This window comes from Bacillus sp. C1, assembly GCF_054570475.1.
Map to the genome: position 1 here is coordinate 57,672 of NZ_JBTMZT010000006.1, position 115,343 is coordinate 173,014.

113 protein-coding genes, 14 pseudogenes, 3 riboswitches and 1 other annotated feature (1 of these 131 only partly in view) are annotated in these 115,343 nt (G+C 35.5%); of the genes and pseudogenes, 90 read left to right on the forward strand and 37 right to left on the reverse strand.

Annotated elements, in window-relative coordinates; all coding sequences use genetic code 11:
• From ACX5JI_RS17330 to ACX5JI_RS17340, 3 genes are all read left to right on the forward strand, one after another.
• Positions 1–3,684, forward strand: partial view of a non-ribosomal peptide synthetase gene (locus tag ACX5JI_RS17330; RefSeq protein ID WP_459502279.1) — the final stretch only. 11,202 nt of this gene lie to the left of the window's left edge; 3,684 of the gene's 14,886 nt are visible here — the last part of the coding sequence; the start codon falls outside the window, past its left edge; it ends in the stop codon at positions 3,682–3,684.
• A 406-nt stretch (positions 3,685–4,090) separates the two neighbouring features.
• Positions 4,091–5,158, forward strand: a complete 1,068-nt coding sequence (locus ACX5JI_RS17335) for a flavin-containing monooxygenase (RefSeq protein ID WP_459502280.1) — start codon at positions 4,091–4,093, stop codon at positions 5,156–5,158.
• 315 nt (positions 5,159–5,473) lie between these two features.
• Positions 5,474–5,722, forward strand: a complete 249-nt coding sequence (locus ACX5JI_RS17340) for a hypothetical protein (RefSeq protein ID WP_459502281.1) — start codon at positions 5,474–5,476, stop codon at positions 5,720–5,722.
• A gap of 116 nt (positions 5,723–5,838) precedes the next feature.
• On the opposite strand, the gene ACX5JI_RS17345 is transcribed toward ACX5JI_RS17340, so the two are convergent.
• The 3 genes and pseudogenes from ACX5JI_RS17345 to ACX5JI_RS17355 all read right to left on the reverse strand — a co-directional run.
• Entirely contained in the window at positions 5,839–6,132 is a 294-nt protein-coding gene (locus tag ACX5JI_RS17345; RefSeq protein ID WP_459502282.1) for a hypothetical protein, read from the reverse strand.
• A 56-nt stretch (positions 6,133–6,188) separates the two neighbouring features.
• Positions 6,189–7,265, reverse strand: coding sequence for a phosphodiester glycosidase family protein (locus tag ACX5JI_RS17350; RefSeq protein WP_459502283.1), 1,077 nt, complete (start codon positions 7,263–7,265; stop codon positions 6,189–6,191).
• A 425-nt stretch (positions 7,266–7,690) separates the two neighbouring features.
• A riboswitch (M-box (ykoK) riboswitch) is annotated at positions 7,691–7,866 on the reverse strand.
• Between the two features lie 673 nt (positions 7,867–8,539).
• Positions 8,540–9,073 (reverse strand): annotated as a pseudogene (locus tag ACX5JI_RS17355) (serine hydrolase domain-containing protein); the annotation flags it as partial.
• Between the two features lie 132 nt (positions 9,074–9,205).
• On the opposite strand from ACX5JI_RS17355, the gene ACX5JI_RS17360 reads away from it, so the two are divergent.
• On the forward strand, positions 9,206–10,675 hold the full coding sequence (locus ACX5JI_RS17360; protein ID WP_459502284.1) for an RNA-guided endonuclease InsQ/TnpB family protein: 1,470 nt from the start codon (positions 9,206–9,208) through the stop codon (positions 10,673–10,675).
• A gap of 51 nt (positions 10,676–10,726) precedes the next feature.
• Here the strand turns inward: ACX5JI_RS17360 and ACX5JI_RS17365 are convergent.
• Both ACX5JI_RS17365 and ACX5JI_RS17370 read right to left on the reverse strand, forming a co-directional pair.
• Positions 10,727–11,242, reverse strand: a pseudogene (locus tag ACX5JI_RS17365) (serine hydrolase domain-containing protein); the annotation flags it as partial.
• A 134-nt stretch (positions 11,243–11,376) separates the two neighbouring features.
• Positions 11,377–12,357, reverse strand: a complete 981-nt coding sequence (locus ACX5JI_RS17370) for a ketoacyl-ACP synthase III (RefSeq protein ID WP_459502285.1) — start codon at positions 12,355–12,357, stop codon at positions 11,377–11,379.
• 141 nt (positions 12,358–12,498) lie between these two features.
• Here ACX5JI_RS17370 and ACX5JI_RS17375 point away from each other — a divergent pair, with 141 nt between their 5' ends.
• The 3 genes from ACX5JI_RS17375 (at position 12,499) to ACX5JI_RS17385 (ending at position 14,053) form a co-directional block, all read left to right on the forward strand.
• Positions 12,499–13,173 carry a toxoflavin lyase-like VOC family protein gene (locus tag ACX5JI_RS17375; protein WP_459502286.1) on the forward strand — a complete coding sequence of 225 codons (675 nt, stop codon included), beginning with the start codon at positions 12,499–12,501 and terminating at the stop codon, positions 13,171–13,173.
• An 82-nt stretch (positions 13,174–13,255) separates the two neighbouring features.
• On the forward strand, positions 13,256–13,744 hold the full coding sequence (locus tag ACX5JI_RS17380; RefSeq protein WP_459502288.1) for a DUF1648 domain-containing protein: 489 nt from the start codon (positions 13,256–13,258) through the stop codon (positions 13,742–13,744).
• Between the two features lie 27 nt (positions 13,745–13,771).
• Positions 13,772–14,053, forward strand: coding sequence for a hypothetical protein (locus ACX5JI_RS17385; protein WP_459502289.1), 282 nt, complete (start codon positions 13,772–13,774; stop codon positions 14,051–14,053).
• A gap of 486 nt (positions 14,054–14,539) precedes the next feature.
• Here the strand turns inward: ACX5JI_RS17385 and ACX5JI_RS17390 are convergent.
• A pseudogene (locus ACX5JI_RS17390) lies at positions 14,540–15,066 on the reverse strand (DUF3267 domain-containing protein).
• A 137-nt stretch (positions 15,067–15,203) separates the two neighbouring features.
• Positions 15,204–16,076, reverse strand: coding sequence for a LysR family transcriptional regulator (locus ACX5JI_RS17395; RefSeq protein ID WP_459502290.1), 873 nt, complete (start codon positions 16,074–16,076; stop codon positions 15,204–15,206).
• 304 nt (positions 16,077–16,380) lie between these two features.
• Between ACX5JI_RS17395 and ACX5JI_RS17400 the strand changes: the two genes are divergently transcribed.
• The 10 genes and pseudogenes from ACX5JI_RS17400 (at position 16,381) to ACX5JI_RS17445 (ending at position 24,490) form a co-directional block, all read left to right on the forward strand.
• Positions 16,381–17,109 (forward strand): (Fe-S)-binding protein, encoded by a 729-nt coding sequence (locus ACX5JI_RS17400; protein ID WP_459502291.1) that lies wholly within the window; start codon positions 16,381–16,383, stop codon positions 17,107–17,109.
• On the forward strand, positions 17,106–18,518 hold the full coding sequence (locus ACX5JI_RS17405) for a LutB/LldF family L-lactate oxidation iron-sulfur protein (protein ID WP_459502293.1): 1,413 nt from the start codon (positions 17,106–17,108) through the stop codon (positions 18,516–18,518). The genes ACX5JI_RS17400 and ACX5JI_RS17405 overlap by 4 nt, the downstream gene beginning before the upstream one ends.
• Position 18,519: 1 nt before the next feature.
• Positions 18,520–19,212, forward strand: a complete 693-nt coding sequence (locus tag ACX5JI_RS17410; RefSeq protein WP_459502294.1) for a LutC/YkgG family protein — start codon at positions 18,520–18,522, stop codon at positions 19,210–19,212.
• Between the two features lie 36 nt (positions 19,213–19,248).
• Positions 19,249–20,598, forward strand: coding sequence for an MFS transporter (locus ACX5JI_RS17415; protein ID WP_459502295.1), 1,350 nt, complete (start codon positions 19,249–19,251; stop codon positions 20,596–20,598).
• 132 nt (positions 20,599–20,730) lie between these two features.
• Positions 20,731–21,576: a MerR family transcriptional regulator gene (locus ACX5JI_RS17420; RefSeq protein ID WP_459502296.1), complete on the forward strand. Its 846-nt coding sequence runs from the start codon at positions 20,731–20,733 to the stop codon at positions 21,574–21,576.
• Positions 21,577–21,637: 61 nt separating this feature from the next.
• A complete protein-coding gene (locus ACX5JI_RS17425; RefSeq protein ID WP_459502297.1) occupies positions 21,638–22,654 on the forward strand; it encodes a C45 family autoproteolytic acyltransferase/hydrolase in 1,017 nt (338 codons plus the stop codon).
• 1 nt (position 22,655) lies between these two features.
• A complete protein-coding gene (locus ACX5JI_RS17430) occupies positions 22,656–22,937 on the forward strand; it encodes a MazG nucleotide pyrophosphohydrolase domain-containing protein (protein WP_459502298.1) in 282 nt (93 codons plus the stop codon).
• 92 nt (positions 22,938–23,029) lie between these two features.
• Positions 23,030–23,284: pseudogene (locus ACX5JI_RS17435) on the forward strand (DUF5360 family protein); the annotation flags it as partial.
• A gap of 155 nt (positions 23,285–23,439) precedes the next feature.
• Positions 23,440–24,198: a glycoside hydrolase family 25 protein gene (locus ACX5JI_RS17440; RefSeq protein WP_459502299.1), complete on the forward strand. Its 759-nt coding sequence runs from the start codon at positions 23,440–23,442 to the stop codon at positions 24,196–24,198.
• Positions 24,199–24,274: 76 nt separating this feature from the next.
• Complete coding sequence (locus ACX5JI_RS17445) at positions 24,275–24,490, forward strand: DUF6366 family protein (RefSeq protein ID WP_459502300.1); 216 nt, start codon at positions 24,275–24,277, stop codon at positions 24,488–24,490.
• 105 nt (positions 24,491–24,595) lie between these two features.
• Here ACX5JI_RS17445 and ACX5JI_RS17450 read toward each other — a convergent pair whose 3' ends face one another.
• Entirely contained in the window at positions 24,596–24,919 is a 324-nt protein-coding gene (locus ACX5JI_RS17450; RefSeq protein WP_459502301.1) for a winged helix-turn-helix transcriptional regulator, read from the reverse strand.
• Between the two features lie 121 nt (positions 24,920–25,040).
• Between ACX5JI_RS17450 and ACX5JI_RS17455 the strand changes: the two genes are divergently transcribed.
• From ACX5JI_RS17455 to ACX5JI_RS17475, 5 genes are all read left to right on the forward strand, one after another.
• The gene (locus ACX5JI_RS17455; RefSeq protein WP_459502302.1) at positions 25,041–25,571 is read left to right on the forward strand and encodes an NAD(P)H-dependent oxidoreductase; all 531 of its coding nucleotides are present in this window, start codon (positions 25,041–25,043) and stop codon (positions 25,569–25,571) included.
• Positions 25,572–25,745: 174 nt separating this feature from the next.
• A complete protein-coding gene (locus tag ACX5JI_RS17460; RefSeq protein ID WP_459502303.1) occupies positions 25,746–27,254 on the forward strand; it encodes a class I adenylate-forming enzyme family protein in 1,509 nt (502 codons plus the stop codon).
• 178 nt (positions 27,255–27,432) lie between these two features.
• Positions 27,433–27,993, forward strand: coding sequence for a GNAT family N-acetyltransferase (locus ACX5JI_RS17465; protein WP_459502304.1), 561 nt, complete (start codon positions 27,433–27,435; stop codon positions 27,991–27,993).
• 37 nt (positions 27,994–28,030) lie between these two features.
• Positions 28,031–28,753, forward strand: a complete 723-nt coding sequence (locus ACX5JI_RS17470; RefSeq protein ID WP_459502305.1) for an alpha/beta fold hydrolase — start codon at positions 28,031–28,033, stop codon at positions 28,751–28,753.
• Positions 28,754–28,764: 11 nt separating this feature from the next.
• The gene (locus tag ACX5JI_RS17475; RefSeq protein WP_459502306.1) at positions 28,765–29,664 is read left to right on the forward strand and encodes a PhzF family phenazine biosynthesis protein; all 900 of its coding nucleotides are present in this window, start codon (positions 28,765–28,767) and stop codon (positions 29,662–29,664) included.
• Positions 29,665–29,691: 27 nt separating this feature from the next.
• On the opposite strand, the gene ACX5JI_RS17480 is transcribed toward ACX5JI_RS17475, so the two are convergent.
• Positions 29,692–29,901, reverse strand: coding sequence for a hypothetical protein (locus tag ACX5JI_RS17480; RefSeq protein ID WP_459502308.1), 210 nt, complete (start codon positions 29,899–29,901; stop codon positions 29,692–29,694).
• Positions 29,902–30,137: 236 nt separating this feature from the next.
• On the opposite strand from ACX5JI_RS17480, the gene ACX5JI_RS17485 reads away from it, so the two are divergent.
• From ACX5JI_RS17485 to ACX5JI_RS17505, 5 genes are all read left to right on the forward strand, one after another.
• Positions 30,138–30,635: an NUDIX domain-containing protein gene (locus tag ACX5JI_RS17485; RefSeq protein WP_459502309.1), complete on the forward strand. Its 498-nt coding sequence runs from the start codon at positions 30,138–30,140 to the stop codon at positions 30,633–30,635.
• Between the two features lie 87 nt (positions 30,636–30,722).
• On the forward strand, positions 30,723–31,574 hold the full coding sequence (locus ACX5JI_RS17490; protein WP_459502310.1) for an aminoglycoside phosphotransferase family protein: 852 nt from the start codon (positions 30,723–30,725) through the stop codon (positions 31,572–31,574).
• A gap of 49 nt (positions 31,575–31,623) precedes the next feature.
• The gene (locus tag ACX5JI_RS17495; RefSeq protein ID WP_459502311.1) at positions 31,624–32,448 is read left to right on the forward strand and encodes an MBL fold metallo-hydrolase; all 825 of its coding nucleotides are present in this window, start codon (positions 31,624–31,626) and stop codon (positions 32,446–32,448) included.
• A gap of 15 nt (positions 32,449–32,463) precedes the next feature.
• Complete coding sequence (locus ACX5JI_RS17500) at positions 32,464–33,048, forward strand: SGNH/GDSL hydrolase family protein (protein WP_459502312.1); 585 nt, start codon at positions 32,464–32,466, stop codon at positions 33,046–33,048.
• 167 nt (positions 33,049–33,215) lie between these two features.
• Positions 33,216–34,694: an Lsa family ABC-F type ribosomal protection protein gene (locus ACX5JI_RS17505; protein WP_459502313.1), complete on the forward strand. Its 1,479-nt coding sequence runs from the start codon at positions 33,216–33,218 to the stop codon at positions 34,692–34,694.
• 96 nt (positions 34,695–34,790) lie between these two features.
• On the opposite strand, the pseudogene ACX5JI_RS17510 reads toward ACX5JI_RS17505, so the two are convergent.
• A pseudogene (locus ACX5JI_RS17510) lies at positions 34,791–34,951 on the reverse strand (DUF1272 domain-containing protein).
• Positions 34,952–35,017: 66 nt separating this feature from the next.
• Positions 35,018–35,248, reverse strand: a pseudogene (locus tag ACX5JI_RS17515) (cysteine hydrolase family protein); the annotation flags it as partial.
• A 6-nt stretch (positions 35,249–35,254) separates the two neighbouring features.
• Here ACX5JI_RS17515 and ACX5JI_RS17520 point away from each other — a divergent pair.
• The gene (locus tag ACX5JI_RS17520) at positions 35,255–35,548 is read left to right on the forward strand and encodes a LysR family transcriptional regulator substrate-binding protein (protein WP_459502314.1); all 294 of its coding nucleotides are present in this window, start codon (positions 35,255–35,257) and stop codon (positions 35,546–35,548) included.
• A 92-nt stretch (positions 35,549–35,640) separates the two neighbouring features.
• Positions 35,641–36,510 carry a pentapeptide repeat-containing protein gene (locus tag ACX5JI_RS17525; protein ID WP_459502315.1) on the forward strand — a complete coding sequence of 290 codons (870 nt, stop codon included), beginning with the start codon at positions 35,641–35,643 and terminating at the stop codon, positions 36,508–36,510.
• An 88-nt stretch (positions 36,511–36,598) separates the two neighbouring features.
• On the opposite strand, the pseudogene ACX5JI_RS17530 reads toward ACX5JI_RS17525, so the two are convergent.
• Positions 36,599–36,700, reverse strand: a pseudogene (locus tag ACX5JI_RS17530) (EamA family transporter); the annotation flags it as partial.
• Positions 36,701–36,804: 104 nt separating this feature from the next.
• Between ACX5JI_RS17530 and ACX5JI_RS17535 the strand changes: the two are divergent.
• Positions 36,805–37,161 carry an SH3 domain-containing protein gene (locus ACX5JI_RS17535; RefSeq protein ID WP_459502316.1) on the forward strand — a complete coding sequence of 119 codons (357 nt, stop codon included), beginning with the start codon at positions 36,805–36,807 and terminating at the stop codon, positions 37,159–37,161.
• Positions 37,162–37,283: 122 nt separating this feature from the next.
• Positions 37,284–38,051: a glycosyltransferase family 2 protein gene (locus tag ACX5JI_RS17540; protein ID WP_459502421.1), complete on the forward strand. Its 768-nt coding sequence runs from the start codon at positions 37,284–37,286 to the stop codon at positions 38,049–38,051.
• 358 nt (positions 38,052–38,409) lie between these two features.
• Here the strand turns inward: ACX5JI_RS17540 and ACX5JI_RS17545 are convergent, their stop codons facing one another.
• From ACX5JI_RS17545 to ACX5JI_RS17570, 6 genes are all read right to left on the reverse strand, one after another.
• Positions 38,410–39,330 carry an NAD-dependent epimerase/dehydratase family protein gene (locus ACX5JI_RS17545; protein ID WP_459502422.1) on the reverse strand — a complete coding sequence of 307 codons (921 nt, stop codon included), beginning with the start codon at positions 39,328–39,330 and terminating at the stop codon, positions 38,410–38,412.
• Positions 39,331–39,332: 2 nt separating this feature from the next.
• A complete protein-coding gene (locus ACX5JI_RS17550) occupies positions 39,333–40,562 on the reverse strand; it encodes a methyltransferase domain-containing protein (RefSeq protein ID WP_459502317.1) in 1,230 nt (409 codons plus the stop codon).
• A 13-nt stretch (positions 40,563–40,575) separates the two neighbouring features.
• Positions 40,576–41,640, reverse strand: a complete 1,065-nt coding sequence (gene rfbG / locus ACX5JI_RS17555; protein WP_459502318.1) for a CDP-glucose 4,6-dehydratase — start codon at positions 41,638–41,640, stop codon at positions 40,576–40,578.
• Position 41,641: 1 nt separating this feature from the next.
• Positions 41,642–42,409 (reverse strand): glucose-1-phosphate cytidylyltransferase, encoded by a 768-nt coding sequence (gene rfbF, locus ACX5JI_RS17560; protein ID WP_459502319.1) that lies wholly within the window; start codon positions 42,407–42,409, stop codon positions 41,642–41,644.
• Positions 42,410–42,748: 339 nt separating this feature from the next.
• A complete protein-coding gene (locus tag ACX5JI_RS17565) occupies positions 42,749–43,519 on the reverse strand; it encodes a glycosyltransferase family 2 protein (protein ID WP_459502423.1) in 771 nt (256 codons plus the stop codon).
• A 242-nt stretch (positions 43,520–43,761) separates the two neighbouring features.
• Complete coding sequence (locus tag ACX5JI_RS17570; protein ID WP_459502424.1) at positions 43,762–44,529, reverse strand: glycosyltransferase family 2 protein; 768 nt, start codon at positions 44,527–44,529, stop codon at positions 43,762–43,764.
• A 406-nt stretch (positions 44,530–44,935) separates the two neighbouring features.
• On the opposite strand from ACX5JI_RS17570, the pseudogene ACX5JI_RS17575 reads away from it, so the two are divergent.
• The 5 genes and pseudogenes from ACX5JI_RS17575 to ACX5JI_RS17595 all read left to right on the forward strand — a co-directional run bounded on the left by ACX5JI_RS17575 (position 44,936) and on the right by ACX5JI_RS17595 (position 49,112).
• A pseudogene (locus ACX5JI_RS17575) lies at positions 44,936–45,831 on the forward strand (hypothetical protein).
• Positions 45,832–46,084: 253 nt separating this feature from the next.
• Positions 46,085–46,492: a MerR family transcriptional regulator gene (locus ACX5JI_RS17580; protein ID WP_459502320.1), complete on the forward strand. Its 408-nt coding sequence runs from the start codon at positions 46,085–46,087 to the stop codon at positions 46,490–46,492.
• Between the two features lie 124 nt (positions 46,493–46,616).
• Positions 46,617–47,939 carry a hemolysin family protein gene (locus ACX5JI_RS17585; protein ID WP_459502321.1) on the forward strand — a complete coding sequence of 441 codons (1,323 nt, stop codon included), beginning with the start codon at positions 46,617–46,619 and terminating at the stop codon, positions 47,937–47,939.
• 101 nt (positions 47,940–48,040) lie between these two features.
• Entirely contained in the window at positions 48,041–48,451 is a 411-nt protein-coding gene (locus ACX5JI_RS17590; protein WP_459502323.1) for an ATP synthase subunit I, read from the forward strand.
• Between the two features lie 133 nt (positions 48,452–48,584).
• A complete protein-coding gene (locus ACX5JI_RS17595) occupies positions 48,585–49,112 on the forward strand; it encodes a DUF2179 domain-containing protein (protein ID WP_459502324.1) in 528 nt (175 codons plus the stop codon).
• Positions 49,113–49,217: 105 nt separating this feature from the next.
• Here ACX5JI_RS17595 and ACX5JI_RS17600 read toward each other — a convergent pair whose 3' ends face one another.
• Positions 49,218–50,411: an MDR family MFS transporter gene (locus ACX5JI_RS17600; RefSeq protein ID WP_459502325.1), complete on the reverse strand. Its 1,194-nt coding sequence runs from the start codon at positions 50,409–50,411 to the stop codon at positions 49,218–49,220.
• Between the two features lie 113 nt (positions 50,412–50,524).
• Here ACX5JI_RS17600 and ACX5JI_RS17605 point away from each other — a divergent pair, with 113 nt between their 5' ends.
• Together ACX5JI_RS17605 and ACX5JI_RS17610 are read left to right on the forward strand one after the other, a co-directional pair.
• On the forward strand, positions 50,525–51,073 hold the full coding sequence (locus ACX5JI_RS17605) for a CGNR zinc finger domain-containing protein (RefSeq protein WP_459502326.1): 549 nt from the start codon (positions 50,525–50,527) through the stop codon (positions 51,071–51,073).
• 50 nt (positions 51,074–51,123) lie between these two features.
• Positions 51,124–51,300 (forward strand): annotated as a pseudogene (locus tag ACX5JI_RS17610) (class I SAM-dependent methyltransferase); the annotation flags it as partial.
• A gap of 106 nt (positions 51,301–51,406) precedes the next feature.
• Here the strand turns inward: ACX5JI_RS17610 and ACX5JI_RS17615 are convergent.
• From ACX5JI_RS17615 to ACX5JI_RS17625, 3 genes are all read right to left on the reverse strand, one after another.
• Positions 51,407–51,550 (reverse strand): hypothetical protein, encoded by a 144-nt coding sequence (locus ACX5JI_RS17615; protein ID WP_017151706.1) that lies wholly within the window; start codon positions 51,548–51,550, stop codon positions 51,407–51,409.
• A 102-nt stretch (positions 51,551–51,652) separates the two neighbouring features.
• A riboswitch (cyclic di-AMP (ydaO/yuaA leader) is annotated at positions 51,653–51,794 on the reverse strand.
• 38 nt (positions 51,795–51,832) lie between these two features.
• Entirely contained in the window at positions 51,833–52,294 is a 462-nt protein-coding gene (locus ACX5JI_RS17620; protein ID WP_459502328.1) for a GNAT family N-acetyltransferase, read from the reverse strand.
• A gap of 58 nt (positions 52,295–52,352) precedes the next feature.
• The gene (locus ACX5JI_RS17625; protein WP_459502329.1) at positions 52,353–53,507 is read right to left on the reverse strand and encodes a 1-deoxy-D-xylulose-5-phosphate reductoisomerase; all 1,155 of its coding nucleotides are present in this window, start codon (positions 53,505–53,507) and stop codon (positions 52,353–52,355) included.
• Between the two features lie 134 nt (positions 53,508–53,641).
• Positions 53,642–53,851, forward strand: a binding site (T-box leader).
• 40 nt (positions 53,852–53,891) lie between these two features.
• Here ACX5JI_RS17625 and ACX5JI_RS17630 point away from each other — a divergent pair.
• The gene (locus tag ACX5JI_RS17630; RefSeq protein ID WP_459502330.1) at positions 53,892–54,890 is read left to right on the forward strand and encodes a tryptophan--tRNA ligase; all 999 of its coding nucleotides are present in this window, start codon (positions 53,892–53,894) and stop codon (positions 54,888–54,890) included.
• 23 nt (positions 54,891–54,913) lie between these two features.
• Here the strand turns inward: ACX5JI_RS17630 and ACX5JI_RS17635 are convergent, their stop codons facing one another.
• A complete protein-coding gene (locus ACX5JI_RS17635; RefSeq protein ID WP_459502331.1) occupies positions 54,914–55,759 on the reverse strand; it encodes a DUF2785 domain-containing protein in 846 nt (281 codons plus the stop codon).
• Between the two features lie 635 nt (positions 55,760–56,394).
• Here ACX5JI_RS17635 and ACX5JI_RS17640 point away from each other — a divergent pair.
• The 3 genes from ACX5JI_RS17640 (at position 56,395) to ACX5JI_RS17650 (ending at position 58,763) form a co-directional block, all read left to right on the forward strand.
• Complete coding sequence (locus ACX5JI_RS17640; protein ID WP_459502332.1) at positions 56,395–57,417, forward strand: tyrosine-protein phosphatase; 1,023 nt, start codon at positions 56,395–56,397, stop codon at positions 57,415–57,417.
• A 211-nt stretch (positions 57,418–57,628) separates the two neighbouring features.
• Positions 57,629–57,946: a hypothetical protein gene (locus ACX5JI_RS17645; RefSeq protein ID WP_459502333.1), complete on the forward strand. Its 318-nt coding sequence runs from the start codon at positions 57,629–57,631 to the stop codon at positions 57,944–57,946.
• 127 nt (positions 57,947–58,073) lie between these two features.
• Positions 58,074–58,763 (forward strand): YjjG family noncanonical pyrimidine nucleotidase, encoded by a 690-nt coding sequence (locus ACX5JI_RS17650; RefSeq protein ID WP_459502334.1) that lies wholly within the window; start codon positions 58,074–58,076, stop codon positions 58,761–58,763.
• Positions 58,764–58,845: 82 nt separating this feature from the next.
• Here ACX5JI_RS17650 and ACX5JI_RS17655 read toward each other — a convergent pair whose 3' ends face one another.
• Positions 58,846–59,049 (reverse strand): helix-turn-helix transcriptional regulator, encoded by a 204-nt coding sequence (locus ACX5JI_RS17655; RefSeq protein ID WP_459502335.1) that lies wholly within the window; start codon positions 59,047–59,049, stop codon positions 58,846–58,848.
• A pseudogene (locus tag ACX5JI_RS17660) lies at positions 59,028–59,370 on the reverse strand (DUF3796 domain-containing protein). Before ACX5JI_RS17660 ends, ACX5JI_RS17655 begins: the two are co-directional and overlap by 22 nt.
• Before the next feature lie 220 nt (positions 59,371–59,590).
• Between ACX5JI_RS17660 and ACX5JI_RS17665 the strand changes: the two are divergent.
• The 6 genes and pseudogenes from ACX5JI_RS17665 to ACX5JI_RS17690 form a co-directional block, all read left to right on the forward strand.
• The gene (locus tag ACX5JI_RS17665; protein ID WP_459502432.1) at positions 59,591–59,785 is read left to right on the forward strand and encodes a hypothetical protein; all 195 of its coding nucleotides are present in this window, start codon (positions 59,591–59,593) and stop codon (positions 59,783–59,785) included.
• Positions 59,786–59,954: 169 nt separating this feature from the next.
• Complete coding sequence (locus tag ACX5JI_RS17670; RefSeq protein ID WP_459502336.1) at positions 59,955–60,680, forward strand: ABC transporter ATP-binding protein; 726 nt, start codon at positions 59,955–59,957, stop codon at positions 60,678–60,680.
• Entirely contained in the window at positions 60,673–62,328 is a 1,656-nt protein-coding gene (locus tag ACX5JI_RS17675; RefSeq protein ID WP_459502337.1) for a putative ABC transporter permease subunit, read from the forward strand. Before ACX5JI_RS17670 ends, ACX5JI_RS17675 begins: the two co-directional genes overlap by 8 nt.
• Before the next feature lie 61 nt (positions 62,329–62,389).
• Positions 62,390–63,151 (forward strand): SDR family oxidoreductase, encoded by a 762-nt coding sequence (locus ACX5JI_RS17680; RefSeq protein ID WP_459502338.1) that lies wholly within the window; start codon positions 62,390–62,392, stop codon positions 63,149–63,151.
• A 315-nt stretch (positions 63,152–63,466) separates the two neighbouring features.
• Entirely contained in the window at positions 63,467–64,132 is a 666-nt protein-coding gene (locus ACX5JI_RS17685) for a hypothetical protein (protein ID WP_459502339.1), read from the forward strand.
• Between the two features lie 65 nt (positions 64,133–64,197).
• Positions 64,198–64,476: pseudogene (locus ACX5JI_RS17690) on the forward strand (zinc-binding dehydrogenase); the annotation flags it as partial.
• Positions 64,477–64,499: 23 nt separating this feature from the next.
• On the opposite strand, the gene ACX5JI_RS17695 reads toward ACX5JI_RS17690, so the two are convergent.
• From ACX5JI_RS17695 to ACX5JI_RS17710, 4 genes are all read right to left on the reverse strand, one after another.
• Positions 64,500–65,261, reverse strand: coding sequence for a glycosyltransferase family 2 protein (locus ACX5JI_RS17695; protein WP_459502340.1), 762 nt, complete (start codon positions 65,259–65,261; stop codon positions 64,500–64,502).
• Entirely contained in the window at positions 65,258–66,193 is a 936-nt protein-coding gene (locus tag ACX5JI_RS17700) for a Gfo/Idh/MocA family protein (RefSeq protein WP_459502341.1), read from the reverse strand. Before ACX5JI_RS17700 ends, ACX5JI_RS17695 begins: the two co-directional genes overlap by 4 nt.
• A 44-nt stretch (positions 66,194–66,237) precedes the next feature.
• Positions 66,238–66,795, reverse strand: coding sequence for a dTDP-4-dehydrorhamnose 3,5-epimerase family protein (locus ACX5JI_RS17705; protein ID WP_459502342.1), 558 nt, complete (start codon positions 66,793–66,795; stop codon positions 66,238–66,240).
• 329 nt (positions 66,796–67,124) lie between these two features.
• Positions 67,125–68,441: a histidine--tRNA ligase gene (locus tag ACX5JI_RS17710; RefSeq protein ID WP_459502343.1), complete on the reverse strand. Its 1,317-nt coding sequence runs from the start codon at positions 68,439–68,441 to the stop codon at positions 67,125–67,127.
• A 447-nt stretch (positions 68,442–68,888) separates the two neighbouring features.
• Here ACX5JI_RS17710 and ybaK point away from each other — a divergent pair, with 447 nt between their 5' ends.
• A complete protein-coding gene (ybaK, locus tag ACX5JI_RS17715; RefSeq protein ID WP_459502344.1) occupies positions 68,889–69,362 on the forward strand; it encodes a Cys-tRNA(Pro) deacylase in 474 nt (157 codons plus the stop codon).
• Between the two features lie 351 nt (positions 69,363–69,713).
• Here ybaK and ACX5JI_RS17720 read toward each other — a convergent pair whose 3' ends face one another.
• The gene (locus ACX5JI_RS17720) at positions 69,714–69,914 is read right to left on the reverse strand and encodes a hypothetical protein (RefSeq protein ID WP_459502425.1); all 201 of its coding nucleotides are present in this window, start codon (positions 69,912–69,914) and stop codon (positions 69,714–69,716) included.
• 380 nt (positions 69,915–70,294) lie between these two features.
• Between ACX5JI_RS17720 and rraA the strand changes: the two genes are divergently transcribed.
• The 8 genes from rraA (at position 70,295) to ACX5JI_RS17760 (ending at position 79,633) form a co-directional block, all read left to right on the forward strand.
• On the forward strand, positions 70,295–70,780 hold the full coding sequence (gene rraA / locus ACX5JI_RS17725) for a ribonuclease E activity regulator RraA (protein ID WP_459502345.1): 486 nt from the start codon (positions 70,295–70,297) through the stop codon (positions 70,778–70,780).
• A 377-nt stretch (positions 70,781–71,157) separates the two neighbouring features.
• A complete protein-coding gene (locus ACX5JI_RS17730; protein WP_459502346.1) occupies positions 71,158–73,053 on the forward strand; it encodes a DUF4430 domain-containing protein in 1,896 nt (631 codons plus the stop codon).
• A gap of 55 nt (positions 73,054–73,108) precedes the next feature.
• The gene (locus ACX5JI_RS17735) at positions 73,109–73,951 is read left to right on the forward strand and encodes a DUF4430 domain-containing protein (RefSeq protein ID WP_459502347.1); all 843 of its coding nucleotides are present in this window, start codon (positions 73,109–73,111) and stop codon (positions 73,949–73,951) included.
• 22 nt (positions 73,952–73,973) lie between these two features.
• The gene (locus ACX5JI_RS17740; RefSeq protein WP_459502348.1) at positions 73,974–74,852 is read left to right on the forward strand and encodes an energy-coupling factor transporter transmembrane component T; all 879 of its coding nucleotides are present in this window, start codon (positions 73,974–73,976) and stop codon (positions 74,850–74,852) included.
• Positions 74,825–76,486, forward strand: coding sequence for an ABC transporter ATP-binding protein (locus ACX5JI_RS17745; protein WP_459502349.1), 1,662 nt, complete (start codon positions 74,825–74,827; stop codon positions 76,484–76,486). Before ACX5JI_RS17740 ends, ACX5JI_RS17745 begins: the two co-directional genes overlap by 28 nt.
• Positions 76,459–77,163, forward strand: coding sequence for an ECF transporter S component (locus ACX5JI_RS17750; protein WP_459502350.1), 705 nt, complete (start codon positions 76,459–76,461; stop codon positions 77,161–77,163). Before ACX5JI_RS17745 ends, ACX5JI_RS17750 begins: the two co-directional genes overlap by 28 nt.
• Before the next feature lie 423 nt (positions 77,164–77,586).
• A complete protein-coding gene (gene tnpB, locus ACX5JI_RS17755; protein WP_459502426.1) occupies positions 77,587–78,711 on the forward strand; it encodes an IS200/IS605 family element RNA-guided endonuclease TnpB in 1,125 nt (374 codons plus the stop codon).
• A gap of 199 nt (positions 78,712–78,910) precedes the next feature.
• Positions 78,911–79,633, forward strand: coding sequence for a YwiC-like family protein (locus ACX5JI_RS17760; RefSeq protein ID WP_459502351.1), 723 nt, complete (start codon positions 78,911–78,913; stop codon positions 79,631–79,633).
• 34 nt (positions 79,634–79,667) lie between these two features.
• On the opposite strand, the gene ACX5JI_RS17765 is transcribed toward ACX5JI_RS17760, so the two are convergent.
• Entirely contained in the window at positions 79,668–79,859 is a 192-nt protein-coding gene (locus tag ACX5JI_RS17765; RefSeq protein WP_459502352.1) for a hypothetical protein, read from the reverse strand.
• 133 nt (positions 79,860–79,992) lie between these two features.
• Positions 79,993–80,091: riboswitch (SAM riboswitch) on the forward strand.
• Between the two features lie 103 nt (positions 80,092–80,194).
• Here ACX5JI_RS17765 and ACX5JI_RS17770 point away from each other — a divergent pair.
• From ACX5JI_RS17770 to ACX5JI_RS17790, 5 genes are all read left to right on the forward strand, one after another.
• On the forward strand, positions 80,195–80,455 hold the full coding sequence (locus ACX5JI_RS17770; protein WP_003202914.1) for a hypothetical protein: 261 nt from the start codon (positions 80,195–80,197) through the stop codon (positions 80,453–80,455).
• 279 nt (positions 80,456–80,734) lie between these two features.
• A complete protein-coding gene (locus tag ACX5JI_RS17775) occupies positions 80,735–81,130 on the forward strand; it encodes an SWIM zinc finger family protein (protein WP_459502353.1) in 396 nt (131 codons plus the stop codon).
• A gap of 16 nt (positions 81,131–81,146) precedes the next feature.
• Positions 81,147–81,722, forward strand: coding sequence for an NAD(P)H-dependent oxidoreductase (locus ACX5JI_RS17780; protein ID WP_459502354.1), 576 nt, complete (start codon positions 81,147–81,149; stop codon positions 81,720–81,722).
• Positions 81,719–82,072 carry a group-specific protein gene (locus tag ACX5JI_RS17785; RefSeq protein WP_459502355.1) on the forward strand — a complete coding sequence of 118 codons (354 nt, stop codon included), beginning with the start codon at positions 81,719–81,721 and terminating at the stop codon, positions 82,070–82,072. The genes ACX5JI_RS17780 and ACX5JI_RS17785 overlap by 4 nt, the downstream gene beginning before the upstream one ends.
• A gap of 346 nt (positions 82,073–82,418) precedes the next feature.
• Positions 82,419–82,934 (forward strand): DUF2269 family protein, encoded by a 516-nt coding sequence (locus ACX5JI_RS17790; protein ID WP_459502356.1) that lies wholly within the window; start codon positions 82,419–82,421, stop codon positions 82,932–82,934.
• An 80-nt stretch (positions 82,935–83,014) separates the two neighbouring features.
• Here ACX5JI_RS17790 and ACX5JI_RS17795 read toward each other — a convergent pair whose 3' ends face one another.
• The 3 genes from ACX5JI_RS17795 to ACX5JI_RS17805 form a co-directional block, all read right to left on the reverse strand.
• The gene (locus ACX5JI_RS17795) at positions 83,015–84,280 is read right to left on the reverse strand and encodes a serine hydrolase domain-containing protein (RefSeq protein ID WP_459502358.1); all 1,266 of its coding nucleotides are present in this window, start codon (positions 84,278–84,280) and stop codon (positions 83,015–83,017) included.
• A gap of 95 nt (positions 84,281–84,375) precedes the next feature.
• Positions 84,376–85,575: an MFS transporter gene (locus ACX5JI_RS17800; RefSeq protein ID WP_459502359.1), complete on the reverse strand. Its 1,200-nt coding sequence runs from the start codon at positions 85,573–85,575 to the stop codon at positions 84,376–84,378.
• 14 nt (positions 85,576–85,589) lie between these two features.
• On the reverse strand, positions 85,590–86,006 hold the full coding sequence (locus ACX5JI_RS17805) for a MarR family winged helix-turn-helix transcriptional regulator (RefSeq protein ID WP_459502360.1): 417 nt from the start codon (positions 86,004–86,006) through the stop codon (positions 85,590–85,592).
• A gap of 189 nt (positions 86,007–86,195) precedes the next feature.
• Here ACX5JI_RS17805 and phaZ point away from each other — a divergent pair, with 189 nt between their 5' ends.
• The 12 genes and pseudogenes from phaZ (at position 86,196) to ACX5JI_RS17865 (ending at position 95,228) form a co-directional block, all read left to right on the forward strand.
• Positions 86,196–87,098: an intracellular short-chain-length polyhydroxyalkanoate depolymerase gene (gene phaZ / locus ACX5JI_RS17810; RefSeq protein ID WP_459502361.1), complete on the forward strand. Its 903-nt coding sequence runs from the start codon at positions 86,196–86,198 to the stop codon at positions 87,096–87,098.
• 120 nt (positions 87,099–87,218) lie between these two features.
• Positions 87,219–88,415, forward strand: a complete 1,197-nt coding sequence (locus tag ACX5JI_RS17815) for an MFS transporter (protein ID WP_459502362.1) — start codon at positions 87,219–87,221, stop codon at positions 88,413–88,415.
• Entirely contained in the window at positions 88,399–88,599 is a 201-nt protein-coding gene (locus ACX5JI_RS17820) for an NETI motif-containing protein (RefSeq protein WP_459502363.1), read from the forward strand. Before ACX5JI_RS17815 ends, ACX5JI_RS17820 begins: the two co-directional genes overlap by 17 nt.
• An 81-nt stretch (positions 88,600–88,680) precedes the next feature.
• Positions 88,681–88,839, forward strand: coding sequence for an HNH endonuclease (locus ACX5JI_RS17825; protein ID WP_459502364.1), 159 nt, complete (start codon positions 88,681–88,683; stop codon positions 88,837–88,839).
• Positions 88,840–88,863: 24 nt separating this feature from the next.
• Positions 88,864–89,346 (forward strand): SMI1/KNR4 family protein, encoded by a 483-nt coding sequence (locus ACX5JI_RS17830; protein ID WP_459502365.1) that lies wholly within the window; start codon positions 88,864–88,866, stop codon positions 89,344–89,346.
• Positions 89,347–89,836: 490 nt separating this feature from the next.
• Positions 89,837–90,172: a hypothetical protein gene (locus ACX5JI_RS17835; protein WP_459502366.1), complete on the forward strand. Its 336-nt coding sequence runs from the start codon at positions 89,837–89,839 to the stop codon at positions 90,170–90,172.
• 39 nt (positions 90,173–90,211) lie between these two features.
• A pseudogene (locus ACX5JI_RS17840) lies at positions 90,212–90,490 on the forward strand (HNH endonuclease); the annotation flags it as partial.
• 15 nt (positions 90,491–90,505) lie between these two features.
• Complete coding sequence (locus tag ACX5JI_RS17845) at positions 90,506–90,973, forward strand: DUF6985 domain-containing protein (protein ID WP_459502367.1); 468 nt, start codon at positions 90,506–90,508, stop codon at positions 90,971–90,973.
• Positions 90,974–91,392: 419 nt separating this feature from the next.
• Positions 91,393–91,968, forward strand: a complete 576-nt coding sequence (locus ACX5JI_RS17850; RefSeq protein ID WP_459502369.1) for a hypothetical protein — start codon at positions 91,393–91,395, stop codon at positions 91,966–91,968.
• Between the two features lie 433 nt (positions 91,969–92,401).
• Complete coding sequence (locus ACX5JI_RS17855) at positions 92,402–93,373, forward strand: DUF3994 domain-containing protein (protein ID WP_459502370.1); 972 nt, start codon at positions 92,402–92,404, stop codon at positions 93,371–93,373.
• 412 nt (positions 93,374–93,785) lie between these two features.
• A complete protein-coding gene (locus tag ACX5JI_RS17860) occupies positions 93,786–94,283 on the forward strand; it encodes a hypothetical protein (protein WP_459502427.1) in 498 nt (165 codons plus the stop codon).
• 426 nt (positions 94,284–94,709) lie between these two features.
• Positions 94,710–95,228, forward strand: a complete 519-nt coding sequence (locus ACX5JI_RS17865) for an ankyrin repeat domain-containing protein (RefSeq protein ID WP_459502371.1) — start codon at positions 94,710–94,712, stop codon at positions 95,226–95,228.
• Between the two features lie 268 nt (positions 95,229–95,496).
• On the opposite strand, the gene ACX5JI_RS17870 is transcribed toward ACX5JI_RS17865, so the two are convergent.
• Positions 95,497–96,129 (reverse strand): DUF6985 domain-containing protein, encoded by a 633-nt coding sequence (locus tag ACX5JI_RS17870; RefSeq protein ID WP_459502372.1) that lies wholly within the window; start codon positions 96,127–96,129, stop codon positions 95,497–95,499.
• A 473-nt stretch (positions 96,130–96,602) separates the two neighbouring features.
• Between ACX5JI_RS17870 and tnpB (ACX5JI_RS17875) the strand changes: the two genes are divergently transcribed.
• Complete coding sequence (tnpB, locus tag ACX5JI_RS17875) at positions 96,603–96,674, forward strand: IS66 family insertion sequence element accessory protein TnpB (RefSeq protein WP_459502428.1); 72 nt, start codon at positions 96,603–96,605, stop codon at positions 96,672–96,674.
• A pseudogene (locus ACX5JI_RS17880) lies at positions 96,659–97,599 on the forward strand (aldehyde dehydrogenase family protein); the annotation flags it as partial. The gene tnpB (ACX5JI_RS17875) and the pseudogene ACX5JI_RS17880, both read left to right, overlap by 16 nt.
• 683 nt (positions 97,600–98,282) lie before the next feature.
• Here the strand turns inward: ACX5JI_RS17880 and ACX5JI_RS17885 are convergent.
• Positions 98,283–98,821 (reverse strand): annotated as a pseudogene (locus ACX5JI_RS17885) (STM3941 family protein).
• A gap of 624 nt (positions 98,822–99,445) precedes the next feature.
• Between ACX5JI_RS17885 and ACX5JI_RS17890 the strand changes: the two are divergent.
• From ACX5JI_RS17890 to ACX5JI_RS17920, 7 genes are all read left to right on the forward strand, one after another.
• Positions 99,446–102,880 carry a DUF4132 domain-containing protein gene (locus tag ACX5JI_RS17890; protein WP_459502373.1) on the forward strand — a complete coding sequence of 1,145 codons (3,435 nt, stop codon included), beginning with the start codon at positions 99,446–99,448 and terminating at the stop codon, positions 102,878–102,880.
• 15 nt (positions 102,881–102,895) lie between these two features.
• A complete protein-coding gene (locus ACX5JI_RS17895) occupies positions 102,896–104,002 on the forward strand; it encodes an ATP-binding protein (protein ID WP_459502374.1) in 1,107 nt (368 codons plus the stop codon).
• A complete protein-coding gene (locus tag ACX5JI_RS17900) occupies positions 103,963–106,269 on the forward strand; it encodes a DUF5682 family protein (RefSeq protein ID WP_459502375.1) in 2,307 nt (768 codons plus the stop codon). Before ACX5JI_RS17895 ends, ACX5JI_RS17900 begins: the two co-directional genes overlap by 40 nt.
• On the forward strand, positions 106,259–107,365 hold the full coding sequence (locus ACX5JI_RS17905; protein WP_459502376.1) for a VWA domain-containing protein: 1,107 nt from the start codon (positions 106,259–106,261) through the stop codon (positions 107,363–107,365). Before ACX5JI_RS17900 ends, ACX5JI_RS17905 begins: the two co-directional genes overlap by 11 nt.
• Positions 107,341–108,978: an SWIM zinc finger family protein gene (locus ACX5JI_RS17910; protein WP_459502377.1), complete on the forward strand. Its 1,638-nt coding sequence runs from the start codon at positions 107,341–107,343 to the stop codon at positions 108,976–108,978. Before ACX5JI_RS17905 ends, ACX5JI_RS17910 begins: the two co-directional genes overlap by 25 nt.
• Positions 108,950–109,228: a hypothetical protein gene (locus ACX5JI_RS17915; protein ID WP_459502378.1), complete on the forward strand. Its 279-nt coding sequence runs from the start codon at positions 108,950–108,952 to the stop codon at positions 109,226–109,228. The genes ACX5JI_RS17910 and ACX5JI_RS17915 overlap by 29 nt, the downstream gene beginning before the upstream one ends.
• A gap of 98 nt (positions 109,229–109,326) precedes the next feature.
• Complete coding sequence (locus ACX5JI_RS17920) at positions 109,327–109,542, forward strand: hypothetical protein (RefSeq protein ID WP_459502379.1); 216 nt, start codon at positions 109,327–109,329, stop codon at positions 109,540–109,542.
• 381 nt (positions 109,543–109,923) lie between these two features.
• On the opposite strand, the gene ACX5JI_RS17925 is transcribed toward ACX5JI_RS17920, so the two are convergent.
• Positions 109,924–110,352 carry a hypothetical protein gene (locus ACX5JI_RS17925; protein ID WP_459502380.1) on the reverse strand — a complete coding sequence of 143 codons (429 nt, stop codon included), beginning with the start codon at positions 110,350–110,352 and terminating at the stop codon, positions 109,924–109,926.
• Between the two features lie 908 nt (positions 110,353–111,260).
• On the opposite strand from ACX5JI_RS17925, the gene ACX5JI_RS17930 reads away from it, so the two are divergent.
• The 7 genes from ACX5JI_RS17930 (at position 111,261) to ACX5JI_RS17960 (ending at position 115,211) form a co-directional block, all read left to right on the forward strand.
• Positions 111,261–111,638, forward strand: coding sequence for a hypothetical protein (locus ACX5JI_RS17930; RefSeq protein ID WP_459502381.1), 378 nt, complete (start codon positions 111,261–111,263; stop codon positions 111,636–111,638).
• Positions 111,639–111,922: 284 nt separating this feature from the next.
• Positions 111,923–112,327 (forward strand): immunity 22 family protein, encoded by a 405-nt coding sequence (locus ACX5JI_RS17935; RefSeq protein WP_459502382.1) that lies wholly within the window; start codon positions 111,923–111,925, stop codon positions 112,325–112,327.
• A 312-nt stretch (positions 112,328–112,639) separates the two neighbouring features.
• A complete protein-coding gene (locus ACX5JI_RS17940; protein WP_459502429.1) occupies positions 112,640–112,804 on the forward strand; it encodes a hypothetical protein in 165 nt (54 codons plus the stop codon).
• 43 nt (positions 112,805–112,847) lie between these two features.
• On the forward strand, positions 112,848–113,498 hold the full coding sequence (locus ACX5JI_RS17945) for an SMI1/KNR4 family protein (protein WP_459502383.1): 651 nt from the start codon (positions 112,848–112,850) through the stop codon (positions 113,496–113,498).
• Between the two features lie 300 nt (positions 113,499–113,798).
• Entirely contained in the window at positions 113,799–114,236 is a 438-nt protein-coding gene (locus tag ACX5JI_RS17950; RefSeq protein WP_459502384.1) for a DNA/RNA non-specific endonuclease, read from the forward strand.
• Positions 114,229–114,684 (forward strand): DUF600 domain-containing protein, encoded by a 456-nt coding sequence (locus ACX5JI_RS17955; protein ID WP_459502385.1) that lies wholly within the window; start codon positions 114,229–114,231, stop codon positions 114,682–114,684. The genes ACX5JI_RS17950 and ACX5JI_RS17955 overlap by 8 nt, the downstream gene beginning before the upstream one ends.
• A 332-nt stretch (positions 114,685–115,016) precedes the next feature.
• Complete coding sequence (locus ACX5JI_RS17960; protein WP_459502386.1) at positions 115,017–115,211, forward strand: hypothetical protein; 195 nt, start codon at positions 115,017–115,019, stop codon at positions 115,209–115,211.
• The last annotated feature ends 132 nt before the right edge of the window (positions 115,212–115,343 follow it).

Below are 115,343 nucleotides of genomic sequence, written 5' to 3' on the forward strand. Positions count from 1 at the left end.
CATATCCCATTTAAGCTGAATGAACTGGATTGGCGTGCGCTATCTGTTGAAGAAAAAGAGGAGAAACGAAAAGCCTTTATGGCATCGGATCGAAAACAAGCCTTTCATTTTGATGAAGCGCCATTAATGCGGGTGACTGTTATTCAAGAAGCGGAGGAAGAATACCAGGTTGTGTGGACGCATCATCATATTTTGTTGGATGGATGGAGTTTACCATTGGTCTTTAACGAATTGCTTACAGTGTATCAAAAGAGAATGAAAGGAGAGGTTGTGAACTTACCTAAGTCACCGCCATATAAGAAATATATTCAATGGCTGAAAGAGCAGGATCAGGAGAAAGCGGAACGATTCTGGAGAGAGAAATTCAGAGGTTTTACAGCACCAACCCTGCTTGGTTTAGAAAGTAAGGAGCAAGATAAAGGCTATACAGAGAAGGTTGCTCATTTGTCAGAAGAGCAGACCCGGGCGTTACGAATCTGGGCGAAGCGCAATAAGCTTACCTTGAGTACGGTGATTCAAGGTGCGTGGGCATATCTTATGAGCCGATATAGCGGTGAGAATGACATTGTCTTTGGCGTAACTAGCTCGGGACGACCTACAGAGATTATTGATGTTGAACACATTGTAGGTCCCTTTATCACTACATCACCGACACGGATCCAGTTGACAGATAATCTGAAAGTAAGGGATTGGTTGCAGAAGATACAAGAGGAAGAGATAGAAAGAAGGCAGTATGAATATGCTTCTTTGACAGAGATTCAGGGATGGAGTGAAGTTCCAAGAGGAACTCCGCTGTTCCATAGCTTGTATGTGTTCGAAAACTACCCGGTGAAAGAGGAGTCTACAGGAAATCTAGAAATTGGTGGTTTGGAAGGAGTAGAGCAAACTCATTATCCATTAGGATTGACGGTTGTTCCAAAAAGCCAGGTGTTGTTAAAGTTGAAGTATGATCGTAGCAAGTTTAATGGCCTTACCATTGAACGGATGCTGGGTCATTTAAGTCAGGTGTTAAAGCAAATGATCGAGAACGTTGATCAAACTCTGTCGGAGCTAGTGTATGTTACGGAAATGGAGCAGAAACAACTACTGGAAGAATGGAATGATAACGCAGCAGCGTATCCACGTGAGAGTGTGATCCACAAACTGTTTGAAGATCAAGTGGATCGTACACCTGATGCGGTGGCAGTGGTGGATGAAAATCAGCAGTTAACGTATCGAGAGCTGAATGAGAAAGCAAACCAATTGGCCCATTATCTTCAGAAATGTGGGATTGGGACCGAGTCATTGGTCGGGCTTTGTTTCCAACGTTCAGTTGAGATGATTGTCGGTCTCATGGGAATCTTGAAAGCTGGATCAGCCTATGTTCCGTTGGATCCATCGTATCCAGAAAGTCACCTACGATATATTCTGGAGGACACAGGAATTCAAATATTGGTTACGAACGAAGTATCACAAGGTTGGATACCTGAAGAAGTTAAAACAGTTTGTTTGGAACGGGATCAAGCAATGATTTCGCAAGAAAACACCCTTTCACCAATATGTAAAGTGACAGGAGAAAACTTGGCGTATGTTATCTACACTTCAGGTTCGACCGGGAATCCAAAAGGGGTTTTGGTGCAGCATCATTCGGTATTAAATCTATCCTATGGTTTACAGAAAGAGGTTTTTTCACATCGGACACCTGTTAACATGCGCGTTGGTCTCAATGCTTCAATCGCCTTTGATTCATCCGTTAAACAATTACAAATGCTTTTGTATGGTTCTAGTTTGTATATTATTTCAAACGAAGTTCGCAGTGATCCTCAACAGTTTGTATCTTACATTCGGGAGAATAAGTTGGAAATGTTCGATATAACACCTTCACTACTCCAATTACTCATAGATGAGGGGTTGTTAGAAACAAACGATAGTGTTCATGTCCCAAGCAAGGTACTGGTCGGTGGAGAAGCGATTATGCCATCACTGTGGGAACAATTAGTAGAGGCCGACAAGGTCCATTTTTATAACGTGTATGGTCCTACAGAATGTACGGTTGATGCGACATGCTATCGCATCAAAAAAGATAGTGAGAGAGTAACCATTGGGCGTCCTTTGCCGAACGTTCAAGCCTATGTATTGGATGAGAATTTGTTACCTGTTCCAGTTGGTGTAACGGGTGAACTTTATATCGGCGGAGCAGGCCTAGCGAGAGGATACTTGAATCGTCCAGAGTTAACGTCCGAGCGTTTTATTCCTCATCCATTTAATGAAGGGGAACGGCTATACCGGACGGGAGATCTAGTCCGCTATTTAGCTGATGGCCATTTGGATTATCTGGGAAGAATCGATAATCAAGTGAAAATTCGAGGCTTCCGGATTGAGCTTGGAGAGATTGAAGCGAATTTAGAAAGTCATCCATCGGTGAAAGAGGCAGTAGTCTTGATAAGAGAGGAACAACCAGGAGATCCGAGATTGGTTGCCTATGTGGTGGGTGAAGGAAGTATGTATGAATGGCGTGAGCATCTCAAGAGACAAGTACCGAATTATATGGTTCCTGCACACTTTATTAAGGTAGACGCGATTCCGCTTACGACAAACGGGAAGGTTGATCGAAAGGCGCTGAATAGCTTAACGATTCAAAGAGATAGTACATTTTCTACACCAATCATCCCACGGGATGAAATTGAGTATCAGCTGATTAAAATTTGGCAGGATTTGCTACAAATAGAAGGTGTCCATGTAAATGATGACTTCTTCGAAAGAGGGGGGCACTCGCTCCTTGTAATCAAATTGATTTCAAAAATCAGAGAGAAATTTGGAAAAGAGATTAAGGTGTCCGCACTGATTGAGAACCCGACAGTGGAAGGAATGGCTTGTCTGATCCGTGACAATTATGGTATGGAAAAATCGTTATCGGGTCTGGTTCCATTACAAGAATCAGAGAAAAGGCCTTTCTTCTGTATTCATCCGTTTATGGGGAATGTATTCTGTTACATTCAGCTAGCAAGGTTACTCAAGGATCACTGCTCATTTTATGGGCTACAAAATCCTCTCGTAGAGAAAGAAGGAATGGACGGATTAACTTTGCCTGGAGTAGTTCAACTCTACATTGAGGAAATAAAGCACGTTCAGCCAGAGGGACCGTATCGTCTGGGAGGATGGTCGCTGGGCGGTGCCATCGCCTATGAAATCGCAACTATGTTACGGAACCAGGGAGAAGAAGTTGAGGTGTTGGTACTAATGGATACTAAGGTGCCTTCAGAACAGGATTACAAGACAAATGAAGAAATGCTCACTTATATATTGGAGCATTTCATTCATTCAGGATTAGTAGAGCGGGAAAAAGAACTCGTTCATCAACAGGACATGCTTGTTAATCAGTTGATCGTGGAAGGCGTGCTTCCGCCTGATGCGGATCTTACGAGTCTAAAACAGATTACCAATGCTCACAGGAAGTGTTTAAATTTAATGGCAGAACATGTCTTAACGCCATACTTTGGAGAGGTAATCTACTTCAGTGCTGAAGAAGGCAGAGAGTTGTTCACGGATTGGAAGCCGTTATTACAGGGGAAAGTGAATAAGTATTCGGTGCCTGGGTCACACGAGGAGATCGTCTTCTCTCCAGCGGTGGAAAAGATATCTAAATATCTCAAAAATAGATTAGAAGAGATAGAGAGGGAAAACCTTTCGTTAACGGTAAAGTAGGGTGTTCTGAAAGATACAACTTTATGAAGAGCATGCAGGGGATAGAAAAGAGTTGTTTATTATGGATAAAAGTAATTTTATTAGGATGTCTCGAAACATCATAAAAAAACAATTTAGATAAGCAAATTCAAGAATAAATGATTACAAAAACAAATGTTTATTTTCAGACTGTGGAGAAGGTCTTCTCCACGGTCCTTTTTTGTCTGGGTCTTTTAATCTTTCAATGATGAGAAAAAGGAGTAGTGAGTTGAAAAATCATCGCGATTACGCTTTTTTATATTTACATATTGAGTAGAGGAAGGGCTATTTTCCTTGATTTGTAAAAAGAAAGTTTATATGATGGAATCAAACATATGAACATATGAACAGATATTCATATGTTCATATTGAAAAGGAGGATGGAAAAATGTTAGATGTAATTGTAATAGGGGCTGGCCAAGCAGGTCTAGCTATGGGGTATTATTTACAGCAAGGAAACTATCGTTTTGTCTTGTTAGATGGAGAAAAGGAAGTTGGCGATTCATGGAGAAAGCGATACGATTCTTTACAATTGTTTACACCAAGGCGGTATTGTGCATTGCCGGGTATGAGGTTAAATGGAGATCAAAATGAATTTCCGAGTAAAGATGAAATTGCCAATTATTTAGAAGCATATGCAAAACATTTTTCCATACCGGTGAGATTAAATATGAATGCTTTAAAAATAAAGAAGAAGGGGAGCGTGTTTGAAGTATATACATCTAAAGAAATTATGCAATCTAAACGAGTTATTATCGCATCAGGAGCTTTTCAGCAATCCTTTATTCCCTCTATTTCTCAAAACTTGTCACATAATATTTTTCAAATTCATTCTTCACAATATCAATCACCAATGCAAATTCCAGATGGGCCAGTTCTTGTAGTAGGAGGAGGGAACTCCGGCACACAAATTGCGGTAGAGCTTGCGAAAACTCATGATGTTACGATTGCTGTCAGTCATCCACTGTCATTTTTACCATTAAAAATAATGGGAAGGAGTATTTTTTCTTGGCTGGAAACGATAGGCCTATTATATGCTGGCACAAATACAAGGCGGGGAAGATGGTTTAGGCAGCGGAAAGATCCGATATTTGGTTTTGAATGTAGAGAGCTCATTCGTAATGGGAAGATAACAGTGAAACCTAAAGTAGTAAATGCATTGCAGCATAAAGTAGTTTTTTCAGATGATAGCACTTGCGATGTCCAGAACATAATATGGTCTACAGGCTTCACGCCAAATTATCGGTGGATTGAAGTGGAAGGAGCGGTTAATCAGGAAGGGTTTCCTATTCATACAAGAGGCGTAAGTAAAGTGCAAGGATTATACTATATTGGATTACCGTGGCAACATCAAAGAGGATCAGCTCTTCTTTGTGGTGTGGGCCAAGATGCAGAATTTGTATGTTCCAGTATTCAAAAAGAAGATTCAATATTGACCAAAAAAATAGGTCGGTAGCAATTCCTACCGACCAACTATATGTACAGCAATTAGGAGAGGTCAAACTTTCATTACATTTATTATAATTCGTTCTGACAATTTAGAAAACTAGAAAGTGATCGTTATATGTTGAGAAAGTTTTTTGTACCGTAATATATGGAGTATTAAGAATATCGTATGTAAAATAGGTAATATAGACCTCCTATTAAGAGGTAATCATGCTATATTTTGTATTTTTTTGAAATGAATTATGATAGATTTATAATATGCATATATTTATTAAAATATGTAAGGTGTTTTTCGTATATTTATCAATAGAGAGAGGGATACAATATGAAATTTGATGACCAACGTTTACTTGGAATTCGATTAGGTTCTTTACTTATAACAGGAGAGAATCAATATTTAGTCATAAAGAAAAAAGAACATTATTCCTTATTAAATATTGAAACGCTGGAGTGCACACCTCTGGAAGTGTCATTGGAGCATCTTGAAGAAATGCTTCATGAGGATCTTCAAGAAAGTATAAAGGAGATTATTGCACCTGAACATTTAAAGATTGTGGCTAAAAATATAATATAAAAAAGCTGGAAAAAAACCAGCTTTTTTATATTATAGGCGCTTTTCGTTATATACCTACAACTAAGTGGATATAAGTATTTGAGAATCACTGTGTGCAGATACAGACTCTTAAAATATTATTCTACAAATTCTTCAACCCATCCATGATCGATTAATACTTGAATGTATTCTTGCATATCGGTTAATTTGTTAGTGATGAGTTGTTCAACAATAATATTACATTCACCTTTTTCGAAGTTTATAAATATTTCCTTTACTTTTGAAAACTGGGTTTGATGATTGAAAGCTGGAAGTTCGATGACATCACCTATACATGGTTTCATGTTAGAGTTGAAATGTTTCGCGCAACATCTAATGGAACTTTCTTTTTCAGAAATATAGCATATATTTTGGTTCATCACTATTTTCATGTTATAAATCCCACCTATATAATGAATTTGTATTTCATAATAATTCTTTTCATTTTTTAAATTGAATCTTCTAGTGTAGTTGTATCTATATTTTTCCCATCCATTGTTATTTGTATTTGTTGGTTCGGATTTGCTGCTACGATCCAAGCGTTTGGTAAAAATCGATCTTCATGAGATAAGGTAGATGGTGAATTTCGAACTTTTCCCCATAAATATAATGTGGCTGAAGAGCCTCCATCCATAGCCATTGCATTTATGGCACCTTTTTCATAGAGAATGTCTTGACATTCCTTTAAAGTGGCCCCAATACTATGTGCTTGTCTACCATCGATAACGAGAAACATGAGAGATCCATCTTGTTTTTGTGCCATTATACTACGCGGTGCAGACCCCCAGCCGCCATCTCCCTCTGTTATCATTTTTTCTCCATCTACAATTAATTGCGGCATAAAGCCAGCTGCTGAAATAACGTGTTTAGCTAATAATTGTTTGGCAGAGTAGTTTCCTGTTATCATTTCACCAAATTCTGTTAAACCAGAAATAATGGTAGGAGCATTGTTATCATGGTTCGTATTAATAATTTTTCCATCCTCGATTACAATTCCAGTAGCAATATTGCCGCCGCCTCTACCTGTTTCATCAGAAAATCCACTTGCGTTTACAGCAACAAGGGCATGATTACGCTTAGCCATGACACTAATTTTTTCACCTTTTTCTGATCCTTGTGTTCCTTGGTGAGTAGCGAGTTTCACATTAAACGGATTACTAATAGTAACTAGTTTTCCTTCGAAATGAAAGCGAGTATTTGCAGTGCTTTTAATCGTTTCTATATCGATTTTTAAAGGTGCATGTTTTAATTCTTTTAATCTCTTCGCAGTCATTTTTCCATAAATACGATTCCTACTATTAATCCATTTTGGATTATGGATACGATCTGTTAATGTATTCAATTCTTCTTTCGGTAGAAAAGTATATTTCGCAAATTGCGGATGTTGAGATGTTAATATGCTTTCAGCAATAATGACACGAAAATCATGACCGTAGCTCGTACCAAATAATACGCCACTACCAATTAGTATAAAAATGAACAGAAGGATTATAAATCTTTTTAAAATTTTTCTTAGACGTTTCAATATGTTTTCCTCCACTAAGTATAGTTGTATATATACGTGATGATCCCTTACATTCACTTTATATAGCTTTTAAAAAGGGATGAGAAAGAAGAGGAATGATGACTTTTTGTTAAAACGAAATCATTACGGTTTAAATGTTATTCCTAGTCAATTCTTCTTCATAGTAGGTGACATATAAACAACGCATTAGGAGCTAAGAGAATACAAATATACAATTTCACTTTGTACAATCATCATAGCTATAAATGAGAAATAGTGTTTTTTCTTTAACGTTCATTTCCATGCTGTGCGCCTCCTTTAGTAAATACATGGATTGTTTATTTTTAACTTCATATGATAAATGGTTCATGTACAGTTCTTTGTATAAGAACAACCCCTCTAGTTATTCAACGAGAGGGGGGCAAAATTGTATACGTAAATAAAGCTAAACTTCCCCCTAGTCGAGTTTTGGCACTATACAACGTAAAGGATGAAGTTTCATCACTTAGCTATCTTAAGAAGAGCCTTAATCCGACAATCCCTGTTCTACCCATTGGCATCTTTCGATATTTTTGGGCAATAGCCTATGTTTGTATAGGAGCCTCACCTAACAGGTGTAGCAATTATAATATTATGCGTTTCTTTCGTGTAGAAAGCATAGCTAGTATTTTTGGAATTGTCAACAGAATATTATCTTGCTTTTTACTAAAAAAATTTTGGGTTTATATGTGATTTTTCCATATTAGCATTTGAATGCTGCGAAATAGATGGATTTATATACGAATTTGTTTATTTTTTAGAAATAGCGAACAGAAAAAATGTAACAAAACATATAGAGAATTTTGAACGTTACGTTTTATTTTTCAATGTAACGTAGTGAATGACACATTGGAAAAATCATAGAAATAATATGTTTTTCATTAAGTTCAATATCCGTTTTTTTGGTAGAATCGGAAGCGTACTATCCTTGTGCAAGTACAGGGGATGAAAATTTAAAATTGTAAAAGTATTTTATTATCTAAGCGGATATTTCGTTTGAGAATAGAATGACAAATTGAAAAATAACATTTCAAGATGGAATTAGATTGGTGGAATCCCATCTTGAAGGATTGAGTGATGAGGGAGAAGAGAAAACAAAGGATTCTGTAGTTTTCTCATGTGAGAACCATGATGTAGAGTAATGTTTAAGATGTTCGTGTCTTAGCATGTAAACAAAGCAGAGGCTACTAAGGTGAAAACAAACGTTATAAAAGGCTAAGTATCATTGGATGAGACTATTAAACAAATAAAAGTTTTTACAGTTCTAATAAAGTAATAATCTCTCCAATAATCCCTTCATGTTGATGAACACCCAAATCTGAGTTTGTCATTATGACAGCACCACTACCTTTATATGGGTATGCAAGCATGAAACATTGGAACCCAACGCCCCAACCAAGTGAAGATATTTCTATTTCTTCGTCTGATTTATCGAGAAACACACCTAGACCAGTCCACTTTGAACTACCTTGAGGAGAAATCATTTCTTTGATAATTTTCGAAGACAGACCGAGTTTGCTATTGCCGTGCAAAGAATGAATGACTTCTATTACTAAAGTAGCTATATCTGTTGGATTTGACCATATTCCTGCAGCAGCCGTATACGGATAGGACGGATATTTCCCGGCTACTACATGTCCATTTTTATCGTGACCACAGGAGAAACGATTATTTGTTATATTTTGTTTAGGATACACTAGCGTACTGTTATTCATATGTAAAGGTGCAAATATTTCTTCTTGTAATAATTGATTAAAAGATGATCCGGTAACGTCTTCTATCATATCTTTCGAGAGGACTCCCACCTCTAAACATATGTGAAGGTGGTGAGGTGAATCGAAAAAAATATGTTATGTTCAAATAAAATAGCGGAAACATACGTTCTTGTTTTGGTATGATATGCTTAACAAGGAGGTGAAAAAATGACAGCGGAAAAGCAAAGGAATTATAAAACGCTTCAAATTTGGATTAAAAAAGGACATCGTATGTATTCTTATTTTCAAGAATCTTGCCAAAACGCGAAGAATATGTACAACACGACAAACTTTTATATACGACAAGTGTATACAGGTTTGACACAAAATAAGGAGTTGCAACCTTTACAAAAAGAAGTTTTAGATACAATTGCTAAAAACATAGGGAAGATGAATGATACCCAAATTCTGGCCTATCAAAAGAATGTGGAAAAAGAGAAAACAAAACCAAAAGAAAAACAAAAAGAAGTGAAATGTAATTTGTTTTCAGAACCAACTACAGAAAAACCGTATGTAGATTACAATTTTTTGGATGCATTATTTAAAGCGATGATTCAGAATGATTATCGTGCTTTGCCTACACAATCTAGTCAATCCATCATGAAAAACGTATTCCAAAATTGGAAGTCTTTTTTTGCTAGTTTAAAAGATTATAAAAAGAATCCTCACAAATACACTGGAAAACCTAGCATTCCAAAGTATATTCGTTCTTCTGAAAAGGAAATTTTGTATACAAACCAAGATTGTGTCATTAAAAATGATACGTTTTTAAAGTTTCCAAAGACAAAATTACAATTGAATATTGGGAAATTAGGGTTTACTGAAGGAAAACTGAAACAAGTTCGTGTCATTCCAAAATACAAGGAGTATGTAGTGGAACTCGTGTTAGATGGTCCTTCAAAACAACAAACTGTTGAAGAGAATGGTCGTTATATGAGTATTGATTTAGGTATTGATAACCTTGCAACCATTGTAACAAACACAGGTATGAAGCCTGTACTTGTTAAGGGCAAACATGTCAAAAGCATAAATCAATATTACAACAAAATGAAGAGTCACTTTACAAGTGTTCTCAGGCGAGGTAAACAAACAGGGACAGGTCCTTTTACTTCAAAAAGAATAGAAAAACTTCATCAAAAGCGTTACCTGAAAATAAAGGACATCTTTCATAAAGCGAGTCATCATATTGTAAAACTGGCTCAAGAAGAGAGAGTTTGCCAAATCGTTATTGGTCAAAACAAAAGTTGGAAACAAGAAACTGATATGGGAAAGAAAAATAACCAAACATTTTGCCATATCTCGCATACTGTATTGATTCAAATGATTACATACAAAGCAAATGCAGTAGGTATTCAAGTTATTGTAACCGAGGAATCGTACACGTCAAAAGCAAGTTTTCTAGATTATGACTTCATTCCAACGTATGGAATAAATGACCAACATGCAACTTTTTCAGGAAAACGAATAAAACGCGGTATGTATCGTTCTGCGAAAGGCATCGAAATCAACGCAGACGTAAATGCTGCGGCGAATATTTTACGAAAAGTAGTCCCGAATGCATGGAAAAACGGGATAGAGGGGTTAGGCGTGAAACAGCTCGCTAGTGTGTTAACCCCGCTGACGTTAATCGTCCGTTAGGTCGAAACGTTAGAAACCCCCACTTCAAGCTTTGCTAAGTGGGGGAGTATTCATTAGTTGTTCGATGATACAAAATCCAGCATCTGAATAATGAAATTTACTTTCTGGTGTATATTGAACTTCGATAGGAACTGGACAATAAGGTGTTTTACCTTGAAGAATTTGAAGTATGGTAGGTTTTCCTTGGACCGAATTGTATATATCAAAACTTTTATGAGGATCAATGATTCCAGATTGATGACTTAGTAGATTTCGTAAAGTAACTTTTTTATCAGAAGTGAATTTATTTTTAGGGACTTTCCAAGATACAAGCTGATTATTTACACGTTTATCTAAGTTCAATATTCCTTTGTCTACTAATTTTAATACGAGCATTGCTGTGATGAATTTACTGATGGAGCAAGCGTTGAAAATAGAATTCATGTTAACTTTTTGAGTTGTCCCTGCTTCAAGAAGACCAAAGCTTTCAGTCCGTTCTAATGTACCGTCACGGATTGTGGCTAAGCTTAGACCGATTACAGGGTATTGCTTCATTCTTTCATATATATTTATTGTTTTTAGTTCCATATGCGTAATCTCCTTTTCTACTATATTATAACAAAAGAAATGTTACATACAGGAATATATTAAAGGGTGTCGTATTGAACTAGATTGGGGAGAGATAACAGAAAAGCTGATGTGATAAGACATCAGCCTTTCTGTTATATATTCCATTTTAATATGAGCCCTGCATGTACAAGACCACCACCGAATCCATATAAAAGTAAAGTATCACCAGTCTTAACTTTTCCATCTTTTAATCCGATATCAAGTGCTAACGGAATAGAAGCAGCAGAAGTGTTTCCGCAATATTGTAGACTCATGAGTGTTTTATCAAGAGGAATAGCTGTTCGTTCACAAATAGATTCAATCATTCTTAAATTGACGCTATGCGGAATGAACCAGTCGATCTCCGATACATCGAAATGATTTTTTTGTAGTAATTGTTGTACGCCTTGCGGGACGGTGTTTACAGCCCATTTGTAAACTGCTCTTCCGTTCTGAACAAGGTGTGGCGTATCTTGTAACGCCTCTCCATTCATTGTTTTTGATAAAGCAGTTTGGTATAAGTTAATTCCGCCAGAACCTTTAGATCCCATATGAGTTCCTAAAAAACTAGGGTTGCGTTCATCGTATTCTACAAGGGCTGCGCCAGCACCATCTCCGAAAAGGATACAAGTAGTACGGTCGCTATAATCTGTGATTTTTGAAAGGGTTTCAGCACCAATAACGAGGATTTTTTTGTTTGTTCCGGATGTAATAAGCCCATTAGCGACAGTTAGTCCATACACAAACCCAGCGCAAGCAGCACTTAGATCAATTGCTCCTGTATGAGGTATTTCAAAATGAGCCTGAACTTGACTTGCGGTATTGGGAAACATGTAATCGGGTGTAGCAGTTGCAACAATAATTAAATCAACGTCATCAATAGAAACATGGAATCGATCCATTAAGTTTTGAACAGCTCGAATACATAAAGTTGTAGAGAATTCGTCAGGGGAAGTAATTCTTCGCTCGTGCATACCAGTTCGCTGTACAATCCATTCATCTGTCGTTTCCACAAGGCTGGATAAATCTTTATTTGATAATATTTTCTCAGGTACATACGTTCCGACAGCTGTAATTCGTGCTTTTGAATTCATAAAATCCTCCCTTTATTAGTATTAAGTTTTAATATCTAGTCATAATTATAATGCGAATGTCTTATTAATTCAATTATTTGTAAAATTTAGTTATTAATTATATAATTTGAATATAAAGTTGAATTAGAAGAAGGGCTTATAATGTTGATAAATAAAGTTATTCTATACAGTCAAGCATTAGAAGAAATGCAAGACTTCTATTTAAATAGATTAGGTTTTCGATTATTACATAGTAGTGAAGTGAGTTTTACCATACAAGTAGGAGAGAGCGAAGTAGAATTTCGTAAAAATCATGCGAACAATAAACCTTTTTATCATTTTGCTTTCAATATTCCGTCTAATACGTTTTCTGAAGCGAAAGAATGGGCGAAAAATAAGGTCGTTTTAAATATAGAAGCTGAGAGGGATGAAGTATACTTTCCGCGCTCTCATGCACACTCATTCTATTTTATGAATCCTGCAGGGAATATTGTAGAGTTTATCTCTAGGCATACGACATCTCCAGAAAGCGATGGACCTTTCTCTGTTCATTCTATCTTACATGTAAGTGAAATGAGCTTGACAACAGATCAAGTTCTCGAAGTAGGAAATCAATTGATAGCCTTTGGAATCCCAGTAAGAGATGGGGAAGAGCTAAGTGATGGCTTTCACTTTATGGGAGAAAACGGAGTTTACTTACTATTAGGGCCATCAGGGCGTCGTTGGTTTTTCTCGGATTTAGATGCAGAAGTTCATCCGTTAATCATACAGATTGATTATGGAAAGTGGATTGAGATAAATGGAGAAGGACAAGTTCATATATCTATCAAAAAGTAAGGTAGAGTGGGAAATTTAGTATGTTGAACTTTAATTAGGGATTCGATTTATAATATCATCAATTTTAGAGGAGGATGTAGAGGTGGAACAGAATATACAAGTTCCAAAAACAAAATTTGAAGTATGTATAGAGGTACTATCGTTTGTTTTGTTATGCGGTATATGCGTATATGTATTTTTTATGTGGTCGGAATTACCAGAAAGGATCCCATCCCACTTTGACAGGATGGGGAGGCCTGATGGGTGGAGTGGAAAAGAAAGTATTTTAATTTTGCCAATCATAGGTACACTTTTATTTTTTCTATTCTATATGTTAGGGAAAGCTTCCCAAATATTTAATTATTCTACGGATGTACCAGAAGAAAAGGCACCAAAATTGTATGCAGAAGGAAGAAGATTGATGATTGCTTTAAATGTTGAAATTAGTGTCTTTTTCGTTATTGCTACATGGAAGGAAGTACAAATTGCGATAGGAAAAGCGAATGGATTAGGTGGTTGGTTTTTAATCAGTTTTATAGTGATTTTATTCACTACTTTAATAGTTTATATTATTCGATTTCGTCGTGTATAAAATACAGAAGTTATTGGAAGGGACACTATGGAGTTTTGGATTGTACTATCCATACTTGCTTTTGGTATCATTTACATCGGAGAAAAGATGAAGCAAATGGAAAAACGAACGGATGCTAGACTAAAGCGTATAGAAAATAGAGTAGAGTTAATAACAAAACAGATGGGAATTAAAGAGGTAGAACCTGAAATTAATAAGGAACTACGTCAGCTTGTGAAAGATGGAAAAACGGTCGCAGCGGTTAAGAAAACGCGCGAAGTTTTTGGTTATTCATTGCTTGAAGCAAAGGAATATGTGGATTCTTTATAACAATATAAATAGATCCATATCTTAATATGGATTATACTGAATGGAAAGCAGAAAAAAGATAAGTGAATTTTTTTATTTAGATTCAAGAAGTTTGAATCAATTTTTGTTTTAACAAGAATAAATATATAATGTTATACATTATATATGAATAAAAGAAGGGGATAGAAACAAGCAGAATAATTCTGTATGTTCTATCCTTCTTTTGTACCACTAATGACCTTATTTACCACAATATTTGGATTGGCTTTTCTTAAATAAATGTTGTTGTACTAATTCCGATAAGAATAACTTTTTAACCGTCGCGATATCTTTTCAAAGTCATTCATGGTTTTATAAGATAGTGTTTTTATCAAATATATGAAACAAAGGGGTATCAGAGAAAACGAAAGTTGGAAATAAAGTAGTGCTGGCCAATATATCATTATCTAAATAAAATCCCACCATTAATTAGTGAGATCGAACTTGTTAATCTGCTGGATTACGATTTTACTCGGTAGTTCTGCAAAATACAGATTTATTTGGTTTAATTAGGATTAAAAATGAATTAACAATATCGGAGGAAGAGATTATCAAATTTATCCAACTAATAAATAAAATGAGGGATTTGATATCATCCGATACAAAGAACGAAGTAATAGCTGGGATTACCGATAATACGATAAAAGGTAAGCTCATAAAGACCAAAAATCTCTTCTTAGAAAGAATTGCATTTGTATTGAGCCAAAAATATAATCCTCTGAACGTTAAGCTAATATCACCTTTATTGTTTATTACAAGAATATGAAGGACTTCGTGCATTAAAAAACAAAAAAAATGATTAAAATAAGGGAGGATCCTGTCATATGATTGAACCTTACCCCGAACCAATTTGGTGCTAGAAAAAAAGTAACCATTAATAGGTAAACAAACTTCATATAATGCTTTCGAAACCAAATATTTTGAATGAAAGGCTTCCATTTTGACAAATCCAGACTTATCTGTGGCAAATTTCGAAACCACAATATCATACCTATCTCTGCCTTTCCTATAATCTAGCTCCGAACAATTAATACTATGTAATGCTTGGGACTAGCGTATTATTGCTCGTCAGCTTAGTAAGTAAATGTTTTTTGCAAGATTCAAGGACCATAGTTACATCTCCGGAATCCTATCATGTACAGTCTATAAATCGCCTAGCACTTTTAGAAAGCTGACGATCTTTCAGCCATATAATCGATGATTCGGATTGAAAAGGGAAATCTATTAAATCTACTATTTTTATCAATTCTTGTGGGATATAAGATACAGCACTTTTAGGTAGAACAGATGCCCCAATTCCAGCCATGATAAGCATAAGTACAAATGCAGAATCAGGGCATTCACATGCTATATTTAATTTTATACCAAGGCGATTGCACTCATCAATGACGAGTTGATGATAACTGTCTTCTTTATCGTTATGTAAAAGTAAGAGAGGGATATGATTTAGTTCAGTTATAGAGATTGGATGATTTGAATGATAAAGCTCCCATTTTGCAGGCATGACTAATACGAATGGCTCCTGTGATACACAAATGCTTGAAAAAGTATCCTTATTAAATGGGCTACGTAATACAGCGAGCTCGATATTCCGATTTGCTAGATGCTCTGTTAAGTATAAAGGGCCTCCTTCCCATATTTTTAAGTTTACGTTCGGATAGTTTTCTTGAAAATAGCGGATTTTTTCAGTTAGAAAAGGAATGCACGAATGAAATGCGCCGATAGATAGGTTTCCCCTCAAGCCTTCACCAGTATCTTTAATCTCTGTAATGGTTTCTTCTAGTTGCCTGATAATACTTTTTGCTTTCCTATATAACATTTTTCCTTCTTCTGTCAAATGCATATTACGACCGTTTCTTTCAAATAAGCTTACAGATAACTCTTGTTCTAATAATGAAAGTTGCCTACTTAAAGGGGGCTGTGCCATATGAAGCCGATGTGCTGCACGAGTTAGCTGCCTTTCTTCAGCAATTACAATAAAATAACGGAGTTGCCTTATATCCATCTTGAAACCTCTTTCTATACCTTTTTTATATACAAAAACAACTTTATAAATAGTTTTTATATAGTATTTCACATGATATCATAAATAAAAGACTTCGAATATAGAAAATTCTAAAAATTTAAAATTCAATAAAGGTATATGATTTTAACCGTAAGGTATTAAGGGGGAAAGATGCGAGGTATTGTTAAAAATAAGTGAAAGTAGAAAACTGATATTTACGTGATCACAGAGATTAAATGGGGATAATGGCCGAATTATTTCATGTTAGAAAATAGGAATTCTTGTTTTGGGGAGGGAATTTATTATGAAAGTTTCATTGTTTATTACTTGTTTATCCGATGTGTTCTTTCCTGAATTAGGTAAAGATGTCGTTAAAATTATGGAACGATGCGGAGTGGAACTAGATTTTCCTGAAGGACAGACTTGTTGCGGGCAACCAGCTTACAATAGTGGATATCAACAAGAAGCAAAAGCAACTGCAAAGCAAATGATAAAAGCATTTGAACATAGCGAATATGTTGTGACTCCTTCAGGGTCTTGTGCTAGTATGATTCATCATTATTATAAAGAGCTGTTTAAGAATGATAGTGAATGGTATGAAAAAGCAGTTCATTTGGCGAATAGAACGCATGAGTTAACGGATTTTTTAATGAATGTACTTGGAAAAAGTGATTTGAATTCTAAGCTATGTAGGACAGCAGTTTTCCACCAATCTTGTCATATGAGCCGTGGACTTGGGATAAAGGATGAACCACTTCAGTTACTTTCGCAAGTAAAAGGGCTAGATGTAAAAGAGTTACCATATTGTCAAGATTGCTGTGGGTTTGGTGGTACTTTTGCAGTGAAAATGAGTTCGATTTCTGAAACGATGGTTGATGAAAAAATAAAACATATTGAGGCGGCAGAAGCAAATCTCTTAATTGGAGCCGATATGGGGTGTCTCATGAATATTGGCGGGAGATTGCGTAGAAAAAATAAAGAGATACAAGTGTTACATATAGCAGAAGTACTGGCAAAGGGGCTGGAGAAATGAGTGTAGTGCAGGGTATGGGATTTTTTAGGAGAGTAGATCAAGCATTGCACGATTCGCAGATGAGAAGCGCGGTTCCATTTACACAAGATCGGTTACGGATAGGGCGGGAGCAAGCTACATTTGAATTAGGAAATACTGAAGAATGGCGAGAGGCAGCATCTGAAATTCGGATGCATACAATTGAAAATTTAGATAGCTATTTAGAACAATTAGCTAAAAATGTTCAGAAGAATGGGGGACATGTGCACTTTGCTTTCAAAGCGGAGGATGCGGTATCATATGTGTCTAAAATCGCAAAGGAAAAAGGGGCGAAATCGGTTATTAAATCGAAGTCAATGGTTTCAGAAGAAATTCATCTTAATAAAAATCTTGAAGAGATGGGGGTAAAAGTAGTCGAGTCTGATCTTGGAGAGTATATTATTCAATTAGCTGGAGAGGCTCCCTCTCATTTAATTGCTCCAGCGATTCATAAAACAAAGGAACAAGTAGCTGATCTTTTTTCTAAGGAGGCTGGAAAGGAGATACCAGCTGATACGAATCAATTATTACAGTTTGCTAGGGAGAAATTGCGTCAGGAGTTTTTAGAAGCTGACATTGGTATTTCAGGCTGTAACTTTGCTGTAGCAGAATCAGGATCTGTCGTTCTAATAAGTAACGAAGGGAACGCCCGACTTACAACTACATTGCCAAAAGTTCATATTGCTATTATGGGGATGGAGCGTATTGTTCCAACTTGGAAGGAGCTTGATGTTGTTGTATCAATGTTAACAAGAAGTGCTACGGGGCAAAAAATCACATCTTATATGACAGGGATTAATGGGCCTCGTTTACTTGAAGATATAGATGGACCTGAGGAATTCCATTTGATTATTCTTGATAATGGACGTTCGGATATTTTAGGAACTGCTTACCAAGAAGTGTTGAAGTGTATTCGTTGCGGTGCTTGTGTAAATGTATGTCCTGTATATCGCAATATCGGAGGACATGCGTATGGAAGCGTTTATAGCGGACCAATTGGGGCAGTATTAGCGCCTTTGTTAGAAGGATATGAGGAATTAAAAGAATTACCTTTTGCCTCAAGTTTGTGCGGGGCATGTACAGACGTATGTCCAGTAAAAATCCCATTACACGACCTTCTCATTGAGCATCGTAAAGATGAGGTGAAACAAGGGTTTATAACGAAATCTGAGCAACTAGCCTTTAAAGGTTTTGCATTTATGGCGAGCCATCCGTTTGTTTATGATAAGGCGGTTAAAATGGCTCATATAACTTTATCCATATTTGCTAAAGATGGCTATATTGCCGAAGGGCCTGGTCCATTAAAAGGATGGACTGCAAGTAGAGATTTTCCACAGCCAGCAAAACAATCATTCCGTGATTGGTGGAACAAGGAAAAGAGGGATGGATAATATGAAACCAACCATACAGGACTCTTTTTTAAATAATATTGCTCGTAAACTAGGGAGAGAACGTCGCTCTGGAGTTATTCCTCCGAAGTGGAGTAACACCCCATCGGAAAATCTAAATAAGGATGTTATTCAAGAATCTTTCGTTGAACAGTTTATTTCTAGTTTGAATGCATTAAATACAGAAGTAAGCCATGTATATCGTTCTGAAATTAGGCAAGCACTCCATTATGTTGTGCGGAAATTTGATGTTCAATCAGCGATGTATTGGGATGATGTGAGATTACATGAGCTTCAAGTAGGGACATATTTAACTGAAAATCTAGTTTCTCATAGAATTTGGCAGAGGAAAGAAGATGAAAGGGAACTACGTGATTACGTAGCTAAGGTTGATATGGGGATTACATATGCTGAAATGGGACTAGCTGAAACAGGAAGCATTGTCTTATGGAATGGTGGTGGCCGAGGACGTTTAGTGAGTGTGTTGCCTCCTGTTTATGTAGCGATTCTTTCGGAAAATACCATTTACAGACGTTTAACAGAAGGTGTATCTGCAGTCCATGAACAAGTTCCAAGTGGATTACCTGCTTGCATTAATTTTATTACCGGGCCAAGCCGGACTGGTGATATTGAGATGGAATTAGCTTTTGGTGTTCATGGGCCAGGTAAAGTTCATGTCATTTTATTAAAAGATTGAACGAAATTCGTAATATAGGGAGAGAGAGGGGTTTCGATGGGAAATAAATATCGTTATTACATTTTCACGATGCTCACACTGATTACGATGGTGAATTATATTGACCGAGGAGCTATCGCTTATGCACAGTCTTTTATCATAAAAGAATATGGATTTGATCCGAAAGAATGGGGAGCCATTTTAGGTTATTTTGGTTACGGTTACATGTTTGGTTCTTTATTAGGAGGTATTTTTTCAGATAAAAAAGGACCGAAATTTGTATGGATAGTAGCTGCAATAAGTTGGTCTATTTTTGAAATCGCTACTGCTTTTGCAGGAGAGATTGGAATTGCTATGTTTGGTGGTTCTGCTTTAGCGGGGTTTGCTCTTTTTAGAGTTTTATTTGGATTAACAGAAGGTCCATCTTTTGCTGTTTCAAATAAGACTGCAGCGAACTGGGCTGCACCAAAGGAAAGAGCTTTTTTAACTTCTCTCGGATTTGTAGGTGTTCCGCTTGGAGCGGTATTAACTGCACCTGTTGCTGTTATGCTCTTATCTTTTACAAGTTGGAAAATGATGTTTTTTGTCCTCGGTACAATTGGCATTGTCTGGGCGATTGTTTGGTACTTTACTTTTACCAGTATGCCTGAAGAGCATCCGAGAGTGACGAAGGAAGAATTAGCTGAAATCCGGAGTTCTGAAGGCGTTCTTCAATCAATCAAAGCAGAGGAAGGGATAAAAAAAGAGCCATGGTATTCTTTTTTTACAGTGCCAACATTTATCATGGTTACGTTGGCGTATTTTTGCTTTCAATATATAAATTTCTTGATATTAACGTGGACGCCGAAATATTTACAAGATGTATTTCATTTTGAATTATCTTCTCTTTGGTATCTCGGAATGATTCCTTGGCTTGGAGCCTGTATTACATTGCCTTTAGGGGCAAAGCTATCGGATCGTATTTTACGTAAAACAGGAAATCTTCGTTTAGCGCGAACAGGGCTGCCAATCATTGCTTTATTACTTACAACGATTTGTTTTAGTTTCATTCCAGCGATGGATAATTATGTAGCTGTACTAGCACTCATGTCAATTGGGAATGCATTTGCTTTCTTACCAAGTTCATTATTTTGGGCAATTATTGTCGATACGGCTCCTGCTCAATCAGGGACCTATAGTGGTATTATGCATTTCATTGCTAATATTGCGACAATCTTAGCTCCTACCTTAACTGGATACTTAGTTGTAAGTTATGGCTATTCTTCTATGTTTATCGTAGCTGCTATTCTGGCCGCTATTGCAATGGGAGCAATGTTGTTTGTGAAACCAGGACAGCAAGCGAAGGCTGAAAGTTTGTTTAACTGGAGGAATAAGGGGGAAATAGAGGAACCTCGTACTAATATATAAATGTTTAAAAGAAACTTTGTGCAAAAACGAGTTGACTTAAAACTCGTTTTTTATTTGTCTAAAACGATCGTGTTCTATAGTAAAATATTAATTAAATAGGAAATAAATGAAAAAAGAAAGCTGGGGTAATGTATGTATACAGTTGGACAGTTTTCAACAATATGTGGTGTATCAATTAAAACGCTACATCATTATGATGCAATTAATCTTGTAAAGCCTTTGCATACTGATACTGTAACAGGATATCGCTATTATGATTATGATCAAATAAAAATTTTACAATATATAAAAAAATTAAAGGGTTTCGGTTTTTCATTACAAGAAATAAAGAAAGTTATAGAAGGTCATGGTGATACCGAATTAGTGAATCATTTGCAAGAAAAGGCGCTACAACTAGAGAGAAAAATGATAAAGATGCAGCAAACTTTAGGGGAAATCAATCAATCTATTGATGATTTAAGAAAAAATAATCCATTTTTAACTGTTTCAAATATAACAGAACCCTTTGAAGAAATAAGAGAAAGGCAATTGATTTACGGTGTTCGTGAAAAAATATGGATACGAGAAATTGATTTTGTTGTAAAAACATTGTTTGAAAGATTATATGCATATGGGTTAGAGGCAGATGGGAAACTGATGACAGTTTTTCATCAGTTTAATAGAGGGAACGTACCAATAGATTTAGAGGTTTGTATACCTATAAAAGAATACGATGGCTCACTTTCTAATGTTCGTTTTTTAGCAGGTGGAAAACATATTTGTGTAATTGTAAAAGGACCTTATTCAGAATTAGGAATCGCATATGAAAAAATAATCAATTTCATTGAGGAAAAGGGATATGTAATAAGGGATTCCTCTTTTGAGGTGTATGAACAGGGAGTGTGTACTGAACAAATCGATTATAAAAACATTCGGCCGGCATCCAAACATAATCCGTTACACTTTATAACGAAAGTGTGTGTTCCAGTCTATTCTTAATTGACTCTCCTGTTACAGGAGGATATATCCTACCTTTAGTAAGCAAAAAGGAGAGGATTATATGTATCATCCAAGGTTACGCGGAACACATTATGAGATGGGCAAACATTATGCGAGCGTTTTATATAAAAATGGCTTTCGGTTTCCAAAGGTGTCAGAAGAAAAATTAGCTTTTGGAAGGCAAAGTCATGTACGATTAAATGATTTCTATCCAGAATTAATAGAAGAAATGAAAGGTTTTGCTGAAGGGTGTCATGCAACGTATGAAGAAGTAAGTTCTTTTATATTGAGTATAGGCGTATTTGAGCCACAAGCCCAATGTAGTATATTTGCATGTTTTAATGGTTCAGAAGTTATGATGGGAAGAAACTATGATTTGATTTTCGACATGAAAAAATATACGGAGAGCTCTCTCGTTTGTCCTAATGATACATATTCGTACATTGGACATTCTGATGTATTTTTAGGAAAAGTAGATGGGATGAATGAAAAAGGATTAGCGGTAGCTATTACTCTTGTACAAAGTGAATATAAAGAAGTGGGATTAAATTTTTATGTGGCGGTTCGCAAAATATTAGAAAATGCAAGTACGGTAGAAGAGGCGATACATATTTTAAGAGAATTCCCATCATCAATCTGTAATAACTACTTATTAGCGGACAAATCAGGGAATATAGCAGTAGTAGAAAAAGCACCATATAACATGTATGTACGGAGACCGCAAGCAGATGAAGTTTTTATAGTTTGTACAAATCATTTTGTAAGTAAAGAAATGATGGCTTTACAAAAAAATATCGATAATGACTGGAGTAAGTCTCAAAATAGATATATGTATATGGAAGAACGGTTAAGAGGAAATCTACAGTTAAACCGGGAAGATGCACAAGATATTTTATCAAATAGTAAAGAGCATGTGTGTTTGAATCTGAAAAAAAATAATTTTGGGACATTATATTCAGTTGTTTATGAGTTAAAAGGTTTAAAGATACATCGTGCAGAAGGGCAGCCGAATCGTTGTAAATATAAAGAGGATAGAAGATTGATAGAGGAAATTCATAAAAAGAGAAGGGGAATATAAAGTGAAGCTTTCTGAATTTCAGCGGTATGTAGCAAATTTTAGTAGAGAAAAAGGGTTTCAGAATACAACGATTGAAATACGTACAATGTATTTAATGGCGGAATTAGGAGAATTAACAGAGGCCATTATAAAGCAAAATGCTGGTAAGGATGCCAAAAGAGAAATAGGTTTAGAAATGTTTGATGTGATTTGGAATGTATGTGATTTAGCCAATAGATTAGAGATTGATTTAGAAGAAGCTTGTAAGGAAAAGATGGAAATTAATCGGGATAGAGAGTGGTAGAAATGTATACAATAATTTCCGTATAAAAGTTAAAAACGCTCAGGGCCTATGCTCAGAGCGTTTTAATTCATTAGATAGAAAAGAACTCGTGACTAGATCTATTCATCTCATTGACTGGTTTTATAAGTTTGTATTTGTATGCTAAACAAAAGCATACTTGGAGCTATTTTGCGTTTTTATCATTAATCTTAACTTTTTGTTCAGGATTACAAGCCATAGCGTTTTGGACAATCCGTTTCGATTTCGATATTTCCTGGTGGATTCCTAACTTGTATTTGTTACTTTATCCATGTTTTTTCTTAAAAGGGATTTTGCGAGAATGTGGATGGCGCCAGTCTAGTATGTGATAATAGAGCAGAAAGTGAAATGAAGATACTAAGGTATTTCGTATAGAGTAACCAATTAGAGAGTAGAGGATCCACCCTCTGCTCTTTAATTGGTGAACCCTTTAAATTATTAATTACATTTTTGCAAATTCAAATAAGTATAAGCGAGGTTATACATGCAACATTCACACAGAGGTTCGAAAAGAAAAGCAATGTTGTTCATCTTTATTTTAATAAGTGGTGTAATAGCTATTACTGCGGTGTTAATATTTCAAGGAATAATAATACCAAATCATTTACATGCAAATAAATTTTCAGTGAAAGGTGTAGACGTTGCTTCGTATCAAGGGAAAATAGATTGGGGAGAGTTAGAAGGGCAAGGAATCAAATTTGCTTTTATGAAAGCAACAGAAGGAAGCTCATTTGTTGATCAATATTTTTCGGAAAACTGGAATGATGCAAGTAAGACAAATATGCGTATTGGTGCGTATCACTTTTTTAGTTTTGACAGTAATGGGAAAACGCAAGCTGAACAGTATATACGAACCGTGCCGAAAAATGGACAAGCACTCCCGCCAGTAATTGATGTCGAATTTTACGGTAATAAAAAGGCGAATCCTCCTAAGCGTGAAGATGTTGCACGAGAACTGACGATGATGATACAAATGTTAGAAAAGCATTATGAAAAACGGGTTATCTTGTATGCAACATCAGAAGCATATGATTTATATATAAAAGGAAATTATCCTGAATGTGATATATGGATACGGAGTGTTTTGACAAAACCTAGTTTGTCAGATGATAGGAATTGGATGTTTTGGCAATATACGAATAGAGGTCGGTTAAAAGGGTATAGTGGAAAAGAAAAATTTATTGATTTAAATGTGTTTCGTGGTACTGTAGAGGAATTTGAAAAGTATGGTATGAATCCTTAATCAATACAATAAGGTAAGGTGAATGATTTAGGATTGATAAATTATGTTAGGGTCATAGAAAATAGGAGGTGCTAAAATGAGCGAAGACAAAGAAACTCCTGAAAGAGCAAGAGAAAGACTAAGACAAGAAGAATTAAAAAGAAATCCAACTGGAAATATGAATGATGCATGTAATAGGGCTGGAACGGGAGGCCTTACTGATTTAGTAGGGAGTTTAGGTTGGAAAGGTATTGGCATCCTAATCCTTGTAATTGTAATCGGTTTTGTTTTAGCATTCATATTATTTAAGTAAGAAGACCTCTTTTGGAGGTCTTTTATTATGCATGTTTCAAGCATTCAGTCGTAGTATGATTGGATTGTTGACACGCTGAAATAAGTATTTTTACCACTTGTTTTTCTATTGTGTTGATTTTTTGTCTTGATGATCTTTTCCCCATTCACACATTTCATTCATAATTTGAATTAATGATTTTCCATACTCACTTATTGCGTATTCAACTCTTGGTGGAACTTCTTGATATACAGTACGATGGATAATCCCATCAGCTTCAAGTTGCCGTAATTGTTGCGTTAAAACTTTTTGTGTAATATCTGGGATGGCACGTTTCAGTTCGTGTGTCCGCTGTTTTCCGTTCATTAGAACACACAAAATATTACTCTTCCATTTTCCACCGATAACTTCAAGGGTAGTAGTGATAGGAAAGTTATAATTTTGATTCATATGACACCTCCATAGGTACTTTGAGGTTCCTATAGCACCTGAAAGTACGTACTTTTCAATTATATGTAATTAACACATACTAATACTAAAGGATTTCATTTTTATAAGGGGGAAATAATTGATGAAAACACTTGTAATTGTAGCACATCCTAATATTGAAGAGTCACGAATTAATAAAAGATGGAAAGAAGAATTGGATAAATATTCTGATGAGATCACAGTGCATGAATTGTATAAGGTAGCTCCGAATTGGGAATTTGATGTTGAATATGAACAAAAGTTATTGTTAGAACACGATCGTTACATATTTCAATTTCCGTTCTATTGGTACAGTTCACCACCATTACTGAAGAAATGGTTTGATGATGTGCTGACGTACGGTTTTGCGTACGGTTCTACAGGGGATAAAGTACGTAATAAAGAATTTGGTTTGGCGATTTCTATAGGGGGATTAGAAACGCAGTACAAAGATGGGCTGACAATGGAAGAACTAACAAAACCATTTCAAGCTACTTGCTTATATACAGGAATGCAATTTATCCCGGCATTTACTTTATATGGAGCGGAGTATGAGTTAACGGATGAAGAAATCGAAAAGAGTGCCGCGGAGTATGTGAAGTATATTATGAATAAAAGTAACCTTTATATATGATTTGAAAGTATCCCGATTCTTTTATAAGTATCGGGATATTTTTTTATGTACGCCAATGTTCTAAACGTGATTTTATTTCAAAGATATAAATAAAATTTATCAAGTTTAATCTTTAGTAAATTAATAATTAATGTAGTAAAATAAAAATCTAAAAATGAAAAAGGGGCGTTTTTCTTGCGTACAATGCAACAATTATTACAAAAAAGAGCAAAACAATCAGCGGATAGAGAGGCACTTGTTGGAGGTGAGAAAAAATATTCGTTTAAAGAGTATAATGAACGAGTAAATCAATTGGCACATTTTTTATTAGGACTAGGTATTCAAAAGGGAGATCGTATCGGGATTTTATGTAAGAATAATCATCCATTTCCGATTGTTATGATGGCAAGCTTAAAAATTGGTGCAATATTTATCCCATTTAATCATCAGCTTACTTCATATGAATTAGAAACGATTATACAAGAAGCAAAATTAAAAATGTTATTCTATGATACTGAATTTAAAATAGTATTATCTAAAATTGATGCAGTAAAAGAGATTCTAATGACGATAGAGACTGGACAAGAGATGGATGTGGCACCATCATTTGAACGATTGTTACAAAATCAATCTAAAAAGGAACCAGCTGTAATTGTTCATGAAGAGGATGATGCCATCTTTTTATTTACTTCTGGAACAACAGGGAATGCGAAAGCATGTGTAATTGGTCATAAAAATTTATATAACTATTTTACTGAAATTGCAGGGAAACAGAAAATTCCAGCGGGACAACGTTTTCTTTCTGTACATCCGCTTTTCCATATGAGCGGTGTTCTTTCTATATTGAATTGTATTTATCATGGTATTACGATGATTTTCCTTTCTGATTCTGATCCCGCTCTTATTTGGAATACAATTGAGAAAGAGAAAATTACAACGATGCTGGCATTCCCGGCTGTATATAGTTATATGTTAGATGAGTTAAATAAAAAAGAACGTGATATATCTTCCTTTAAAATAGCACAAAGTGGTGGAACAAAAGTATCTGAAAGTATTATACAGCGCTATGCAGAAAAAGGAATTTACATGGTCCAAGGATATGGAAGTACAGAAGGATGGGTTGTTAGTTCTTGGCGACCAGACATGGGGAAAGAGAAAATGTCGTCAGTAGGAAAGCCAATTAAAAATGTGGAAGTGAAAATCCTTCATCCTGACACAGGTGAAGAATTACCTGAAAAGGAAGTTGGAGAAATTATTGTAAGAAGTCCATATATGTTTAAAGGGTATTGGAATAATGAAAAAGCCACAAAAAAAGTTTTAAAAGATAGTTGGTTTTATATGGGAGATGCTGGCATGATAGACGAAGATGGCTTCTTGTATATAATGGGAAGATATAAAGATGTCATTGTACACGGCGGCGATAATGTATATCCGGATCAAGTAGAAGAAGTAATCCATGAAATAAATGGTGTATTGGAAGTTGCTGTGGTTGGAATTCCAGATGACTTTTGGGGAGAAATTCCAAGGGCCTATATCGTTAAAGATATTCACACACCGTTAACAGAAGAAGAGGTTATTCAGTACTGTAAACAAAAATTAGCAACCTACAAAATACCGCAAGTAATGTTTGTTAAGAGTTTACCGAAAAACGCGTTAGGTAAAGTATTGAAGAGAGAACTGAGAAGTGGTGTTTTAATAAAATAAAAATAAACAGTCCAGTTATGTTTTGTACAGAACATAACTGGACTGTTGTTTATTCTGAGATCGTATGAATTTACTAAATTGTACAATTCGATTAAAATTAAAAAGATAATTCTAATAATAAATAATATTTCTCCTAAAATAGAATGCATATCATTGAAGATGGAGGAAGAGATGAACATTGAGAAAATCATTGTTACAAGTAGAAACAGATAGACTAATTATCCGTCCTTTTCAAAAAGAGGATTATAAAAGTTGGTATGAAGGATTTCATAATCGCTTACCATCTCAATATAAATACGATGATGGTTATCGAGATTTGTCGTCGTCAACAAAAGAATGGTTTGCCGAGTGGATACAAGGTTTTCATGAAGAGGCAAAACGAGATGAAATGTATGTGTTAGGTGTTTTTCGTAAAGAAGATGGTGTGAATGTTGGGAAGGTCGAACTCATTAAACTTTTACGAATGGATTATCAATGGGCGATGATGGGATATTCGATTCATAATCAGTATTGGAAAAAGGGCTATGGGGTAAAAAGTGTGGGTGCCGCTATATATTTATTCTTTGAGCAGCTTCAGTTTCACCGCATTGAACTGCATATAAATGTTGATAATGAGGCATCGATTCGTCTGGCGGAAAGAGCGGGATTCTTGTTTGAATGTACACGAAAAGAGTTTTCTTTTGAAAATGATAAGTGGACTAATTTTTTAATCTATTATAAAAACCGAGTAGAACAATAAGTTAGGATGTAAAGAGATAGAAATGGAGGAGATAAATTTGGAAGAGCAATTCATAGAGACGCGAGGATTCCGCTTATGGACAGTAAAACAGGGGAAAGGAATTCCTGTCTTATTCATAAGCGGTGGGCCAGGTTGTGCGGATTATTTAGAACCAGTGGCTCGTTTACTAGACGACATATGTGAAGTCGTTCGATTTGATCCTAGGGGGTGCGGACGTTCTGAGTTCGATGGCATAGGGTACGGTGTAAAAGAGTGTATAGAAGATATGGAAAGAATACGAGAATTTTACAAAATTGAGAGGTGGCTTGTTATTGGTCACTCATGGGGAGCTGATTTAGCCCTTGCGTATGCAATGTTACAGCCTCATTCATTGCTAGGATTTGTCTCCATTTCAGGAACTGGTATTCAAAATGATCGAGATTGGAAACGTGCCTATCAAGAAGGGCTGGAAGGACGAGGAGAGACAGGGCCCGATTCGGTTTATTCTTATAATAAGGAAGTGCACCGTTCTTTAATAAGCTCTTGGCGGGAATTTATTAAGGGGCCTCATGTATTAAAAGATATTTCAAAGATTGAAGTGCCATCTCTATTTATATATGGCGAAAAAGATATACGTCCGTCTTGGCCTATTTTACAAATCGCATCTATTATAAACGGGGCTCAAACGATTGAAATAGAGGAAGCGGAACATTATGTTTGGATGCAACAGGAAAATATTCTTAGAGAGATTTTGAGAAAGTATGTAAACCAATTCTTTTAGGAGATGAGGAAATGAAGGATATAAAAGTTTTTCACTACGATGCATTTAGTAATAAGCCGAATATGGGAAATCCAGCTGGACTTGTCATACATGCAGAAGGATTGACGGATGATGAAATGCAGTTTATTGCAGAAAAAGTAGGATTTAATGAAACATCTTTTGTGCTTCCTTCCGATGTAGCGGATATAAGGATTCGTTATTTTACACCTGGAAATGAAATGAATCTTTGTGGACATGCGACAGTCGGAACGATTTATGCACTTCACGAAAAAGGATTACTGAGGGGGAAACAAAACCTTACAATCGAAACGAAAGCAGGAGTTTTGCCGGTACATATAGGTATAAATGAAAAGGGAGAATCATTTGTTAAAATGAGACAAGCGGCGCCACAGTTTCAAAAATTTGAGGGCTCCATTGAAGAGTTAGCTCATAGCATTGGACTTCATGAAAAGGATTTAGACGAAACGTTACCAATTATGTATGGAAGTACTGGGATCTGGACTTTGCTAGTTCCTATTAAAACGTTGGATGCCTTTCAAAGAATGAGACCAAATAATGAAGAGTTTCCATCTATTTTAAAAGAAGTACCAAAGGCATCCATTCATCCTTTTTGTTTAGAGGCGTACGATAAGGGAGCACATATGCATGGTCGTCATTTTTCATCACCTTATTCTGGAACGATAGAAGATCCGGTAACGGGTACTGCTTCTGGTGTCATGGGAGCGTATTATGCTAAGTTTTTGAACCGAGATTTTAATAGTGAACTGACAGTAATTATTGAACAAGGACAAGAGATGAACAAAGACGGTCGAATTGCTGTTTATGTAACAAAGAATTACGAAGACGAGTCGTTACAAATTGAGATGTCTGGAACTGCGGTATATGTAAAAGAGTTTCAAATTTCGATTTAAAAAAGCTCGGACGTATACCGAACTTTTTTAACTGTTTATAACTTCAATAAAAGATGTAGTTCCGTTGTTCCGAATTGTAGAACGGAATTTCTTGTTTTCTAACGTTTCAGCAATTTGTCCTAACTGCCCCGCATCATCATGATGAATGAGGAGGCTGTCTGCTCCGCTTTCTTCAATGTGGATATGCTCAATGTTACCAATTGCTTCATGGATGGCTTGTAAAAACTCGGGTTTCATATATAAATCCTCCTATATGCATGGGTATTTTTATAGTATTCCCTTATTTATAAAAGTTAAAAGGAAATACAAGTAAGGCTCAATTTTTTTAACTTCTAATTTGTAGCAGGATTTCATTATGTGAAAAAATATGTATAGGGAAAAAGAAGTGTGAAATGGAGAATTAAAATGAAAATAGCAGAGTTTAAAACATTGATTGAAATGTTATTTGGAGAGCATTTGGAGTGAGGGGGAAAATGACAACGACATACACAAACTATGGAGAATCAAAGGTGAAATTAACATGGAAACCAGTAAATATATTGCCAGAATATAAAGGGATCACAAGTGTCCATGGTTTTTGTTTTTATAAAAATAAAGTTGTATTAATAGATCACCATAATCGTAGTTGGGATTTTCCTGGAGGGCATATTGAACAGAGTGAAACGCCAGAAGAATGTTTTCAGAGAGAGGCATGGGAAGAAGGGTATGTGAAAGGGAAATGTATCTTACTTGGATATATCATTGTAGACCATAGTGAAAATCCAAATTGGGATGAAAATAGTCCGTATCCTAAAATAGGCTATCAACCATTTTACCGGATGGATATTACAGAAGTGCATGATTTTAGTGGTGAGTATGAATCGAGTCGCAGGACATTTGTGAAACCAGATGAGATTACATCCTATTATCCAAAGTGGAATGAAATTTATGAGGAGATATTAGCTACTGCATTATCGGTGTCGGAAGAATAAAGGTTTTTTCTTATATTTGTCAAATAAAAATAAAGTCGTTTCGTTTATCGTAATATCAAATAAATAGGTAAATTGGGAATGAGAAAAATGGAGATTTCAGAAATTATTGAAGAGTTGGTTGTTAATGGAGTGATTGCTGATTTTCCGAAAGCGTTTAAAAAACTAACTGGCGGTACTACAAGTAGACTGTATCTGATAGAAGGAAAAAAGCGGTGTGTTATAAAGTTAAATGATCCGAAAGTTATTGAAGAAGAAGCATATTTTCTCAACTTTTATAAAGATGAAAGTATATTTCCTAAGCTTTTGTATGTAGACCCTATCAATAGATATATGATTTATTCATTTATTCCTGGCTCCACAAGTTATCATGCTGGGAATAAAAAAGAGATTCTTTGTACACTTGTACAGGAAGTGATTCATACATATAAGCCAGCTATAGAAATGGATCAGTGGGGATGGAAAGAAGAACCGGTAGACTCGTGGAAGAGTTTTCTTTTAAAAAGGGTAATGGAGGCACGTGAGAATGTAAGAGCCTATATAGCGGAAGAAGATTTTCATGAGGTTCTTAAATTGGTACATAGTCCAAATAGAACGACATATAGTAATCAACCATATGTATTACATGGAGATTGTGGGTTTCACAATTTTATATGTAAAGAAAATAAATTATATGGTGTGATTGATCCGTTACCAGTTTTGGGAGATCCAATCTATGATTTCATTTATGCGTTTTGTTCGACGCCGGAAGATTTAACGAAGGAAGTAATAAATGATGTAGTAGAGCAATGTGTGTTTCATACGAATAAAAGGGAAAAAATTTTATATGAAGAAGTAGTGATAGGGTTATATCTTCGTATAGAAACTTGTATTAGGCATCATCCTGAAGATTTAGAAGCCTATTTAAAAGCTTGGCGTTATTGGATGAATGAGGTTTGTTAGTAATGAAAGCTTAAGAGAATAGAAAATAAATGTGGATAGGAGAATGATGATGAAAAACTTTATTTGTACAACATGCGGCGTGCAATATGCAGCGAGTGTAGAAGAGCCAGTGCATTGTATGATTTGCGATGAGGAGAGACAGTATATTAATCCGAAAGGTCAAACTTGGACAACACTAGAGAATGTATTAGAGAGCAATACGTATAAAAATGAAATCATTGAGGAAGAAAAAGGGCTTTATAGCATTACAACAAAACCGGAATTTGCGATTGGGCAAACAACATATGTGGTAAAAACAGAATCATTTAATTTGTTATGGGATTGTATTACATATTTCGATGAAACGACAATTGAGAAAATAAAAGAATTAGGGGGATTAGATGCAATTGCTTTATCGCATCCCCACTATTATTCTACTCAAGTAGAATGGGCAGAAAGATTCGATGTACCAATTTATATACATGAAGATGATAAACAGTGGGTAATGCGCCCAAGTAAACATATTGTATTTTGGTCGGGAGAATCGCTGCGATTATCCGATGAGCTCACTATATATCGCCTAGGTGGCCATTTCAAAGGTGGTTCCGTTTTACACTGGTCACAAGGTAATGAAGGAAAAGGGATTTTATTAACAGGGGATATTATTCAAGTTGTAGCGGATCAAGAGTGGGTGAGCTTTATGTACAGTTATCCAAATTTAATTCCGTTACCAGCAAATAAAGTAGAAGAGATGGCGAAAAGAGTAAGTTCACTGCCTTTTAATCGTTTATACAATGCTTTTCATAGAGTAGTAAAAAATGATGCAAATGAAGCTGTTCAGCGTTCAGCGCAGCGCTATATTGCTGCGTTAGAAGGAGAATTATTTCATACATAAAAAGGAGAAACAGAAATGAATACATTCGTATGCTTTGGTGATAGTATTACAGCTGATGAAATATTTTGGAATGGCGATTTTAGATTAACACCACGTTTACAAAACGTATTTCCTGATTGGAAAGTAGTAAATGCAGGAGTGCCTGGTGATAATACGTTTGACGCTTTAAAACGGATAGAAGAGGATGTATTATTGTATAAGCCAACATTTGTAACAGTCTTTTTTGGTGCAAATGATGCGGCGTTTCATAAACAAGTATCACAGCAACAATATAAAGAAAATCTAATTGAGATTGTAAAAAGAATCTCACCAGAAAAGGTGTTGCTCATTAGTCCAGCGCCAGTGGATGAGGAAAGACAGCATGCGAGAACAAACGAAGTATTATCACAGTATGCAAAAGTGGTGGAAGAAGTGGCAAAGCAAACAGGAAGTCATTTTCTTGATTTGCATTCTCATATGATTAGGGAATTAGATTATAAGAAGTTTGTAGAAAATGAAGAGTGTGATGGATTACATTTTAGTGCTGCTGGTTATGAATATGTATCTGAGCTGATTGGAAGTAAAGTAAAAGAGGTGTTAAGTAACAATACAGTTGTTTAAAAAACAAATAAAGGAGAGAGAAAAATGAGTAATTCAGAGACTATTGTTACACATGTAATGCTCTATATAAGTCGTTAATATCCATCAAACTTATATAGAGGAATTAAAAAATTGATGGATATTCCGACTTTATATGAAAAGTGTTGATATATAAAGGAGGAATTATTATGTCAATGATAAAAGTTCAAGATTTAACTTTTGCATACCCAGGTAGCTTTAATAATATTTTTGAAGGTGTAAACTTTCAAATAGATACGGATTGGAAATTAGGGTTTATTGGTAGAAATGGACGAGGTAAAACGACATTCTTTAATTTATTATTAGGTAATTATGAGTACAGTGGGAAAATCACTTCTTCGGTAGAATTTAATTATTTCCCTTACCCAGTTTTGGATAAGAACAAGTTCACTCATGAAATCCTTGAAGAAATTTGTCCGCAAGCAGAAGATTGGGAATTTCTGCGTGAAATATCCTATTTAAATGTTGATGCAGAAGCCATGTATCGACCATTTAAAACATTATCAAACGGAGAACAAACAAAGGTGTTGCTTGCGGCGCTGTTTTTGAATGAGGGTCAATTTCTATTAATTGATGAGCCCACAAATCATCTAGACACTGATGCGCGAAAGATGGTCTCTGATTATCTAAGGAAGAAAAAAGGGTTTGTTTTGATTTCACATGACAGAAGCTTTTTAGATGGATGCGTTGACCATATCTTATCTATAAATAGAGCAAATATTGAAGTTCAAAGTGGTAACTATTCTTCTTGGAAGTTAAATTTTGATAGACAGCAAGAACACGAAGAGGCTACAAATGAGCGTCTACAAAAAGACATAGGGAAATTAAAACAGTCTTCAAAGCGTTCAGCAGGTTGGTCTCATCAAGTGGAAGCTTCCAAAAATGGAACAAGGAATTCAGGATCTAAGTTAGATAAGGGTTTTGTAGGACATAAAGCGGCCAAGATGATGAAGAGAGCGAAGAACCTTGAATCAAGGCAACAAAAAGCTATTGAAGAAAAGTCAAAATTACTAAAAAATGTGGAGAAAACTGAGTCGTTAAAATTAGAACAATTGAAATTTCAGTCAAATGAATTGGTTGTTTTGGCTGATGTGTCTGTTAAGTATGATGACCAAATAGTAAATGAACCGATTAGCTTCATAGTTGAACAAGGGGACCGAATTGTACTTGATGGAAAGAATGGAAGCGGGAAAAGTAGTATCCTAAAACTAATTCTAGGACACCCAATACAGCATACAGGCTCAGTTAGTTTAGGTTCAGGACTCATCATTTCCTATGTCCAACAAGATACTTCTCATTTGAAGGGATCGTTATTGGACTTTATTGAAGAGCACGAGATTGATGAGACTTTATTTAAATCCATCCTACGTAAGATGGATTTTGACCGAATTCAATTTGAGAAAGATATATCTCATTATTCTGGTGGACAAAAGAAAAAGCTGCTTATCGCTAGAAGTTTATGTAAAAAAGCTCATTTATATATATGGGATGAACCATTAAATTTTATTGATATTTATTCGCGTATGCAGATTGAAGAGCTTATTCAACAATTTAATCCCACAATGGTTATTGTTGAGCATGATAAGGCATTTCAACAAACAGTTGCAACAAAAACTATATCTATGTAGTTCAAAGTGAATGATTGAAGAGATAATCAGTAATGTGAAGTGATAATAAAGTAGTTTGAAATCAAATGAAAAGCAAAGCTATAAGTAGCTTTGCTTTTACTTCTTTTTCGGCCTACGCACTAATTCACCACCGCAGTTTGGACAATTTCTGTACACGGTGCACAAAACGTACATTCGTACGTACAAATATAAGCTTCAGAATCTGTTTGAAGTGAATCGCTACAAGTTTGACAGTTTTCTTCCATTTCTAATGCCATTTGATTCTCTCTCTTGTGAGAATATTTATAATTAAATGATAATTTGTGTTGGAGGAGATGTCCCTTTTAAATTAAATGTATAAGTTTGTCAGTTGTTAAAACGGTAGCAAACATTTCGTGAAGGCTTACTAATGCAAGTTTATGAATATCTTCTGCATGATAATAATTTCCATCATAGGCAATACGACCAAATGTAGCTGTGGCATCTGAAACGACATAAGTGGAAAAACCTAAATTACCAGCCATTCGTACTGATGTTGATACACAATAATCTGTTGTTAAGCCAATATAGAGAATTTAGTTATGTATCCAATTGGCTGCGATATTCGAAGAACGATTACAGAAGAGTTTGCAAGATTGGAAGCAGAGCCTATTATTCGTTCTGAAGTATCGTTTCGAGACTTTATTCTCGGTATGGTTGCTGCAGGCGCAGGAATTACAATTGTTCCGCGGACGATTTCAGAGCGTATTGAACATTTGTCGCTGCGTTCTTTACCGATTCAAGATTTTCAAAAACGAAGAGCAATCTATTTGATTGCACGAAATGAAAGGGTGGGTAAAGTTCTCTTTAAGATGTTTATAGGAGCAACTTTGTAATTGTTAGAAGGTATTTTTTATTAAAATTATTCTCTTTATATACTTATTTTGGTAAAATTGAACAAGCAATACAGTAGCAGGGGGCGCATGTTTTGTTAGAGAATAATTATGATTTAGATTCAAGAAATGATGTAAGTTTTCAAAGTTTACGAGCTGATTGTGAAAATTGCTTCGGTTTGTGCTGCGTAGCACTTCCTTTCGCAGCTTCAGCCGATTTTGCCGTTAATAAAGACGCTGGTAAGCCATGCTCCAATTTGCAATCGGACTTTCGTTGTAGCATTCATAAAAGCCTTAGGCAGAAAGGTTTTAAAGGATGTACTGTTTTCGAATGCTTTGGTGCAGGACAAAAAATTTCACAGGTTACTTTCGGAGGAGTTGACTGGAGAGAAGGTCCGGAGCACGCGAAAAAGATGTATGAAGCTTTTCCAATTATGCATCAGCTACATGAGATGCTTTGGTACTTGAATGAAGCTTTAGCGCTAACAGCGACTCGTACGATTCATAAGGAGATTTATGATGCAATTGAAGAGACGGAACGACTTTCTCAGCTTAGCTCAGATTTACTAATAGATGTAAATGTGCCGTCACACCGAGCGTGTGTAAATGAACTTCTTTTACAGACAAGTGAACTAGTATGGATAGAATCACGTCATAAGCATAAGAACTCGAAAAAAAATAAAAGGATGAATCACCGGGGGGCTAACCTTATGGGGGCAAAACTTAGAAGGGCCGATCTTAAGGGAGCGAATTTACGAGGAGCATATTTGATTGCTGCTGATCTTCGGGGAGCAGATTTGCGAATGGCTGACTTTATTGGTGCTGATTTACGAGACGCTGATCTTAGCGGAGCGAATCTTACGGACAGTATTTTTCTAACTCAAGTCCAGGTTAACGCGGCGAAAGGGGATGCGAACACGAAATTACCAAGGTTGCTTTCTCGTCCAGCGCATTGGTCTGCTTGAGAGAAAAAATGAATGTATGATGTAATACCTTTTTAATAGAAAATAAAAAACACAGGCTATATTTTTGAAGCCTGTGTTTTTGTTATTGTTATTTTTTCTTTTTCTTCTCAAGTGTAGTAACCACTACGCTAAATACGATAAGAGCACCACCAATGAAAAAGTTACTATTTAATGTTTCATTTAAAAACAGGATGGTCGTTTTCGAACAAATGATTATAGTACATGTGTATGCTCCTTCCTATATGTTATATATAATAAGGTTATAACTTAATTTTCAGATTATGGGAGGGTGTTATGAAATATATTGCGGTTAAGTCACATGTAAGTAACTATTCTAATCCCATTTCCTTAGAAAGAGGAGATAAGGTGTTAGTAGGTAGTACGTATGATGGTCCTGAAGAGTGGAATCATTGGGTATATTGCAAAGAAGTGCGGGATAAGCGGGAAGGTTGGGTACCGGAGCAATTGATACGGCGGAATACAGTGAGCGAAGGTGTCATGATAGAAAAATATACAGCGAAAGAATTAAATATTGGGATAGGAGATATTTTAATTGGCAGTAAAGAGTTGAACGGATGGATATGGTGTGAAAAAGTAAATACAGGAGAAGAGGGCTGGATACCAAAACAAAACGTAGAGCAACATGAGTAAATATCCATTTTTACATGTAAGATAAACCTTTTGTTTAACAGGTGCGTATACTATTTATGTAGAGCGAATTGATATAATAATAGGAATTCGTACTTGATAGATTACTAGCCAAACAGGAGGAGATTGTAATTACTACGACTGTGATTTCCCATTTTTATAACGAAGAGTATTTATTGCCTTGGTGGCTCATGCACCACACACAAATATTTGATCATGGTATTTTAATAAATAAAGGATCGACGGATCGTTCGGTCGAGATTTGCAGACACTTTGCACCGCACTGGGAAGTTCGAGACTCGAGATTTCCAGAATTTGATGCGATAGCAACAGACCGAGAAGTAATGGAAGTTGAACAAGAAGTAGAAGGCTGGAAAATGATTTTAAATACGACTGAATTTCTTTGTTTTTCAAATAAAGAACAATTTTGGGCATCTTTGGATCAATTAGGGGGGAATATGTATTGGATTGAAGGAATGATCATGGTTGATGATCCAAACTATGGTTATCAGGAACCGGTGTATGAGATACCTTTAGTGAAACAACGATACCATGGTTATTTACCTCAGCATTGGCCAGCATGGAAAAGAGGAAGATTCATTCATAGGCATAATCATGGTAGTTATGCAGCTGGCAGGCATGTAACTGCTCATGAATGTATGCCATATCCACCGCTTGCATTTATTTTATGGTTTGGTTTTAGTCCTTGGAATGATGCACTAAGAAAAAGGAAATTACAAATCGGCCCGACTCTTTCAGCAGCTAGTAAACAGGGGAATATGGGGATGCATCATGTGATTACACCTGAACAGTTAGAAGAATGGTATAGAGATTTAGCAAAAGGTACGAAAGATTTACGAGTAAGCACCGAGTATAAAAATATTTTTCCGTAAGTGGTAAGTAAAAAGGAGTTTCCCACTTCTATACAATAGGTGGTAAACTCCTTTTTCTTATTAGATGGATTTTTTTCGATAGTCTCAAAGAGTATAGGTCTTTTTTTGTTATAGCTATGACTGATATGTTCGAAAATCAATAGAAAGTATATATATAAATCCATGTTGATTTTAGGACACATAACCCGCTGCTAGGAAGAACAAAAAGTGAACGACACTCATTTTCTCTCTTTGTTTTCACTTGGCATGGGGCAGGAAGAGGGGCTGACCGCTTCTATGCATGGCCGGATGCTCTCTCCCACCTAAAAAGAATGGGTTTATGTCATTTTTTAATTTGTATTTATATAGTAATAGCATATTACACTTGTTCATTTGAATGATTCAAGCGAGTATCCCACCACAATATTGTTTCTTCAATTCCTGTATTTATATCATATTTTGGTATCCATTTTACCTCGTTTTTTAAACGGTCAATATTGGCACCAACAAATAAAGGTTCATGTTCAGGGAAAGGAATCGCACCGAGTTTAAGTAAGTGCTCTTTCCCTAACTTTTTCGCAATGATAGCTGCAATTTCTTTCACTTGTACAGGGCGTCCAGAGGCAATGTTCACAGTCCCTTGTGTATCGTTGTTTAATATAGAAATGAGGGCATCAGCTACATCATTTACGTAAAGAAAATCTCGATACTGTTCTCCGTGTGTACATAAAGCTTCCTTGTTTTGGAGTAGAGAGGTAATAATATTAGATACGAGACGATTACCATGTTCATAAGGACCATATAAATGAAAAATTCTGCCCCAACACATGCTTAAGCCAGTTTGCTTAGAATAAGATTGTAACCACGAGCGTAATGTGTTTTTACATAACGAATAAGGTGTTTTATAGGAGAGGTGTGTTGAGTCTTCTGACAATATGCCATGAATCCATTCGTACTCAGCGCCAGTACCAGCTACGACGATTCTTTGACCACCAATGTTTGAAAAGTGTTGGATCAATGTAATACTAGATTGTAACCAGTAATAATTATTAATAGAGTGATAGCATTTTGGAGGGACAGCTTCCCATGCTAAATGAATAAGGTGAGAAGCTCTTACTTTATTTACAAGATTTTTTATTTCTTCATGATCAAGTAAATTTACTTTGTGCCAATTGCATAAAATATGAGAAGGTTTATTTTTTTGATAAGTAGCATGCACTTCAAAGCCCATTTCGATTAATGAATTGACTACGTATTTACCAATCCAACCATTTCCACCGGTTACTAGAACTGTCTTCATATTCAAATCACTTCCACCTTTGGAATAACGACTAAAAATTTTCCACCCCATTCACGAATAAAGGAACATTGTGCAATAATTTCATCCTTTAAGTTCCATGGCAAAATGAGAATATAGTCTGGCTTTGTTTGTTTTATTTCTTCTGGATTTTTGATTGGGATTCGTGTGCCTGGTAAATGTAATCCTTGTTTGTGTGGGTTTTTATCTACTGTATAAGAAAGAAATTCCTTACCGAGGCCACAAAAGTTCAAAAGTGTATTTCCTTTAGCAGGTGCCCCGTATCCTACAATTTGTTTGTTTAAGGATTTGGCCGTAATAAAAAATGTTAAAATATCTATTTTTAATTGTTCTACTTGTTTAGAAAATAAAAGATAGCGGTCTAAGGTATCGAGACCATGCTCCGTTTCTTTCTGAATTAATTTTGTAACGTTAGAATGAATGGGTGTACTTTTCTTCGTATGCCCAATGAATAGTCGTAATGACCCTCCATGTGTAGGAAGTTCTTCTACATCTATCACTTGTAATTTGTGATGAGACAATATTTTTTGAAGTGATAGAAGTGAAAAATACGAAAAATGCTCATGATAAATCGTATCAAATTGTTTAGAAGAGATCAGGTTTAATACATGTGGGAATTCAATTGTAATGACACCATCTGGTTTCAGCAATGTTTTTAAACCAGAAATAAAATCATGTAAATCAGGGACGTGAGCTAATACATTGTTAGCTACAATTAAATCAGCTTGATAATTTTCGGATCGTAATTGTTTTGCTAAATCATTTCCGAAAAATTCAGTTTTAGTAGGAATCCCCTTTTGAATCGCGACTTCTGCGACATTTTTTGCAGGTTCAATCCCTAAAGTGCGAATTTTTTTTCTTTGGAAGTATTGTAATAAATATCCGTCATTACTTGCAATCTCAATAACTTGTGATTGTTTAGTTAGATGAAATCGTTGAATCGCCATTTCTACGTATTGTTTTGCATGTAAGAGCCAACTCGATGAATAAGAACTAAAGTATAGATAGTCATTAAAAATGTGTTGAGGTGATTCGAACTCCTCTAGTTGTACAAGTAAGCAATCTTTACAAACAAATGTATGAAGTGGATAAAAAGGCTCCATTTTATCTAAATGTTCTGGAGAGACAAATGAATTAGCAAGAGGGGAAACACCTAAATCTAAAAAAGTGTGTGTCAACAATGAATGGCAAAAACGACATTTTTTTTGTGACATTTTGATAGACTCCTTATAAATTTTTAAACACGTCAATTTGTTTACGTGTAAATATTGCAACATCTTCTTTAGTAGCATATTTTTGATACCATTCAACAGTCCAAGAAATTGCATCTTCAGTTAACAACTTTGGAGTCCATCCTAATTGGTTCGTCGATTTCGTACTATTAAGGGTTAATATAGGTGATTCGTATGGGAGAGAGTCATTAGGAGAGATAATGTCTAGTTTCTTATTCCATATCTTCGTTGTTAAATTGACTAGGTCAGCTACTGTTAAGTGAGGTTGATTGATTGGACCAAAATTCCAAGCTGCAGCATAATTAGCGTCGTTCCATATTTTTTCGGCAAGGAGTAAATAACCATGTAAAGGATCTAAAACATGCTGCCAAGGACGAATAGCATTTGGATTTCTAATCATTAGCTTATCTGATTGTAAAAATGCTCGAACGATATCAGGAATCAATCTACTTTCTGCCCAGTCACCACCACCAATGACATTGCCCGCTCTTACGGAAGCGAGTTTAGGAGCAGATTTCACGTTTGATTGAAAGAAAGATCTTTGATAAGAAGTCGTAACTAATTCCGCACAAGCTTTACTGGCACTATAAGGGTCGTGTCCTCCTAGACGGTCCTCTTCTTGAAAGGAGCGATTTCCAGATCCATCATTTTCATAGCACTTATCACTTGTGACATTAATAATTACACGCACGCTGTCTGTATTTTTGGCAGCTTCGAATAACTGAACAGTCCCTAAGACATTTGTTTTGAAGGTTTCAATAGGATCTTTATATGAAGCTGGAACTAAAGGCTGTGCAGCTAAATGAAAGATAACTTCTGGTTGATAACGTATGATTGTTTGTAATAAGGAAGGATAGTCTGTAATATCTCCGTTTATAGAATGACATTCGTTGGCAGCTTTTGATAGTTCAAATAAACAAGGATGAGACGGTAAATAAGAAGAGTATCCAATGACATCAGCGCCTAGTGAAGTTAACCAAAGTGTCAACCAAGTCCCTTTAAATCCAGTGTGACCGGTAATAAGTACCTTTTTTTTGTTCCAAAAAGACGTACTAGTCATATTACCAAACCTTCCATGGAGCAGTATTATTTTCCCACAATTCGACCAGTTTTTTCTTATCTCGCAGTGTGTCCATTGGATGCCAAAATCCTTGATGCTGATAAGCATCTAATTGTTTTTGGTTAGCTAATTGTACTAAAGTTTCTGTTTCAAAAACAGATGTGTCACCACTAATATAATTAAAAACTTGAGGATCTAGAACGAAAAAACCTCCATTAACCCAACCGCCATCTCCTAAAGGCTTCTCTTTAAATGCTGAAACGGTCTGTTTATTAAGAATAAGCGAACCAAATCTGCCTGGAGGTTGCACAGCGGTTACAGTAGCAAGCTTTCCGTGTTGTTGATGGAATTCAATAAGTTTTTGTATATTTACATCACTTAGCCCATCACCATAAGTAAGGCAAAAGGGTTTGTCATCAACGTAATTTTGGATTCTTTTAATTCGTCCCCCAGTTTCTGAATTTTCACCTGTATCAATTAAGGTGATTTTCCATGGCTCTGTACTATTTGAGTGATTTGTAATGGTATTACTACTCATATCGATACTGAAATCTGACATGAGTAAAGTATAATTCAAAAAAAACTCTTTAATGATATGTCCTTTATAACCTAAACATATAATAAATTCTTTAATGCCATGGTGACTAAATAATTTCATGATATGCCAAAGAATTGGTTTTGTCCCTATTTCAATCATTGGTTTCGGGATTCTGTGTGTTTCTTCCCCAATTCTAGTCCCATATCCTCCAGCAAGAATAACAGCTTTCATTTTTTCCCTCCTATGACTGTAGAAGAATCTTTAAAGCGAATTTCTTCCTTTTTACAGTATTCATTTCTTTTTTAAGCGTTACGTTTTAACAAACAAAGTATGATTCTAGGAAATCCATACTATAAAATATAACTAATAAAAATGAATTTATTCCGGTAATGTAATAGAAGGTAATATATATAAATTCAATTTGATTTTCTAACAGATACATTATGGTTATGAAGAATAGACAGAGACCTTCACTCATGTTCTTCTTCTGTTTTCATAGGCGTGACTTATATGATGGGAAATCCCTAGATATATATGTTCCCTTTTTCACACGCAATAACAGTAAACATATTATAAATCAGGAAATAACACTTTATATTCTGGAATAAGCCGGAGGTCTTCAGTTGTGGCGGTATAGTTTTTATATGTTTTTTCTAATTCCTCTAATGTTGTTAGATGGTAGATGCCTAATCCATGCTGAATACTGTGCGCTGAAAGGGTAGGACCTATTTGTAATTTGCGTTTTTTTATTGCATCATTCCAAGGACTGAAAAAGAATTTTAAAACGAAAGCAGGGTACAAGTACACGATAAATTTATGTGGAGACCAGTGTCTGCCAGGAGTATAGCTGCCATGCACATGATTGTGAATGAGTCTACCAATATAGGGTGCGTTAGGATCTTTAGGAAATGTACCGTGATATCGTTGTTTAACTAGAGGAAGCCTATATGTTGGATCTGTATAACCATGATTTGGATCATCTATCATCACAATTACTCTAATCGAATACATATTCTCTCCTAAAAGGTGAAGTGATGAAAAAAATTTATCCTTATCAAAACAGCAAAGAAACTCAGTCGTATTTAATACCATTTTCCAACCAGTTACTTCTTTCTCAATATCCATGACTTCCTGATCAACTAACATTGCATCAAACTCTGGAACTTTTGAATCACGTACTTCCCAGTGGGGAGCAAATTGACGACATATTTCAACGGAACGATCAGTAGAACCTCTATTAATCAAAATACCATGATCGAATAACTTCGTATGATGCATGAGCCACCAAGGAAGTAAATATTCTTCGTTATAAAAATGGGAAATCAAGGTTGTACGGATGATAATCACTCCTTTAAAATAAATGGAACTCAAATAACATATGCTCTAGTTATTATATGAATTCATTTATAAACAAACACTAGTATTTTAAAACGAAAGAGGCGTGTTTTTCTGTATGTGATCAGTAAAAAAATCTGTAGTCAATAAAAAACATTTGCGGGTTCTCTTTTTACAGTTGTTACTTCAGGGCTGTAACTATGCAGTCATGGATGTTTTTTATGCGAATGAACAGTAAATAGAGAAAATTATAAATCAGGAAGTAATACTTTATATTCTGGAATTAAACGGAGATCTTCAGTCAGAGTGGCAAAGTTTTTATATGTTTTTTCTAATTCCTCTAATGTTTTTAGATGGTAGACGCCTAACCCATGTTGAATACTGTGCGCTGAAAGGGTAGGCCCTATTTGTAATTTGCGTTTTTTTATTGCATCATTCCAAGGACTGAAAGAAAATTTTAAAACGAAAGCAGGATATAGATATACGATAAATTTATGTGGAGACCAATGTCTACCAGCTGAATAGCTGCCATGCACATGATTGTGAATGAGTCTACCAATAAAAGGTGCGGTAGGGTCTTTTGGAAATATACCGTGATACCGTTGTTTCACTAGAGGAAGCTCATATATTGGATCTGTATAACTATGATTCGGTTTATCTACCATCACAATTACTCTGATTGAATACATGTTCTCTCCTAAAAGGCTAAGTGACAAAAAAAAGTCGTCCTTATCAAAACAGAAAAGAAACTCAGTCGTATTTAATACCATTTTCCAACCAGTCACTTCTTTTTCAATATCCATGACCTCCTGGTCGACTAACACTGCATCAAACTCTGGAACTTTTGAATCACGTACTTCCCAGTGGGGGGCAAATTGACGACATATTTCAACAGAACGATCAGTAGAACCTCTATTAATCAAAATGCCATGATCAAATAATTTTGTATGATGCATGAGCCACCAAGGAAGTAAATATTCTTCGTTATAAAAATGGGAAATCAAAGTTGTATGAATGATAATCACTCCTTTGAAATAAATAGAATTTAAATAAAGTATGCTCTAGTTATTATATGAATCCATCAAAAAAGGGATTGTCATATAAGAAGAAATGAATAATTATCCTAAGAAAGTACAAAATAACATTAGTATTTCACCAAATAAAACAGGATAGAATGATTTTGGTGCAATAAATATAAATAAACATTTGTATTTTAAAAGGAAAAAACAAATGAGTTTTGCTTGTAAAGTAGTAATAGGGTGGATGTCACGAGATGTCTATCATATCTTTCAAGAGGACTCCCACCTCTAAAGAGATGTGAAGGTGGTGAGGTGAATCGAAAAAAATATTTTATGTTCGAGTAAAACGATAGAAACATACGTTCTCGTTTTGGTGTAATATCCTTAACAAGGAGGTGGAAAAATGACAGCGGAAAAGCAAAGGAATTATAAAATTTTTCAAATTTGGATTAAAAAAGGACATCGTATGTATTCTTATTTTCAAGAATCTTGCTAAAACGCGAAGAATATGTACAACACGACAAACTTTTATATACGACAAGTGTATACAGGTTTGACACAAAATAAGGAGTTGCAACCTTTACAAAAAGAAGTTTTAGATACAATTGCTACAAACATAGGGAAGATGAATGAGACACAAATTCTTGCCTATCAAAAGAATGTGGAAAAAGAGAAAACAAAACCAAAAGAAAAACAAAAAGAAGTGAGATGTAAATTGTTTTCAGCACCAACTACAGAAAAACCGTATGTAGATTACAACTTTCTGGATGCATTATTTAAAGCGATGATGCAGAGTGATTATCGTGCTTTGCCTACACAATCTAATTAATCCATCATGAAAAACGTATTCCAAAATTGGAAGTCTTTTTTTGCTAGTTTAAAAGATTATAAAAGGAATCCCCACAAATACACTAGAAAACCTAGCATTCCAAAGTATATTCGCTCTTCTGAAAAGGAAATCTTGTATACAAACCAAGATTGTGTCATTCCAAAATACAATGAGTATGTAGTGGAACTAGTGTTAGATGTTCCTTCAAAACAACAAATTGTTGAAGAGAATGGTCGTTATATGAGTATTGATTTAGGTATTGATAATCTTGCAACCATTGTAACTCAGGAAAACGAATAAAACGTGGTATGTATCGTTCGGCAAAAGGCATCGAAATCAACGCAGACGTAAATGCTGCGGCGGATATTTTACGAAAAGTAGTCCCGAATGCATGGGAAAACGGGATAGAGGGGTTAGGCGTGAACCAGCTTGCTAGTGTGTTAACTCCGCTGACGTTAATCGTCCGTTAGACCGAAACGTTAGAAACCCTCACTTCAAGCTTTGCTAAGTGGGGGAGTATTCATATAGAACAACGGAATCAATTAGCAGAATGTGTAGAATTTGTATATAATAAAGAAAAAGAAATATAGAAAGCAGGAGATCTGCAGTATATAGCAGGTCTTTTTTCATATATTGTGAATAATAAACCATCACGTTTGACTGTACAGTTTATGTGTTGTATGATGTTCTTAATAGAAACAAGGGGGGAAGATCGTTGGGAAGGTGTATCGAATCGGACAGTTGGCTCACTTGGCTCATGTATCGAAACGAACGATTGATTATTATACGAATCTAGGTATCTTAAAGGCGGAGCGATCTCAATCTAATTATCGTTATTACGATGAAACAGCACTTGAGACATTACAATTTATTGAGAAATGCAAAGAAATGCATATGCCGCTTTGTGAGATTAAAGAGAAGATCGAGGAGAGGAAAAAGCTGCTCGGGATCAATGAACACGTTTCGAAACAAATGAATGAAGTGACAAACCATATCCATCGATTAGAAACAGAGTTAACACAACTGAAACCTCTGTTAGATGGACTAACAGATTCACAACGTGAAAAAATATCGAAGTCTTTATCTGGTCAAACGACAGCTTTAATCCAAACACTGGTACTATTTTTATAGTTAAAGTTAGATTGAACTCTTTTAATTTCTGTATGGCGCTATGTTTTCTGAAAAAATAGAGAATAAGAAAACATTATAAGTATACAGGAGGTGAACACCTTAGTTTTTTAACTAAGGGGATTCATTGGAAATATTTAATTTAGTCATGGTTGCGATTTTAATCGCATTTACTGGATTTTTCGTAGCAGCAGAGTTTGCGATTGTAAAGGTGCGTTCAAGTCGCATAGATCAGCTTGTTGCGGAAGGGAAACGCGGTGCGTTAGCAGCAAAAAAGGTAACAACAAATTTAGATGAATATTTATCTGCTTGTCAGTTAGGGATTACAGTTACAGCAATGGGACTTGGTTGGTTAGGTGAACCGACAATAGAAAAGTTATTACGTCCACTATTTGAGAAATGGAATTTAAACCCTTCTGTTTCCCATGTATTAACTTTTGGGCTTGCTTTTATGGTTATGACATATTTACATGTTGTAGTAGGCGAATTAGCACCAAAAACAATGGCGATTCAAAAGGCGGAACAGGTAACTTTACTATTTGCTGGACCTCTTATGATGTTCTATAAAGTCATGTATCCTTTTATTTGGATGCTTAATAGCTCAGCGCGTGTTATAACAGGTTTGTTTGGTTTAAAACCAGCTTCCGAACATGAAGTAGCACATTCAGAAGAGGAATTACGATTAATTCTTTCAGAGAGCTATGAAAGTGGAGAGATTAACCAAGCAGAATATAAGTATGTAAATAATATCTTTGAATTTGATAACCGCATTGCGAAAGAGATTATGGTACCACGAACAGAAATTGTTGGTTTCTATCTCGAAGATTCAGTAGAAGAACACATGAAAATTATTCAAAGTGAACGATACACACGTTATCCAATCTTTGGAGAAGATAAAGATGATATTATTGGTATGGTAAACGTAAAAGACTTCTTTATTCGATACATGAAAGGCGATACAGAAGATTTATCATCGATTCGTACGTATATGCGTCCGATTATTGAAGTGATGGAAACAACTCCAATTCATGATTTACTGCTACAAATGCAGAAAAAGCGAATTCCAATGGCTGTTTTATATGATGAGTACGGAGGAACAGCTGGAATTGTAACGCTTGAAGACATATTGGAGGAAATCGTCGGCGAAATTCGTGATGAATATGATGAAGATGAAGCTCCACCGATTCAACACGTAAACGATTATCACAAAATTGTTGATGGAAAAGTGTTAATTTCAGAAGTAAAAGATTTATTTGGACTACACATTGAAGAAGAAGATGTGGATACAATTGGTGGTTGGATTATGATGCAAAATCATGAAATTGAAGAAGGACAATGCGTGGAAGCGGAAAATTATGAGTTTAAAGTTCTTGAAAAAGATGCTTATCAAATTAAACGCGTTGAAATTCGAAAAATTGATCATCAACAAGAGAAAGTAGCAACTGTGTAAGGTTGCTGCTTTCTTTTTTTACAGAATTTGTGAGCGGGAAAGCCCACGTGCTTTAGCCGTGGGAGTGGTCAAAGGAAAACTTGAAATAAGGAGCGGATATTTTGATTGAAGTTGCGCTGCGCGTATATAGACTCCAATTATATATGATTTTTAGTGCTTTACTCTTACTATGGACGGTAACGCCCTTTTCAAAGCAAGTTACTGGATTTGGGATTGGCTTAGCTGTAAGTGCGTATTGTCTTTGGCTATTAGCTAGGCGAGTTGAGAAGATTGGGAAAAGCATTGTATTAAAGCAACGTGCCCCTGGAATAGGTATTTTAAATCGTTTTGCGGCGGCTATATTAGGTGCAATCATCATGTATGAAATCGAGCATGAAATGGAAATGTGGGCATTTGGTACTGGCATTTTAGGCGGACATTTTTTAATGATAGCGAATTTGGCTTATGCAAATATGCAGTTAGTAAGAGAAGAAGAGGAAAAAAGAAACAAGCGTACAGAGGGTTTAAAGTAAGAAGATAAAAGAGAGCCGGAAAACGGTTCTTTTTTATCTTCTTATTTTTTATGAAAAATTTAGAAAACCCATCGCTTTCTAAATGGTTTATATGTTATTATGACAAAAGACTTTTAGAAAGAGGTGGATATAAATGTTACAAGCGCTACTTATTTTTGTACTTCAAATTATTTACGTTCCAGTTTTAACAATCCGGACGATTTTGCTTGTAAAGAATCAAACAAGATCCGCTGCTGGTGTTGGGTTGTTAGAAGGGGCGATTTATATTGTAAGTTTAGGGATTGTGTTTCAAGATTTATCAAATTGGATGAATATTGTAGCCTATGTGATCGGATTTAGTGCCGGACTGTTATTAGGTGGTTATATAGAGAATAAATTGGCGATTGGCTATATTACATATCAAGTTAGTTTACTAGATCGCTGCAATGAGTTAGTGGATATGTTAAGGCATTCAGGATTTGGGGTAACTGTATTTGAAGGAGAAGGGATCAATTCTGTGCGCTATCGCTTAGATATTGTTGCAAAACGTTCTCGTGAGAAAGAGCTGTTGGAAATTATTAATCGAATTGCACCGAAAGCGTTTATGTCTTCTTATGAAATTCGATCCTTCAAGGGCGGTTATTTAACAAAAGCAATGAAAAAGAAAGATCGTGCATCATAACGAAGGAGAAGCCCAAAAAGCTTCTCCTTCGTTTTTTATTAAAGCGAATTGCGAAAGCCTCGTTCGGTTTATTGAACGAGGCTCTTATGTAATTAGATAATCGAATTATATGCTTTTATTATCATAGATCAATCGTTTCTTTTCCTGTTTTCGTTCCGTGTTTTTCAAAATATGAAGCAAAATAGAACCTAGGGCACCCATTGTGCCAAAAATCAACCACGGTGTATATGTTTGTTGTAACAGCGATGTAAACCAAGTTCCTGTATAGTTTCCAATTATAAACCCGGCCGCAAGAGACAATTGGTAACATCCAAAATATGCGGCTGTATAGGATTCATTACTGTAATTCGCAATGGCAATATCAGCATTGGGTAATACAAGTGTTTCACCAATTGTAAATAGAATAACACAGGAAAATAACCAAAATGGATCTTGAAATAAGGGGATTAATAAAAATGAAATACCCATTAATAAAACACCACATTTTACAATCGAAAGTGTATGATATTTGTGAAATATTTTTCGAAATACAATCATAAACAAAACACCTGTAATGGCATTCACTGTAATAACAAGTCCACCTAGCTTTGCGCTATGACTAATGTTGGTCATATGAAGCGGCAAAGCGACAGTAAGCTGAGTAAACATAATATAGAAGAAAATCATAATAAATGAGAATGAGAGAAAATGCTTATTTTCAAAAACGGATTTCAAGCCAGATAAGAGCTGTACATGTTCAGTAGAAACTTGGAAGTGAGATCTAAGAAGATAAAAAATGATCGCAAACAATAACATAAGACAGCCAGTAAGTATAAATGGATACAAAGGATTCCATATGAGTAATAAGCTACCAGCGATCGGACCGATAATCGCTCCGCTATTAAAAGCAAGGTTTAAGTATGTAAATAAGTCTTTTCGGAATTTAGCTGGCTGTGAGCCGAATATAGCACGAGCAGCAGGTTCATAAAAAGCGGTTCCAAATCCAATGAATGAAGCGGAAATGGAAATCGTATGAAACTCTGAAAATATCCCTAAACAAATAAAACCAATGCCTCTTAATAGTAAGCCACATATCATCATAATCATGTAACCAAATTTGTCAGCAATGATACCAGAAAATAAAGGAATCACTCGTGAAGTAATTGTCATAATGGTTAAAATGGTTCCTACTTGCATAGCAGAAAAGTGTAAAAAATTTGATAAATAGATGGCCAGGAAAGCATATACAGCAAAATATCCAAATGCCATAAAAAATGATGAGGTCAGTATAATACGTATCGATATTGAAAAGTTTTTCATAAAATCTTCCTCTCATAATGTAACCATTAAAACATTTTAATGGTTAACTATTTTATACTATAATTATACATAAAGTCAGAAAAAAGTAAATTTTAGAAAGATGGTGATTGGATTTGAAGCATGACCAAGAGGCACCAGGTCAATTAGAGGTTGTAAGAGATTTTTTAAATACATGGAGAATTCCAAATGATACAAGAAAGTCGTTAGATGAACTAAATACGATAGAGGATGTACTGCAATTTATGGAAAATCATTTTGGTGAGGAACTTTCTTTTCGTACGTTAGATGAGCTGAAGCAATTTAGGGAGGATATTCGTTTTGCGATTGAGGGGAAAGGAACAATACAAAAATGGTTTGAAACATATCCATTTCGAGTGTGTGTAATAGAAAATATGGATGCTATTACATATGAACCAATCGGGGAAAGAAACGTATATACAATGATTTTACAAATTATTTTGACTGCTATTGAACAAAAGAGGTGGCAACGGTTAAAAGCATGCCCAGATTGTTGCTGGGTCTTTTATGATCATTCTCGTAACGGAAGTAAACGCTGGTGTGGTATGTATGCTGGAGGGAAAGAGGGGAGAGCATGTGGGACGATTGCCAAAGTGAAAAATTATCGGGCGAAGAGAAAAGGGAAATCTAGTTATAATCTTTAATCTATAAATAGAATTTGGCGAGTGGAGTGGGGATGAGGAATGGAACAAATAAATTGAGTACATACATAAATGAACTGATTAAGGCAGGGTTTACAATTGAAAGAATAGTAGAAGATGAACCTTCTAGTGATTTTGATGAACAAGCACCTGAACCTTCTACAAAATATTATTCTTTACATAAGTCGAGAATATTACCAATAAAGTTAATAGTTAAGGAACGAAAATAAGTTATTGTATAAAAGTGAAAAAAGCTTTGCAGCAAGCAGCAAAGCTTTTTTCAAGTTAGTTATACCCTGTACGTATGAGTTATCTTACATGTGTAAAAACTTCACTTCATCTTTTAGGCTGAAAAATATGTTGGAAAAAGTATTTGTGATGTAAACTATCTACAATTTTGTTTGCTTGATACGTACGTTGTTGTTCTAACCGAATACGTTGCTCCATCATCTTCATTTCGTGATCTGATAAACGTAACATTGTACAAGTCTCCTTTTCTATAAATATAGGTTTCTCATGACATCGATTCCATATACTTTATAGTTAAGGAGGGATACTGTGTAACATAAGTAAAAAGCACCTTCTCTCTCCCATTACGCTTACGAGGTTAGCTGTCGGACTCGGGAAGTGAGAGTATCCCTACTTAAAAAAGATTCGCCCCAAGTAGCATCGGCTACATAAATGGTTCCCCCGCTCCAAAATATGGATTCAGCAAAAGGTTTTATAACATTAAAAATAACATAATGAAACGCAATAGTCAAACTATTTATTTTTTTCTGTCTTTTTTAATTGTGTAAGGATAAGCCCATCAGGTAGTACAATATCACGTATTTCGATAAACCCATGTTTTTTATATAAGGAAAGGGCAGGTGTGTTTGCTTTTCCGGTTTGTACAGTATATTGGATGGTATTAGGGAAGAGGTGAAATACATGAAAAAGTAACTTTGTTGCAATTCCTTTATGAAAATAGTTTGGCGATACGACTAACCGGTGGATATCAACGAGAGATCCTTCATTTACAAAAGAAAGAAAGCCTACTAAGTTATTTTCAAAGAAATAACCATAGAAGGTTTCATTACATGTTTGTATATCCTCTGCAGTATCATATAGACGAGGAATTGCAGTGCTGTTTATGTACTTTGCTTCAATTTCGTAAGCTGGAATTTGTAATGCTAACACAGCCGAAGCTACATCAAAAGAAGTGATATACAGTTTATGAATCATGAATACTCCTCCTTTTCTATGGGTAAAGAGAAGGGCTAAAATAAAATCTAGCCCTTTTTTAGTTTCGAATTAATAATTGTGTTGCGTATTCACGAGCCCAGTGGTCAGCTTCCAGTATCGTTTCGAGGTCTGGATTTGTAATCGGATGATGTGCCTCAAGTGCAGAATAAATTGTTTTTTCAATATCAAAAAATGAAATTTCATTTTGTAAATATAGCGCATTTGCAACTTCATTCGCAGCATTTAAGACACTTGGCGCTGTACCACCAATTTTTCCAGATTCATACGCATAATGTAGACAAGGGAATTTTTTGAAATCTGGTTTTTCAAAATGTAAGCTACCAACTTCTAATAGATTTAATTTTTTATAGTTCGATTGTAAGCGAGTTGGGTAATGGAATGCGTATTGAATCGGCATTCTCATATCAGGGGCACCGAGCTGTGCCATTACAGAGCCATCTATAAATTCAACTAAAGAATGGACAATGCTTTCTTTATGAATGAAAACATCAATTTTTTCATAAGGAATATTAAATAACCAATGTGCCTCCATGACTTCCAACCCTTTATTCATTAATGTAGCAGAATCAATCGTTAACTTTGCTCCCATTAACCAATTCGGGTGCTTTAAAGCATCTTTTGCTTGTAAGGTTTTCATTTCTTCACGTGTTTTATCTCGGAAGGCACCACCTGAAGCTGTAACAATTAATTTTTCAATTTCTTTGTTGTTTTCACCGTTTAAGCATTGAAAAATAGCAGAATGTTCACTATCTACTGGGATTAAGCGACAACCATTTTGTTTTGCTAATTCTGTTACAATATGTCCAGCGGCAACTAATGTTTCTTTGTTCGCAATGGCAATATCTTTTTTTGCCTTTAATGCTGCAATGGTGGGAAGAAGGCCAGATACGCCGACAACTGAAGTTAATACAAGGTTAGAATCAGGATGAGTAGCGACTTCAATTAATCCATCTTTTCCATATGTAATTTTTGTGTTGGTAGAAATCCGTGCGCGAAGTGTAGCTGCTAATTCTTTTGTACCTACGCTTACAACACGAGGTTGAAACATTTTGATTTGTTTTTCAAGAAGGTCAATATTATGATTTGCGGTTAAACCAATAATTTGAAAGTGTTCCGGGTGATTTGCGACTACGTCTAATGCAGATGTACCGATGGAACCGGTTGAACCGAGAATTGAAATGTATTTTACCATGATTATTCCTCCAAAGTTGTAGAATCCTTTTCTGCAAACTTATATAAGTATACAAAAAAAGTAAAATTCTTGCTATATAAACCAGAATATTTACGTTTGTCAGAAAGAAAAATATGGTGAAATGTAAGGAATAAACAAAAGTTATGATGGAGAATAGTACATGTTCGGAATTTGACAGAGAGCTGATATTTGGTGGGAATCAGTAAGGGATGGACATGGAATGGACTCTGGAGCTTCTAGCTGAAATAAGTAAGCTAAGACGTTTGCTTCGCGTTAATGAGGGATGAAGTGAGCTATTATTATAGCTAATAAAGGTGGTACCGCGGGAGTCTCTCGTCCTTTTTTGGATGAGGGACTTTTTATTTTGAAGAAGGGGGAATAAGTGTGAGTGAGAAAATACTGTTAACAGGAATTAAACCAACTGGCTACCCGCATCTTGGAAATTATATTGGAGCGATTAAACCTGCATTAAACATATCGAAAAAACAAGAAGGAACAGCACTGTATTTTATAGCGGATTATCATGCATTAAATGCTGTGCAAGATCCAGAGTTATTTTGTGATTATACAAAAGAGGTAGCTGCAACATGGTTATCGTTAGGACTTGAGGAAGACGTTATCTTTTATCGGCAGACGGAGGTTCCAGAAATTTTAGAATTATCATGGATTCTAGCTTGTCTAACTCCGAAAGGTATGATGAACCGTGCTCATGCGTATAAGGCTAAGGTAGAACAAAATAAAAAAGTAGGTGTTGATGTTGACACTGGCATCAAAATGGGATTATATACGTATCCCATTTTAATGGCCGCAGATATATTATTGTTTCAGTCGAGCGATGTACCTGTTGGAAAAGATCAAATCCAACATATTGAAATCGCTCGGGATATCGCCTCGTACTTTAATCATACATTTGGAGAAACCTTCACGCTTCCAAAGTATATTGTCCAAGAGGAAGGGACAATTTTGCCGGGTCTTGATGGACGGAAGATGAGTAAAAGTTATGGGAATGTGATTCCTCTTTTTGCAGAACCTGAAAAATTCAAAAAGTTAATTTTAAAAATTAAAACAGATTCGTCCTTACCACATGAACCGAAAGAACCTGAAACATTATTTATGATCTATAAGGAGTTTGCGACAGACGAAGAAATAAAACATTTAAGAGAGCAGTACAAAGTAGGGATTGGTTGGGGAGATGTAAAAAAAGAACTCTTTCGCGTGGTAAACCGAGAATTAGAGGGGCCAAGAGAAAAATATGAGAGATATATGAATGAACCTCATGTATTATACAAAGCATTAGAAAAAGGGGCAGATCGTGCTCGAGAAATTGCGAAGGTGAATTTAGCTAAAATTAAAAAACGGATTGGATATGAGAGGGAACGATGAACGTTCCCTTATTTTTTGTTTCTTCATACCGAAAGATATTTCGATAATTCCCGTAACGTTTTTTCCGTTCGATTTGCGACAGAAGAAAAATTGGGATCCATTTTTGTGCGGAAAAATAAAGAGCATAAAAAACTTTTTAAATTCGCACATAGTATGAAGTATTCATGATGCAAGAGTCTTTTTTTAAACTGTGGTAGCCGGTTTATTTTTTTATAGATAATTGAAAAAAGTTGATCTTTTGGAAAGTCATAATACAGCATAGATAAAAGAGGTGTTACAATTCGTTCATCTTCATTATTATGATATACGGTAGAATAAATGAAAATTTTATTTAATAGACAATGAGCAATTTCTTCATAGCATGAAGTGTGGATATGTGTATTGTGGACAAGGTCGTTAAAGACATCGGCCGCATGAGCAATACTATGGGCCCAGCCTTTATCTTGTACATATCCTCGGTAATCTATTTCAAGCTGCATATAAGTAATGAGTTTTTCTTTTACTTCTTGTACTCTTTCTTCTAGTAAAAAGGGATGAGAATTATCGAACTGTATAATTAAAGCAATTAATAAAGTAGTATAGGAGCGGATAAATACCCCATCTGTGTTTGGAGTATGAATTTCGAAATATAAATAGTCGTTACTTAAACATGTCGTCAATAAAGATTCTAATTGCTCATGAGATAGAAATTCATTTTGAATAAAATGCGAAAAACAGTTATATATTAATTCATCACGTACATAATGATCAGTCGTTCCAATGTGCTGGATCATATGGGAACTTAATTCATTTAAATCGATATTCTTCAGTTGTGTATAATCATTTTGCTGTATGAGCTCCAACTGTTGTTGTAATGTAATAATATCCAACGAGGCACCTCCTCTATGATTTAATAGCGCATTATTTGCCTAGTATTCTATATATTCGAAGCTCATCCTGCTCATGCCAGAAATGCGTGTTGAATTTATATAAATATGTATTGAAAGATCGTTTTTTAGTTGGAAGAACGCATCTGACCATGGATAGAAGCGGTCAGTGCCTTTTTTAGCCTGAAAACAGAAGGAGAAAATGAGTGAAGGTCTCTGTTTGTTCTTCATAACCATAATGTATCTGTTAGAAAATCAAATTGGATTTATATAGTAAATATGGCGGTATGTTTTGAAATAGGTTTCTATCAATTTTTCACTAGTACTATTGAAGAATTTACACAATATATTACACAAGGATAATGAATAAGTTCTCTCGAAGTAGTCAAGAAGGAGAGCTTACAATTTTATACGCATCTTCACCGCGGGACAGTTGTATATCAAGATGTAGGTGACGAACAGATTACGTATATATTCCGTGGTACTCCATGTACGACGTTTGAAAACGTGCAAAAAATCTTTTCTTAACTTCAAAAAGAAGATAAGAGTATGTCGTAAGTATAGTCACGACAAAAACAGTGTATTTGTAATACAATAAAATAGAGTATGGATTATATAGAGAAAGTATTGGTGAAATAATGAAACAATATAAAGAATGGTTACAAGCAAGTGTAGAACGAACGCAAGATAATATGTTACATATAGCGTGGAAAGATGAAGCCGAAGAAGTTGCGATTTATTGGAGTACTTCATCAGAAAATATAGAAGGAAACGGAGAATTTCTATTAAAAGTATCAGGAGAATCATCATGCATAATAGAAGATCCTAGCCCGAAAGCACGTCCTTATTTCCGATTAGTAGCAAGTAATGGACAAGCAGTTACTGTAGCAGAACGAAGATTACCACTACAAGGTGCGTTTAATTTCCGAGATTTAGGTGGATATGAAACACGTGATGGTCGTAAAGTAAAGTGGGGTAAACTATATCGATCAGAAGAGTTAGCTGGATTAACAGAGTGGGATATTGCTTATTTAGAGCGCGCTGGTTTAAAACTTATCTGTGATTATCGGACAGATTTTGAAGTGACGCATAAACCAAATCCGAGCGTGACTGGCGCTCGTCAAGTCTGTTTGCCAGTCATGCAAGATATAGCAAAAGATTTAAATATGAATGAATTTTTCCAAGTCGGAGATTTATCAATGCTTGGAAAGCCTGGCGAATATTTAGTGAAAATGAACAAAGGGTTTGTAGAGGGAAATGAGGCGTTTGTGCGCTTTTTACAGTTCGCTCAAGATCCAGAAAACTTACCAGTAGTTAATCATTGTACAGCTGGGAAAGATCGAACAGGGTTTGGATCTGCGTTGTTATTACTTCTTCTTGGTGTTCCAGAAGAAACAGTGATGCGAGACTACTTATTAAGTAATGGATTCCGTGAAAAGTTAAATCAAAAAATGATGAACTTTTTAGGCGCGAAGTTACAAAATGAAGAAAGTAAAGAAATATTAGGAGCTATGTTTGAAGCGCGGGCTGAATATTTACAAGCAGCAATAGATGAAATTTCTCGTAAATTTGGAAGTATTGAAATCTATGCTGAAAAAGGACTTGGTTTTACAAAGGAACAAGTAGAAAATATGAAAGAATTGTTACTAGAAGAGAAGTAACATGTGAATAGATTTGATGTGAAATCTTATATTATGTATGTGTCGGTTTGAAATTATCAAGACCTGAATGATAAAAATGCTTTTAAACAAAAGGGATTTATATAGTAGTTATGACTATTATATGAATCCTTTTGTTGTTATAAAAGTATCATTTTTCTGAAAAATACACTTTTTATTTATTAAAAAAAAACTATTTCAGGAAGTGATTATGGTGAAAGGTGCTAAAAGAAAAAATATAATTACTTTGACATGTCTATCGGTATTAAGTGGTTTAATATTTCTTTTTATGTCTAATAAAGATTCTAAAATTCACGGTTTTCCTGTACCACTGTCAGCCATTTACATGAAAGAGGATAATCCGAATGTCCATAGATATTTTAGTATTATCTCTATAAACAAAGCTAAGGGATGGGAATATCTTGGTGAGAATGGTCATACTATTGAGTTTCAAAAAGGTAATAGAAAAATAATTGTTTTACATCTACCTGAGGATAGAAACTATTATTTATATGAAGAACAAACGAACTGAATTTCAAAGAGGAAATGTAAGAGAAGCTACATAGCATGCAGTAGAAGATGGAGGAAACATATAGATAGCTTATAAGTAGAAATGGAAGAGTATGTTCAAACGAGAGTACTACGTAATGGAGGTCCTTATGAAATATAAAGTTATTTTATTCGATGTTGATGATACATTATTTGACTTTAGTATGTCTGAAAAAAAGGCATTACATAAAACGTTTTTAAAGTTTGGATTACCTACAGGGTTGGTAGATTATGAAGATAGCTATAAAGAGATTAGTGGAGTGTTATGGAGGGACTTAGAGGAGGGGAAGATAACTTTATCTGAATTGGGAGTGGAGAGATTTCGGAGATTATTTCTAACTCATGAACTTGAAATAAATGCTGACATATTTAGTAGTACATATCTCGGCTATTTAGGGATGGAGATACATATGGTAGCAGGAGCTGTCGATTTGTGTAATATGCTTGCTGATTGCCGGCTAGCTATTATTACGAATGGATTCGCAGATGTACAGAAGGCTAGAATCAAAGGTTCGCCTCTTTCTGATACTTTTGAGCATATTATCATTTCTGAAGAGGTAGGATTTCAAAAACCAGCACGAGGTATTTTTGAGTATGCATTTTCAAGGCTAAAAATTACAGATAAATCGAGTGTATTAATGGTCGGAGATTCTTTAACCTCGGATATACAAGGAGGGATAAATTACGGGATTGATACGTGTTGGTTCAATCCGCAGTGTAAGGAAAATAATAGAGGTATGAAACCAACATATGAGATTCGTAATTTAACCGATATTATCGGGATTGTAAGAAATCCTTAAGTAAATGGATTTTACTCTTAACAATACGTGCAGAGCTTCCAAAAAGCCTTCCTATTTATTTATAGAGAGGGCTTTTTGGGAGCTATTTTTCATCAAAAATAAATATCTTATCGATAGAAGTATGCAATGCTTTTGCAATGTCATGAGCGAGTTGTAAGGAAGGATTATATTTTCCTTTTTCCAAATGACTAATGGTTTCGCGCCGAACACCAACAAGCTTGGCTAAATCATCTTGGGTCAAATGTAAATGGGTGCGGTATTCTTTTATTTTTGTTGTGAATGCCATGGCGCATCTTCCAATTCATTAATTGGTGTATCGTAAAAATAAAGAGAGAATCCAAATGTAAGAACAAGTAAACCAAAAATGATAGCAATGTCTACTTCTTGTAAAGTTGGATTTGGAAATAGCATTTCAATAAATACGAGTATTGCTGTAGCTAATAATGTAATAATAAAAGCATTTCGACAAGTTTTGTTTACAACATATAAAAAAAGAAAAGAAACAAAATAGAGTAAAGAGTCCTTTTTCATAAAAGAAACCGAGAAAACCAAAAAAGCCAAGGAACCCAAGGTACCCAAGGTACTTAATCCACGTCGTTTTTCTCAAAGTATTTCCTGCCTTTCTATGTTATAAATACATCACTAAATGTTATAAATATATCACACAATGTAATGATTGGGGATATTTTCCTTCTCTTTTCAGGGGAATGAAAAGTAAAGATTGATAATCTATCTAGAAAAAATTCGGAAAAAATATAATATTCTTGAGTTATAAAAGGTGGGAAATATCGTAAAATGGTTGCAAGAGGAAAGGGGGAAGGGAATAGATGATAAAATGGATTTTAATTATTTTAATGATTGTCGCAGTAATTGCTGTTGGAACAATCGTAGTTGGGAAGAATGGGGATGAAAACTATAGTAAATCTACGAAAGGTAATATTACAAGACTGACAATGATTTATCTTTTGTTAGCAGTTGTTTTAACTGTTGGTTTAGGTATGTATATATATTTTAACGGTTAAAGAAATCGCTATTATAGAAATAAAAGTGAACAGTTTCTTTCTAACTACCAATGATATGATAGAAATTTCATGGGAATTTATGCGGACTAAAAAGTAAGAAAAGTTAAAAATATAAGTATGCTATAATAGAAATATAGTTAATTGGTAATTCAGGAAGGGATTGGATAATGTGATTGAAATTATGAATGTATCAAAAAGTTATAATGGTTCTTCCTATGCAGTAAAAGATTTAAGTTTAACAATACCTAGCGGAGAAATTTTTGGGTTTTTAGGGCCAAATGGTGCTGGGAAATCAACAACAATTAAGATGATGACGGGTATCCATGCCATCGATAAAGGAACGATTTTGATCAATGGAAAAGATGTGATGAAAGAGCCTATGGCGGCAAAAAAAACGTTTGGCTATGTTCCGGACAGTCCAGATATGTTTCTGAGATTAAAAGGAATAGAGTATTTGAATTTTATGGCTGATATGTATGAGGTTCCGAATGGAGTTAGGCAGGAAAAAATCCAATTCTTAGCAGAGAAATTCGACCTTTATAACGCTTTGTCAGATCAAATTCAAAGTTATTCACATGGGATGAGACAGAAAATTATTATTATTGGTGTACTTTTACACGATCCTGATGTATGGATTTTAGATGAACCGATGACCGGGCTTGATCCAAAATCAGCGTTTATTTTAAAAGAGATGATGAGAGAGCATGCGGATCGAGGAAAGACAGTGTTTTTCTCAACACATGTGCTAGAAGTAGCCGAGAAATTATGTGATCGTGTAGCGATTATTAATAAGGGGAATTTGCAGTTCCAAGGGAATTTACATGAAATGAGAGATCATTTTAAATCCAATGAATCACTTGAGGAAATGTTCTTGGAGATGACTGGAAATGAATAAAATTTGGACATTAACAAAAGTTCTATTGAAGTTAAATTATGCAGATATTATAACGGATAAAAAGAAACGATGGGCGTATGTATTTTCATTTTTAGCCCTACTATTTGCGGGTTTTGTATTCATTGGTCCACTTACATATGGAATGTATGCTGGAATGAAAGCAATCGGACAAGAAACATCAATCATCGGAATGGGGTTAGCTGTTGCGAGCATATGGGTATTTGTAATTAGTATTACGAACATCTTAACGGTATTTTATTATAATAATGATGTTGAAACACTACTACCGTTGCCACTGCAACCATCACAAATTATTACGGCGAAATTTATTACTGTATTAATTACACAGTATGTAATGGGGTCTTTCATTTTATTTCCAATTTTTATTGTATACGGTGTGCAAAGTGGAGCGTTTATTACATATTATTTATATGTACTATTCATTTATATATTTTTCCCTATTATTCCACTAGTGCTCGCATCACTCTTAATGACTGTTATTATGCGTTACACGAATATAGCTAAAAATAAAGATCGTAGTAATATATTTATTGGAATATTAACGTTATTATTTGTCGTAGGTATTAATATATTTATGCAGTGGCGAAACAAAAGTGCAGTTTCAGGAGATATGATGGCAAATTATTTTGCTGAGCATCAATCTTCTTTGCTTGTTCAGATGACGAATTATTTTCCGACAACATATTTTGGTGCAATGGGATTAATCGAAAGTGCTTCTTGGAAGGGGATTATATACGCTTTGATGTTTGCGGCGATTTCTTTAGCATTTTTCGGATTATTTTTCTACGTTGCTCAGCGTACGTATTTAAAAGGCGTTATCGGACTTTCAACGAGTACTGCCAAAAAAGAAGCGATTTCAGCAGAGAATTTAAAGAAATCAACCGTACAAAGCTCACACATAAAAGCGTATGTAAAAAAAGAGTTCAAAATTTTATTTCGAACACCACAATTTTTTATAAACTGTATCGTGCAAACATTCGTGATGCCAATTATGTTATTCTTTGTTCTTTTCGTTCAACAAGGTAATGTAGAGTGGATCACTAAATTTATAACGGATAAGGAATGGTCTGGTTTAGCTCTTGGTATAGGTTTTTGTGTAGGTTTATTCTTAATGGGAAGCAATGTGATTGCTACAACATCCTTTTCGAGAGATGGAAGTTCGTGGTTTGTCAATCGCTATTTACCAGTAAAGGCATCAGATTTATTTTTTGCAAAAGTATTTACAGCATGGTTTGTAAATATAACAATTCTAGCTGTGTTTGGTTTGATTATGATCATTGTGGCAAGTGTGTCACCAATTTTTATGGTGCTCTGGTTTTTATTAAGTGCAAATGGTCTTTGGTTAACGAATGTAATTGGTACACGCTGGGACGCTCAAACGGCTGATATACATTGGGATTCAGAGCAAAAATTATTTAAAAGTAGATATACAACGTTATGGAATTTCCTTGCAAATATTGCGATGGATCTAGTAATCGTAGCCGGGGTTGTTGGATTATATTATTTCTTTGGAATCGGTATGTGGGGAATGTTTTTCATTCTACTTGTCGTATTTACGATTATAAATGTTATTGTGACACGCAGTTTACAGTTAGGGGCAGAACGTATTTTAGCGAATATTAAATAACATGATAAATCCTCTGTATGTATGCAGGGGATTTCTTTTACGGAATGGGAGGAATTAGTAAGTGGCGAAAATAGCAGTTGTTACCGGAGCGACACGCTTAAATGGAATCGGAGCAGCAACTTGTAAGGCGCTTGCTCAAAAAGGGATTGATATTTTTTTCACGTACTGGCCTAAGTATGATAAGGGAATGCCATGGAGTATGAATGATGAAGAGCCGTTTTTATTGAAAAGAGAGATTGAAAACTATGGTGTTCGCTGTGAGATGGCTGAAGTGAACTTATCACAATCGTATGCGCCAAATCGGTTATTATATATGGTATCTGAACGGTTAGGAAAACCGTCTATTCTTATTAACAATGCCGCATATTCCATGGATACAAACGTTGAAGAGCTAGATGTAGAGCAATTAGATCGGCATTATACAGTAAATGTGCGTGCTACGATGTTATTAAGTACATTATTTATTAAAAATTATACGTTTGAAACAAGTGGAAGTATTATAAACCTTACATCTGGGCAATCGCTAGGACCGATGCCAAATGAACTTGCTTATATAGCAACGAAAGGGGCGATTGAAGCCTTTACTACTTCGGTCGCACCAGTTGCCATAACAAAGGGCATTACTGTAAATGCTGTTGATCCAGGACCAACGAACACAGGATGGATGACAGGAGAAGTGCAGGCGGATTTAGTGAGCAGATTTCCGGCAGGAAGAATAGGAGAACCGGTAGATGTAGCGCGTCTCATCACATTTTTAGTAAGTGAAGATGCGAAATGGGTGACAGGACAAGTCATTCATTCGAATGGTGGGTTTTATGGATAGAGTATAATTTTATTATGTTAACAAAAGAGTTGAGAAATAAAAAATATTTCATTACATTATTTCTATCTAAAATAAATAGATTGTCAGAAAGTAAGGATTTTTGATGGAGAAATATTGTTTTACAGATGGGTTCCATCAGGAGAAAAGTATAAATAAAGTAGAAAAAGATCGAATATTAAAATTAAACTCAGTATGATATGGCGTATGAATATGAAGATTTCTGTCGGAAAGATGATGGATAGCACAAAAAGGGATTCTTATGGATAAATAGAATCGTAAAGGGGAGGATAAAAATGTAAATATAGGAGGCTTTTTATGAAAATGAAAAAGATAACAATTGCAACACTAGCAATTGGAACAATGCTCTCCATTACAGCTTGTGGTACCTCTCCAGAAAAAGATCAAGTGAAAAAAGAACAAACAAACGCACAAGAAGATGCTAAAACAACGAGTGCGGATGAAACATCTGTAACGAAAAAGGATGAGAAAGAAACAAACACATCTACGAATGAAAAAACAGAGAAGGATCAAAAGAGTACAAAGGAATCATCTGCAGCGGAGAGTAATACTACATCTACGAACCAATCTTCAAATGGAAAAACGACAGAAAAAGAAACAAATGCGAAAACGAACGAGCAAACGACAAGCGGAAAAACGACAGCGAAAGATGCAAATAAAAGTGTAGCTGTAAAAACGAATGTGAAAGAAGTAGCACAGCTTATTGATAGCTTAGATAAACAATTAGCCGCAAGTCCTAAGTTAGATACGGTAAATAAACTAGGAAAGCAAATAAATGAAAAATGGGATGTAATTGAAAAAGAGTTAGAAGCAACACATCCAACTGATTCTAAAACGATCGGACAAAGTATGTATCCTTTAATTGTTGCCGCTGAAAAAGAAAAAATAGATGTGAAACGAATCAAATCATTAACGACGAAAACAAAGCAAGATTTGAATCAGCTTTTAAATAAACTTTCATAAATTATAAAATAGTGATTTCTGTGCAAAAGGAGAAACAATATGGGTTTCTTCTTTTATTTATGTTTATTAAACCTTCTAATATAACTTATGAGGAAGCTGCCGCCATTCCAATTGGAGCACGTACAGCTTTGTTTTTTCTGAGAAAAGCTAACGTTCAGAGCGGTCAAAATGTTCTTGTTTACGGAGCTTCTGGAAGTGTAGGAAGTTATGCTGTATAGATTGCCAAATATTTCGGGGCAAAAGTTACAGGGGTGTGCAGTAGTGCAAACTTAGAATTGGTAAAATCTTTAGGAGCCGACAAGGTAATTGATTACACTACAAAAGATTTGTCTACTATAGATAAGTGAAGTACTTTTATTTGGAGTTATTAATCGTATATAGTTGGAAGTGTAGGGAATGTACATTGAAGGGTGGAACGAAAAGAAGAGGAACAAATTTGATTTGTCCAAAACAAAGTTTCGGTTTCTCTTTCCTCTAAGGTCATATTTGTTCTGAAGGGAGACGGTAGAATCAGTGCGGTTACAATTGGTATAGTATAGAAAATTATGTTATCTAGCTGCAGAAATTTCCTCCACATATTAAGATCACTCCATACATCATCTGGACCAGGATTCCATCCTTCAGGGAGACGGTGATAAGTATCTAGGCGATGTCCCGCAATTGTCGGACCAAAAATATTAAATAATTCCTTCAACATACGCTTGCGAATGATATCATCCTCAAGCGAGTACTGAATTGTTTTTAGTTTGTCTTCGCAAATGACAGCTACATACCGGCTGTGCACAAAGTCAGCTTTAGCTAGAGCTTGCTTCATGTGTTCCAAATGATCAGGAAACCACAAATCATCGTCACCTAGATAACATACAAATTGTCCTTTTGCATTTTGCAAGGCCTCGTGCCGATGTGCTTCGCCATTGCGTAACCCTTTAGGTCGATCAAATACACGAAATCGTCGATCTTTGCGAGCGTATTCCCAGGCGATTTTACGTCCCTCTTCAACAGCGCCATCACAGATGATAAAGACCTCAAACTCTTGGTAAGTTTGTTGCAGAATGCTATTGAGCGCATACTGAAGCAAGCGGCCGTGATTAAACGTTGGTACTAGTATTGTGAACAGAGGATTTATCATACATTCATACCATAAAGTTTATTTTGTACTGCAGTTATATGTTGCATAATTAATAGTTCGTCTTCAATTGAACTTAGTGGAGGTGAATCATTACATAGATAATTTAAAAAGGCCTGTAATTGCCGCATTAGCGGCATTTCCCGCGAAATTGGATGCATCTCAGGTGGAGTGTTTGCTTTATATTGGCAAACGGAAATCCCTTCTGCATAGCTATCAGTTAAGGCAGCTACACCTTTTTCAAAGCCCACTGCAATAGAGCGTACATTGCCAGGAGCAATATTATTGATATCTAATGTCACATGAATATCATTATCTTGGTCAACCAGTTTTACAATAAAACCAAAGTGGCTCTTCCCCAATGGATTGGGAATCACAATTTTTACTGCGGGCAGATATCCCAAAATATGTAGAATGATAGACAAATCGTGAGGGAGAAGTTGGAGAGTACAATCTACATCCTTATGCTGCCTTCCCCAATTTGTTCGTTGAAGACGAAGGCCCTTAATTTTACCCAATTTTTTTGATTGAGTTAATGCTAAAAGAGCATTAATACCTGGATGATAACGCCATTTATGCATGACATAAATGAGCCCGGTTGATTCTACTGCAAGTGCTTCCACTTCATCTAAGTTAGTCCCTAAAGGTTTTTCTACATATATAGGTCGCTTCCGTGGCAGCAAGGCACGAATATTTTCTACATGAGCACTGGCTATGCTGGAAACTATATAACCGTTAATGCTTTCATCTAGAGCTTCGATCGTGTTTACAATATGATCTGCACCGTAAGTAGTTGCATTGGTCTGACTTGCCACCGAACGTGCAACTACACTTGTTTTAACTCCTAATTGTTTCAAATCACGTAGAATGTAGCGGCCCCATTGTCCACATCCCACTACACCAATGTGCAGATTAGAATATGAATACTTATTCATATATGTTCGCTCCTTCCTATTTTGTAAATAGCTCATCTATGTTTTTATATTGTGGGTGGAGAAAGGTGCGTAAGTAAATTTGCTTGCATTTGTTCAAATGTACCTGCTTTCTGATCTTTTTCAGACATGAATGTAGGTTTGATAAAAGGCCACGGAATTTTGATGTTGCTATCATCCCAGCGGCACCCTAATTCGTCATGAGTATTCCAGTAATGAGTAAGGCCAGATAAATGAGTTGTTTCTTTATCAAACCAAAACCCGTGTCCTACTCCTGGCGGAATGTATACGAGTGTAGGTTCACTAGCGTTAAGAATTGTCAAAGTTGCCAGTTCGAAAGTGGGGGACCAAGGGCGCATATCTTGCAATCCAAGGTGTAAATTCCCAGATATAACACAAAGTAAATCATAATGCTCACAGTGAACCTGGAAACCACGAAATGTTCCTGGATGACTAATAGAAACATTCCACTGTATAGCTGGTAGGACATCTTCAGACCATTCCATACGATAAACTTCCATTAACAATCCTCGAGTATCTTTTATTTGTTTCAGAAATAGTTTTTGTACACCATAGGGCAACTCTTCTGTACTTTTCTCATTCATAAGTAAGCCATCCTTTCTTTTTTATTACTAGATAGATGTTTTGGATGAAATAGGGTATGAGAGGTATGTGAGCGCAACTTTTATACAATATGAAATCAAAAGGTTGGTTTATGCACGAAAAATGGAAAGCAAGAAAGCTGGTTATGAAACGGGAAAATAGCATGTGTGGAAGTTAATTGTAGGTGTGGTGATATATGCAATTTATTTTATTTATACATATGATTGAAACCTCTTATAATAGCAGAGCAAGTTCATATGCGTATTGCTCTGCTACAGTACATACTTTTATATGTGTTTTTATAGTTGCGGGTACTTCAAAAGGGAAGAGCTTATCCTTTTAGTGGGATACTTTGTTTAAAATAGTCCTTTAAAGTTCCATCTTCAATACAAGATAGGGGAAGGGTTAATTCGGTACCTTCCTTCATATTACGTAAAACGATGGTTTTCGTAGAGATTTCCGTTTCACCAATAATAAGCACGTAGGGAATATTCTCTTTATTTGCGTAATGAAGAGCTCGCTTTAATTTACGGCCGGCAAGTTCGAGTTCAATTCTCATTGTACTAGTAGAACGTAATTGCCTTGCGATTTGTAAACATTTCGTTTCCGTTCCGATCGGAATAATGAAAAGATCAGCAGAAGTAGATTTCGTTTCTTTTCGCTCAAGAGCTGTATAAATAACATCTAGGCCAAAAGAAATGCCTACTGTTGGATAAGATGAATTATCATTCCGAAAGGCCCCAATTATATTATCATAACGTCCGCCGCTACCAATGCTTGAAGTGATACTTCCATCTGCTAAAAAGATTTCATAAACTGTGCCGGTATACATGGTAAGGCCTCTTGCTAAGAATGGATTGAAAATAGTATTGTCTTGAATATCAAGTGCGAGTAGGTATTGTTGTAATTGTTGTAGTTCATTTATTCCTTCCATAACAAGTGAATTTGAGAAGGTTTGGTTAAATTCATCAAGTTTTAATGTCATACAAGATTCGACTGTATTACAAACGACTTCTACAGTGTCATGTACTATCCCGCGACTGTGTAAATCCTTTCGTACGCCATCAACCCCAATCTTTTCAAGCTTATCTAATGATAAAATAACATCATCTGTTTGTTCATCTTGAATTTCAATCGATTTAAGGATACCTGCTAATAACTTCCGATTATTATATTGAATTGTAACGTCTAAGTTTAAAGTTTTGAAAAGATCAAAGGCCATAGCCATTAATTCAGCTTCAGCAATAACCGATTGTACACCAACTATATCAACGTCGCATTGAATAAATTCACGAAACCTTCCTTGTTTTATTGGGCCATCACGAAAGACTTTTCCGATTTCATACCGTTTAAAAGGGAGGCGAATATCCGGATTCATTGCTACTACTTTTGCAAATGGGATTGTTAAATCATACCGGAGTGCGAGTTCACGATTTCCTTGATCGCGTAGTGTATACATTTCTTTTAAAATTTCAGCACCGCCGCCATATTTGTAAGCCATAAGTTCATACATATTTAAAGCAGGTGTTTCGAGTGGTTTACAGCCGTATCGTTCAAAAGTTTCTTCACAAGCTCGTTTAATTTTATTTCTGAGCAGCTGTTCCTCAGGCAAATAATCTTTGGTTCCTTTTACATTTCTTATTTCCATTTTTATCACTCCTTTTTAAATTAAAAAAAGCTATGCAGGTATAAAAATACCCACATAGCTGTATAAACGCTTCGTGGGTAACAGGAAAAGCCCTGTACCCACGAAGAAAAAATTCTTCGGATACACGGCGTTATATATGATGATGAAGCTGGAAAGAAGTACTAAAATTAAACATATGGAATCTCTCCTTAAGTTTTTTCAAAAGTATAGCAAATGACTTTCGAAATATCAATGTTTTTTGAAAATTTAATAAAAACACACACTATCATAGAGTTTATGCATCATCACTTGGTAAAAAATAGAGAAATAAGATACAATATTTATGTACTTGACATGATGTTTCGGTCATTTTTATCCCGCTATTTGCGGGCTGATTAAAGATTTACTTTATCTCGCGGCTCATATGGAATAATAAGCGGCAATTTGTTACAGGAGGATTTTATTATAATGGAATACAAAACGAATGTAATGCGGTTATTAGATAAGAAAAAAATCAATTATAAACACTATAGTTATGCAGACACTGATGCGATTAGTGGAATCGATGTTGCTTTAGTATTAGGACAATCTCCTAATCAAGTATTTAAAACACTAGCAACCACGGGGAAATCAGGGCAGCACTATGTTTTTGTTATCCCTGTAAACAAAGAATTAGATTTGAAAAAAGCAGCTGCTAGCGTTCGCGAAAAATCAATAAGCATGTTGAAATCTAAAGATTTACTGCCGCTCACTGGCTATATTCATGGGGGATGTTCACCAATTGGAATGAAAAAAGCGTTTCCTACGGTCATTGACGTTAGTGCTATGGAGCTGGAGACAATTATCTTTAGTGCGGGGAAGATAGGGTATCAAGTTGAAGTAGGATTAGATGAATTGAAAAAAATCGTTCGCTTTGAACTACATGATATTGTCGTTGAATAGTGTATGATTAACTCTAGTGATAGGGCTCATGTACTGGAATGTAGAAAAAAGAGCCGTTTGGCTCTTTTTTTAGGTCGTGGAGAAAGAAAAATGCTACAAAACTGTAAAAAGAAACTTGGTAATCTGACGAGATGTGTTCGTATGAGATGGTGAATGAAATTTTATCAGCGATTTTTTCAATATATCGACCGTTTCTCGCAATATATCAGCGCAAAATTGAATATATCAGCTATTCGACAAAGGATATCGACTAACCAACAAAAAACGACAAAAAATAGGAGTTCCTATTAGTTTGTTGGGAAAGTCTGCTCTTCTTACTGGCGTGAAAATAGTGGGGCTAGATACTGGAACTTAATTTATGTGTTTTGGTATCTTTTTAATACCTTCGGTTCCCATGAAACTGCCAATAAGTGCAATTAATACACTTGAAGAAATAAACTTAAGTACATAATAGATTCCTGTTCCAGTAACTAAATCTAGAATTAAAAACTTTTTTATTGTTGAGCCCTTTATTATATGGATAACAATTTGATCGTTTTTTCTATTCAATATTGTCACACCCCTATCCTTTTATAAAAGAATATTATAAGGAAAGGTTGTCATATTCACTAATGAATCCATAATAGTTGTCTAATCTCAGTGTTGATGATGAAAAAATAAAAAGAGCAGTTAGTAAAAGCTAACCGCTCAGCCCCAGGGAAAGGGAAAAAATGTAGGTACTGCAAAAATAATTCAAGCTGTTAACCAGCCTTTATATAGTATGTACGGAATTTAAAATATTATGCAGGAACGAATATAAGAAAAGCATTTCCTTTATAATTCGTGTATAACAATGGATAGAAATAGTATACAACTTTTATGATATAAGACAGGTGAAAAGTAAAACGACAAGAATATGTAACATATACTGAAAAAAGAAAAGAGGGAAAAAGATGTGGAAAACAACCGATCTTTGTGATGCTTTTGAAAAAGAAGTCCAAGTATGTAAGCCTATTTTTCAATCCTATGGGAAGAAAGAACAATTTTACGGAAAGATTGCGACGGTTAAAGTGAAGGATGACAATGTATTAGTAAAGGACGCGCTGCAAACTTTACCAGAAGGAACCGTTTTAGTAGTTGATGGAGATGCTTCTACCAATTGTGCACTACTTGGAGATAATTTGGCAAACATTGCAGAGAAGCGCAATTTGGCAGGTATTATTGTGTACGGATATGTTCGTGATTCTAGGGAACTACGAAACATAAATATTGGTATTTTAGCATTAGGTACAATGCCAAAGAGAAGTATAAAAGAAGGAAAAGGAGAAACAGGAATTTCTATGCACTTTGGCGGAACCGAGTGGATACCGAATCAATATGTGTATGTAGATGAAGATGGTGTGATTGTATGCAAGCAACCGATTCATAGTACGCTATAGTACATATATAATGGAAGTTTTAAAATTTAATGGAACGGGTACTATTATTCTTAGAAAATAAATCCAATAAAGCATAGACAAAATCCTGTGTCAATAGTAAAATAATACAGAAATTTATAATTTGATGAATGTATAGGTATGTCGTTTGTACGATAACTTTTAAAGGAAATAGGTGGAAATGGGTTTGCCGCTAAAAGTGAATGTTGTCACAATAATGCATTCATAAGCTACACTAACTTTCCTATACAAATACAACCGCTATCTATGCGGATAGGAGGTGTTGTGCATTTTGTTTAGCACTCACAGTAGAGTGCTATTGCACGCCCTTGAAGGGTCTTTTTTTATGTATATGTAAACAAAGGAAGGAGTAACCAAGGATGGCAATGATAAAGAAATGGCTGCTTACGTCGATAATGGCAGTTGTATTAGTATTTGTTTCATTCACAAATACTGTACATATTACGTTTGCTGAAGGAAAAACAGCAACACTTGCGATCATTGGGGAATCGCAAAGAGGAGTTATTCTATGTCCGAAAGAGGTACCTATTGAAGATGGAGAAACAGCTTATAGCTTGTTACAAAAAGTAATGGGGCCGAAAGTAACAGCCGAAAATACGCAATATGGTATGTATGTTAAAGGTATTGATGGGTTAATGGCTGGTGAGACAAGTGGATGGACATATGATGTAAATGATAAAGCTGCCATGGTAGGGGCAGATAGTTATAAATTAAAATCCGAAGATGTTGTTGCCTTTCGTTTTGTTGTAGATTGGAGCGATATGAGTACAGAAACAATGCAACAGGTGCTCGAGAAGATTGGAACTTGTAAAAAAGATCCAGAAACAGCTAATCCAGAAGAACAAAAGCCTGAGGAACAAAAGCCAGAAGAGCAAAAGCCAGAAGAGCAAAAGCCAGATGGACAAAAACCGGAGGAACAAAAACCGGAAGAGCAAAAGCCAGATGGACAAAAGCCTGAGGAACAAAAACCGGAAGAGCAAAAGCCAGATGGACAAAAGCCTGAGGAACAAAAACCGGAAGAGCAAAAGCCAGATGGACAAAAACCGGAGGAACAAAAACCGGAAAAACAAAAGCCGCATGAATTGAAAGAACCAATCCAAAATGAATTATTAATGAAGCAATTAGATAAAGCGATTGCTAAAACATCAAAAAAAATGATGGGAAATGGAATTGATAGCGATTGGGTAGCAATGGCACTTGCTCGTTCAGGAAATGATATGCCAGTAGAGACAAAGATTAGTTATTTACAATCTTTAACGCAAAAAGTAGAAAAACGTTTTGGACGATTTAGCGCTACAGATATAGCGAGAACTGTTTTAGCAGTAACAGCGGTAAATGGGAATCCAACGAATGTTGCGGGGGAAAATTTAGTACAAGAGCTGTATCAATCTGAAAAACTAAATTCTGTTACTGGTTATACATTTGCGTTACTTGCACTTGATACAAAAAAATATGAAGTACCAGCTGGAGCGAAGTGGAATCGTGCTGCTTTAGTGAAAGCGATTTTAAACGCCCAGCATACAGACGGTGGTTGGACATATGATGTTGGTAGTAGTAAGAACGGACCTAGTAATATTGATGTAACGGGTATGGTTTTATCAGCATTGGCACCGTATCAAAAACAACCAGAGGTAAAACATGCCGTATATAAAGCAGTGCAATATTTATCCAATAAACAATTGAGCACTGGTGGATTTGAAGCTGACGGTCAAGAAAATTCAAATAGTGTTGCACAGGCAATTATTGGGCTTGCTATTACAGGGATTGATCCAACGAGTAAAGCATTCACTAAAAATAATGTAAACGCAGTTCGTAATTTAATATCATACCAACTTGCAAATGGCGAATTTAAATGGTTGCCAAGCGATAAAGAGGGTAGTGGTATGGCTACTGAACAAGCATTTCTAGCGCTTGTTCAATATAAGGCATTTGTAAATGGAAAAGGTTCAATATATGATTGGACGAATTCCTTGACTGAAAACGATAAAGATTCAGTTGAAGAGCTAAAAGAAACTGTAGTAGATGAGCAAAAAGTAATTGAAAAGCAAGAAGTAATTCAAAAACAACAGGAACAAACAAATGAGGAAAACCCTCATGTTGTTATAAAGAATAAAATAGAAAAGAATGAAAGAACTGCAGAAAATCGTCTGTTACCGAAAACAGGAGCAACTGCTTGGGATACTGCAATGCCAGTAGGAATGGGTGTATTATGTATCGCCTCAGCATATGTTTTATGGAGACGAAAAGCAGCTTAGTAAAAATTAGGAGCAATCATTTGCTCCTAATTTTATTGGGAAAGGTGAGGAAAACATGAGTATGATAAAATGGTTACTCGCGTTTGTTCTTTCATTTGGGTTGCTTGTTGGATGTAGTCCGAATGAAGCAAAGCCTGAAGGGCAAGCGGTATCAGAGCAACTAGAACAAAAAGGTGAGGCAAAACAAGAAGAACAGAAAGATGAAAGTAAGCAGGAAGAATCGCAACAACCAGCTGCCGAGCAAACGCAACCAAAAGAAGCACAAGAGCAGCCAAAAGAAGCACAAGAGCAGCCAAAAGATAATCAAGAGAAAAAAGAGCAAGAACAACCTGAAATAAAACAAGAAGAGAAAAAAGAACAAGAACAACCTGCTGAGCAAAAAGCAACAGAACAACAAAAAACGCAGCAAGAAAAAGCTGAGCCGGCGAAAACACCAGAAGCAAAGACGGAAGAAAAACCAGAAGTGAAAGAAGAGGCTAAAGTTGTTAATCAGCCGAAAGAAACACCGAAGCAGGAACAGCAGAAAGATCCAGAACCTAAGGTAGAATCAAAGCCTGAACCTCAACATCAACCCGAACCGAAACCGCCAGTACCACAAGTGAAGCAAGTTACCATTTCCGTACGTGGAGATCAAGGGTATTTATCTGGTGCGAAGAAAGTCGATGTAAAAGATGGAGATACAGTTTTTGATATGTTAACAAGTACAGGTTTAGATGTTGATTCAACTGGATCGGGAAATAGCAAATATGTAAAAGGAATCAATGACTTATATGAATTTGACAAAGGGCCAAAGAGTGGATGGAAATATCGTGTAAATGGAACTTTTCCAAATCGCAGTGCAGGTGCATATAAAGTGAAACCAGGGGATACTATCGAATGGGTATATGTGCAAAATTAGGAAAGGATCTTCGGTAAAGGTTATGAAAATTATCTTTTCTTCTTTACATCCTTTTGTGAATTTTTTCTATTATATTGGGGTGATGATACTATGTATGGTGTGTCGTCACCCTCTTTTTTTAATTGGTGCAATTATTCTGATGCTGCTAGTAAACGTTATGCAAGGAAATGGTGAGAAAATAAGAAAGATGTTGCCAAGTACGCTTGTTTTCTTTGTAATAGTGATTATAGTAAATCCTTTGCTAACGCATAGAGGAGCGACGACATTATTTCGTTTAGGAGATAATCGAATTACATTAGAAGCGTGCGTGTATGGATTCACAATGGGGTTATTGTTACTTGCGATTATGTTCACATTTATTTCCTACAATGACATTGTTTCAAGTCATAAATTTTTGTATTTATTTTCACGGGTTTCCCCGAAAGTTGCGTTATTAACAATGATCACAATGCGTTTTGTTCCTTTATTTATTCGGCGTTTAAGACAAATTACACTTATTCAAAAAACAAAAGGTGTGCAACTAGATTCAGGCTCACTTATAGAAAGAACCAAAAATGGCATGAAACTTTTGCAGGTGTTGCTTGTCTGTTCTTTAGAAGATGCGTTACAAACGGCAGATTCTATGCAAGCACGTGGGTTTGGAGTGACGAAGCGTAGTACGTACATTCGGTATCGAATGGAAAGGCAAGATTGGTATATACTTGCGTGTTTAGTGATTGTATTACTAAGCTGTTTTGTACTGAATTATTACGGTGGTGGTAAATTATCAATTTATCCGAGAGTGGAATCACTTCTGTTTCAGCAATATGATAGAATCCTATTCGTTTTATTTTTACTATTTATTAGTTTACCAATCATAATGGAAGGGAGGGAATGGTTATGGTGGCGCATGCAGAAATAAAAGACTTAGCTTTTACGTATGCAGATGAAACAGTACAAGCAATAACAGATGTTTCTTTAACGGTGTCTCAAGGTGAATTTGTTGTACTAGCTGGGCGCTCAGGGTGTGGTAAGACAACACTTTTGAAACATTTTAAGAAAGAATTACTTCCGATTGGAAAGCGCAAAGGTAGCATGTATTATAATGGAACTTCATTACTTGAGATACCGGACTTATTGTCAGCGCAAGAAGTCGGAATGGTATTTCAAAATCCGGAAAATCAACTTGTTATGGATACGGTTATTCAAGAATTGGCATTTTCTCTTGAAAATGTTGGTTTAGAGACAAATATCATTCAAAAGAGGATCGCTGAATTAATTAGTTTTTTAGGTTTTCAAGATTTATTACATCAATCTGTTCATACATTATCGGGAGGACAAAAACAACTGGTCAATTTAGCAGCGGTTCTTGTTTTACAGCCTAAATTATTGTTACTTGATGAACCAACAGCACAACTTGATCCCATTGCAGCAAAAGATTTTTTAGGATTATTGAAACGGATTAACGAAGAGCTTGGGATTACTATTATCATGAGTGAACATCGTTTAGACGAAGTTGTTCCACAAGCAACTCGAGTTGTGTTTATGAATGCGGGGAAAATTATATATGATGGAGTCCCGCAACATGTTGTATCAAACATGTGGGCATTAGAAGAATTTCGACCGTTTATCCCTCAAATTCCAAGATTGTTTTTAGAATGGAGTGTAGAAAAAGTCCCTTTTACGGTAAGAGAAGCACAAATGAAAATACATTCTGAATTACCTATAGAACAGGAAGAATCGGTTATATCAAAACCGGAAAAAAAAGAAGTGATTTTACAAGCAAAGCATGTATCATTTCAATATGAAAAAAATAGCTCGTTTATTTTACAGGATGTAACGCTATCGATTGAGCATGGGAAGTGGACTGCGCTTGTCGGAAAAAATGGTACTGGAAAATCAACGCTTTTAAGCGTATTGGCAGGATTACATAAACCTAGAAGAGGAAAAGTAAGGTGGAACGGCACGGAGATTCATAAAATGGATTCAAAGGAACGGTTTAAAAGGATCGGATTTGTATCGCAACATCCGTACTATCATTTTACATTTGAAACGGTGTGGGATGAAGTTTTTGAAAGAGCGAAGGAATTATATGATGATAAAGGGAAAGAAATTGCAGAAGATATGGTAAAACGATTTTGGCTTCATGCAGTTCGCGATCGTCATCCGCATGATTGTAGTGGGGGAGAGCAACAGTTACTTGCACTATGCACAACTGTATTATCGAAGCCAAGTTTATTATTACTAGATGAACCGACAAAAGGGCTGGATCCAGAGAAAAAGGAACGATTAGGGGAGCTGTTTCAAGCGTTACAAAAGGAAGGAACGACAATTGTGATGGCAACACATGACATTGAATTTGCAGCTAAATATGTGGATCATTGTATGATGCTATTTGACGGAAAAGTAATTATGGATGATGCACCAAAGGAATTTTTTAGTGGTAATTTCTTTTATACAACATCTATTAATCGTTTTATTCGTAAGCAATTACCGTATGCATTAACGTGGGAGGATGTGTATAAAGTGTGTCCAAAAGATATGTTGCTCTCATAACACTTATTTTCATTATTGTAATCAGTACACTTTTGTTTACATCTTTTGTAACTGATGAATATTATATTTGGTGTAGTTTATTTGTATTGTTCATTATTATGTTCCCTTTTTATATACGATTTGAAAAGAAAGCATTTGTTTCACGTGAAATTGTGATTGTAGCTGTTTTAGCAGCAATAGCAGCAGTTAGTCGTGTTCCATTTTCTCTTCTGCCGAGTGTACAACCAACTTCTTTTGTTATTATCGTATCTGCAATTGTTTTTGGAAGTGAGACAGGTTTTATGATTGGCGCAACGGCAGCACTTGTATCTAATATATTTTTAGGGCAAGGGCCATGGACACCTTGGCAAATGTTTTCTTGGGGAATGATAGGTTTTATAGCTGGTTTACTTCGAAACACATTTGTAATGAGAACGTTATGGGGGAGAGTTATCTATGGATTTATAGCCGGTTTTGTTTTTGGCTGGATTATGAATTTGTGGGGGATACTTGGCTTTTTAGAAGGATTAACATGGAAAGACTTTATTGCTTATTACGTTGCAAGTTTTTATTTTGATTTAGCTCATGCGCTCTCAAATGTAATTTTTCTTGTTTTGTTTAGCTCGTCATGGATTAGAATTATTACGAGATTTAAAAAGAAATATGGGATTTTAGACGATAATGAGCTATTATCTTAAGGAAACAAAGCATAAGCAAATATCATAAAGCATAAAAATATAACGTAGGATCGCGACTTACATATTCGTTTGCCTCTTTCATGCTTCTTACCATTGGTGAGAAGCATTTTTTTATTCCGCTATTTGCGGACAGTCTGTAAATACCCGATTGATGGGGGCTAATAATCAGCGGGGGATGAATCGCCTTCGGACAAGGGATGGCGATTTACTATCTCGATTGTCCGATTGTTCGAGTGCTACTTGTAATAAATGAAAATAGCTTGCGCTTGCGTACGAGTATCAAAACCATTTTTCTCTTTGTATGCGTCTATTCTCTATAAAGGAGTTTTAGGAAATCGTAATACTACTGTTTGTTTTTCCATGTCTTCACTCCTGAAAAAAATATATAATATGTATGTTATAACGCGTGAGGAGGTGAAAGTCATAATTGTCAATAAAGCATACAAATTCCGTATCTATCCAAACAAAGAACAAGCAATTTTAATCAATAAAACAATTGGTTGTTCTCGATTTGTATTTAATTATTTCCTTTCTAAATGGAACGATACATACAAGGAAACAGGAAAGGGTTTAGCGTATGAAACATGTTCAGCAGAACTTCCTAAACTGAAGAAAGAATTTGTTTGGTTAAAAGAAGTAGATAGTATTGTAATACAGTCATCTGTCAGAAATCTTGCAGATGCGTTTGACCGTTTCTTTAAGAAGCAAAATGATGCACCACGCCTCAAGTCTAAAAAGAACAAAGTACAGTCCTACACAACCAAGCACACCAACGAAAATATTGCCATTGTAGCCAACAAAATAAAGCTACCAAAACTTGGTCTTGTTCGCTTTGCAAAAAGTTGTGAAGTACATGGTCGCATGCTACATGCGACGATTAGACGTAATCCAAGTGGCAAGTACTTTGTATCACTGTTAGTTGAAACAGAAATACAAGCGTTACCTAAAACCGGATCATCTGTTGGTGTAGATGTTGGATTAAAAGATTTTGCTATTTTGAGCACAGGAGAAGTTTTCACGAATCCTAAATGGTTTCGTACATTGGAAAAGAAGTTAGCTGATGCACAACGTATTCTTTCCAAACGCGAGAAAGGTTCTTCAAATTGGAACAAACAACGTATCAAGGTTGCAAGAATCTACGAACGAATTACCAACGCAAGAACAGACTACTTGCAAAAAATCTCTACCGAAATTGTCAAAAACCACGACATCATTGGTATGGAAGATTTGCAAGTGTCGAATATGCTGAAGAATCATAAATTAGCGAAAGCAATTAGTGAAGTATCTTGGTCGCAATTCAGAAGCATGCTTGCATACAAAGCAAAATGGGGCGGTAAACAAGTTGTTGTTGTATCTAAAATATTCCCTTCTAGTCAGCTATGTTCTTGTTGTGGCTACCAAAACAAAGACGTTAAAAATCTAAATCTTCGTGAATGGGATTGCCCTTCTTGTGGCACGCATCACGACAGAGATATTAACGCAGGACAAAACCTTAAAAACGAAGCCGTAAGACTTCTAACCGTAGGGACTACGGGGTTAGCCTACTAAGATAACCGAAGGATACTTTGGTGTTCGTAGGAATCCCCCACTCCAAACAGTCCGTAAGGGTGTTAAGTGGTGGGTAGTTCAAAATGGTACTTTCGTTTGAAAAATGTCAAAGAATTGTTTTAATATATTGCAATTGTTGTATGGTGATTTTTGTATAATAGAAAATGAGAAAGATTTTCAAAGAGGAGATGCCATATTCATGAAGTTAGTTATTCCAAAGCAGCATGGCGCATGGGGAATGCTGCTGATTCCATTTTTACTTAGTGTACTACTTGGTAAGCCTACGTTTTATCATATTCCACTCTTTATCGCTTGGTTATTTATCTATTTAGCGACATATCCATTTTTAATGTACATGAAGCAAACACGAAAGAAAGAATTTTTACATGCAGCAATGATGTACTTTATGATTGCATGTGTTTTTGGGATTGTATCTTTACTATATGAATGGGAAATTCTTTTATTCGCATTTATGATGATTCCACTCTTTATCGTAAATATATACTTTGCTCGTCAGAAAAAGGAACGAGCGTTAGTAAATGATATTTGTGCAATTCTTGTTTTTTGTATAGGCGGTTTAATCAGTTATTATTTTTCGATGAAAACAGTTGATGGAATAGCTATTGGAATTGCGGGTATTTCCTTTCTATACTTTTTAGGTAGTACCTTTTATGTGAAAACAATGATACGTGAAAAGAATAATCCGATTTATCGTTATGTTTCATGGGGATATCATATTTTCTTAATTGTCGCTTCTTTCGTAGTAAATCCATGGTTGTCTTTTATCTTTATCCCGAGTTTAGTTCGTGCCATTGTATTGTATGGTAAAAAAATATCTATATTAAAAGTTGGCGTTTTAGAAATCGTTAACTCCGTATATTTTTTAATTGCGACGGCAATACTACTGCAGTATGCCATTTGATGTATTGCCCATCTCATAAAGAGATGGGCAACATTCATTTTTGTTCTAAAATATGAACGGTATGATCACATTTTTGCAATGCATTTTCCACGGCTTGTAGAGATTGTTCAATTTGTTCCCGATTATCGCTCTTTTCAACAGTTTGTAACGCTTGTTCCAAACAGTTTTTCGCTCCTTGCAATGAGTGGAATGAATCTTGAACATAACCACGGGCATTTTTATCCATCATAAATTCCTCCTTTTGTACATACAATTTTAGTATGAGCGTGAGAAAAGAAAATATAACTTCATTGTAATTACTTTGTTTTATTTGACAATTATAATAAAAGTAGCTTATAGTAAATGTTAAAGTGAATATTTTCTTATCCAGAGAGGTGGAGGGACTGGCCCGATGAAACCCGGCAACCGCGATGCAGGTGCTAATTCCAGCAGAACATATTTGTTCTGGGAGATAAGACGAAGATATAATACGTAACTTCTTCTTATCGAAGAGGTTTTTTTATTACGAAAAAACCGATTCTAAAAACAACAGAATAAGAAGAAAGGGGTTGCAATTGTACTGTGACACTTGAAAAATACGTAAAACTGCGTAATGCAGTATATGAATATATGATGGAGCAAGATAAACCAATATCATTATTAGATATTCAAGAACATATCGTTTCGCATCATGAGGGAAAATTCACGAAAAAAATGTTACATCAATTTTATTTATCGAGGTTATTAGACGAATTAAAACTGGATGGGAAAATTACTTTAGCTGATGAAGAATATCTCTATGCTGAAAAAGGGGTATATTATAAGGCGAGAAAAGGGAGCTAGGCTCTCTTTTTTTATGGTATAATTTGTTTGAAAATTAGAAATGTATGTAGAGTAAAAGACTGCTAAAGCAGCCTGATACAAGGGAATGGTGTTGAGTGTGTAGTGTCAAAAGTTGAATATGCCCTGAAAGAGGCACTTCGTTCGGCTCGAAACGAAAAGAGACACCTTCGCCGAATAGGTGTCAGTCGTTTTGTCATATAGGCTTGCTACTTGACATGTAATAGAATATCACGAAGTGCGAAAGGAAGTCAAAAGGGAATTTAAGGAAGGGGAAGTGTGATGTATGCCTTTTTAGTAAAGGAAATGAAAGAATGGATTCCTAGGCACATTATAGATAGAGGATATGAATATTATGAAGAAGGATATGTCGAGGATGTAGAAATACATAACGATAAAGTATTTGCATTCGTGAAAGGGAATTACGGAAATTATGAAGTAATCATTGATCTTGTAGATTTTAAGAGAAGTAGTTGTGAATGTCCTTATGAAAATGATTGTAAGCATATGGCGGCAGTTATATATGAAATTCAAGGTGTTGGAGAAAAGAATGTGAGAGAGAAGTTGCAAACATTAGAAAAGGAAGAATTGTTAATCATTATGGAAAGATTATTAAAAACTTCTAAAGATGTAATGATTGTCGAGAAGATGTTGAGGGAAGATAAATTTAAATCTTAGAAGGGTGTTTTTGGAGATGAATGTACTAATCATATATGCACATCCCAATCCGTCTAGTTTCAATGCATCCATTTTAGAACATGTGCAAAAAGGACTTCAAGAAACGAATCATTCTATTACATTGCTCGACCTGTATAAGGAACAATTTAACCCAGTACTTATTTTTAATGAAGATAAGAGAAGACGTGATTTAGCATATGAAGAAGAGACAGAGAAATATAGAAACTTGATCAAAGAGGCAGATTCTTTTATTTTTATTTATCCGATATGGTGGTGGGGAATGCCAGCTATTTTAAAAGGATTTATTGATCGGGTTTTTGTGTCGGGGTTTGCATATACATATGAAGGGATTATGCCGAAAGGACTGCTCACTGGAAAAACTGCATGGGTTATTAATACATTAGATTCACCGCTCTGGTACGCGGCACTCTTATATCGCTCCGCTGATTGGGTCATTATGAAGAAGGGTATTTTGCGATTTTGCGGTATACGCCAAATAAAACGTTCTGCCTTTCAGTCTGTAAAAACAAGTAAAGCTGCAAAACGTGAAAAGTGGCTTTTAGAAATACAAGAAAAGGCTAAAAAACTATGAATGAAGTAGAAACGATAATGAAATGCTGTAATCGAAATGATGAGTTGTTTCGCACGTATATCGTTTGTTTACTTCAATTGAAACGTCACAATGAAACGTTTAAAGAGGTATATAAAGAATTAAGAGCGGATTATTTAGTAAGGGGAATATGTGAACGGGAAATTGATGAGATTATTAAGGAAAGTAAAGAATACAACATGTATGATGTACCGAAAGTATTAAGATGGGATTTTTTACGAAATCATCCATCAATGATTGAAGAGGTTTGTACGACGGTATTTACATATAGAACATTAAACCTTTCATGTGATGCATGGCGAAATGTAATGAGATGCATAGAAAATGAATGATTATTACTATAGTTATTATATAAAAAAGCTAGTATAAAATGAAGTTATATCGTTATGAGTCGACGTACAGAGAAAAAGAGCCATATCATTAAATGGCTCTTTTTCTTGTGTTTATTGTAAAATCAAAACGTTTTCAGGGCTGTTATTTTTGGGGGAATTTGATATAAGGTCCTTTATCATCTTAAAAATAAGACCATAGAAGTAGGGACAATTCAGACCATGGCACATTATAAAGTGATTTTGTTTTTATTAAAATGAGTAGGATCAATACAGGGGCGATACCTTTTGTAATAACATATAGAGGTATTTTTCTGAAAAGCAATAGAGTAATTTGGAGGTATAGAAAGTGAGAAAAATAGGCCCTAATGGCATGAAGTGGCTGAAAATGATCCACGTTTTTTTAGTAGTATTATTCTTTGGGGGAATTTTGAGTTCATTGGTGCTCAATCTTCATATTGATATGACAAAATATGAAGAGTCCTATCTCAGCTATAAAACCCTTATCGCAATTAGTGATAATATTGTCAGGTGGGGAGCAATTGGAACTTTACTAATTGGTTTTACATACGGTTTTTTCACCAATTGGGGATTTTTTAAACATAGATGGGTTGGAGTGAAATTTGTTCTTTATATCATCCAAACGATTGTTGGGATTTTTATAATAGACAAATTGATGGTAACGAATATGGAATTACTGGAAACGCAAAAAGAATTCGCTTTAAGCAATCCCGTTTTCATTCAAAATCATGAGATAAGACAATATGCGGTCTATTTTCAAGTTGCCGTTACGATTTTCATATTCATTATTTCCTATTTAAAACCGTGGAGAAAGAAAAAACTTCGATTGAAACAACAGAGTTAAGATGTATTTTTGCAAATTGAAACAGGAAAGCGTGATGATATTTAACCATGCTTTCCTGTTTTTATTATTTAGTTTTAATACTAGTAATGCGTATCGGAATTTTGTAAGTGTTTTGCGATGTCTACGTACATATTGGAATAAGTAGAATGGACATCACCACTTGGTTCAGCATTTGAAGAAAAATGAACAATCACCATATTTGCTTTTGGATCGATATAGAGGTTTTGTCCATAGCTCCCTAATACTTCAAATGCGCCCTGTTCATTATGAGGAATCCACCATTGATTATGATAAGAAATGGTTGCACCTGGCCCGATTGGTAATTCTCCTTCTTCTACGCTTTTTACATTTTCTAAAATAGAGTAAGGGAGAACTTGCATGCCATTGTAGCGGCCGTTATTTAAAATCAATTGCCCAAATCTGGCCATATCTCTTGCAGTCGCATTTAAACCAGCACTTGCTTGTTCAACTCCTGTTTCATCCGTAACATAATACGCATTTTCTTCCATTCCTATTTTAGACCAAATGCGTTCACTTACATTTTCTGCTAATGATTTGTGAGTGATTGTCCGTATAATCCACCCGAGCGTTTCAGATGAACCGTTATTATAAGAAAATGTAGTTCCATGTGGAGCTGTTTCTTTTGCTTCTTGCAACATATCATAAATTTTCATGGGGCCCTTATAGTTTTTACCACGAGGAAGAATATTACTAGCTAAATATAATTGGGCATCTTGATTTTCTAGTCCGTTCTGTATATATCCATGTGTAGGATACTCAGCAGATACTTTCATGTCCATTAACTGCTGAATTGTTGCTTCCCCAAATGGAGTGTTTCGTAATGCTGTAACATATGTGTCAGCGGTCTGATTTACATCGATGCGTCCTTCTTCGGCTAATGATTGTATAAGCGCACCAGTAAATACTTTAGCTAAAGAAGCCATTCCATGTGGCTCATTTTGTTTGTATCCATTAAAATATTGTTCGTAAACGAGTTTTCCGTTATGTATAACAACAAAGGCGTCTGTTTTATTATCATCTAATAATTTCTTTAAAGGTACGTTGCCGCCATTTACCTTTTTAACAGAAAAATCCTCTAAACTTTGTAATGCAGTAGGGAACGGTGAGACTTGCTTAGGATTATTTTTAACTTCGCTTGTGAACGCTAATTCTTTCATATGAGTGTATGACCAACGTAAGTAGGGATCTTGTAACCAATTTACCTTTGTGACGTTTTCTTTAGAAGGGGAGATCTTATTTTGTTTGAAAAAGGCAAATCCAAACCCAGTTACGATAAACAATAGTGTAAGTACAAGCAATAAAAGTGGAGATTTTTTTACATTCATATATGGCCCTCCTTGTTATTTCTAAGTATACGCTCATTTTTTTAGAAATACAAAATAAGGAAAGTAAACAGAGAAGTTTACTTTCCTTATGAATATTAAGCTGATATCTTTCCATCTGTACGTTGCTTTTTGAACTTTTGTTTTCTTCCGTGTAGGAAGTAATAAATAAGTAATGTAAATGCAACGATAATGGCAGCGATGAAATACATATTATGATAGCTTGTTTGTGCAGCTACGATACCTAATATGAAGGAACCAAACCCGATACCACTATCAAAGAATGAAAAATACGTAGCTGTTGCTGTACCGCGTCGATGGTTCGGAGCTGCGGAAATAGCAATGGTTTGGAAACTTGGAATTAATGTTCCATAACCTAAACCAATTAATACACCTGCACCAAGGAACCAAAATGACGTTTGTGCTTGGCTTAAGGTGAACATTCCGATTGTAAAAATAACAATTGAAGGATAAACAAGTACATTTTCACCGAAACGATCAAATATCTTGCCTGTAAATGGACGAGAAAGCACAACAACAAGTGCGTATACGATAAAGAAGTAACTTGCAACTTCCCCTAAGCCAATTTCTTTTGCGTAAATAGGAATGAAAGATAAAATGCCACTATAAGAAAAAGCAAGAATAAATCCTGTAAGAGCGATTGGAACAGAAGAAGGTTCAATTAAATCTTTCCATTTCATTCGTTCACGTTTTTGTTTACTTAAAGGTTTTTCATGCGGAATATCTACAAGTAAACTTAATAAAAATGCTAATAATGAAAATATAGAACAAACGATAAATAAAAATGTAAATGAAAAATGCGAAATAATTGTTAAACCTAAAAAAGGACCGATTACCATCGGCAGGCTCATAAAAACGCCAAAATAGGCAAGTGCTTCACCGCGTCGATGTGGCGGTGCGACATCTGTTACAATTGTACCTGTTGCTGTAGTTGCCATTCCGAATCCAATCCCGTGAAGGAAGCGAAGGGCAAGTAATAAAAATAAACTTTGTGCACCGAAATACATGACGGTAGCAGCTAAAAATAATGAAAGAGAAATAAATAAGATTTTCTTTCTTCCTAAATCGTCAAGCCATTTTCCAGTAAACGGACGGCATAGGACAGAAGAAATAAGGAATACAGTTGCGACTAAACCAATTTCTTCCGGTTTTCCTTTCAATCCGTCTATTACATAGACGGGCAGGGTAGTCATAAGCATGTAAAACGTTAAAAAGAGAAACAGACTACTAAAACAAGTTCCAAGGAAGTCCTTCGTCCAAAGTCTCTCACTTTGCATCGTTATCCCTCCAATTAATCTAAATTTTTAATAATAGTTTGTAGCACTTGAAATGCTCGTTGCAAATCGTCTTCATCAATATGCTGCAACGTTTTTTTTTCGAAAGTATCAACTTCCTCTTGCCATACTGGAATCATTTCCAGTGCTGTTTCTGATAGTGAAATGAGCTTTTCACGGCGATCTTTTCCTTCCGTTCGAATGATCCATCCCATTGTTTCCATACGCGTTAATGTGCGAGTCATTGTTGGAGATTCAACGTTTAAGTATTGGCATAACTCGGTTTGTGTACAAGGTCCAGTTTGATTGATTCGGAAAATGACAGCCCATTGTGCACTAAATAAACCTGTTGGTGACACTCGTTCGTTAAATTTTTTCGTAAACTTTCGAGAAGTTTGACTGACAATGTGAAAAAAATGCTGTTTTTCGTCCATTTGTTTGATCCTTTCAAATTAGTTACCTAGCTAACTATATACCTTTTTACCAGAATTGTCTAGTGATAGACATGTTGTTTTATGTAAAAAAATCGTGATTTGTTTCTGTTGAGAACATACATTCTATATGGTATTCTAAAATTGTGTTCTGAATTTTCTTTCTACTAAACTTGAATGGGGGAACGTGAGATGATTAAGCCTATAGCAATGGAATTTGTTTCGTTATCAAACGGAGAGACGATCGCATACCAAGAAATTGGAAGGGAAAATAAAGAAGTCCTTGTACTCATTCACGGGAATATGACATCCTCGCAGCATTGGGATTTAGTCATTGAGAAATTACAAGATGAATATCATATTTACGCCATTGATTTAAGAGGTTTTGGAAAATCAACGTATCATAAACCGATAGATTCATTGCGAGACTTTGCTGATGATGTGAAATTATTTATAGATGAATTGCAATTGAAGAAGTTTTCACTCATGGGGTGGTCAATGGGTGGTGGCGTTGCGATGGAGTTTACAGCTTGTCATCCGCAGTGCGTGGAAAATTTGATTTTGGTTGAATCAGTTGGAATGAAAGGATATCCTATTTTCAAAAAAGATATAAATGGTCAACCTATCACATCTACGTTATTAAAAACAAAAGAAGAAATTGCGCAAGATCCTGTTCAAATCGCTCCTGTACTAGATGCCATTAAAAATATGAACAAGTTCTATTATCGAACAGTATGGGACTTACTCATTTATACACATAACAAACCAGAACCAGAGCGTTATGAAAAGTACTTAGATGATATGTTAACGCAGCGTAATTTTGTAGATGTGAACTACGCTTTGATTACATTTAATATTTCGGATGAACATAATGGGGTTGTACCAGGGAATGGACATATCCACCGTTTGCAAGTGCCTACACTTGTCGTACAAGGAGATCGGGATTATGTCGTCCCGCAAGTCGTTGGAGAGGAATTAGCAAAGTATCTTCCTGATGCTACTCTCGTTATACTAGAAGATTGTGGACATTCTCCATTTGTTGATTGTTTAGATGTATTTATAAAGCATGTTACAAATTGGTTGGAAAATAGATAAGCTGAACGATATAAAAAGAAGTTAGCGGGATTTTTCTAACTTCTTTTTATATGGTTATACATACTTGGTTAAACAGTTTATAATGAAGGCTGGTGAACATGTAAAGGGAGAGGGAAGCGGATGTCAACACGATTTACATTTTGGATTATGGTTGGAATTGTTGCGATTTCTGGGCTATCGCAAGGGATGCTTTTGCCAGCAATCGCAATGATTTTTGAACAAGAAGGAATTCGTTCTAGCTTTAACGGGATTCATGCAACGGCGTTATACATTGGAATTTTATTTATTTCGCCATGGCTTGAAAAACCGATGCAGCGGTTTGGGATGAAGCCGATTATTGTAATCGGGGGCTTTCTCGTTATTATTTCATTATTCTTTTTTACACAAACATTTTCATTTTGGGCATGGTTTGTCCTTCGCTTTTTAGTTGGTGTAGGTGATCATATGTTACATGTCGGAACGCAAACATGGATTACGACAACAGCTGACCCTAGTAAAATCGGAAGACAAGTATCTATATATGGAGTCTTCTTTGGGATTGGTTTTGCCGTAGGACCATATTTAGCGAGCACTGTTCAGTACGGTCTTGCAACGCCGTTTATTGTATCAACGATTCTTTGTTTAATTGGATGGCTATTATTACTTCCAACCAAAAACGCCTTTCCAGAGCAAGATGATGCGGGAAAGAAAAATGAGTCATCACTTTCTCGTTATAAACAAGTATGTTCTCTTGCGTGGATTGCGCTTATGGGCCCTTTAGCGTACGGCGTTTTAGAAGCGATGTTAAATAGCAACTTACCTGTATATGCACTCCGAAAAGGCTGGTCTGTATCTGATGTCTCCTTCTTATTACCAGCATTTGCAGTTGGTGGAATTATTACGCAAATTCCGCTTGGTATATTAAGTGATAAGTATGGAAGGGACCGCATCTTAACATGGACGTTCAGCATAAGTACAATCATTTTCTTACTTGCTGCTTTTTTCGATCAATATTATTGGATTGTATTTGGGTGTATGCTGTTAGCTGGAATGGTGATCGGTTCATGTTTCTCTTTAGGGCTTGGCTTTATGACGGATTTATTACCAAGACACTTACTGCCAGCTGGAAATATATTGTCCGGAATTGCGTTTAGTATAGGAAGTATTATGGGACCTGTATTAGGGGGCGTATTTATAGAGAAAATACAGTATACAAGCCTTTTTATAGCGGTTATGATAATAATGGCAATCATTGCGCTTCTATATATCACATATATGAAAAATCAATTCGCATCAAGAAAACTAGAAAGTGGGTTAGGGCATGACAAAACAACCTAATAAGAAAAAATTTGAAGTACAGGGGAATGAAACAATTACAGACTGTTTAGCACGTATGGAACAAGAAGGATATGCACCTTCTCGCCGCATGGAAGAGCCAATCTTTCATGAAGTAAAGAAAGATGGACAAACGGTTGTAGAACCATGTGGAAGAAAAATTGTATTTGAAGGAAAGTTGAAGTAAGGAGAGGTCGTGAAAATGACCTCTCTTTTTTATCCTACATGAACTGCCCGTAAAAGCCCGATTGGTGAGGGCTAATAATCAGTGGGAGATGGAAAAGAGATGGATGTGCAGTATAGGCCAGAACCTTGGCAACATACTGAAGTACCGGGGAAAATGGAGTTGGTTCCTTTTGGAATACACAATATTATGATTCACAATGGTGGAAGGTCGGCTGGAATGTGGGCCTATGCTCCTAGATAGTAAACTAAAGAAAGAGGTAAAAATATGAAAATAAAACAGGATACTATTGTAAAACCATTACCTTCAGAAGAGTTAATAAAAAAACATGAAAATTTTTGGAGATTAAAACTACCAGGTTCATTTTTGGATTTTATTAAAGTGTATAATGGTGCAGAAGTTGAAGGAGCTACATTTGTATGTGATAATCGTAGTTATGCGATAGAAAGGTTTTTATGTATGCTGGATGATATTGGAAATAACCCTAAAGGAATCTATGATATTGATGTTGTATTTTCACAGATAGAGGAAAGATTAACTGATAATGAAGATTTACTAGGTGCAGAGGTATTACCGATAGCTAGCATATTTGCAGGGGATTTTGTATGCTTGGATTTTAGAGGGAATAAAGAGAATCCATCGGTGTGCGTATGGTCTCATGAAGAGTCAGAAGAGTTTGAACCAGTGTTTTATAAAATAGTGGATAACTTTACTGAGTTTTTAGCGGTACTACAATACAACTGGTTATAATGACTTTGTAAGTAATATGACACTTTACTGGAAGACGAATATAAAGACATAGAATGGACGCGGAAACTAATGAACTCGTACAAGATTGTAAGTTTTAACGTAACACCTGTCATGACATATGGAAGGTGTCATACTGTACTATAAAACTTACAAATTTAATCACTAGTGAAATTTAATGATACTTAAAAAACATATGAACTTAAAGCACTTGATTGTCTACGAAAGGCAACAAGTGCTTTGTTGCGTTTAAGCATAAAATTTAAAGGGTTCATTACAATTTTATAAATGCACCAAGTGTTAAAATTTTTACAGTAATTTTTATGACTTGTAACGGCTATGTACAGTGTATGACAGTTGTAGAGAAAAATATAAAAGGGATTAAATTAACAACTAATCTTGGCTTTATTCACAAAAAGTGAATGAGGGAAATTTTTTTTATTCAAATATAGTACAATCATTCCAAGATGGAAAAAATATTACGCTTTACCGAGTGAGACTAGCAGGCCTAAAAGCAGAAAAATACGGAAATGAAAAACTGTATCAGCTTGGCCAAAAAATAGCCGGGGGTGTAGATTATGTAACAGCTACATTCAAAGGCGTTGAACCAGCTGGAGACGGTACATTGATAGGGAAGCAAGTTGGCCCAGGGAAGGTTACCGAGTGGGTTAATTCGCGCCATGCAGGCAGCAATAATAAAATCAATGATGAGATTCAGGGGCTTGAGGCTTCGCTTGCTAGTAAGGGTACGGGTAATAGAGATGCTGATATTCCGCGAGCCTTTAAGCAAGAGGAACTTGCCAGTACATATGAATCAAGATTTAAGTAAACACCCGCAGAAACGAATTCAAATGTCGTTTTTGAAGAGGCTAGAGATTATAATTTTAAGCAAGCAAATGAAAGATTAGCAAGTCAGCTTAATAATTCACCAGAATTGGCAAACCAATTTGGAATGGAAGCTGGTGGAATTACGGCAAAAGATATAGAAAAATACCGAGTAAAAAATAAATTAACATGGCATGAGTTAAATGATGGAGTTACTATACAACTTGTGCCAACAGAAATAAACGCCAAATTTGGACACCTTGGTGGAGTTGGTGAAATAAACGCAGGAGCTTTTGAACCTGGAGGATTTGCAAATAAATAATAAGGAGATTATAAAATGACAATAAATGATAAAGTTTTTGGAGAACTTGATTATCAGTATACATGGGTAGGATACAGAACCATAAAGTTTTTAGGAAAGGACACGGAGATAGCATTATTAATTGGAGGAGAAGATGATGGTAAATTTGATGAAGCTCAATATGTGGCATACAATTCATTAATGGATAATTGGGAGAAAATCCAACATAACATATTACAACCAATTTTAAATTATTATAAACAAAAAAGGCATGAGCTTGGTTATGATGTTGCATTTAATGAAGACTACCCATTAATTGAAACAGTTGCTCAATTAATAGAACATATAACATTAGTAGGTATTTCTGTTCCGTATGATTTCCTTCGCGATGGACGTGATGTAGGGGTCTCGTTTGATTGTTCATGGGATGAGGAAAATGGTTTAGGAATTCGTCTTATAAATGAAAGGGTAGATGAAGTAGGTTATCAAGATGTCGCTATTTAAAATAGGCTGTTAAAAAGTACATACTCCATGATGGTTGTATCTTACAAACTTAGAAAACAAATGAACTTAAAGCACTTGATTGCCTATGAAAGGAAACGAGTGCTTTTTTTTGTTTTAACGTGAAATTTTAAAAAGAGACCTATAATTTTATAAGTGCACGAAGTATTAAATTTTTAGAGTTTATAATGGCTATGTACAGTATACGAAGGTAATAGGGGAAGATTGTAAAAGGTGTCAAAGTAACAACAAATAAAACTTTTATTTAAATTCAGTTTCTTAAATATAAAAAGTAAATACAAGAACAAATTCCATTCGTTAAATTGGTTTCATACCTCATCTGAAAATGATATGATTGCATTATCAATATTATCTAATTATTCAAATGTATTATAAGAGAATGAAAAAGAGGAGGAGAAGTCATGGGTTTTTTTAATAGATTTTTTAAGAAAGTGGAGCAAGTAAACAATAATGAGGCACCCCTCAATGAATTAAATGAAGAATTGTATGTTGAATCTCCGTTAGATGAAGCCAATAGCTATTGGGTCTCAATGGCACAAAATTTAATTATCAATACTGTAAAAGCCGCTGATAATAATGTGGAACGTGCTTTTATATTACTTAATTTGAAAAACGGTGAGGCTTCATTTGATATTTTTTATCAAATGAACGGGCAATTGTATTTTTGGGATCAGTTAGAAAATCAGACGATTAAAAATAGAATTAAGAATGAGTTGTTACCACAAGCTTCGGAAGTTTCAGATGCAGTAAACCGACAATTTTATGAAGCGGACCATCCTACAATTTCGTTTGCAGAGCTGCAATTTGAATGGGAAACAAAGGCCTGGTTTTCACACATCATCTGGGAAGACGACCCTGCCTCACAATTACCAAAAGCTCAAATATTAAACGAATGGTTCAGCATAATCAAAAAGGAAACCCAGGATAAACCACTTGATAGTGATACAAAATTTTCTTGGTATCCATCAATCTCTTAAAAATCTAGCAGTATTTAGCTAGATAAGGAAAAGGTAATATGTTAAGAATCATCTATAGAAGCGGTAGCCAACTACGTTTAGTTAATAAAAATGGTGAGTAAGAAAATGTTATTATCTTTCTAAAAAGGATAATTATGTGATTTATTTTCCCGAATCTCGACAGGGGCATAAAGGAGATCTTTTCATTTGGAATGAATTTGAAGAGGAATGATACCTTTTCAATGTAAAATTATGTCCTAACCTACTGCATAATTTTAATAAAGTAGTAGTGAGTAGGAGGGAGGAGAACAAATGTAGAAGGCGCTCAGTTTGACGAAGGTGTGAAGGAACAAGTATGAAACATGATATAGAAGTTTATTTTGAGCAGTAAGGGAACTTGATAAATTGATTCTACGAGTATAATCAGTAAAAATTTAAAGAGGATAAATTAGTCATGAAAGCAAAGAAACTAGTAGGTGTAGCAGTTTCAGTTATGTTGTTATTTGGTTGTGGGGTATCGGATAAAACTGAATCTAAGGAAACAAAGACAGAAGAGTCTAAACCCGCTAAAGCAGATGAAAAGAAGGCCTTTGTTAAGAAAGAGAAGGTATCAAAAGAAGACTATACAACTAGAGTAGTTGGACTAGTTGAAGAGTTTGATACTACATTTAAGAAACATAATGATACAATAGGAGAACTATTTGACGGCAAGAAAAAGAAATCAGACGTATTAGATTCAATAAAAGAATTGGATGGGGTATTAGATAAGATTGAATCTATAGACCCACCTAAAGAGTATATAGAAGAACAGAAAAACTTTGAAAAAGCGACTGGCTACTTTAGAGAGTCCTCTAAAATAGTAAAAGAAGTGTTTACTAGAAAACCAACTAGAGAAAAAGGCGGAAAGACCGACAAAGAAATGATTGAAGAGTCAGAGAAGATTCTGAAACAAGGTGACGAATATTGGTATAAAGCAATTAACTCACTTAAAGATAAGAATACAAAAGTCGGTGATGGTACAGTATCGGTTAAAGATATTAAAGACTTAGATAAGAAAGCCGGAATCGACTATGATGCGGTACAGAAGAACGTAATAGATGGTACTGAATTAATTGGTAACTGGGGCGTACAGACTTCAGACGGATTTAAACTAGCATTTATTTTAAAAGGTGGAAGTCCTAAAACTTTTGAAGTTTACAATGTAGGTGAGTATCCGAGGAAGACTAACCATATAGAAGGTACGTGGGAATATGATAAAGCTAGTTTAACATTAAAACTACATATCACAAAACAAATATCAAACGGTGTAGAAGCAGAGGTTGTTCAAAAAGACATAGATTATAAAGTTCAAAACTATGATAAAAAGAACTTGCAATTATTCAATGATAAGTCATTTAATACAACTAATTATGTGAAACAAAACTAAAATAAGTAAGGATTAGGTTACTCAGTAAAATTGTTTGATTTTATAAAAACTATTTTAAAATTAAACAATTTTACCTTTTATTCAGAAATGCAATTTTGTACCAGTGTATTGATAGGAGGTGCACATGAAGCAAAAGTATTATTTGGGCAATTAGAAGCGGGTGATTAGGAACGTTATAAGGAGTTTCCAATATACAAGCTCTATGAACAACTTTTCTCAACAATTGTTACAGTTTAAAAGGTTTATATCTGGTTGCTAAATTTATATAATATCGTGCGCTTAGTGGGTATAATTCTGTCACTTAAGTTGGTGCAATTGTAGAAAATGTATTTTTATATTTTAATACTTAATTTTAGTATTATTAGATGAGGAAAATATATTGGAAGTTCAATTAGAATATGGAGTGAATAGTTTGTTTACAATAGAAAATTACACAAGTTCTTTAAAAAAGGGTCTTCAAAAAAATTCTGATGATCTTATTCGAAATATAAAAGGGACACTTCATTTTAATTATTATAATGGGATAGATTTAATAGATTTCACAGCTTTTGTTCAGTCATTTGAAATGTCCATTGTAATGTATTCTATGGATGGAGGAGCAAGTGAAGTCTTTTATGAAGGAAATGATAGCAGTATCTTTTCAGGCAGTCACGATTTGATAGATGATGTAGAATACTACAAATTCCCTGATGGTAAATCAGATGAATTTTGGGAGTTTTATGAACAAAACGATGAAGTAATATCTAAAATTGAAACAAAAGCTATAGTGGAATGGTTTGCTGCCTGCTGGAATAAAGCAGGTGGTACAAGCGTGAAATTACCCTCTTATTTTAGTTTTCATGATTATGATCAATGCTTTGATTTACATAACAATAAATGGATTACTGATGGTGATAAATGGTTTGATTGAACCATAGAACTTGAGTGGGTTAATACGCACCATACGATGTATTATTACAAAAGTTAATGAAAAATGACGTTGAAGTAACATTTGACTTGAATCGAGAAAATACATGTAAATAAGGTTGAATAGAACACCTAAACACTTTAAGTTGTTTAGGTGTTTTCTTTTGTAAATTAGAGATAGAATAATAGGATAAGCGCGGAAGAAATAGTAAGAAAGTATAGTATTGTGGCCCTATAATTAGTAAAGAAAATTTAACTTGGGCACCAAATAAAAGTATTACCAATATAATATTGAAAATTTCGGAAACGTTGCAAATAAATTGAAAGCAGTCGATGCGGCAGGTGGAAACTTAGATGATATTGTTAAAATACTAGAAGACCTTGGAAAACAAGCTGCTTCTAGAAGATAAAAATTAAAGGAGAAACTAAAATGGATAAGACTAAAATTGCAAAAGCTATTAGAGGCGCCATTAAAAATGGCCAATTGGATACATTAAGAGATTTACTTGAGAAAGAGCCAGAAATGTTAACATGGATGACACCTTTTGGTACATGGTTACATGTAGCAACATCTCATGGACATTTAGAAATAATAGAATATCTTATTAATGCTGGGATGGATATTCATGTGCAAGGTGGAACTTTTTCTACAAATGCCCTTGAAAGAGCGGCTACAAAAGGGCATTTAGAGATTGCGGAATATCTCATTAACCATAATATTGAAATCGATACTAGTGAACCCGATAGAAACCCTCTGTTTGCTGCAATATATGGTGGTCATTTTAAGATTGTTAAATTGTTAGTTGAGAATAATATAGATATATCTATAAAATACTCTGGTGACAACATGAAAGGTATGAATGCTTATGCATTCGCTAATGAAAGAGGACAAACAGAAATTGCTGAATATTTAAAGAGGAAATTAGAAAAAAGTTGTACTAGTTATTAATTTTCAGTTGGAACTTGTACCATTAAGTATTCATACTATCATAAAGCATTATGAGAGAAGAACAAAAGGGCATTAGGTAGATGCCCTTAGATAGTTATACTAACGAAAGAGATAAAACCATGAAAATAAAACAGGATGCTATTGTAAGACCATTCCTGTCGGAGGAATTGATAAGAAAACATGAAAAGTTTTGGAGGCTAGAATTACCAGAGTCTTTCTTAAACTTTAATTAAAAAGATGCTACAAACATTAATTTTAGTAGAAAGAGTTATTTACTTTTCAACCACTTCTTCCTAAATAATTTCTTATCATCTAATAAGTTGTTCTTAGCTAGTTCAAAACACACTAACCAAAAATTCTTTTGCCACTTTGAACAGTCTTCCTCATAATCCGTAAGCATCTGAAGCATACAGTATGAATCAGATGGCTGAATATGAATCATATCATTTTTGAAAAATAAAGCTGTAAGACCATGCTCAATAGATAGCAAGCAATTTTTATGAAATGAAATTGCAAAGTAAGCATAGTTGTCCTTCGTATAGTCAGGTAAAATCTCAAATGTAGGAGTTCCTAAATAAGAATGGATTTCTTCCATACTATTAAAAGTAATAGGGTTAAAGGAATGGTCATTTTCATTGTATATTTCGTATCTCATTAAATCTTTAAAGTGCAATTCAAATAGAGCATTTAGTATATTTTCATAAATAATATCAAAGTGTTCCTTTAAATAACATAGCGTATTATAAGCTTCTTTTGTTAAAGGTTGATTACTTTCTAAATACCCATCTATCTCAATGTTTTTTTGTTTAAAAAACGAAACAGAACAATTTACGTTTATAGATCCATCCCAACAGTCGTGTTCTTCGGAAAACTTAAAATTGTCTACTTTGTATAACAACATTCACACCTACCTAATTAAATTTTGTTATTCATAATTAACGCCCTCTTATTAGCGAAGTTTAACGGCAAAATAAAAACAGTTAGGAATGTGTTGCCCGACTGTTTTTATTATGGCACAACCGAAGCATAGCGGAGAGTATAGTATAATTTCAATTAATTTGCAAAAAAGGAAAGTATTTTTTAGTCTTGAAAAATAGCTGTAATCCTTATAAATTCCATCAAAAATAAATAACATCCCTTTAAATACTAAATCCCAAGCGTACAACGGTGCAACATTTTTATAAACGTATTTGTATAAATAGGGAAGCTATTTTTAAGGAAGAACTTTTTTAGTAAAATAAATGGGTTGACCAATACTAGTTTTCTATTCTAGAAAGAGGGTATTTTAGTAGAAAATAAACGTAAGCGTCAAGGTTAGGCCTCTTTTCTTCTTGTTTATTTGTTTTTTGCAATCGCTCACGCGATAAACTAAAAATTCTTGTTTGGGAACATAATGGTTTCTGGTTGCATTATCGTAGATTGGAAAAGGGAACGTTTCAGCTATAATTAACAAAATAATAAGTGAAACGTTTGATAAGCAATATATTCGTGTAATCGAAGGAGACAGAGAAACAACTTCTTTATTGATTCATGCACCATTTGACCATATCTTTTTTACTGGTAGCGTTCAAGTCGGAAAAATTGTCATGGAAGCTGCGGCGAAAAATCTTGTGCCAGTAACATTAGAACTTGGTGGGAAAGGACCAGCTATTGTCGATGAAACAGCTAACCTCGATATAGCAGCTAAACGTATTATCTGGGGAAAATTCATAAATGCTGGGCAATCCTGTATTGCACCTGATTATGTTATTGTACACAAATCTGTCAAAGGAAAATTGATTTCGAAAATGAAAGAAATCATCACAAGCTTTTATGGATCAGATGTATTAAAAAGCAATGATTACGGTCGAATTATTAATGAGAGACAATTCGATAGACTTATTTCTATATTAGAACAAGACCAAAATTATATAGTATTTGGTGGGAATTCATCTAGGTGTTATATATTGAACCAACACTTCTTGAAGTAAATTCATGGGATGCTGCAGCTATGAAAGAAGAAATTTTCGGACCGATTTTACCAATTATGGATTACAATGATTTAGATGAGGTCATTCATATGGTTAACAACCATCCAAAACCGTTAGCTTTGTATGTGTTTACTGAAAATAAAAATATTGAAAAACAGGTATTAGGATGAATTTCTTTTGGAGGAGGATGCGTCAACGATACAATGTCACATATGGCTAATCTCCATTTGCCTTTTGGTGGAGTAGGAAATGCAGGGTTCGGTGCCTATCATGGTAAACATAGTTTCGATGCTTTTACTCATCGTAAAAGCATTTTAAAGAGAAGTTCAAGGGTAGAGTTAGGGTTGGTATTTCCACCGTATAGAAACAAAATTAAAATTTTGCGAAAGATTTTTAAGTAATACGCGCTGTTAAACATTAATGTTGATATTAAAGAAGAAATAATAAAGGGAATCCAGTAGAATGGACTCCCTTTACCTTGTAACAACCTAATCTATTTGTTTAGCAATAGTTCTCCCTGTTTTAAACAAGACGGGGAGAAAAATTAGCAATGTTATAGCTACTGTTAATGTTGATAAGAGAAAAGTTTTTAACGTTAGTTCTTCAATTACGAAAAATTGATACAGAATCGTAGCATTGACGGGGATGTTTAATAAAACTCCAGTAATAAAACATATCTTCATAATAATCTTCCATCACGTTCCAATTTCGTTCATAAATAAACCTTAGTACCAAATAACATTTCTTGAACCTCTCACAACTAAAGACACGAGAGGTTCAAAACGTTTACTGTAGATATTAAATAAAGTTAAGATATTTATAAAAAAGAGTAGTAATTTTTCGAGAAGGGAATCATATATCGAATAGCAGAAAGAAAAGATACTAGATTTAAAGAAATAAAAACCATAATGTACCCGCTTTCTTTCATCACATGATTGCAAATCGATAAAGAATGCGAGGATAAATATACTCATTAATTAAAATTACTGTTATTTAATGGAAAGCAGAAGAACAAAATAAAAGAACATCTTTTTTATCAAGATGTTCTTTTTTCCTTATACTTAAATTAATTCTTTTATTATAACTATTTCGCTTCATCTTCAGGAATTAAAAAGCTTATATCATACTCATATAACTTCTCAAGTAATACTTCTCCATCGATTTTTAATAAATTCAAATGAATATTAAATGGTATAAATCCAGCGCGCTTATTAACTCGATACAGCCTTTTCCCTTTTGAAGGTATAGAGGCGATATATCGATCTTCAACATCATCTTCCATCACAATTCCTAAATATCTTTGTCCTTGGATTGCATAAGGTAAAACACCGTATACATCCTCCAAAGCAATTTTTACAGGATATTTTGGATTGTTAATAATTGTAATGTATTCTTGTTCTAAAATGATGGCTGGCTTTCTCGTAATCATTTTTTGGATAAATTTCCAAAGCGCAATTAGTACAACGAATGCAAGAGCTCCAAATAAAAGTCCAACTATGAAACTAGGCCCCTCAGATAAAAATGCATATATAGCAATAAAGAGGAACATTACTTCAACTACCAAAGTCAAAAAAATAATCCAACTACTTTTCTCTTTGATTCATAAATAGCATATTTTCTCATACGAATCCTCCCGCTCATATAAGTCTTCTCTGATTTTCTAACATATTAGTTGTCGCTATGCAGAACTAAAAGCAAAATGTCTATCTTGTTTAAAAAGAAAAATTTATGTTTTTTCAATTTAAATAGACGATTTATTTCGCCTAGGACTGCAACAGACATTCTAAAAGCGGCGATGTTTTAAATCTTCATCTGAAATACAAAAATATAACTCTCAACTTTCCGGTAAATCATTTTGTGTGTTTCTTCACTATGCAATTCTGCTGAATTCAATTGAGTGATAAAATGAAGGGGGATGCTCTTTATATGTAGGATATATAAAGAGTACGGGTAAATGAGGAGCTCTCTTCATTTTAAAAACTTATTATTCAAAAATTAGTACATATACATTATACCATAAAAACACTCATCACTTACTTTGTGTATCTCTATACCAAATCTTCAATGATTGTTTTAAGTAAATATAAAGGTTTTAAAAGAAACGTATGTTCGAGTTTGGATTGATATGATATACTAATAATGTAAATATATTCCTTGTTTTTTACGCCTGAAATTTCAGATATATGAGATGATGGGTATTGAATGATATAACGATGAATTTATAAAAGAACTAGGGAGGCAGAGAAGATGGCAGTCAGTACATATCAGTTGTTTCAACACCTTAATATAACAGGGGAACAAGAAGAATTAGCATTACGTTACTTACAGACGAGGGATGAAGAAGTTTTAAAGCATATAGAACAAACGACGATTCGCGAAAATAAGCGTAGTGATTTTGCTTGGCAGTTTATGAATGATTTTAGGAAAACGTATAAGCAAGATTCAGGTTATTTTCGGTTATTTTATCATTTACTTGAGGATCAACTGCTGAATGTTCTTCTCGTGCGTTTTTCATATATGAGTTTTCCAGATATAAAGGTTTATTTCGAAAAAAGCGGTCTTTCATTCGATAGACTTGTAGTATTTGCTTGTAAATATTTAACGAATCTTTCGCGTTCTGTAAATGAAGCGGATGTTTTTCTCAGACAATTAATAAGGGAGAATCCGAAGTATATAGAAGAACAGTTGCAAGTTATAACAGGTGAGCAAAAATTACTTTTGCTTCTAGTTATGTTAGATGCAGATTATGAGAGATTTCTTCCTTATCGTTCTTTACTGGAAGAAGAATTGCAAGAGCATGCGGAGTTTATACTGAAGCTAAGCGGAGCAGACGAGAAGGTTGAAGTAGCCCAAAGGTACGTTCGAGGTGAATCTGTTAGTAAGGTGTTTGCTGGTGGGTCTTTACCTGATTTTACTTGGCAGCAAATTTTTTGTTTGTATACGCATTCAGATGTTGCGAGAAGATATATGGAATTGTTAGTGAAATGCTCTGTTAAAGATTTTATGAATTATGCAATTTCTTATGTCAGCCATACTCTTGAACAGTCTGGGAATTACAAAAAAACAAAAAGTTTTTATGCACAATTATATGAAACAACTCGAGATTTGTGTGAGCAATTCGGTATTTCAGAGGAAAGATTTTTCGCATATCGCCTTGCGCAGCATCAGTTAGGCGTTGTTGATTTTGATCGCGTATATGAATACCAATTGTTGCTTCAAATGGTGGAAGAACAACCAGAGTTTGTGCAACGTACACTGCAATATTTAAGTCAAAGTCATTACCTTTTTGTATCAATGCTTTTAGCGGAAAAAGGGTACGAGTTACATAAAAATAGAGTACGTGAAGAGTTTTTAACAGTTGTCCTTCAAACGAAATCATCTGACATACGTGGGACATATCGTGACTATTTATTGGGAAATGTATCATTTGAGGATATGAAGCAACGGTTCGAAAGTTCGAAGTTTAGAAATAATTACTGGAGAATGCCGGTTTTAGAAATTGCATTACTTTGGGATATAGAGGAAGCGGCAAAGAGAGAAGCAGCTCTTACGCTTCAACTTGGGAGAAATTACAGCTATCACTATAGTTTATACGAACTTCTGCAGCGGTATGCTGCTATGCAGAACTCACCAGAACAGGTGCTAGAAGATCTGCTTTCCTACGGTGTATCGATGGAGAAGCTCGTTTCTTATTCCATTGAACAAGCTTTCGGGCATAGTGAGAAGCGGAATAAGGCAACGGAGACACTCGTTCGTTTGTTTGTAAAAGAACGAGCATATGTGCCAGAGACATTTACTGAGTATTCTGCGGATGAACGAATTTTCATTTTGGATGAGCTGGCAAAGAATGATGCAGTTAAAACGCGCGCGCTTCTCATTCAAAGTCTCGGAGATTCCTCTAAAAAAGTACGTGCTGCTGCAGTCGAATTTCTTACAAAAGATGTGGAAGCTGCAGAGGATGTAGCGAAGGAATTGAATAGTAGAAAGAAAGTCGTACGCGAAAATGTAATGCAAACACTTTTATACTATAAATCTGAAAAATATACACAGCTTGTGCAAGAAGCTTTGCAAGAAAAGAAAAATGCTTCCTTGATGGAGAAGTTTGCTCCGCTGCTTGGCGATGAAGACTTAGAAGGAGCATCAGGAAGTATCGAAGCTCTTTGCGCGCGTATTTTAACACCGCAAAAAAGAAACGCACTCGTGCAGTGGCTCGGATTTGAACCACAAATTCGTCTTCGTGATTCCGATGCAATTGCAGATGCAACGCTTCCGCTTGCTTATTTTCAGCAGTATGTATCGGAGTCTGTAATTGAGAAAAAGGAAGCGGCGGAAGCGATAGGTGCGGCTTTGAATGAACAAGATTTGAAAGAAAATATACAAGCGATCTATCAGCTGTGGATTTCTCAAGGGGCAGAGGCGAAAAAGCGCGGTATTCTTTCGATGTACGGCATTCATAGTGATGATGAAATGGCGCTGCTGCTCAAAAAGCAGATTGATGAGTGGGCTGTTGGCATGCGCGGAGCTATCGCTGCAGCAGCTGTTCAGGCGTTGGCGTTGTCTTCGTCATATCTTGCACTTATGACGATTAATACTATGGCATTCAAATATAAACATAAACAGGTGCGTAATGCTGCGAAAGAAGCGTTGAGTCTCGCTGCTAAAACACGCGGTATAACAGAAGAAGAACTAGAGGATCAGCTTGTTCCGGACCTTGGCTTTAATAAACGCGGTGAAAAGACAATTGATTACGGAAGTAGGACGTTTACTGCCTATTTAACGCCCAACCTGAAAATCGAGTTAAAAACAGAAGAAGGAAAACGAATAAAGTCGCTTCCGAAACCAAATGCAAAAGATTATGCGGAAAAAGCAGAAGAGGCTAAGGTGGAGTTATCGTCTATAAAGAAACAGCTTCGAAGCATCATTAGTATGCAAACACAGCGTCTTGAAATGGCACTTTCTCTTAATCGCTATTGGTCGCAAAATACATGGAAGTCTCTGTTTGTGGAAAATCCAATTATGCAGCAATTTGCTATCTCACTTATTTGGGGCGAGTATAAGGAAGGAAAGTTGCTTGCGATGTTCCGTTATATGGAGGACGGCACATTCAATACGATTGACGAAGAAGAGCATGAACTTACGACAGACACTGTTATCGGTCTGATCCATCCACTAGAATTGTCCGAAGAGGAACGGGAATTATGGAAGGAACAACTAGAAGATTATGAGGTTATCCAACCATTCCCGCAGATTGTTCGCGAAGTATTTCCGGCGGCGGAAGATGAGAAAGTAACTGTGGAAAGGTTTGGGGGCATTCAAATCAATGGTCGTTCGCTGTTTGGTAAGTTAACGAAGTACGGCTGGAATCGCGGATCGGTTGAAGACGCTGGTGTGTATTATTCTTTCTATAAAGAAGACGCTCGCACAGGATTAGGGGCGGAGCTTGCATTTGAAGGTGCACCTGTTGGATATGAAGAAGAGGACGATGTATGTTTATTTGAAATTCAATTTTATAAAGCAGGCACAGTGAGCCGCGGTTCATACTCCTATGACGAAGTTGATGATGCGAGACGCATTGTGCCAAAGCAAGTACCTGAACGATTTTTCAGCGAAATTTTATATGATATAAAACGGACGACAGAATCGAATCTCGGCCGTGATGAAAACTGGCGCAGTAAGCGATAAGAAAGGAAATGACATATGGAGTCTATTAAACCATTAATGGAAGAATTATATGAAATAGAATTGAATGCGTTAGAAGCGAATGATTCGTTTCCGAAACCAGCTAACTGGCGATTGTCACCACGTGCCGTCCGTACATTTATTATCGGACAAGAAAAGCCACTTCTTTTGGACGGAAAAGAAGTGGAAATTAGTCGTAAATTTTATGGTAATGATGCGCTGGTGGAACGAGCGATTGTTACATTAGCGGGAAATCGCGGACTTATGTTAATTGGAGAGCCAGGAACAGCAAAGACGATGCTGAGTGAGCTGCTTTCTGCTGCGATATGTAGAAATAGTCGCAATACGGTGCAAGGAACAGCCGCTACGATGGAAGACACGATCAAGTATTCGTGGAATTATGCGCTTCTTCTTGCGAAAGGACCCGTAAGAGAGGCGCTTGTGCCAGGACCACTTTTCGTTGGGATGGAACAAGGGATATTAACTAGGTTTGAAGAATTGACGCGCTGCCCGCAGGAAGTGCAAGATTCATTAATCAGTGTTCTGAGCGATAAGGTGCTGAATATTCCGGAGTTTGGAGAGCAAGGAATTCTTACAGCAAAGCCTGGATTCAATATTATTGCGACAGCTAACACACGCGATCGCGGTGTGAATGAAATGAGTAGTGCATTGAAGCGTCGTTTTAATTTTGAAACGGTGCATCCGATTAAGGATGTAAAGCTGGAAGCAAAAATAATAGAGTCACAAGTAACGCGTTTATTAGGAGCATCAGGCATCACACCGAAAGTGGATGAGACGGTCGTTCAACTGTTAGGGACTGTTTTTCATGAACTACGAGAAGGCATAACGGCTGAAGGAAAACGAATTGATCAGCCATCCTCTGTTATGAGTACTGCAGAAGCAGTATCTGTATATTATCAAAGTGCGATGGATGCGTACTATTATGGAAGTGGACAAGTAAAAATGGATACGCTTGTCCGATATTTATCAGGGACGATTGCGAAAGAAAACAAGGATGATTTAGAAAAGTTGCGCAGTTATTTTACAAGCATCGTTAAGGCGCGAGGTCAAGTAGGAGGAGAGGTATGGAAGTCGTTTTTCGAAGCTCGCAATCAGCTGAAGTAAATGCATTGTTTCAAAGAGCTTACAATTTAGAGCAAAGCGTCGTATACGTACCGATTCGCCATCATAGTCCTGCGTGCTCTTTTCATATACAAAAGATCGTTGAATTCTATAAACCAGATGCGATTCTTATAGAAGGACCGATAGATTGCAACCCTCTTATTCCGTATATTGTGAGTGAAGAGAGTGAGGCTCCGATTTGTATATATTGCAGTTATGATGATAAAGCGGATGTGCTTGAAAGAGGAGAAAGTGGAAAGTACCGAGCGTACTATCCCTTTCTCGACTATTCACCGGAACTTGTTGCGCTGCGGGAAGGAGCTGCACAAAGCATTCCTATTTCATTTATTGACCTTCCTTATAAAGAATATTTGTTTGCAACGAAAAATGAGGAAGAGCATGGGAAATATGACGAACAATATTTTCGGCATAGTCAATATGTTCGTATGCTTTCGGAAAAAACGGGGTGTCGAAATTTTCATGAATTTTGGGAGAAATATTTTGAATTCCAAGGTTTTCATATGACAAGTGAGGAGTTTGTCCGTCAGCTCTTTCATTATTGTTATTATACGCGCGCGGATTACACGCAGGAGATGTTGATCAAAGACGGATGTGCAGCCAGAGAGGTACACATGGCAAAGGAAATTGAAAAAGCGCGTAAAGTGTATGACAGGGTGCTCGTTATTACGGGAGGCTTTCATGTGAAAGGGCTTCTTGAATTGGAAGGAAAACAGAAAAAGCTGCCGAAAAGCCCGTTATCTAAAGCACATGCTAAAAACTATCTTATGCCGTATTCCTTTTTGGAAAGTGATCAGATGCGTGACTATGAGAGCGGTATGCCTGCACCTGCTTTTTACCAACATATTTGGGAGAACAGGGATGAATCGGTAGCTGAGCAATTTATGATACGAATTGCTAGACAGCTAAAGGCAGAAGGTATATCAATGGCAGATGAGATTGAGGCTGCGCGAATGATACGTGAACTTGCGTCGCTTCGGGGAAAGATGCAACCTGGATTGTATGAGTTGATGGATGCAGTCCGTAGTGCATTTGTGAAAGGGGAGATATCCTCGGTAGATAAGCCTTTAACGCTGCTTCAGACGAGTTTGCAAGGGACGAAGCGGGGGGAATTGTCAAAAGAAGCGGATGTGCCGCCGCTCGTACATGATTTTCGTGCGTCTGTTCGTTCGTTTCGTCTTCCAGCGCGTTCTACTGTACCACATGAGACAATTCTTGACATATATAAGAAAGAACGACACCAGCGTTTAAGTCAATTCTTTCATTGCCTCACTTTTTTAGGAGTTCCGTTTTGTGAGAAGTTGCGCGGTCCTAATCTTGCGAGAAAGCAGAACATCAATCTTATGCGCGAAACTTGGAAATATCGTTTTTCAGCACAAGTAGAAAGTGCTCTGATTGATTTATCGGTGTATGGCGGAACGGTGAGAGAAGCCGCGCAGGAAATGTTAAGAACAAAGCTGTATAAGGCGAAAGGGCGAGCTGGAGAGGTGGCCCTTTTATTACTAGAAGCCTACTTAAGTGGTTTATTTTCCGACTTTTCCATGTACACCCAATTTATAGATAAAGTCGTGCAAGAGGACGGAGATTTTGCTTCAATGGCAGATTGTGCTTACTATTTATCACAAATAGAAAAAGCAAATCAGCAAGCGGATTATGCTAGACATAAAGCACTTTCGTTATTTTCTGTTTTAGATGGAGGCGAACCAGCAATTATTGCGGAAAAGCTTATCGATTTATATACAATGCAGCCTGCAGATCAGCAATTTATTGAAGCGCTGGAACTTTATTTACAAAAGGAAAAACGGGAAAGCCAAGTAGAGGGAGTCGTATTTGGGCTGTTAACTTCCTTAGCGAAGCGGACGGTAGATGAGGTCATACAAGTGGCCGAAGGATATTTTTATGGAAGTGGCGATATGCAAAAACAAGCTTCGATATTTTTGAATGGTTTGTTTGCTGGCGCAAAAGACATTTTTTTATATAATGGATCACTGCTTGACGGGATGTCCCATGTTTTAGAAGTGCTTGATGAAGAGACATTTTTACAAGTGTTGCCGCATTTGCGCCTTTTGTTCAGCCAATTCACGCCGCTTGAGGTTGATACGATTGCTAGACAGGTTGCCGGGTTATATGGTGCCACAGAAGAAGTGTTAAAAGAAGAAGCAATTTCCGGAGAGGTGCTCGCGTATGCAATGCAGTTAGATCGGAAAGCACGGGAAATCTTAATGAGACGGGGGCTAGAAGATGGAGAATAACATTTCTTTAAATCGCTGGCGTCTTGTTCTTGGGAAATATGCGGATGACAAAATCACATTTCAGGAAGAAAACTATGCATATAAAGAAATGGATGAGGTGCTGGAGTTTTTGTACGAACGAGAACGTGGAGAAGAACGCGGTGGATCCTTAGATCCTTCTCAGTTAACGGTGCCAACTTGGATTTCGAAAGTGCGGGAGTTATTTCCACAAGAAACCATTGAAATTATGGAAAATCATGCGCTAGAAAAGTATGAATTAACGGCTCTATTGCAAGATAAGCAAACGCTTGAAAAAATGGAGCCGAATATGAATTTATTAAAATGCATTTTACAATTTAAAGATTATGTAAAACCAGATGTATTAGATACAGCTAAACGTATTGTGGCGAAAGTTGCTGAGGAGTTGCGGCGTAATTTAGAGCAAGAAGTGAAGCACGCTTTAAGCGGTAGACCAGATCGAAATCGCTCTAGCCGTGTGCGTACGATGAGCAACTTTGATTTTAAGAAAACGATTCGAAAGAATTTGAAGCATTTTGACAAGGAAACGAACACCATTCATATTGAAAAACCGTACTTTTATGCTGCGACGAAGCACGTTAGCCCATGGCGTGTAATTCTCGCAGTAGACGAGAGTGGAAGTATGCTTGATTCTGTTATTCATAGTGCAGTTATGGCTGGCATTTTTGCAAGCTTACCGGCGATTAAGACGGATTTGTTCATCTTTGATACAGAGGTTGTTGAATTAACGGATCGTATTGATGACCCAGTGGAAACGCTTATGAGTGTACAGCTTGGGGGAGGAACATATATTGCTCAGGCACTGCGCTACGCAACGAATAAAATCGAGATGCCTCATAAAACAATTGTCGTACTTGTAACGGATTTATATGAAGGCGGCAGTTACAATGAGATGTACCGAGAAGCGATGAAGATTGTAGAATCGGGGGCAAAGCTGATTGTACTTACTTCTCTTGATCCGACTGCACAGCCTTTTTATGATAAACAGGCAGCTCAAAAAATAGCGGCGCTCGGTGCTCATGTAGCGGCGCTAACACCAGGGAGGTTGGCACAGTGGATCGCAACAATCATTTCTTAAATGTTCTTTCCTCTATTGATGAGACATATTTAATTGCCATGTCTAACAAAGGAACATATAAGAGAGCAACGAAGGATTTGGCTGCCGTAACAAATGTCAACATGAACGTAGAAGAAGGGGCAGCGCAAATATATCTTGATGATGGAATTACTGTAACGTTTACGGGGGATATACGTAGTTACTCTTGCACGTGTGAAGCCCGTTCGATTTGTAAGCATGTCATTATGGCTCTATTAGAAGCAAAGAAGATGTATGAAGGTGAAGAGAACATAAAAGTTGATTTCTCTGCTCTTTTGAATGTGGACGTTCGCAATATTGTTTCCGAAAAAATGTGGGCTGAAATAATGTTCCGCGAAACATTTCAGCAAAAGTTTGTTTTAGAAGAAGAGGGTGCTTTAATTGCGTCCTTCCCAGAAGAGGATATAACGGTTCGCTTTCTGACAGCTGAATCGGTAGCGGATGCGATCTGTACGTGTAAAGCAGAGGGAATATGCCGGCATAAGGCGGAAGCGGTATATTGGTATCAAAAAGAGAAAGGAATCTCGCATGAAACGAAACAGATGCAATCTCTTAGCATTGCGACGGATAAGCTATCTATTTTCAAAGAGATGACCGAACAAATTGTTCACCTTGGATTAACGCGCCTTACCGAAAATACAATCTATGAAATAGAACAACTTTCTGTAAAAGTACGCTCTTTGAAACTAGCAAAGTTAGAAAATTTATTTCGTAAGCTCGGGGCCGATATTAGGCTATACCGGATGAAACATGCATCTTTTCAAATGACATCTTATCGGCAAACGCTGTCCGCGATTTATGAATACATTTTGTTGTTGGAGCGTCACCGTCTGCACGAGATTCCGTTTCGTTCGGAATATTATGAAGTTCCACCGCTTACTTTGCATGCTTTTGGTGCATCTGGCTGGCAAACGAAGTCTGGTTATGTTGGTGTGACGTATTATTTCTATAATCGAGAGCAGGAAAAGTGGATCACATACACGCAGTCGCGTCCGATGTTTTATGAAGGAAGCAACACAACTCCTGAAGAACTTCATGAAAGGCAAGCGCCGTGGGGGATTGCAGGAAAAGGATACGAACTGTCTCGTTCATCTTTTCGGTTGAAACAGGCAAAACTTAACGCCGATTTTCAATTGTCATCTAGCTCACAGACAGTAGGAGAAGTGGAAGGGAAAACGAATGTGGCAGAGTGGCAATATCTCTTTTTAACCTCATGGGAAGAACTATTAAAAAAAATAAAAGAGCAGAGGTTAGGTGCAAATAAACAAGGAGTCTTTTGTATTGAAGTGGCTGAAATTGGAGAATGGAAGTTTCAGAAGCAAGAACAAAAATGGATCCTACCTCTTATTGATAAGAATGGTAAAACATTGCAAATGCAAATGATGAAACGACCAGAAGATGAGCGGATGATTCGGCTTGTAAAAATATATTTGGACTCGTTGCATGTAAAGAAAATGTTAGTCTACCCTTATCAAGAAGGAACAAAGCTTGTTGTTACACCTGTCATTTTATATACAGAAGCAGGAGAGGTTATAAATATTACACTCAATGAAGGAGAAACGTTCTATGATAGAGTTAGTGCGCATAATCGATGAATTGGAACAAGCTTTAGATGAGATGCTTGTCTCAGGAGCAGGGACTGTACCTCCTTCTTTTTTTCAAGATATAAAACGAGAATGCGAAAAGTATGGTCTTTCTTATGCTGCCGCGCAGCTACTTGTCATAGAGGAAGAACGAAACAAGGCCCGCTTTCTTCATAAAGAAGAAACAGGTAAATTGACGGAAGCATTTTGCAAGTTGCAGGAATATATTCAAGTTGTAAAGGCTGAAATGCTACATTTATAAATATGTAATTGGGAATTTAGATAAGATAGAAGATGTTGTGGTGGATAGACCGCCACAGGAGAGATTTTAAATTAAAAACTTTAAAGGGGGATAAAGATGTGTCAGAAGAAAGAAAATTAGTTATTTTAAATGAAACTTTTAAGAAAGAGGGAGGTCAAGAGGAGATAGAAGGTTTGACGATTATGGTTGACGGTATTATAAAACAAGTTTTTGATAAAATAAAGTCTGATAGAGAATATGCAAGTTATAATGAAGTATTAAGAGATGTTATTTTTGAAGGAATAAATGGCATTATCAAAAATTCTGAAGTTTAGTTATATAAAAACTGCTAGTGAAGGAATAAAAATGATTACACTGCAAGAGTTTTTAAAAGAAAAGATAAATATATATTATGACAATGATAAGATCTAATGTTTCAAATAAGAAACATTAGATCTTTTTTTGATACAAAGAAATTGAAGGTAAGCATTAAACGCTAAGTACTTTGGTTCATGATAATAAATTTAGAGGTGTATGATGTACATGGAATTCGAGGAATTTAATTTATTCACCATCATATTAGTGGTGAAGGACAAGTAGTCGGAATACCCAAGCCTCGACATACTGACTATGAAGAAACTTTCTAAACACCTAATCAGTATTTATCGGAAGTCCTTTAGGATAAGAAACCTGTTGATTTGTCATAAAAACTATTATTAAGCCGTTGTAAACCAATATACGGCAAAATAACTTTCTTCTGTTTCCATAACAAAAAATTCATCATTCCATTCTGGTTCATAAGCATAAGCAATTCTGATTCCTTCAATAGGGAACTCGATAGGTTTAATAAGTGGGGCATATCTGTTTCTCAATTCTGTGAATTCTTCTTGGGATATTGTTTTCAGTTCTTCTTGTTCAGCCCTAAATTTTTTTTCAAATTCCCATATAGGCATATCTTCAACGTATTTTCCTTTATACCAAAACCAATGCGTATTTCTTCGTTCAATGAATTGGCATGTTGCTGCAAAATCCTCTAATGTTTTCATCGAGTCGTAACTTCTTTTTCCTTTCCTATGTTCAAAAACATATATTGTTTCTTCACCACAGCTTGATAATTCATCATCTTCTATTACAAAATATTTCATATGTAACATCTCCTAGCTTCTTGTTTTATCACGTATATTTTGTTGGGAGTTTCTTTTTTTTCTATGTAAAATTGTATATCCGTTTATTAGTCTAATACATTATTTCCATGCCATCTAATTGAATTCAATTGTGAAATACAGAAGCTTTAAGATCAATAGATAAAAAGATAAAAGATAAATTTTGAAAAAGAACTAATAATTTCTAAAAAAATGTTTGACGAGTATAATGAAGTCAATAAGTAAAAAAGAAAAGGGCAGTGTAGGAAAGAATTTCTTCGCCTGTCACGCGGTAGGTCGCAGGTTCGAATTCTTGCCGCTCCTTATGTTTTATAAACATAAGGAGAGTAGCTCAGTTTGGTAGAGCAACATATTGAGTCTTTCCGCCTATCTCCCAAATCTTTAAATATTATATACAACAGAAACAGTGTAGATAGCTTATGCTTCGCTTGCTAATATTAAATGCTATCGATCCGATCCTAATTGATGCGAGAAAGTCCGCACCGAATTCGTACTTTTCTTTGATTCATAACACTAAGGTAGGAGTTACTTCGTCACATGGGGATTGTGTTTGTCGGATTCGATTCCTGTTTTGAATATTTCTTAAGTGTTAGGAATGAGTGAAAAGAGCAACGTATATACGTTGCCTTTTTTATTTGCGTGCCCAGCTAAGCTGGGCGCTGCTTACTGGTGAAAGTCCAGTCTAGGGTAAAGAACCAAGTCGCCTAGTAGCTAGCTGACAGGCAGCTGGTGGAGAAAGCCTATGGTTGAAGCCCTGTGACAAAGTAACTTCTAATAGAAGTGCGAGCGAATCAGCAGACCGTAGCATGAAGTGAATCTTGCCGCCTCGTCAAAAGCAACCTAGGAATGGGGCAAAGGGAAGTCGAGCCTGGAGATAATAGGCGAAGACCATGGAAGATGTGAAGAACTTGGGAATGCAGCATCGAAGAATCCCTCGGGGTACGGAAAAACAAAAACTTAGACCATTAAAGCCGACTAAAGTTAGGATTTCTTCTAGTAATAAGAAATCAAAGTTATATAAGGAATCAAAACGGTTAACTAACGCACAACGCGCAAAGTTAATTAAAGATAATTTTGTTAAAGAAACCTCAAGAACAAGAACTTTTACGCCTCAAGATATGCCGGGTAATAAAGAATTTGCGAAGTGGTTTAATAATTTAATATTGGACGAATTTGAATTAGCATGGGCTGATCAGAGGCTAAGGAGTATTATTGAAAGTAGAATCCGTTATCCGGGAGGGATACATGAATGGCATTTAGTATCATGAGCACCTACTTTTAAATTGTGGGGAGTAAAAGTGGGAGACATTGCAGAGATGAGAACAATTATAGAAGACTTTCATTTTGTTAATCCAGTAGGTAAACATGGTGATATAGTTCTACTAAAGCACATAATGAGTTGTTAAAAATTATTCATAGTTCTCTAGAGTATAGTACATTTAAAAGAAGATTAAAAAATTGGGCACATTATAGATTGAAAGGTGGAATAAATTCATTATCTGAAGGTTTAAGATAAGTGATGTTACTATAATTTGTATATAGGGGATTCATTATGGGAAATCCAGGCGTAATGTCTTTATGGGTAGGTAATTTTAGAACTAAGCAAAGTCTAAAAGAATATGTTGAAATTAAGTTTGATGAAGTTGGGGATAGAATTCAATCTAAATTCATGAGAAACTTTAATATTGATTTTATTGATTATAACCAAGATTTATTAGAGAGTACCCTGATAGAGGACTCCACTACATCGTTGACTACCCTTTTAAGTGGTTCCTCGTACGAAGCGGAAATTTTATCACAATTTGTGGAACATTACGGGGAAGAATTGCCAGAAAACTATTATTCTATTATTATATTATATGAATTTAAGTGCGATGGAGATATAGATGAAGTTAAATTTAAAAGTGGGAATTTAATTTATATGGGGTCAGTTGTATATGAGGAATGGGATGAATAGTTTGTGATTTAGTGAAGGAAACTAATACGATTAGCTACAGTAACTGTCTAAGTATGTATTACTGGATTTATAGGTTATATAATAGAGTGATAAAGCAGATTGTATACATAGTCAGGTAAGGCATGAGAACGAAAAAGAATAGGCTGTTAAAAAGTACATACTCCATGATGGTTGTATCCTACAAACTTAGAAAACAAATGAACTTAAAGCACTTGATTGTTAATTAAAGACAACAAGTGTTTTTTAATTGATTGGTATGCTGTAACTTCATAAATAAGAAGTAATAATTATAACAGTAGACAAGCACCATCAATATTACTCAAATCTACCTCTGGTGAATCACATGCTATAATATCCGCTCTCCAAAGAGCCAGAAGAAGGAATGAAGGTTTTAGTATGGATATAATATACGAATTTAATATTAGCTATAAAGAAATGATTGAAGCAGGTGTAGATTTAAAAGTAGCAAAAAAGTAATGCGAGAAGCATATAGATATTTTGATGGATTAGGAGGATTCAAATGATAAACGTTCAAAAATTGTCGACTTATGAATTATATTCTCCAGTTGATGAAAATGAAATTAAAAAAGTTGAAGAGGAAATGGGATTAGTATTCCCTAATGCTTATAAACAATTACTAAAGCATACAAATGGTTTTGTGTCCGATAATGGAGTCGTTATATTTGGAGTGGATATAATAGATGAAAGAAATAAAACATATGAAGTCCGTGAATATGCAAAGGGCTATGTTGCTGTAGGAAGTAATGGTGGAGGAAAAATGCTGTTAATGACTACAAATGAAAACGCAACAGAGTTAGTACAAGTTGATTCAGGGATTATGGATCCAAATTATGCTACCATAGTAAGTGAGAATTTTGTACAGTGGATAAATGACGGAGCGATAGATATTGAATGTGTGGATGAAGAACAGGAAGTATTTAAGGAAAAACTGTGCAATCTTATATTGGTAAGTCCACCAGTAGGAGGGGCTATGGATTTAAAGAAAATACAAGAGGTATTTATCATCAAAAAGGGATTGTTTGACTTATTAAAAGGATCAAAACAATTACCATTCGTGTTAATGAAAGACATACCTGTTGAGTTGGCTTTAAAAAACATAGAACTGTTAGGAGAATTAGGGGATATATTGAAAATATCTAGTACTGATTAACCGATTTTAGGGCTTAAAATAGAGGCTATTTGAATTAATAACCGATTAACACAATTATTAATTCAAAATAATATTGTTGAAAAATTGCTATTGGTTCCGTGGGTGTTTTATATAATCAATAAATTAAACTCTTAGAAAATATTATTTGAACTTAGAGCACTTGATTGTCGATGATAGGCAACAAGTGCTTTTTATTTTTAGATTACAAAAAAGGGTACGGGAAAAGGTAGTGCAGGAGTAAGTGAAGTTAAAACATTAGTGGACAAAGGAAAATAGTTTACAAACGGTAGAAAAAATAGGTTGAAACCGAATATTAGGTATAAAACAGGGGAATACGACTATTTTTATGAAACAGATAACCTTGGAAGAATTGAAAAATTTGAAACAGATAAGCTACAATTAATTGAAAGAGAGAAGAGATTATCGCATAGTAAAAATACACCAGGAAAAGTAAAGGGACAAGATAATGCGGGGCACGTAGCAGGTGATAGATTTGGTGGTTCACCTAAACTAGATAATTTAGTTTCTCAATTAGAGAAAGTTAACAAAAGTATATATAAGAGAATAGAAAATCAATGGGCAACAGCGTTAGGAGAAGGGAAGTATGTCAAAGTAAAGGTTGAAATTAAATATGATGGAGATAATTTACAACCATCAGAATTTAATATACAACATGAAATAGATGGGAAATATTTTGAGCGTGATATTTTAAATTCAAAAGGAGATTATTATGAATAAAGTATTTGAAGATTATTTTAGTGAATTACAGGCAGATATGGTTTCTATATGTTTAGAATACGTAGAGGATAGAGCAAATAAAATATATATTTATTGCTCTTTTGAAGATAATGTTATAGCAAGTGACTATTTCTATAATATAAATGGAGAAATAGTAGAACGCCATAGAATAAATGACATTATAAGTAGTAATGAAGAAAAATATGATACCTCTATAGAACGACAAAAAGGTGTTGTTAGAATGTTAAATAATGATATAAAGAATATGATTAGGCTATGTAAAGAATATAAAAGAGAAATGCCAACAGAAATGAAATTAGTATATGATGTATTAAAAAATAGCTTGAAAGCAGAATATAAATATGATTTGGTATATTCTAATGATCCAATTAAAGAAGCAGATGATATAGCTATGGAATGGTTTAATGAGTTAAAAAAAGGAAATTAGATGGTTGTTTAAAAAGTAAAGGATGCTTAATTCAAGAGTATAAAGTCTTGAATAGCATCTTTTTATTTTTTTGTTACTAGGGGTTTGATAATGTTAGTCTATTTGAATAGTATAGTTAATTTGAGTCAATATCGTGGACACAGAAAAGTTAAATCTCAGCGATTTCTTTAACCCAATTTTTTTATTGCTTGGGGAGTTTTATAACGGGTGTTAATATGGCTTAGCTTACAGTTATAAAATCTCTCAATGTATTGCAATAATACTAGAGTTGCTTGCTTAAACGTGACATATTGTGTGCAGTGTACTTCTTTTTTAGAATGGCGTGAAACGACTTGATACAAGTGTTATCATACGGACACTTCCTCTTTGAAATCTATTGTAAAATGGCTCCTGTAATGTTTGGGATTTTTGAAGCTCCTTATGGAATGGATTTATGCTGGCTATATGAAGAAGGCGTTCATATTGGGTTTTATGATGTAGTCGCCGATAAAGAAGTGACAATTGATGCAGTTATAAAACAAAATTAATTTTAATATGTAGTATTATTTTATAAGTTCTTCAGCAAATGGTAATAAAAGAAGCCCCTTATAAGCCCCTTCCATTCCTCTTATAAACACCTATCAAGTAATAAATCATTAAATAAACAAAATAAAAAACAA

What these genes read in the sequence shown, in the direction of transcription:
- ACX5JI_RS17345 (WP_459502282.1), bottom strand. Translation starts at nt 6,132, where the DNA reads ATGAAAATAGTGATGAACCAAAATATATGCTATATTTCTGAAAAAGAA.
- ACX5JI_RS17620 (WP_459502328.1), bottom strand. Translation starts at nt 52,294, where the DNA reads ATGATTCATAAACTGTATATCACTTCTTTTGATGTAGCTTCGGCTGTG.
- ACX5JI_RS17480 (WP_459502308.1), bottom strand. Translation starts at nt 29,901, where the DNA reads ATGAAACCCGAGTTTTTACAAGCCATCCATGAAGCAATTGGTAACATT.
- ACX5JI_RS17730 (WP_459502346.1), top strand. Translation starts at nt 71,158, where the DNA reads ATGGCAATGATAAAGAAATGGCTGCTTACGTCGATAATGGCAGTTGTA.
- ACX5JI_RS17375 (WP_459502286.1), top strand. Translation starts at nt 12,499, where the DNA reads ATGTTGATAAATAAAGTTATTCTATACAGTCAAGCATTAGAAGAAATG.
- ACX5JI_RS17805 (WP_459502360.1), bottom strand. Translation starts at nt 86,006, where the DNA reads ATGGACGAAAAACAGCATTTTTTTCACATTGTCAGTCAAACTTCTCGA.
- ACX5JI_RS17500 (WP_459502312.1), top strand. Translation starts at nt 32,464, where the DNA reads ATGAATACATTCGTATGCTTTGGTGATAGTATTACAGCTGATGAAATA.
- ACX5JI_RS17445 (WP_459502300.1), top strand. Translation starts at nt 24,275, where the DNA reads ATGAGCGAAGACAAAGAAACTCCTGAAAGAGCAAGAGAAAGACTAAGA.
- ACX5JI_RS17865 (WP_459502371.1), top strand. Translation starts at nt 94,710, where the DNA reads ATGGATAAGACTAAAATTGCAAAAGCTATTAGAGGCGCCATTAAAAAT.
- ACX5JI_RS17745 (WP_459502349.1), top strand. Translation starts at nt 74,825, where the DNA reads ATGGTTATGGTGGCGCATGCAGAAATAAAAGACTTAGCTTTTACGTAT.
- ACX5JI_RS17505 (WP_459502313.1), top strand. Translation starts at nt 33,216, where the DNA reads ATGTCAATGATAAAAGTTCAAGATTTAACTTTTGCATACCCAGGTAGC.
- ACX5JI_RS17650 (WP_459502334.1), top strand. Translation starts at nt 58,074, where the DNA reads ATGAAATATAAAGTTATTTTATTCGATGTTGATGATACATTATTTGAC.
- ACX5JI_RS17710 (WP_459502343.1), bottom strand. Translation starts at nt 68,441, where the DNA reads ATGGAAATAAGAAATGTAAAAGGAACCAAAGATTATTTGCCTGAGGAA.
- ACX5JI_RS17420 (WP_459502296.1), top strand. Translation starts at nt 20,731, where the DNA reads ATGTATACAGTTGGACAGTTTTCAACAATATGTGGTGTATCAATTAAA.
- ACX5JI_RS17485 (WP_459502309.1), top strand. Translation starts at nt 30,138, where the DNA reads ATGACAACGACATACACAAACTATGGAGAATCAAAGGTGAAATTAACA.
- ACX5JI_RS17945 (WP_459502383.1), top strand. Translation starts at nt 112,848, where the DNA reads ATGATAAACGTTCAAAAATTGTCGACTTATGAATTATATTCTCCAGTT.
- ACX5JI_RS17395 (WP_459502290.1), bottom strand. Translation starts at nt 16,076, where the DNA reads ATGGATATAAGGCAACTCCGTTATTTTATTGTAATTGCTGAAGAAAGG.
- ACX5JI_RS17665 (WP_459502432.1), top strand. Translation starts at nt 59,591, where the DNA reads ATGATAAAATGGATTTTAATTATTTTAATGATTGTCGCAGTAATTGCT.
- ACX5JI_RS17640 (WP_459502332.1), top strand. Translation starts at nt 56,395, where the DNA reads ATGAAACAATATAAAGAATGGTTACAAGCAAGTGTAGAACGAACGCAA.
- ACX5JI_RS17785 (WP_459502355.1), top strand. Translation starts at nt 81,719, where the DNA reads ATGAATGAAGTAGAAACGATAATGAAATGCTGTAATCGAAATGATGAG.
- ACX5JI_RS17760 (WP_459502351.1), top strand. Translation starts at nt 78,911, where the DNA reads ATGAAGTTAGTTATTCCAAAGCAGCATGGCGCATGGGGAATGCTGCTG.
- ACX5JI_RS17700 (WP_459502341.1), bottom strand. Translation starts at nt 66,193, where the DNA reads ATGAATAAGTATTCATATTCTAATCTGCACATTGGTGTAGTGGGATGT.
- ACX5JI_RS17400 (WP_459502291.1), top strand. Translation starts at nt 16,381, where the DNA reads ATGAAAGTTTCATTGTTTATTACTTGTTTATCCGATGTGTTCTTTCCT.
- ACX5JI_RS17360 (WP_459502284.1), top strand. Translation starts at nt 9,206, where the DNA reads ATGACAGCGGAAAAGCAAAGGAATTATAAAACGCTTCAAATTTGGATT.
- ACX5JI_RS17820 (WP_459502363.1), top strand. Translation starts at nt 88,399, where the DNA reads ATGACAAAACAACCTAATAAGAAAAAATTTGAAGTACAGGGGAATGAA.
- ACX5JI_RS17335 (WP_459502280.1), top strand. Translation starts at nt 4,091, where the DNA reads ATGTTAGATGTAATTGTAATAGGGGCTGGCCAAGCAGGTCTAGCTATG.
- rraA (WP_459502345.1), top strand. Translation starts at nt 70,295, where the DNA reads ATGTGGAAAACAACCGATCTTTGTGATGCTTTTGAAAAAGAAGTCCAA.
- ACX5JI_RS17695 (WP_459502340.1), bottom strand. Translation starts at nt 65,261, where the DNA reads ATGATAAATCCTCTGTTCACAATACTAGTACCAACGTTTAATCACGGC.
- ACX5JI_RS17415 (WP_459502295.1), top strand. Translation starts at nt 19,249, where the DNA reads ATGGGAAATAAATATCGTTATTACATTTTCACGATGCTCACACTGATT.
- ACX5JI_RS17800 (WP_459502359.1), bottom strand. Translation starts at nt 85,575, where the DNA reads ATGCAAAGTGAGAGACTTTGGACGAAGGACTTCCTTGGAACTTGTTTT.
- ACX5JI_RS17595 (WP_459502324.1), top strand. Translation starts at nt 48,585, where the DNA reads ATGTTACAAGCGCTACTTATTTTTGTACTTCAAATTATTTACGTTCCA.
- ACX5JI_RS17475 (WP_459502306.1), top strand. Translation starts at nt 28,765, where the DNA reads ATGAAGGATATAAAAGTTTTTCACTACGATGCATTTAGTAATAAGCCG.
- rfbG (WP_459502318.1), bottom strand. Translation starts at nt 41,640, where the DNA reads ATGACTAGTACGTCTTTTTGGAACAAAAAAAAGGTACTTATTACCGGT.
- ACX5JI_RS17925 (WP_459502380.1), bottom strand. Translation starts at nt 110,352, where the DNA reads ATGAAATATTTTGTAATAGAAGATGATGAATTATCAAGCTGTGGTGAA.
- ACX5JI_RS17735 (WP_459502347.1), top strand. Translation starts at nt 73,109, where the DNA reads ATGAGTATGATAAAATGGTTACTCGCGTTTGTTCTTTCATTTGGGTTG.
- ACX5JI_RS17675 (WP_459502337.1), top strand. Translation starts at nt 60,673, where the DNA reads ATGAATAAAATTTGGACATTAACAAAAGTTCTATTGAAGTTAAATTAT.
- ACX5JI_RS17685 (WP_459502339.1), top strand. Translation starts at nt 63,467, where the DNA reads ATGAAAATGAAAAAGATAACAATTGCAACACTAGCAATTGGAACAATG.
- ACX5JI_RS17655 (WP_459502335.1), bottom strand. Translation starts at nt 59,049, where the DNA reads ATGGCATTCACAACAAAAATAAAAGAATACCGCACCCATTTACATTTG.
- ACX5JI_RS17705 (WP_459502342.1), bottom strand. Translation starts at nt 66,795, where the DNA reads ATGAATGAGAAAAGTACAGAAGAGTTGCCCTATGGTGTACAAAAACTA.
- ACX5JI_RS17455 (WP_459502302.1), top strand. Translation starts at nt 25,041, where the DNA reads ATGAAAACACTTGTAATTGTAGCACATCCTAATATTGAAGAGTCACGA.
- ACX5JI_RS17870 (WP_459502372.1), bottom strand. Translation starts at nt 96,129, where the DNA reads ATGTTGTTATACAAAGTAGACAATTTTAAGTTTTCCGAAGAACACGAC.
- phaZ (WP_459502361.1), top strand. Translation starts at nt 86,196, where the DNA reads ATGATTAAGCCTATAGCAATGGAATTTGTTTCGTTATCAAACGGAGAG.
- ACX5JI_RS17895 (WP_459502374.1), top strand. Translation starts at nt 102,896, where the DNA reads ATGGAGTCTATTAAACCATTAATGGAAGAATTATATGAAATAGAATTG.
- ACX5JI_RS17815 (WP_459502362.1), top strand. Translation starts at nt 87,219, where the DNA reads ATGTCAACACGATTTACATTTTGGATTATGGTTGGAATTGTTGCGATT.
- ACX5JI_RS17520 (WP_459502314.1), top strand. Translation starts at nt 35,255, where the DNA reads ATGTATCCAATTGGCTGCGATATTCGAAGAACGATTACAGAAGAGTTT.
- ACX5JI_RS17935 (WP_459502382.1), top strand. Translation starts at nt 111,923, where the DNA reads ATGGGAAATCCAGGCGTAATGTCTTTATGGGTAGGTAATTTTAGAACT.
- ACX5JI_RS17550 (WP_459502317.1), bottom strand. Translation starts at nt 40,562, where the DNA reads ATGTCACAAAAAAAATGTCGTTTTTGCCATTCATTGTTGACACACACT.
- ACX5JI_RS17930 (WP_459502381.1), top strand. Translation starts at nt 111,261, where the DNA reads ATGGAAGATGTGAAGAACTTGGGAATGCAGCATCGAAGAATCCCTCGG.
- ACX5JI_RS17765 (WP_459502352.1), bottom strand. Translation starts at nt 79,859, where the DNA reads ATGGATAAAAATGCCCGTGGTTATGTTCAAGATTCATTCCACTCATTG.
- ACX5JI_RS17425 (WP_459502297.1), top strand. Translation starts at nt 21,638, where the DNA reads ATGTATCATCCAAGGTTACGCGGAACACATTATGAGATGGGCAAACAT.
- ACX5JI_RS17545 (WP_459502422.1), bottom strand. Translation starts at nt 39,330, where the DNA reads ATGAAGACAGTTCTAGTAACCGGTGGAAATGGTTGGATTGGTAAATAC.
- ACX5JI_RS17625 (WP_459502329.1), bottom strand. Translation starts at nt 53,507, where the DNA reads ATGGTAAAATACATTTCAATTCTCGGTTCAACCGGTTCCATCGGTACA.
- ybaK (WP_459502344.1), top strand. Translation starts at nt 68,889, where the DNA reads ATGGAATACAAAACGAATGTAATGCGGTTATTAGATAAGAAAAAAATC.
- ACX5JI_RS17410 (WP_459502294.1), top strand. Translation starts at nt 18,520, where the DNA reads ATGAAACCAACCATACAGGACTCTTTTTTAAATAATATTGCTCGTAAA.
- ACX5JI_RS17830 (WP_459502365.1), top strand. Translation starts at nt 88,864, where the DNA reads ATGAAAATAAAACAGGATACTATTGTAAAACCATTACCTTCAGAAGAG.
- ACX5JI_RS17440 (WP_459502299.1), top strand. Translation starts at nt 23,440, where the DNA reads ATGCAACATTCACACAGAGGTTCGAAAAGAAAAGCAATGTTGTTCATC.
- ACX5JI_RS17780 (WP_459502354.1), top strand. Translation starts at nt 81,147, where the DNA reads ATGAATGTACTAATCATATATGCACATCCCAATCCGTCTAGTTTCAAT.
- ACX5JI_RS17905 (WP_459502376.1), top strand. Translation starts at nt 106,259, where the DNA reads ATGGAGAATAACATTTCTTTAAATCGCTGGCGTCTTGTTCTTGGGAAA.
- ACX5JI_RS17795 (WP_459502358.1), bottom strand. Translation starts at nt 84,280, where the DNA reads ATGAATGTAAAAAAATCTCCACTTTTATTGCTTGTACTTACACTATTG.
- ACX5JI_RS17600 (WP_459502325.1), bottom strand. Translation starts at nt 50,411, where the DNA reads ATGAAAAACTTTTCAATATCGATACGTATTATACTGACCTCATCATTT.
- ACX5JI_RS17385 (WP_459502289.1), top strand. Translation starts at nt 13,772, where the DNA reads ATGGAGTTTTGGATTGTACTATCCATACTTGCTTTTGGTATCATTTAC.
- ACX5JI_RS17890 (WP_459502373.1), top strand. Translation starts at nt 99,446, where the DNA reads ATGGCAGTCAGTACATATCAGTTGTTTCAACACCTTAATATAACAGGG.
- rfbF (WP_459502319.1), bottom strand. Translation starts at nt 42,409, where the DNA reads ATGAAAGCTGTTATTCTTGCTGGAGGATATGGGACTAGAATTGGGGAA.
- ACX5JI_RS17615 (WP_017151706.1), bottom strand. Translation starts at nt 51,550, where the DNA reads ATGTTACGTTTATCAGATCACGAAATGAAGATGATGGAGCAACGTATT.
- ACX5JI_RS17340 (WP_459502281.1), top strand. Translation starts at nt 5,474, where the DNA reads ATGAAATTTGATGACCAACGTTTACTTGGAATTCGATTAGGTTCTTTA.
- ACX5JI_RS17450 (WP_459502301.1), bottom strand. Translation starts at nt 24,919, where the DNA reads ATGAATCAAAATTATAACTTTCCTATCACTACTACCCTTGAAGTTATC.
- ACX5JI_RS17900 (WP_459502375.1), top strand. Translation starts at nt 103,963, where the DNA reads ATGGAAGTCGTTTTTCGAAGCTCGCAATCAGCTGAAGTAAATGCATTG.
- ACX5JI_RS17490 (WP_459502310.1), top strand. Translation starts at nt 30,723, where the DNA reads ATGGAGATTTCAGAAATTATTGAAGAGTTGGTTGTTAATGGAGTGATT.
- ACX5JI_RS17850 (WP_459502369.1), top strand. Translation starts at nt 91,393, where the DNA reads ATGGGTTTTTTTAATAGATTTTTTAAGAAAGTGGAGCAAGTAAACAAT.
- ACX5JI_RS17775 (WP_459502353.1), top strand. Translation starts at nt 80,735, where the DNA reads ATGTATGCCTTTTTAGTAAAGGAAATGAAAGAATGGATTCCTAGGCAC.
- ACX5JI_RS17855 (WP_459502370.1), top strand. Translation starts at nt 92,402, where the DNA reads ATGAAAGCAAAGAAACTAGTAGGTGTAGCAGTTTCAGTTATGTTGTTA.
- ACX5JI_RS17535 (WP_459502316.1), top strand. Translation starts at nt 36,805, where the DNA reads ATGAAATATATTGCGGTTAAGTCACATGTAAGTAACTATTCTAATCCC.
- ACX5JI_RS17740 (WP_459502348.1), top strand. Translation starts at nt 73,974, where the DNA reads ATGAAAATTATCTTTTCTTCTTTACATCCTTTTGTGAATTTTTTCTAT.
- ACX5JI_RS17955 (WP_459502385.1), top strand. Translation starts at nt 114,229, where the DNA reads ATGAATAAAGTATTTGAAGATTATTTTAGTGAATTACAGGCAGATATG.
- ACX5JI_RS17405 (WP_459502293.1), top strand. Translation starts at nt 17,106, where the DNA reads ATGAGTGTAGTGCAGGGTATGGGATTTTTTAGGAGAGTAGATCAAGCA.
- ACX5JI_RS17915 (WP_459502378.1), top strand. Translation starts at nt 108,950, where the DNA reads ATGATAGAGTTAGTGCGCATAATCGATGAATTGGAACAAGCTTTAGAT.
- ACX5JI_RS17845 (WP_459502367.1), top strand. Translation starts at nt 90,506, where the DNA reads ATGACAATAAATGATAAAGTTTTTGGAGAACTTGATTATCAGTATACA.
- ACX5JI_RS17370 (WP_459502285.1), bottom strand. Translation starts at nt 12,357, where the DNA reads ATGAATTCAAAAGCACGAATTACAGCTGTCGGAACGTATGTACCTGAG.
- ACX5JI_RS17495 (WP_459502311.1), top strand. Translation starts at nt 31,624, where the DNA reads ATGAAAAACTTTATTTGTACAACATGCGGCGTGCAATATGCAGCGAGT.